The organism is Streptomonospora halophila (genome assembly GCF_039542725.1).
In the GTDB taxonomy this organism is placed as follows: domain Bacteria; phylum Actinomycetota; class Actinomycetes; order Streptosporangiales; family Streptosporangiaceae; genus Streptomonospora; species Streptomonospora halophila.
The window spans coordinates 1-81,005 of record NZ_BAABIK010000027.1 but is presented as its reverse complement, the minus strand read 5'-3'; the positions used below and the strand labels follow the sequence as shown (position 1 = coordinate 81,005).

The 81,005-nt window shown below is 74.4% G+C and carries 63 protein-coding genes and 1 pseudogene; 44 read left to right on the top strand and 20 right to left on the bottom strand.

The features are described 5' to 3' along the window. The first annotated feature begins 769 nt into the window (after positions 1-769). From ABEA15_RS20360 to ABEA15_RS20345, 4 genes are all read left to right on the top strand, one after another. Complete coding sequence (locus tag ABEA15_RS20360) at positions 770-1,786, top strand: TerC family protein (protein ID WP_345558292.1); 1,017 nt, start codon at positions 770-772, stop codon at positions 1,784-1,786. Positions 1,787-2,021: 235 nt separating this feature from the next. Continuing rightward, positions 2,022-4,856 carry an excinuclease ABC subunit UvrA gene (gene uvrA / locus ABEA15_RS20355; protein WP_344144027.1) on the top strand — a complete coding sequence of 945 codons (2,835 nt, stop codon included), beginning with the start codon at positions 2,022-2,024 and terminating at the stop codon, positions 4,854-4,856. Positions 4,857-4,907: 51 nt separating this feature from the next. Next, positions 4,908-5,447, top strand: a complete 540-nt coding sequence (locus tag ABEA15_RS20350; RefSeq protein WP_345558290.1) for an RDD family protein — start codon at positions 4,908-4,910, stop codon at positions 5,445-5,447. Between the two features lie 49 nt (positions 5,448-5,496). Continuing rightward, positions 5,497-6,123, top strand: a complete 627-nt coding sequence (locus ABEA15_RS20345; protein ID WP_345558288.1) for an RDD family protein — start codon at positions 5,497-5,499, stop codon at positions 6,121-6,123. Positions 6,124-6,336: 213 nt separating this feature from the next. Here ABEA15_RS20345 and ABEA15_RS20340 read toward each other — a convergent pair whose 3' ends face one another. Continuing rightward, entirely contained in the window at positions 6,337-6,678 is a 342-nt protein-coding gene (locus tag ABEA15_RS20340; RefSeq protein ID WP_344144034.1) for a hypothetical protein, read from the bottom strand. A 669-nt stretch (positions 6,679-7,347) separates the two neighbouring features. Here ABEA15_RS20340 and ABEA15_RS20335 point away from each other — a divergent pair. Then, positions 7,348-7,761: a Rieske (2Fe-2S) protein gene (locus tag ABEA15_RS20335; RefSeq protein ID WP_345558298.1), complete on the top strand. Its 414-nt coding sequence runs from the start codon at positions 7,348-7,350 to the stop codon at positions 7,759-7,761. Positions 7,762-7,805: 44 nt separating this feature from the next. Here ABEA15_RS20335 and ABEA15_RS20330 read toward each other — a convergent pair whose 3' ends face one another. Continuing rightward, complete coding sequence (locus tag ABEA15_RS20330; protein WP_344144037.1) at positions 7,806-8,999, bottom strand: mechanosensitive ion channel family protein; 1,194 nt, start codon at positions 8,997-8,999, stop codon at positions 7,806-7,808. Positions 9,000-9,253: 254 nt separating this feature from the next. Here ABEA15_RS20330 and uvrC point away from each other — a divergent pair, with 254 nt between their 5' ends. From uvrC to ABEA15_RS20280, 10 genes are all read left to right on the top strand, one after another. Beyond that, a complete protein-coding gene (gene uvrC / locus ABEA15_RS20325) occupies positions 9,254-11,383 on the top strand; it encodes an excinuclease ABC subunit UvrC (RefSeq protein WP_345558286.1) in 2,130 nt (709 codons plus the stop codon). Further along, a complete protein-coding gene (rapZ, locus tag ABEA15_RS20320) occupies positions 11,373-12,272 on the top strand; it encodes an RNase adapter RapZ (protein WP_345558284.1) in 900 nt (299 codons plus the stop codon). The genes uvrC and rapZ overlap by 11 nt, the downstream gene beginning before the upstream one ends. 121 nt (positions 12,273-12,393) lie before the next feature. Next, positions 12,394-13,419, top strand: coding sequence for a gluconeogenesis factor YvcK family protein (locus tag ABEA15_RS20315; protein ID WP_345558282.1), 1,026 nt, complete (start codon positions 12,394-12,396; stop codon positions 13,417-13,419). Between the two features lie 83 nt (positions 13,420-13,502). Next, positions 13,503-13,931, top strand: coding sequence for a DUF488 domain-containing protein (locus tag ABEA15_RS20310; RefSeq protein WP_344144046.1), 429 nt, complete (start codon positions 13,503-13,505; stop codon positions 13,929-13,931). Between the two features lie 331 nt (positions 13,932-14,262). Beyond that, positions 14,263-15,243: a DNA-binding protein WhiA gene (gene whiA, locus ABEA15_RS20305; RefSeq protein ID WP_344144048.1), complete on the top strand. Its 981-nt coding sequence runs from the start codon at positions 14,263-14,265 to the stop codon at positions 15,241-15,243. A gap of 289 nt (positions 15,244-15,532) precedes the next feature. After that, positions 15,533-16,537 carry a type I glyceraldehyde-3-phosphate dehydrogenase gene (gene gap, locus ABEA15_RS20300; protein WP_344144051.1) on the top strand — a complete coding sequence of 335 codons (1,005 nt, stop codon included), beginning with the start codon at positions 15,533-15,535 and terminating at the stop codon, positions 16,535-16,537. 110 nt (positions 16,538-16,647) lie between these two features. Then, on the top strand, positions 16,648-17,835 hold the full coding sequence (locus ABEA15_RS20295; RefSeq protein WP_345558279.1) for a phosphoglycerate kinase: 1,188 nt from the start codon (positions 16,648-16,650) through the stop codon (positions 17,833-17,835). 66 nt (positions 17,836-17,901) lie between these two features. Further along, entirely contained in the window at positions 17,902-18,678 is a 777-nt protein-coding gene (gene tpiA / locus ABEA15_RS20290) for a triose-phosphate isomerase (RefSeq protein WP_345558277.1), read from the top strand. 334 nt (positions 18,679-19,012) lie between these two features. Further along, complete coding sequence (gene secG / locus ABEA15_RS20285) at positions 19,013-19,249, top strand: preprotein translocase subunit SecG (RefSeq protein WP_311545597.1); 237 nt, start codon at positions 19,013-19,015, stop codon at positions 19,247-19,249. Positions 19,250-19,390: 141 nt separating this feature from the next. Further along, complete coding sequence (locus tag ABEA15_RS20280; RefSeq protein WP_311545596.1) at positions 19,391-19,762, top strand: RNA polymerase-binding protein RbpA; 372 nt, start codon at positions 19,391-19,393, stop codon at positions 19,760-19,762. Positions 19,763-19,812: 50 nt separating this feature from the next. On the opposite strand, the gene ABEA15_RS20275 is transcribed toward ABEA15_RS20280, so the two are convergent. Both ABEA15_RS20275 and ABEA15_RS20270 read right to left on the bottom strand, forming a co-directional pair. Further along, positions 19,813-20,580 (bottom strand): IclR family transcriptional regulator, encoded by a 768-nt coding sequence (locus ABEA15_RS20275; RefSeq protein WP_345558274.1) that lies wholly within the window; start codon positions 20,578-20,580, stop codon positions 19,813-19,815. Between the two features lie 30 nt (positions 20,581-20,610). Further along, complete coding sequence (locus ABEA15_RS20270) at positions 20,611-20,796, bottom strand: hypothetical protein (RefSeq protein WP_345558272.1); 186 nt, start codon at positions 20,794-20,796, stop codon at positions 20,611-20,613. Between the two features lie 74 nt (positions 20,797-20,870). On the opposite strand from ABEA15_RS20270, the gene ABEA15_RS20265 reads away from it, so the two are divergent. From ABEA15_RS20265 to ABEA15_RS20235, 7 genes are all read left to right on the top strand, one after another. After that, on the top strand, positions 20,871-21,866 hold the full coding sequence (locus ABEA15_RS20265; RefSeq protein ID WP_345558270.1) for a LysR family transcriptional regulator: 996 nt from the start codon (positions 20,871-20,873) through the stop codon (positions 21,864-21,866). A gap of 127 nt (positions 21,867-21,993) precedes the next feature. After that, positions 21,994-23,541: a histidine ammonia-lyase gene (gene hutH, locus ABEA15_RS20260; RefSeq protein WP_344144067.1), complete on the top strand. Its 1,548-nt coding sequence runs from the start codon at positions 21,994-21,996 to the stop codon at positions 23,539-23,541. Between the two features lie 25 nt (positions 23,542-23,566). Beyond that, on the top strand, positions 23,567-25,237 hold the full coding sequence (gene hutU, locus ABEA15_RS20255) for a urocanate hydratase (RefSeq protein WP_345558296.1): 1,671 nt from the start codon (positions 23,567-23,569) through the stop codon (positions 25,235-25,237). A 68-nt stretch (positions 25,238-25,305) separates the two neighbouring features. Continuing rightward, positions 25,306-26,541 carry an allantoate amidohydrolase gene (locus ABEA15_RS20250; protein ID WP_345558268.1) on the top strand — a complete coding sequence of 412 codons (1,236 nt, stop codon included), beginning with the start codon at positions 25,306-25,308 and terminating at the stop codon, positions 26,539-26,541. Between the two features lie 350 nt (positions 26,542-26,891). Further along, positions 26,892-28,349, top strand: a complete 1,458-nt coding sequence (locus tag ABEA15_RS20245) for a formimidoylglutamate deiminase (RefSeq protein WP_345558266.1) — start codon at positions 26,892-26,894, stop codon at positions 28,347-28,349. A gap of 180 nt (positions 28,350-28,529) precedes the next feature. Continuing rightward, positions 28,530-29,762: an imidazolonepropionase gene (hutI, locus tag ABEA15_RS20240; protein WP_344144073.1), complete on the top strand. Its 1,233-nt coding sequence runs from the start codon at positions 28,530-28,532 to the stop codon at positions 29,760-29,762. Between the two features lie 201 nt (positions 29,763-29,963). Then, complete coding sequence (locus ABEA15_RS20235) at positions 29,964-31,055, top strand: GNAT family N-acetyltransferase (protein WP_345558264.1); 1,092 nt, start codon at positions 29,964-29,966, stop codon at positions 31,053-31,055. A gap of 159 nt (positions 31,056-31,214) precedes the next feature. On the opposite strand, the gene ABEA15_RS20230 is transcribed toward ABEA15_RS20235, so the two are convergent. The 4 genes and pseudogenes from ABEA15_RS20230 to ABEA15_RS20220 form a co-directional block, all read right to left on the bottom strand. Next, positions 31,215-31,514 carry a hypothetical protein gene (locus ABEA15_RS20230; protein WP_344144077.1) on the bottom strand — a complete coding sequence of 100 codons (300 nt, stop codon included), beginning with the start codon at positions 31,512-31,514 and terminating at the stop codon, positions 31,215-31,217. After that, positions 31,441-31,842, bottom strand: a pseudogene (locus ABEA15_RS25675) (type II toxin-antitoxin system RelE family toxin); the annotation flags it as partial. The pseudogene ABEA15_RS25675 and the gene ABEA15_RS20230, both read right to left, overlap by 74 nt. 448 nt (positions 31,843-32,290) lie before the next feature. Next, positions 32,291-33,499, bottom strand: coding sequence for a hypothetical protein (locus ABEA15_RS20225; protein WP_345558262.1), 1,209 nt, complete (start codon positions 33,497-33,499; stop codon positions 32,291-32,293). 243 nt (positions 33,500-33,742) lie between these two features. Beyond that, positions 33,743-34,012: a hypothetical protein gene (locus tag ABEA15_RS20220; protein ID WP_345558260.1), complete on the bottom strand. Its 270-nt coding sequence runs from the start codon at positions 34,010-34,012 to the stop codon at positions 33,743-33,745. A gap of 215 nt (positions 34,013-34,227) precedes the next feature. On the opposite strand from ABEA15_RS20220, the gene ABEA15_RS20215 reads away from it, so the two are divergent. The 9 genes from ABEA15_RS20215 (at position 34,228) to ABEA15_RS20175 (ending at position 48,987) form a co-directional block, all read left to right on the top strand. Continuing rightward, entirely contained in the window at positions 34,228-35,151 is a 924-nt protein-coding gene (locus ABEA15_RS20215) for a hypothetical protein (RefSeq protein WP_344144085.1), read from the top strand. Positions 35,152-35,231: 80 nt separating this feature from the next. After that, entirely contained in the window at positions 35,232-35,564 is a 333-nt protein-coding gene (locus ABEA15_RS20210; RefSeq protein ID WP_311545583.1) for a hypothetical protein, read from the top strand. A gap of 880 nt (positions 35,565-36,444) precedes the next feature. After that, on the top strand, positions 36,445-38,781 hold the full coding sequence (locus ABEA15_RS20205; protein WP_345558258.1) for a hypothetical protein: 2,337 nt from the start codon (positions 36,445-36,447) through the stop codon (positions 38,779-38,781). 18 nt (positions 38,782-38,799) lie between these two features. Beyond that, entirely contained in the window at positions 38,800-40,581 is a 1,782-nt protein-coding gene (locus ABEA15_RS20200) for a hypothetical protein (RefSeq protein ID WP_345558256.1), read from the top strand. 68 nt (positions 40,582-40,649) lie between these two features. After that, entirely contained in the window at positions 40,650-41,396 is a 747-nt protein-coding gene (locus tag ABEA15_RS20195; RefSeq protein WP_345558254.1) for a hypothetical protein, read from the top strand. Then, entirely contained in the window at positions 41,393-43,258 is a 1,866-nt protein-coding gene (locus tag ABEA15_RS20190; RefSeq protein WP_345558252.1) for a hypothetical protein, read from the top strand. Before ABEA15_RS20195 ends, ABEA15_RS20190 begins: the two co-directional genes overlap by 4 nt. A 151-nt stretch (positions 43,259-43,409) precedes the next feature. Further along, a complete protein-coding gene (locus tag ABEA15_RS20185; RefSeq protein ID WP_345558250.1) occupies positions 43,410-45,185 on the top strand; it encodes an RAMP superfamily CRISPR-associated protein in 1,776 nt (591 codons plus the stop codon). A 514-nt stretch (positions 45,186-45,699) separates the two neighbouring features. After that, positions 45,700-46,482 carry a hypothetical protein gene (locus tag ABEA15_RS20180; RefSeq protein ID WP_345558248.1) on the top strand — a complete coding sequence of 261 codons (783 nt, stop codon included), beginning with the start codon at positions 45,700-45,702 and terminating at the stop codon, positions 46,480-46,482. Between the two features lie 9 nt (positions 46,483-46,491). Beyond that, positions 46,492-48,987, top strand: a complete 2,496-nt coding sequence (locus ABEA15_RS20175) for a TIGR03986 family type III CRISPR-associated RAMP protein (RefSeq protein WP_345558246.1) — start codon at positions 46,492-46,494, stop codon at positions 48,985-48,987. 238 nt (positions 48,988-49,225) lie between these two features. On the opposite strand, the gene ABEA15_RS20170 is transcribed toward ABEA15_RS20175, so the two are convergent. Next, positions 49,226-50,479, bottom strand: a complete 1,254-nt coding sequence (locus tag ABEA15_RS20170) for a Gfo/Idh/MocA family protein (RefSeq protein ID WP_425579418.1) — start codon at positions 50,477-50,479, stop codon at positions 49,226-49,228. A gap of 636 nt (positions 50,480-51,115) precedes the next feature. On the opposite strand from ABEA15_RS20170, the gene ABEA15_RS20165 reads away from it, so the two are divergent. After that, positions 51,116-52,081 carry a carbohydrate ABC transporter permease gene (locus ABEA15_RS20165; protein WP_345558242.1) on the top strand — a complete coding sequence of 322 codons (966 nt, stop codon included), beginning with the start codon at positions 51,116-51,118 and terminating at the stop codon, positions 52,079-52,081. 2,227 nt (positions 52,082-54,308) lie between these two features. Here ABEA15_RS20165 and pgl read toward each other — a convergent pair. The 5 genes from pgl to tkt form a co-directional block, all read right to left on the bottom strand. Further along, positions 54,309-55,091 (bottom strand): 6-phosphogluconolactonase, encoded by a 783-nt coding sequence (pgl, locus tag ABEA15_RS20150; RefSeq protein WP_344144116.1) that lies wholly within the window; start codon positions 55,089-55,091, stop codon positions 54,309-54,311. Beyond that, on the bottom strand, positions 55,088-56,014 hold the full coding sequence (locus ABEA15_RS20145) for a glucose-6-phosphate dehydrogenase assembly protein OpcA (RefSeq protein ID WP_344144119.1): 927 nt from the start codon (positions 56,012-56,014) through the stop codon (positions 55,088-55,090). Before ABEA15_RS20145 ends, pgl begins: the two co-directional genes overlap by 4 nt. A 73-nt stretch (positions 56,015-56,087) precedes the next feature. Further along, positions 56,088-57,617, bottom strand: a complete 1,530-nt coding sequence (gene zwf, locus ABEA15_RS20140; protein WP_345558294.1) for a glucose-6-phosphate dehydrogenase — start codon at positions 57,615-57,617, stop codon at positions 56,088-56,090. A 229-nt stretch (positions 57,618-57,846) separates the two neighbouring features. After that, the gene (gene tal / locus ABEA15_RS20135; protein ID WP_344144121.1) at positions 57,847-58,953 is read right to left on the bottom strand and encodes a transaldolase; all 1,107 of its coding nucleotides are present in this window, start codon (positions 58,951-58,953) and stop codon (positions 57,847-57,849) included. A 289-nt stretch (positions 58,954-59,242) separates the two neighbouring features. After that, positions 59,243-61,363 carry a transketolase gene (gene tkt / locus ABEA15_RS20130; RefSeq protein WP_345558237.1) on the bottom strand — a complete coding sequence of 707 codons (2,121 nt, stop codon included), beginning with the start codon at positions 61,361-61,363 and terminating at the stop codon, positions 59,243-59,245. Between the two features lie 613 nt (positions 61,364-61,976). Between tkt and ABEA15_RS20125 the strand changes: the two genes are divergently transcribed. After that, positions 61,977-62,966, top strand: coding sequence for a heme o synthase (locus tag ABEA15_RS20125; RefSeq protein ID WP_345558235.1), 990 nt, complete (start codon positions 61,977-61,979; stop codon positions 62,964-62,966). A 167-nt stretch (positions 62,967-63,133) separates the two neighbouring features. Then, positions 63,134-64,510, top strand: coding sequence for a PrsW family intramembrane metalloprotease (locus ABEA15_RS20120; RefSeq protein WP_345558233.1), 1,377 nt, complete (start codon positions 63,134-63,136; stop codon positions 64,508-64,510). On the opposite strand, the gene ABEA15_RS20115 is transcribed toward ABEA15_RS20120, so the two are convergent. Next, entirely contained in the window at positions 64,452-65,522 is a 1,071-nt protein-coding gene (locus ABEA15_RS20115) for a COX15/CtaA family protein (RefSeq protein WP_345558231.1), read from the bottom strand. The genes ABEA15_RS20120 and ABEA15_RS20115 overlap by 59 nt on opposite strands. 144 nt (positions 65,523-65,666) lie before the next feature. Between ABEA15_RS20115 and ABEA15_RS20110 the strand changes: the two genes are divergently transcribed. Both ABEA15_RS20110 and ABEA15_RS20105 read left to right on the top strand, forming a co-directional pair. Continuing rightward, positions 65,667-66,053 carry an ArsR/SmtB family transcription factor gene (locus ABEA15_RS20110; protein WP_344144133.1) on the top strand — a complete coding sequence of 129 codons (387 nt, stop codon included), beginning with the start codon at positions 65,667-65,669 and terminating at the stop codon, positions 66,051-66,053. Positions 66,054-66,063: 10 nt separating this feature from the next. Next, entirely contained in the window at positions 66,064-66,711 is a 648-nt protein-coding gene (locus ABEA15_RS20105; protein ID WP_345558229.1) for an SRPBCC family protein, read from the top strand. A gap of 84 nt (positions 66,712-66,795) precedes the next feature. On the opposite strand, the gene ABEA15_RS20100 is transcribed toward ABEA15_RS20105, so the two are convergent. Next, positions 66,796-68,706, bottom strand: coding sequence for an ABC transporter ATP-binding protein (locus tag ABEA15_RS20100; RefSeq protein ID WP_345558227.1), 1,911 nt, complete (start codon positions 68,704-68,706; stop codon positions 66,796-66,798). Positions 68,707-68,917: 211 nt separating this feature from the next. Between ABEA15_RS20100 and ABEA15_RS20095 the strand changes: the two genes are divergently transcribed. The 6 genes from ABEA15_RS20095 (at position 68,918) to ABEA15_RS20070 (ending at position 74,627) form a co-directional block, all read left to right on the top strand. Beyond that, positions 68,918-69,418, top strand: a complete 501-nt coding sequence (locus ABEA15_RS20095; RefSeq protein WP_345558225.1) for a metallophosphoesterase family protein — start codon at positions 68,918-68,920, stop codon at positions 69,416-69,418. Between the two features lie 218 nt (positions 69,419-69,636). Continuing rightward, the gene (locus ABEA15_RS20090) at positions 69,637-70,116 is read left to right on the top strand and encodes a VOC family protein (RefSeq protein WP_344144141.1); all 480 of its coding nucleotides are present in this window, start codon (positions 69,637-69,639) and stop codon (positions 70,114-70,116) included. A 191-nt stretch (positions 70,117-70,307) separates the two neighbouring features. After that, complete coding sequence (locus ABEA15_RS20085; protein ID WP_345558223.1) at positions 70,308-71,573, top strand: cation:proton antiporter domain-containing protein; 1,266 nt, start codon at positions 70,308-70,310, stop codon at positions 71,571-71,573. Between the two features lie 202 nt (positions 71,574-71,775). Beyond that, the gene (locus ABEA15_RS20080) at positions 71,776-72,189 is read left to right on the top strand and encodes a hypothetical protein (protein ID WP_345558221.1); all 414 of its coding nucleotides are present in this window, start codon (positions 71,776-71,778) and stop codon (positions 72,187-72,189) included. A gap of 125 nt (positions 72,190-72,314) precedes the next feature. After that, on the top strand, positions 72,315-73,136 hold the full coding sequence (locus tag ABEA15_RS20075; RefSeq protein WP_345558219.1) for an enoyl-CoA hydratase: 822 nt from the start codon (positions 72,315-72,317) through the stop codon (positions 73,134-73,136). A 315-nt stretch (positions 73,137-73,451) separates the two neighbouring features. Next, positions 73,452-74,627 carry an amidase family protein gene (locus ABEA15_RS20070; protein WP_345558217.1) on the top strand — a complete coding sequence of 392 codons (1,176 nt, stop codon included), beginning with the start codon at positions 73,452-73,454 and terminating at the stop codon, positions 74,625-74,627. A gap of 165 nt (positions 74,628-74,792) precedes the next feature. Here the strand turns inward: ABEA15_RS20070 and ABEA15_RS20065 are convergent, their stop codons facing one another. Continuing rightward, on the bottom strand, positions 74,793-75,779 hold the full coding sequence (locus ABEA15_RS20065) for a hypothetical protein (protein WP_345558215.1): 987 nt from the start codon (positions 75,777-75,779) through the stop codon (positions 74,793-74,795). A gap of 634 nt (positions 75,780-76,413) precedes the next feature. Between ABEA15_RS20065 and ABEA15_RS20060 the strand changes: the two genes are divergently transcribed. Continuing rightward, positions 76,414-76,863, top strand: coding sequence for a DUF3592 domain-containing protein (locus ABEA15_RS20060; protein WP_345558213.1), 450 nt, complete (start codon positions 76,414-76,416; stop codon positions 76,861-76,863). Positions 76,864-77,040: 177 nt separating this feature from the next. On the opposite strand, the gene ABEA15_RS20055 is transcribed toward ABEA15_RS20060, so the two are convergent. The 3 genes from ABEA15_RS20055 to ABEA15_RS20045 form a co-directional block, all read right to left on the bottom strand. Then, a complete protein-coding gene (locus tag ABEA15_RS20055; RefSeq protein ID WP_345558211.1) occupies positions 77,041-77,505 on the bottom strand; it encodes a hypothetical protein in 465 nt (154 codons plus the stop codon). A gap of 232 nt (positions 77,506-77,737) precedes the next feature. Beyond that, positions 77,738-78,589 (bottom strand): fumarylacetoacetate hydrolase family protein, encoded by an 852-nt coding sequence (locus ABEA15_RS20050; RefSeq protein ID WP_345558209.1) that lies wholly within the window; start codon positions 78,587-78,589, stop codon positions 77,738-77,740. A gap of 160 nt (positions 78,590-78,749) precedes the next feature. After that, a complete protein-coding gene (locus ABEA15_RS20045) occupies positions 78,750-79,547 on the bottom strand; it encodes an SDR family oxidoreductase (RefSeq protein ID WP_345558207.1) in 798 nt (265 codons plus the stop codon). 681 nt (positions 79,548-80,228) lie between these two features. Between ABEA15_RS20045 and ABEA15_RS20040 the strand changes: the two genes are divergently transcribed. Then, positions 80,229-80,927: a GntR family transcriptional regulator gene (locus ABEA15_RS20040; RefSeq protein WP_344144163.1), complete on the top strand. Its 699-nt coding sequence runs from the start codon at positions 80,229-80,231 to the stop codon at positions 80,925-80,927. The last annotated feature ends 78 nt before the right edge of the window (positions 80,928-81,005 follow it).

Here is an 81,005-nt window from a genome sequence, read left to right as displayed (position 1 = left end):
GGCGCTGGGCGCCGCCGTGGGAACCGCGGCCGCCGCGGCCCTGCCGCCGCGCGGCCGCATCGCCGCCCTGTGCGCCGTCGCCGCGCTGACCGCGGCGGCGGAGTACGCCGGCAGCGACGGCGCACGCGCACCGGGACGCCTCCTCCGCCGCCTCGGCCGCCAACGCCGCCATGCCGCGCACGCGCCCGGACCGGTTGCGGCCCGTGCGCCAATGCCGGGCGAGGGCCGCCCGCGGACCGGAGCCCCGCAGGAGCGCGCCGGGCCCCGGCACCGTTCCGCGCGTTCGAGCACCCGCTCCGCCCGCTTCGGCCCGGCGGGGGGCCCGGGCGCGCCCGGGCCGGAGGCTCCTCCCGCCGGGCGCGGCGGCACGGGAGCAGGCGGCGGATACGCGTAGGTCCGCCGTTTCGGGACAGTCGTCCCACAGGAAACGGTGCAGCGTCTCGCCTACTCCGAACCTGTGACCAGGAGGGACCGTCGAGTGAATTCTTCGCCGCAGGGCCCGAGCCGTTCCTCCCGGGCGGCCCCGGTGGCATCATGGACGTATAGGGGGAACCTTCGCGCCGCCCCGCGCGTTGGCTCCTTCGGCAATTGCGAGGGGAGTATCCCTTACGCGGCGGCGTCGTCACCACGGTGGGCCCATGAGCGCACCCGGTGCCGCCGGTCCAGTCGGGCCCCCGTTCGGGGAGCCCTGTCCGGGCGGGAAAGACCTCCGGTGTACACGTGTGCCCGCAGCTCCACGGCACGGGCACGGCAACCGGAGGAGTAGTCCGTGGACATTCCGCTGTGGGTATGGCTGGCCACGATCGGTGGGATGATCGCCATCCTGGTGATCGACCTCGCGATCGTCGACCACCCCTGGAGCAAGAAGTCCGGCCCGCGCGAGTTCGGCATGAAGCAGGCGGCCTGGTGGGCCGTCTTCTACATCGGGATCGCCATCCTCTTCGGGCTGGGGCTGTGGTACTTCGGCGGCACGACGGTCGCCGGCGAGTACTTCGCCGGCTTCCTCACCGAGAAGAGCCTCAGCGTCGACAACCTGTTCGTCTTCTACCTGATCATGAGCGCCTTCGCGGTGCCCCGCAAATACCAGCACGAGGTGCTGCTGGTGGGCATCGTGATCGCCCTGATCATGCGCGGCGTGTTCATCGTGATCGGCGCGCAGATGATCAACGCGTTCAGCGAGGTCTTCTACGCGTTCGGCGCCCTGCTGATCTACACCGCCGTGAAGATCGTCCACGACCACGTCAAGGGCGGCGACGAGGACAAGGACTTCACCGACACCTTCGCCGCGCGGATGGTGCGCAAGTTCTGGCCGGTCACCGAGGACTACCACGGAGCCCGCCTGACGGTGAAGCAGAACGGCCGCCGCCACGTGACGCCCATGCTCATGGTGATCGTGGCGATCGGCGTGACCGACCTGATGTTCGCCGTCGACAGCATCCCGGCGATCTTCGGCCTGACCCAGGACCCCTACCTGGTCTTCACCGCCAACGCCTTCGCGCTGCTGGGGCTGCGCCAGCTCTACTTCCTGCTGGCGGGGCTGATGGACCGGCTCGCCTACATCAGCTGGGGCCTCGCCTTCATCATGGTCTTCATCGGCGTGAAGATGATCCTGCACGCGCTGCACGAGAACCACGTCCCCGTACCGGAGATCGGCACCGGGCTGTCGCTGGGCGTCATCACCGGCGTGATGGTGATCACGGTCGTGGCCAGCCTGATGCGCTCGCGCGGCCGGCTCGGCGACGGCGACAGGTCCAAAAGCGTGACGTCGGGCTCGACCTCGGAATGAGCGCCGATCGAACGGCTGTTCGGCTATAGTGTGTTCCCCCGGCGGTCCGCCGCCGGGGGCGGTGCCCGATGCGGAAGTTTCTCCGGCGCCGAGTCGTTACCGTAAAGGGCCGGGGCCCGGCGGCGCCCTGCGCCGATACCGCATTCCCCGGCGAGCCGCAGCGCGCCCGGCGCGGGCCCGGGCCTTGCGTGCGCCGCCGCACGCGCGAGCCGAAGCCGAAGGGTGAAGAAAGCACATGGCCGACGAGCTGGTGATCCGGGGCGCCCGGGAGCACAACCTCAAGGACGTCAAGGTCGACCTCCCGCGCGACTCCATGATCGTGTTCACCGGCCTGTCCGGGTCGGGCAAGTCCTCCCTCGCCTTCGACACCATCTTCGCCGAGGGCCAGCGCCGATACGTGGAGTCGCTGTCCGCCTACGCCCGCCAGTTCCTCGGGCAGATGGACAAGCCCGACGTCGACTTCATCGAGGGGCTCTCGCCCGCGGTGTCCATCGACCAGAAGTCCACCAGCCGCAACCCCCGCTCCACCGTCGGCACCATCACCGAGGTTTACGACTACATGCGGTTGCTGTGGGCGCGCATCGGCGTCCCGCACTGCCCCCGCTGCGACCGCGAGATCGCGCGCCAGACTCCCCAGCAGATCGTCGACCGGGTGCTGGAGCTGCCCGAGGGCACCCGGTTCCAGGTGCTGGCGCCCGTCGTGCGCGGACGCAAGGGCGAGTACGTCGAGCTGTTCAAGGATTTGCAGACCAAGGGCTTCACCCGCGCGATGGTCGACGGCGCGATGGTGCGCCTGGACGAGGCGCCGACCCTCAAGAAGTACGAGAAGCACGACATCTCGGTGGTCGTCGACCGGCTCACCGTCAAGGAGTCGGCCAAGAAGCGGCTGACCGACTCGGTCGAGACCGCGCTGCAGCTGGCCGGCGGCACAATCGTGCTCGACTTCGTCGACGAGGCCGAGAACAGCGCCGAGCGCGAGAAGGTGTTCTCCGAGCACCTCTACTGCCCCTACGACGACCTCTCCTTCGAGGAGCTGGAACCCCGCTCGTTCTCGTTCAACTCGCCCTACGGCGCCTGCCCCGACTGCGCCGGCCTCGGCACCCGCATGGAGGTCGACTCCGAGCTGCTGGTGCCCGACCCCGCCAAGACGCTCAACGAGGGCGCCATCGCGGTCTGGGCCAACGGCCACGCCCTGGAGTACTTCGGGCGGCTCATCCAGGCGGTGGGCGACGCGGTCGGCTTCGACATGGACACCCCCTGGGAGCGGCTGCCCAAGGCGGGGCGCAAGGCGCTGATGGAGGGCCACGAGACCCAGGTCCACGTGCGCTACCGCAACCGCTACGGCCGCACGCGCTCCTACTACACCGGCTTCGAGGGCGTCATCCCCTGGGTGAAGCGCCGCCACGCCGAGAGCGAGAGCGACACCGGGCGCGAGCGCCTCGAGGGCTACATGCGCACCGTGCCCTGCCCCACCTGCGACGGCCGCCGCCTCAAGCCAGTCGTGCTGGCGGTGACCGTGGGCGGCGCCTCCATCGCCGAGGTCAGCGCGCTGCCCCTGAGCGAGTGCGCCGAGTTCCTGCGCGACCTCAAGCTCAGCGAGCGCGAGCAGGTCATCGCCGCCCAGGTGCTCAAGGAGATCAACGCACGGATGGGCTTCCTGCTCGACGTCGGCCTGGACTACCTCAGCCTGGAGCGGCCCGCCGGGTCGCTGTCGGGCGGCGAGGCCCAGCGCATCCGGCTGGCCACCCAGATCGGCTCCGGGCTCGTGGGCGTGCTCTACGTCCTGGACGAGCCCTCCATCGGCCTGCACCAGCGCGACAACTTCCGGCTGCTGGACACCCTGCGGCGGCTGCGCGACATCGGCAACACCCTCATCGTCGTCGAGCACGACGAGGACACCATCCGCCAGGCCGACTGGGTCGTCGACATCGGCCCCGGCGCCGGCGAGCACGGGGGCGACGTCGTCGTCTCCGGCACCGTCGCCGACCTGCTCGCCAGCCGGTCCTCCATCACCGGCGACTACCTCACCGGCCGGCGCAGCATCGAGATGCCCAAGACCCGCCGCCCGCGGGTCAAGGGCCGCGAGCTGGTGGTCAAGGGCGCCCGCGAGAACAACCTGCACGACCTCGACGCGTCGTTCCCGCTGGGCGTGTTCACCGCGGTCACCGGCGTCTCGGGCTCGGGCAAGTCCACCCTGGTCAACGAGATCCTCTACAAGGCCCTGGCCAAGGAGCTGCACGGCGCGAAGGCGGTGCCCGGCCGCCACACCCGCGTCAACGGCCTCAACCAGGTCGACAAGATCGTCCACGTCGACCAGAGCCCCATCGGGCGCACCCCCCGGTCCAACCCCGCCACCTACTCCGGGGTCTTCGACCACATCCGCAAGCTGTTCGCGCAGACCACCGAGGCCAAGGTGCGCGGCTACCAGCCGGGCCGGTTCTCCTTCAACGTCAAGGGCGGCCGCTGCGAGGCGTGCGCGGGCGAGGGGACCATCCGCATCGAGATGCAGTTCCTGCCCGACGTCTATGTGCCCTGCGAGGTCTGCCACGGCGCCCGCTACAACCGGGAGACGCTGGACGTGCACTACAAGGGCAAGTCCATCGCCGAGGTGCTCGACATGCCCATCGAGGAGGCCCTGGACTTCTTCGAGCCCATCTCGGCCATCCGCCGGCACATGCAGACCCTCAACGACGTCGGACTCGGGTACGTCCGCCTGGGCCAGCCCGCGACCACCCTCTCCGGCGGCGAGGCCCAGCGCGTGAAGCTCGCCTCCGAGCTGCAGCGCCGCTCCACCGGGCGCACCGTCTACGTGCTCGACGAGCCCACGACCGGACTGCACTTCGAGGACATCCGCAAGCTGCTGGGCGTGCTCGACCGGCTCGCCGACAGCGGCAACACGGTCATCGTCATCGAGCACAACCTCGACGTCATCAAGACCGCCGACTACGTGCTCGACATGGGGCCCGAGGGCGGGTCGCGCGGCGGAACCGTCGTCGCCGCCGGCACCCCCGAGGAGGTCGCGAAGGTCGAGGAGTCCTACACCGGGCGGTTCCTCGCCAAGCTCGTATAGTCCTCCCAGCGCCGACCGCCGGCGCGTCCGCCCAGGAGGAGGAGCCCGACCATGAGTGAGGACACCCCCGCCGAGCGCCCGGCCGGGCTCGCACGGCGCGTGGCCGCCAGGCTGATCGACGTCGTCGTGCTCGCCGGCATCGCGATGCTGTTCTCTGCGCTGGTGGTCACCACCGTGCCCGGGGCCGAGAACCCGGCGCGCATGGAGATGCTGCCGGGGCTCATCCTCTCGGTGGGGCTGTTCGTGCTCTACCTCGCCTACGAGGCCGCCTTCACCGCCGTCTACGGCGCCACCCCCGGCAAGCTCTACCTGCGGCTGCGCGTCGTCGCCGCCGACCCCGCCGTCGGCGCGCCGCGCGCGCCGGTCTCCGCGGTGCTCAAGCGCTCGGTCGTCCTCTACGTCTCCGTGCTGCTCAACTTCGTTCCGGTCGTGAACTACCTCTCGCTCATGGTGTCCGTGTACGCCGTGATCTCCGCGTTCGTCGACCGCCCGCGGCACCGCGGACTGCACGACAAGGCGGGCGGGACCGCGGTCGTCACCGGGCCGTCCGGCGACCCCGACCAACGCGGGGGCGGGCGCTCCGGCCGATAGGGTCGAACCGCCGCCGATTCCGGCGGCACGCAAGGAGGTACAGGTCCCGATGAGCTTCCCGCCGCCGTGGAACGACGGCCCCGCCGCGCCCGGGCACACCGACCGGCCGCCGCCCTACCGGCCGCAGCCCCCGCCGTACGTGCCGCCCGCCGGCGCCGCGGCCCCGGGCGGGGAGCGGGAGCGCCACCGGCCGGCCTCGTGGGGAGAGCGCGCCGTCGCCCGGTTGATCGACGTGCTGGCGGTGGGGATCCCCGTCGTCGTCATCGCGGTGCTCGTATCGATGGTGTGGGCGGGCGCGCAGACCCTGTCGGGCTACGGCGCCGCCGCCGAGCGCAACGCCGGGATCGTCTACGGGATCGTCGGGTTCGTCATGTTCGTGGCCTACGAGACCGTGTGCGTCCACAGGTGGCGCCGGACCCTGGGCAAGCATCTGATGCGGCTGCAGGTGGCGCCGCTGAGCGGCGCGGGGCGCCAGGGGCCCATCCCGATGGCGTCGATGCTGGCGCGGGCCGCGGTGTTCAACCTGGCGAACCTGGCCGCCGCGAGCGTCGGGTGGGCACTCCTGTGCTTCCTGCTGATGCTCGTGCCGTGCATCCTGTGGCCGCTGTGGGACCGCCCCAACCACCAGGCCCTCCACGACAAGATCGCCGGCACCGTCGTCGTGCGCACGGGCTGAGGCCGGCCGGCTGGTGTCACCCTCAAGCAGTTCTCGTGCTGGCTCGGCGCAGCCGAGGAGTCCCTGCCTCAGCGGTGGCAGCGGATCGGCCGGATGATGCCGGCCCGGCGTCGCGCCGCAAGCCCCGCTACGACGAGGCGGTCTGATCCCGCACGGCAACGCGCCCCCGCCTTCCCGAGTGGGAGGGCAGGGGCGCTCTCGTCATGTCCTGGGTCAGGCGTCGGCGAGTTCGATTCCATCGCGAGTCAGGCCGCGAGTCGTCTTGAACTCTGGCCAGGACTCGGTGCCCCCGCCTGCCGCATGCAGGGCGGTTCGCACCGTGTTCAGGAAGAACATGGCCGCGTCGTTTCCGGTCTCGGCCTCGATCACCATCGACACGTTCATGGTCCGATCAGTGAGGCTGGCAGCAACGTCAGAGTCGCTGATGTTCTCATTGACGTCCTCAAGCTCAAAGAGTTCGTCGGTGACGGAGTCTGTGAAGGAGTCGAAGTTCTCGGAGGTGTCGAGCCCATCGGGGGCGGTGAAGCCCAGGCCGGTTGTGAGGTGGAACTTCACGTCAGTCCTCCCAGCAGGTAGCGCGCCTGAGTTGGCCTTTGGCGTTCCTCAGGTAGTTGGGGTCTGAGGGCGTGAGGCGGATGGTCTTCTTACACTTCCGTGGGCACGGACAGTAAAGTTTAAAGTACTTTCCGTCTACAACGCGCCATCCCTTGTTCTCCGCGTCTCGTAGCAGGGCTTCAAACTCGCGGTCAGGGTGCCTGCGACGTCCCAATGCCCGTCCGTTCAGTCTAGATTGCCCGAATTTCCCTGGCGCGAGCGGGGTGGGGCGTCACAGCAATGACTTACCCAACACGGTCAGGTAGGACACGAGTTTGTAGGGATCCTCCCGCGCGCGTGCGCGGTTGACCGGATGCGGCCAACGTCGCCCCCTCGCCGAACCTGCCCCACCGGCGCGGGGGCGGCGGGCCGCGCCGGTGGGAAGACATGGACGGTCCCCGCGCGGCTGGCTGGATCACGTTTGGAACCCGGCGTAGAACCACGGGCTGGTGTCGTCGTCGGGACCGTCCTGGTAACGGTGCGGGTGCCGCGGGTCGGGCTCGGAGGCCGCTGTGCGCCTTGTGGTGCCCGGTCGCACACGGCATCGTCGTTGTACTACTGTTTGTAGTAATGAGGCGAGCCGAGGAGAGGAGCGGTGCCATGTGCGCGGGGCTGGGGTGCGCCGGCGGGATCAGCAGGCGCAGGCTGATCGGTGCTGCGGGAGCCGCCGGCGCCGCCGCGCTCGGCGCGGCCGCCTGCGGATCCGGCGAGGGCGGGCCCGCGCCCCACGACGCGCTGCGGGGGACCGTGGTGGCCCAGACCGGCGACATCCCGGTGGGCGGGGGAGACGTCGTCATCAAGGGCAAGCTGGTCGTCACCCAGCCGGAGAAGGGCGCCTTCAAGGCGTTCAGCGCCGTGTGCACGCACGCGGGCTGCACGATCCAGGAGGTCGAGCGCAACATCCACTGCCTGTGCCACGGCAGCGAGTTCGACATCGCCACCGGCGAGGTGCGCCACGGTCCGGCCGACAGCCCGTTGAAGGAGCTGTCGATCACGGTCGACGGCACCGACATCGTCCTCGACGAGAAGGAGCGGGGGGCCTAGTCCCCCCGCCTCCGGCCGGGTCCGCGGAACCGGCCGATGCCGGCTCAGCCGTCGGCGTCGGAGGAGCCGTCGCCGTCGCGGGTGTGCGAGCCGCCCTGGGGGCCGGCCGTGAGGGAGCCGTCCGGGCCGGGCGACCCGGTCTGCTCGGCGCGGGGGCGGCGGACCGCGGAGTCGGGGAACACCGCGGCGTAGGGCTCGGCCTCCTGGGCGGTGAGGAACTCGGTGCGGCGGCGGGGCAGCGCGTGGGGGATGTACTCGTTGATGTAGGTGATCAAGTGCTCGCGCAGGTCGCAGCACAGGTCCCAGCGGGCGTCGGAGTCGGCGGTGGTGACCACCGCCCGCAGCTGTACGATCCCGTCGTCGAGGATGTCGGTGGCCTGCAGGGACCAGCGGCGGCCGTCCCAGAGGGGGTGGTGGTTGACGTACTCGCCGACCTCCTCGCGGATCTTGCCGATGGGGGCCTCCCAGTCGACCTGGAACAGCACCCATCCGGTGATGGAGGCGCCGTGCTTGGTCCAGTTCTCGAAGGGGGTGGTCGCGAAGTAGGAGACCGGTACCACCAGGCGGCGCTCGTCCCACATGCGGATGGTGACCATGGTGAGGCTGAGCTCCTCCACGCGTCCCCACTCGCCCTGGAAGACCACGATGTCGTTGATCCGCAGCGCGTTGCTGAACGCCAGCTGCAGGCCGGCGAAGATGTTGCCGAGGGTGGACTGCGCGGCTATGCCGGCCACGACCGACAGCAGTCCGGCCGAGGCCAGGAGTCCGGCGCCCAGCCCCTGGACCGCGGGGAAGGTGAACAGGATCGCCGCGAGGGCCAGCACGCCGATGATCGTCGCGACGATGCGCCGCAGCAGGCGCACCTGGGTCTGCAGCCGCCGCGAGTGGTGGTCGTCGTCGCCGTTGTTGGCGGCGAGCCGGTCCAGCACCGTGTCGGTCACGGCATAGGCCACCCCCAGCGCGAACCACGTCATCGTGCCGATCATCAGGATCGTCATGAAGTGGTCGATGATCGGGAAGAGCGCCCTGTCGGTCATCTCGTCCCGGTCGGGCAGGGAGATGTTGACGCCGACGACCACCGCGGCCGCATAGGCCGAGACCCGACAGTGCCGGACCAGCGGCGTGGCCAGCGGCGACACCTTGGTGAGCTGGTGGGTGAGCACCCAGTGCGCCACCGTCACCACGAGGACCGCGATCAGGACGGCGACGCCGATCCCGGTCCACTGCGTGAAGCTCACGGAAAGAGCCCCCCTCGCTCTCAGATGATGCGGTCGGTATCCGCCAAACTAGACTACGCGGATACCGAATCGTGACGTTTAGTCCGTGATCAAGCCCATGCGCGGTCGGGTCCGGGCAACCGCCCACAGCTTAGACCGGGTGCCCGGCTGACCCCCGGAACCGGCCGCACAACGGGCCTTTGGTCCCCTTAGCGGTCGTCCACAGGCCGCCCGTCGAGTGGCCGAGCACCCCTGCGGCCGATCACAATGGAGTCATGGCAGCCCAACCCCACCTTCGTCCCCGCCCCGGTTCGATCCCCACCTCGCCGGGGGTCTACCGGTTCCGCGACGGCAACGGGCGGGTCATCTACGTGGGCAAGGCGAAGAACCTGCGCGCGCGGCTCTCGTCCTACTTCCAGGACTTCGCGGCGCTGCACCCCCGCACCCAGACGATGGTCTCGACCGCCGCCGACGTCGACTGGACGGTGGTGGGCACCGAGGTCGAGGCCCTCCAGCTGGAGTACTCCTGGATCAAGGAGTACGACCCCCGGTTCAACGTCAAGTACCGCGACGACAAGAGCTACCCCTACCTCGCGGTCACCATGAACGAGGACGTCCCCCGCGTCCAGGTCATGCGCGGCGCCAAGCGCAAGGGGGTGCGCTACTTCGGCCCCTACGGCCACGCCTGGGCCATCCGCGAGACCGTCGACCTGCTGCTGCGCGTCTTCCCCGTGCGCACCTGCTCGGCGGGGGTCTTCCGCAGCGCCCGCAACGCCGGGCGCCCCTGCCTGCTGGGCTACATCGACAAGTGCTCGGCGCCCTGCGTTGGCCGCGTCGACGCCGAGGAGCACCGCCGCCTCGCCGAGGACTTCTGCTCCTTCATGGCCGGCGACACCAGCCGCTTCATCCGCAGGCTGGAGCAGCGCATGCGCGAGTCCGCCGCGGACCAGGAGTACGAGAAGGCCGCGCGCATCCGCGACGACATCCAGGCGCTGCGCACGGCGCTGGAGAAGCAGGCGGTCGTGCTGGGCGACTCCACCGACTGCGACGTCATCGCCCTGGCCGAGGACCAGTTGGAGGCGGCCGCCCAGGTCTTCTACGTCCGCGGCGGGCGCATCCGCGGCCAGCGGGGCTGGGTCGTCGACAAGGTCGAGGACGTGGGCACCGGTGAGCTCGTCGAACGCTTCCTCGCCCAGACCTACGGCAACGGCGGCGAGCCGGACGGACGGGCCGACGGCGGCGACGGCCCCGGCGGCGCGGCCATCCCCCGCGAGGTCCTGGTCTCGGCCGAGCCGGCCGACCGCGACGCCGTGGTCGAATGGCTCAGCGAGCGCCGCGGCTCCGCCGTCGACCTGCGGGTCCCTCAGCGGGGCGACAAGAGGACCCTGCTGGAGACCGTCGCCAAGAACGCCGACCAGGCGCTGGCCCGGCACAAGACCCAGCGCGCCGGCGACCTCACCACGCGCAGCCGTGCGCTGAGCGAGATCCAGGAGGCGCTGGGCCTCGACGAGGCTCCGCTGCGCATCGAGTGCTTCGACGTGTCCAACCTCATGGGCGAGCACGTGGTGGCCTCCATGGTGGTGTTCGAGGACGGCCTGGCCCGCAAGTCGGAGTACCGCCGCTTCAGCATCCGCGGCTCCGGGCGCGCCCAGGGGGCCGAGCAGAACGACGTCGCATCGATGTACGAGGTCCTCAAGCGCCGGTTCGCCCGCTACCTCGAGGAGAGCCGCCGCACCGGCGAGCTCGACCGGCTCGGCGCCGGGGCCGAGGAGGACGAGGGCGCCGCCGCCCCGGCCGCCGGGGGCGCCGGCGGGGCCGACCCGGCGGGCGCTCCCGGCGCCGCCCCCGAGGCCGAATCCGACCGGCAGGCGCCGTCCAAGTTCGCCTATCCCCCTAACCTGGTAGTGGTCGACGGGGGCCGGCCGCAGGTCCAGGCCGCGCGGCGGGCCCTGGACGACCTCGGCATCGACGACATCGCGGTGTGCGGGCTGGCCAAGCGGCTGGAGGAGGTGTGGCTGCCCGACGACGACGATCCGGTGATCCTGCCGCGAACGGGCGAAGGGCTCTACATGCTCCAGCGCGTTCGCGACGAGGCCCACCGGTTCGCCATCACCTACCACCGCCAGAAGCGCGCCAAGGCGCTCACCGGCAGCGCACTCGACGAGGTGCCCGGCCTGGGGCCGACGCGGCGCAGTGCGCTGCTCAAGCACTTCGGGTCGGTCAAGAAGCTGGCGGCGGCCACTGAGGAGGAGATCGCCCGGGTGCCCGGCATCGGCAAGACCACAGCCGGAGTCATCCACGCGCGGCTCTCCGGCCAGGAGCGGGAAGGAAACCATGACAGGGGCGGGGTCCGCACGGGGGAAAGCGGCGCGGCAGACGGAAGTGGTCAGCACAATGGGGGATGAACAGCCGACGGGCAGTCTCAGCGGGGAGCTCCCGCCCGAGATCGTCGTCGTCACCGGCATGTCGGGCGCCGGCCGCAGCACCGCCGCCCGCGCACTCGAGGACCTGGACTGGTTCGTCGTCGACAACCTGCCGCCGGGGCTCCTGCCGACCATGATCGACCTGGCCGGGCGCACCGAGGGGGCGGTGCCGCGGGTGGCCGCGGTCGTCGACGTGCGCAGCATGGCCTTCACCGAGGACCTGCTCTCCACGGTCGAGGAGCTGCGCGGGCGCGGGATCACCGCCCGCGTGGTGTTCCTGGAGGCCGGCGACGACGCCCTGGTGCGCCGTTTCGAGAGCGTGCGGCGCCCCCACCCGCTTCAGGGCGAAGGCCGCCTCACCGACGGCATCGCCCGCGAGCGCGAGACCCTGCGCGCCGTCCGCGGCGCCGCCGACCTGGTCATCGACACGTCCCAGCTCAACGTCCACCAGCTCAAGGCCAAGGTCATCGGCTTCTTCGGCGAGGCGGAGGAGGCGCGCCCGCGCGCCAACCTGGTGTCGTTCGGCTACAAGCACGGCCTGCCGGTGGACGCCGACCTCGTGCTGGACTGCCGCTTCCTGCCCAACCCGCACTGGGTCCCCGAACTCCGGGCGATGAACGGGCGCGACGCTCCGGTGCGCGAGTACGTGCTGGCCCAGACCGGCGCGAAGGAGATGATCGACTCCTACACCGAGGTGCTGCGCCTGATGATCGAGGGGTACCAGCGCGAGGGCAAGCACTACATGACCTTCGCCGTCGGCTGCACCGGCGGCAAGCACCGCAGCGTGGCCATGGCCGAGCAGTTCGGCGAGCGGCTGCGCGAGCAGGGGCTCGAAGTCCACGTCGTCCACCGCGATCTCGGCCAGGAATGAGGCGGCCGGTCCCCGCGGACCCGGCGGCGAACGCGAACCAGGACGGACGCCGGCGGGGCACGCTCTAGCATTGGCCCGATCGCGCCCGCCGCAGACCCGATGACGAGGTACCCACAGGCACATGTCAGACAACGTCCCCGCCGACAGCGGCGGGAGCCCGGCAGACGCCGCGGCCGCCGGGGCCGCGGCCGACGATCCTCCGGGCGTGAGCCCGCCGCGAGTCGTGGCGCTGGGCGGAGGGCACGGCCTGCACGCCTCGCTGTCCGCGCTGCGCCGGGTCACCACCGACGTGACCGCCGTCGTGACCGTGGCCGACGACGGCGGTTCCAGCGGGCGGCTGCGCGAGGAGCTCGGCGTGCTGCCGCCGGGCGACCTGCGCATGGCGCTCGCGGCGCTGTGCGGCGACGACGAGTGGGGCCACACCTGGAGCGAGGTCGTCCAGCACCGCTTCCGCTCCGAGGGCCAGCTGCACGGCCACGCGGTGGGCAACCTGCTCATCGTGGCGCTGTGGGAGCTGCTGGGCGACTCCGTGGCCGGACTGGACTGGGTGGGCCAGCTGCTCGGCGCGCACGGCCGCGTCCTGCCGATGTCCTCGGTCCCGCTGGACATCGTCGCCGAGGTCGAGGGAGCCGATCCCGCGCGCCCCTTCGAGATCAGCACGGTCCGCGGCCAGGTGGCCTGCGCCAGCACCCGCGGCCGTGTGCGGTCGATCTCGCTGGTGCCCGAGGCGCCCCCGGCCTCGCACCAGGCGGTCAAGGCGGTGCGCGAGGCCGACTGGGTCGTCTTCGGTCCCGGTTCCTGGTTCACCAGCGTTCTGCCGCACCTGCTGGTGCCCGAACTCGCCGAGGCCCTGGTCGAGACGCGGGCCCGCCGCATGGTCGCGCTGAACCTCTCGCCGCAGAAGGGCGAGACCGACGGCTTCCGGCCCGAGACCTACCTGGAGGTGCTGGCCGCGCACGCGCCGCGCCTGGGTATCGACGCGGTCCTGGCCGACAGCGGGGTCGTCGGCGACACGACCAGGGTCGGCGAGGTCGCCAAGGAGATGGGCGGCCGGCTGGTCGTGCGCGACGTGGCGGCCGGCGACGGCTCGCCGCGCCACGACCCCGACCTGCTCGCCGCCGCCTTCGACGACGTCTTCCGGGACTGACCGCGCCCGCGTCCGCGCAGGGCACCGCGGGCGGGCGCGGGCCCGTGCGCGCGGGGCCCGCATGCGGGAGGTTGGCACGGTGCGTGAGCGGGCATGCAGCCGACGTGGGCGAACAGCAGGCCGGCGACGGCGGCGGAGTCGACATCCGCCTCATCCGCGTGCGCGACACCCTCGGCCAGGACCCGCCCGGCCGCGCGTTCCTGGTCGACCGGCTGTGGCCGCGCGGGGTGCGCAAGACGTCCCTGCACTACGACGCGTGGTTGCAGGACGTGGCGCCGAGTACGGAGCTGCGCCGGTGGTTCCACGCCGAACCCGGCCGGTGGGAGGAGTTCGCCGAGCGCTACCGCGCCGAGCTTGCCGACAACCCCGAGGCCCTGCGCCCCCTCCGCGACGCCCTCGCCGAGGGGACCGTCACCCTGCTCCACGGCGCGAGCGACACCGAGCACAACCACGCCGTGGTGCTGCGCGACCACCTGCTGGCGACCCGGGGCGAGGCGGCCGGGCAGCAGTAGGCCGCCGCCCGCCCGGTCCGCGGGTGCGTGCCCCGGGCGCCCCCGCTCGCCCTCCCGCACCGGTGCCGGGCGCCTGGAGGCGGCCGCCGGCCCTCCGCCGAGGGGCGGCCCATCCCACAGCGGACGCGGGCAGACCGATCGGACGCGCCGCCCCTTTCGGCAGAGACCGGCACGGATCGGAAAACGCGACTCGCCGTGACGAGCAGGGATTTTGGACACGCGGCCGAGGGCGTGGCCACGGCCCTTGCGTTCAGTACGCTCGGGGAGGAGGAGCGCACGGTCGGCGGGCCGCGCTGGTATGTGGAGTTCGAGTAGCGAGGGGACGGCGTCCATGGCGATGACCGGCGTGGTGAAGGACGAGTTGAGCCGGCTGACCGTTCTCAAGCCGTGTTGCCGCAAGGCCGAGGTCTCCACGATCCTCCGCTTCACGGGAGGGCTGCACCTGGTCAGCGGCCGCATCGTGATCGAGGCCGAGCTCGACACCGGCGCGGCGGCGCGCCGGCTGCGCAAGGACATCTCCGAGGTCTTCGGCCACGAGTCCGAGGTCGTCGTGCTCTCGCCCAGCGGCCTGCGCAAGGGCAACCGCTACGTCGTGCGGATCATCAAGGACGGCGAGAGCCTCGCCCGCCAGACCGGGCTCATCGACAACAACGGCCGCCCGGTGCGCGGCCTGCCCCGGCACGTGGTCGCCGGCGGCGCCTGCGACGCCGAGTCCGCCTGGCGCGGCGCCTTCATCGCGCACGGCTCGCTCACCGAGCCGGGCCGCTCGATGTCGCTGGAGGTCACCTGCCCCGGCCCCGAGGCCGCGCTCGCGCTGGTGGGCGCCGCTCGCCGGCTCAAGGTGCAGGGCAAGGCGCGCGAGGTCCGCGGCGTCGACCGGGTGGTCGTGCGCGACGGCGACTCCATCGGGGCGCTGCTGACCCTGCTGGGGGCGCACGAGAGCGTGCTGACCTGGGAAGAGCGCCGGATGCGCCGCGAGGTCCGCGCCACGGCCAACCGGCTCGCCAACTTCGACGACGCCAACCTGCGCCGCAGCGCCCGCGCGGCGGTGGCGGCGGGCGCCCGGGTCGAGCGGGCCCTGGAGATCCTGGGCGACGAGGCGCCCGACCACCTGGTGGCCGCGGGCCGGCTGCGCCTGGCGCACAAGCAGGCGTCGCTGGAGGAGCTGGGCCAGCTGTCGTCGCCGCCGCTGACCAAGGACGCGATCGCCGGGCGCATCCGCCGGCTGCTGGCGATGGCCGACAAGCGCGCCGTCGACCTGGGCATCGACGGTACGGACGCGAACCTGACCGCCGACATGCTGGTGCCCTGACACGGTCCGCGCCTCCGGGGCGGATGCGCCGCCGGTGTTGGCTTTTGTGAGCACGGAAGCCGACCGGGAAACTTCGGAAAATGGTCTAGACCTCTGACTGGCAGGGGTGCGAGCATGGTCCGGGCGCCGATGCCTTCCGGGCGGGCTCCGCGACGGGGCCGCGACGGTCCGCACTGCGGTGGAGAGATAGGCTCGGAAGTGGAATTACGGCGCTCAACTTCCGCGGTCGGGCCCTCTGTCGGTCGGCCGTGACGGCAGTACCTTCCAACACGTGAGGAGTTTGGTTACCGTGACCATCCGTGTAGGCGTGAACGGTTTCGGCCGGATCGGCCGCAACTTCTGGCGCGCGGCCCGCGCCGCCGGCAGCGAGGTCGAGATCGTCGCGGTCAACGACCTCACCGACAAGGCCACGCTCGCCCACCTGCTCAAGTACGACACCGTGCTGGGCACGCTGGACGGCGACGTCGAGGTCGGCGGCGACAGCATCCGGGTCGGCGACACCACGATCAAGACCCTCGCCGAGCGCGACCCCGCGCAGCTGCCCTGGGGCGAGCTGGGCGTGGACGTCGTCGTGGAGTCCACCGGCATCTTCACCAAGGCCGAGGACGCCCGCAAGCACATCGATGCGGGCGCCAAGAAGGTCATCGTCTCGGCTCCGGCCAAGGGCGAGGACCTGACCCTGGTGATGGGCGTCAACGACGACAAGTACGACGCCGCCCGGCACCACATCATCTCCAACGCCTCCTGCACCACCAACTGCGTGGCGCCGATGGCCAAGACGCTGCTGGACAACTTCGGCATCGTCAAGGGCCTGATGACGACGACCCACGCGTACACCAACGACCAGGTCATCCTGGACTTCCCGCACAAGGACCTGCGCCGCGCCCGTGCCGCCGCGCAGAACATCATCCCCACGACCACGGGCGCCGCCAAGGCCACCGCCCTGGTGCTCCCCGAGCTGCAGGGCAAGCTCGACGGCATCGCGATGCGCGTGCCGGTGCCCGACGGCTCGGTCACCGACCTGGTCGTGGAGCTGGAGCGCGAGGCCTCCGCCGAGGAGGTCAACGCCGCGTTCAAGGCCGCCTCCGAGGGCGAGCTCAAGCAGGTGCTGACCTACACCGAGGACCCGATCGTGTCCTCCGACATCGTCGGCAGCCCCGCTTCCTGCACCTTCGACTCCAGCCTGACCATGGCCTTCGGCAACACGGTCAAGATCATCGGCTGGTACGACAACGAGTGGGGCTACTCCAACCGCCTCGTGGACGCGGCCAAGCTGGTCGGCTCGCGCCTGTAGACCGGACGACCGACCCCGGACGTGCCGGCGCACGCGGCGCCCCCGCCCGATGGGCCGGGGGCGCCGCGCGCCGTGCCGGTACGGCCGCATCCCCGCAGAAGGAGAGCTCCATGCGCACGATCGACGACCTCGACGTCTCCGGTAAGCGCGTGTTCGTCCGGGCGGATCTGAACGTGCCCCTCGACGGCGACCGCATCACCGACGACGGCCGGATCCGCGCCGGCGTGCCCACCATCAGCGCACTGCGCGAGCGCGGCGCCCGCGTCGTGGTGGCCGCGCACCTGGGCCGCCCGAAGGGCGCACCCGACCCCGCCTACTCCCTGCGCCCGGTGGCCGCGCGACTGGGCGAGCTGCTGGGCACCGAGGTCGCCTTCGCCACCGACACCGCGGGGGAGTCGGCCCGCGCCGCCAGCGCCGCACTGGCCGACGGCGAGGTCGCCCTCGTGGAGAACCTGCGCTTCGAGCCGGGCGAGACCAGCAAGGACGACGCCGAGCGCGGCGAGTTCGCCGACCGTCTGGCCCAGCTCGCCGACCTCTACGTCGGCGACGGCTTCGGCGCCGTGCACCGCAAGCACGCCAGCGTCTTCGACCTGCCGAACCGGCTGCCGCACGCGGTGGGCGGCCTGGTGCTGGCCGAGGTCGAGGTGCTGCGCACCCTCACCGGCGACCCCGCCCGCCCCTACGTGGTGGCGCTGGGCGGCTCCAAGGTCTCCGACAAGCTCGGCGTGATCGACAACCTGCTGGGCACCGCCGACCGGCTGCTCATCGGCGGCGGGATGGCCTACACCTTCCTCAAGGCGAAGGGCTACGAGGTCGGGTCCAGCCTGCTGGAGGCCGACCAGGTCGACACGGTCCGCGACTACCTCGACCGCGCGGAGAAGCAGGGCGTGGAGATCGTCGTCCCGGTCGACGTGGTCGCCGCCGAGTCCTTCTCGGCCGACGCCCCCCACGGCCCGGCCGACGCCAGCGCCATCCCCGCCGACCGCATGGGCCTGGACATCGGGCCCAAGACCCGCGAGCTGTTCGCCGCCAAGCTGGCCGACGCCCGCACGGTGTTCTGGAACGGCCCGATGGGCGTCTTCGAGATGGCACCCTACGCCCAGGGCACCAGCGCGCTGGCCCGGGCGCTGCTCGACTCCGGCGCCTTCACCGTGGTGGGCGGCGGCGACTCCGCGGCCGCGGTGCGCGCGCTCGGCTTCGACGAGGCGGCGTTCGGGCACATCTCCACCGGCGGCGGCGCCAGCCTGGAGTACCTGGAGGGCAAGGCCCTGCCCGGTATCGAGGCCCTGGACGACTGACGACCCCGCGCCGGCGGCCCTGCTGCGGGCCGCCGGCGCCCTTTTCTGCAGCTGAGGAAGACACCAATGGCAGAGCGCAAGCCGCTGATCGCGGGCAACTGGAAGCTCAACAACAACCACCTCGAAGCCATCGCGCTGGTCCAGAAGCTCGCGTTCTCGCTGAAGGACACCGACTTCGACGCCGCCGAGATCGCCGTGCTGCCGCCGTTCACGAACCTGCGCAGCGTGCAGACCCTCGTCGACGGCGACAAGCTGCGGATCGTCTACGGCGCCCAGGACGTCTCCGCCCACGAGAAGGGCGCCTACACCGGCGAGGTCTCCGGGCCGATGCTCGCCAAGCTGGGCTGCACCTACGCGCTGGCGGGCCACTCCGAGCGCCGCGAGTACCACCGGGAGGACGACGCCCTCGTCAACCAGAAGGTGAAGGCGGCCTTCGCCGCGGACCTCACCCCCATCCTGTGCCTGGGCGAGGGCCTGGACGTGCGCAAGGCCGGCGACCAGGTCTCCCACACGCTCGCGCAGCTTGAAGGCGCGCTCAAGGACGTGACCGCCGAGCAGGCCGCCCGGCTGGTCGTGGCCTACGAGCCGGTGTGGGCGATCGGCACCGGCGAGGTCGCCACCCCCGAGGACGCCCAGGAGGTCTGCGGCGCCCTGCGCGGGCGGCTGGGAGAGCTGTACTCCGACGAGGCCGCCGGGACCGCCCGCGTCATCTACGGCGGCTCGGTGAAGTCCGACAATATCGCCGGGATCATCGGCCAGGAGGACATCGACGGCGCCCTGGTGGGCGGCGCGAGCCTCAAGCCCGACGAGTTCGCCAAGCTCGCCCGGCTCGGCCGGGAGTGACGGCGGGGCCGGTCGGCGCGCGCCGGCCGGCCCCTCGGCGGCGGCAGCGCCGCAGCGCAAACGGGTGCCCGGGCCCGCCGGACGCCCGGCCGAACCCCGCCGCACCGGCCGGTACCCCACCGGGACGGCCGCGGAGGGGCCGCGCACGGGTTAGAATTCGCGGAAGCCCGTCGCTTCGGCGGGTACGTGTCCAAAGGGCACACGGTAGAATCCAGGAAGAGTCCTCGGCCCCCGCCCGTGCATCGGCCGCAGACCCGGTCGCCGCGGCGAGCGAGCGGTTCCGGGGACCCAAGTCGACAATTCCCCCACTCGGGGTCGAGTTACGGGTGAGCGTGTGATCCTCGGTCTGTCCATCGTCGTGATGCTCTGCAGCGTGCTGCTGATCCTTATGGTGCTCTTGCACAAGGGCAAGGGCGGCGGCCTCTCCGATCTGTTCGGGGGCGGCGTCACGTCCTCCCTGGGCGGGTCCTCCGTGGTCGAGCGCAACCTCGACCGGCTGACCATCGCCACCGGCGTGATCTGGATCGTCGCCGTCGTGGTCCTCGGGCTGATGCTCAACCAGGGCGCCTAGCCCCGGCCCTTCCAGCCCCTTTCCAACCCCCGCTTTTCCCGCCCGCGCCGGTCGCGGGCCCAGCCGCGCGGCACGTCACGCCGTGCGGTGTCTTTTCCGTTTCCCCTAGCCGGGGCGTGTTGTCCGTCGAAGGAGTTTTCCGTGGGTAGTGGCAGCGCAATCCGTGGCAGTCGCGTCGGCGCCGGCCCGATGGGCGAGGCCGAGCGCGGCGAGTCCGCGCCGCGCATCCGGGTTCCGTTCTACTGCGCCAACAATCACGAGGTGATTCCGAGCTTCGCGCACGAGGCCGCGGTCCCCGAGGAGTGGGACTGCCCCCGCTGCGGGTTCCCGGCGGGCAAGGACCCGCAGAACCCCCCGGCGCCCCCGCGCACCGAGCCCTACAAGACGCACCTGGCCTACGTGAAGGAGCGCCGCAGCGAGGAGGAGGGCCGACTCATCCTGGACGAGGCCCTCGCAAAGCTGCGCGCCGAGCGCGCCGAGGTCGAGGCCTACATCAAGGCCAACGCGAACTAGCCGGCCCCTCGACCCGGGGCGGCCGCTGCGGGCCGGGGTCCCGGTCGGCCTCACTCCGGTGCGGGGCTGCGGCCGCCGAGCCTGCGGGTCAGCTCGGCCGCCGCGTCCCGCGCGCCGGCGGCCAGCGCCGCCGCTGTGACCGGGCGCGCGCTGGGCACCGTCAGGCTGATGGCCGCCGCCGGCGCGGCGTTGTGGTCGAAGGCCGCCGCGGCCACCGACGAGAATCCGTCGGTGACCTGCCCCTCCTCCACGGCGTAGCCCGCGCGGTGCTCCCGTGCCAGCAGGTCGCGGAGTTCGCCCGGCGTGGCGGGGCCGCGCCCGGTGCGGTCCACGAACGCCTCCGCGTCGGGGTAGAGCGCGCGCACCTGGGCGCGCGGCAGGTGGGCCAGCAGCGCCCTTCCCGAGGCCGTCAGATGCGCCGGTAGGCGCACGCCCACCCCGGTGACGAGCGTCGGCGCGTGCGGCGGATGCTCTTTGAGCAGGTACAGCGTGTCGGCGCCGTGCAGCACGCCCAGATGGGCGGTCGCCGCGGTCTCCTCGACGAGCCGCCGCAGCAGCGGCCGAGCGAGCCGCTCCAGCGGGCCGTGGCGCAGGTAGGCCGACCCGATCTCGAAGGCCGCCACGCCCAGGCCCCACCGGCGCTCCTCGGGCAGATGGGTGACGAAGCCCTCCTCGGCCATGGCCTCAAGCAGCTGGTAGGCGCTCGACCGCGGCAGCCCCAGCTCGGCGGCCGCGGCCGCGGCCGACACCGGCCCCGGACGCGCGGCGAGGAAGCGCAGCAGCCGCAGTGCCCGCGTGGCCGCCGGGACGTGGCTCATGGCGGAATTGTCCCACGTCCCGGAGCTCGTTCACCGCTGCGCTCCACCGCGCCCGCCGGGCAGGCTCAGCGAGCGGACCTGCAGTCTTCCGCAGGCGCAGCGGGTGTAGACGACCATCCCGGTGGAGGTCGGGTGCCGGGAGACGACCTGGTAGATCTCCGCCTCCGGCCATCCGCAGTCGGGGCAGACCTGTGTGCGGTCCGTGCAGGATTCCATGGATCCAGTCTGGGTGCGCGCCTCAGTTCATGTCTATCTGAACTTTTTTCAAGAAACCGTGTAGCATCGCCTACATGTTCGACCTTCGGCGGCTGCGCGTCCTGCGGGCGGTCCACCACCACGGCACGGTCACCGGCGCGGCGGAGGCGCTGCACCTGACCCCCTCGGCGGTCTCCCAGCAGATCCGCCAGCTCGCCCGGGACCTCGGCGTCACCCTGCTGGAGCCGGAGGGCCGGCGGGTGCGGCTGACCTCGGCCGCCCACGTACTGCTCGACCACGCCGACGCGCTCAGCACCCGCTGGGAGCAGGCCGTCGCCGACCTCGCCTGCCACGCCGAGAGCGAGGCCGGTCCGCTGCGCCTGGCGGGCTATCCGACGGGCGTGGCCACGCTGCTGGCGCCGGCCGCGGGCCTGCTGCGCCGCACGCACCCGGGGCTGACGGTGTCGGTGACCGAAGCCGAGGCCGGCGAGTGCTTCGACATGCTGCTGGCGGGCACCATGGACCTCGCCGTCTTCGTGCCCGACCCCACGGTCGCCTCGGCGGAGGACTCCCGGTTCGACCAGCGCCTCCTACTGGAGGAGCCGCACGACCTGCTGCTGCCCGCCGACCACCCGCTGGCCGGCCGCGCAAGCGTCTCCCTGGCCGAGACCGCCCGCGAGGACTGGATCACCCCCGGCGGCGCCTGCAGCCATTACCGGGTGGTGCAGGTCGCCTGCGCGGCCGCCGGGTTCACCCCGCGGATCGTGCACTGGGCCACCGACTGGAGCGGCGCGACCGCGCTGGTGGCGCACGGGATGGGGATCGCCCTGGTGCCGCGGCTGCTGCCCATCGCCACCGAGCACCCGGTCGTGCGGATGGCGCTGGACGGGCGCTCCGTGCCCACGCGGTCGATTCTGGCCTGCCTTCGCAGCGGCAGCGCCGAGCACCCCGCCGTCGTCCGCGGGCTGGCGGCCCTGCGCGAGGTGGCCGCCGCGGCGCCCGTCGGCACCGGCCCCCTGGCGCCGCAGCGGGCCGGGGGAGCGCCCGCTCCGGCGGCCGCGCAGGCGCCCCTGCTCGTCGAGAGCGGCTGATCCCGAGGCCCCGGCCGCCGGCGCCGTCGCCCCCGGCGCACCCGCGGGCCTGCTCAGCCGAGGAGTCTGAAACCTCGGACAGAACCTGGGTGCCGGGGGTCGCGCCGCAGCTCGCGAACCGCGTGCAATGGGGGCCATGCCCACCTCGATCGACATCGGCCCCTCGGGGCTCGCCCCCGGTGACGTGGTCGCCGCGGCACGCCGCGGCGCGACGGTCCGCCTGACCGACGGCGCGCGCGCCGCCGTCGCCGCCGGGCGCAAACGCGTCGAAGCCCTGGCCGCCGACCCCGCGCCCGCCTACGGCGTCAGTACCGGGTTCGGGGCGCTGGCCACCCGGCACATCGCCGCCGACCTGCGCACCCGGCTGCAGGCCTCCCTCATCCGCTCGCACGCCGCCGGCGCCGGAGCCGAGGTCGAGCGCGAGGTGGTGCGCGCGCTGATGCTGCTGCGGCTGCGCACTCTGGCCAGCGGTGGCACCGGAGTCCGCGTCGAGACCGCCGAGGCGCTCGCCGGGCTGCTCAACGCGGGCATCACCCCCGTCGTGCACGAGTACGGCAGCCTGGGCTGCTCGGGCGACCTCGCCCCGCTGTCCCACGTGGCCCTGGCGCTGATGGGCGAGGGCGAGGTGCGCGACGCCGGCGGCCACCGGCGCCCGGCGGCCGAAGCGCTGCGCGACGCGGGCCTGCGCCCGGTGGAGCCGGCAGCCAAGGAGGGCCTCGCGCTGATCAACGGCACCGACGGCATGCTCGGCATGCTGCTGCTGGCCTGTGCCGACCTGTCCGAGCTGCTGCGCGTCGCCGACATCACTGCCGCCATGAGCGTGGAGGCGCTGCTGGGCACCGACCGGGTCTTCGCCGCCGACCTGCAGGACCTGCGCCCGCACCCCGGACAGGCGGCCGCCGCGGCCAACATGCGCACGCTGCTGTCCGGGTCGCCCATCGTCGCCTCGCACCGCGGTCCCGACTGCGCCCGCGTGCAGGACGCCTACTCGCTGCGCTGCGCGCCGCAGGTCGCCGGAGCCGTGCGCGACACCCTCGCCCACGCCGAGTCCGTTGCGGAGCGCGAGTTGGCCGCCGTGATCGACAACCCGGTGGTGCTGGAGGACGGCCGGGTGGAGTCCAACGGCAACTTCCACGGCGCTCCGGTGGGATATGTGCTGGACTTCCTCGGCATCGCGGTCGCCGACCTGGCCTCCATCGCCGAGCGCCGCACCGACCGGATGCTCGACGTCGCCCGCTCGCACGGGCTGCCCGCCTTCCTCGCCGACGACCCCGGCGTGGACTCCGGCCACATGATCGCCCAGTACACCCAGGCCGCCCTGGTCTCCGAGCTGAAGCGGCTGGCGGTCCCCGCCAGCGTCGACTCCATCCCCAGCTCGGCCATGCAGGAGGACCACGTCTCGATGGGCTGGTCCGCCGCGCGCAAGCTGCGCCGCGCCGTCGAGGCGCTCACCAGCGTGCTGGCGATCGAACTGGTCACCGCCGCCCGCGCGCTGGACCTGCGCGCGCCGCTGGAACCCGCGCCGGCCACCGCCGCCGTGCGCGACACGCTGCGCACCGCGGTGCCCGGGCCCGGTCCCGACCGCCACCTTGCGCCCGAGATCGCCGCCGCAGCGGCGCTGATCACCGACGGCTCCGTCCGCGCCGCGGCCGACGCCGTCGCACCGCTCGCCTGACCCGTCCGAAAGGACAGCGATGACCATGGGAACCGGCTCGGCACCGCGGACCGTGCGCGCTCCGCGCGGCACCGCCCGCACCGCCAAGGGGTGGCCCCAGGAGGCCGCCCTGCGGATGCTGCACAACAACCTCGACCCCGAGGTGGCCGAGCACCCCGACCGGCTGGTCGTCTACGGCGGCAGCGGCCGGGCCGCGCGCGACTGGGCGAGCTTCGACCGCATCACCGCCGTGCTGCGCGAACTGGGCGACGACGAGACGCTGCTGGTGCAGTCCGGCCGCCCCGTGGGCGTGCTGCCGACCCACGAGTGGGCCCCGCGCGTGCTCATCGCCAACGCCAACCTCGTCGGCGACTGGTCGAACTGGGAGGAGTTCCGCCGCCTGGAGGCGCTGGGCCTGACCATGTACGGGCAGATGACCGCCGGCTCCTGGATCTACATCGGCACCCAGGGCATCCTTCAGGGCACCTACGAGACCTTCGGCGCGGTGGCGGCCAAGCGCTTCGGCGCCGACCTGGCCGGCACCCTCACGCTCACCGCCGGACTGGGCGGGATGGGCGGCGCGCAGCCGCTGGCGGTGACCCTGAACGGCGGGGCGGCCCTGGTCGTCGAGTGCGACGCCACCCGCATCGAGCGCCGCCTCGCCCAGGGCTACCTGGACGAGCGCGCCGACAGCCTCGACGAGGCGCTGGCGCTGGCCGAGCGGGCCCGCAGCCGGCGGCGCGCCGTCTCGATCGGCGTGCAGGGCAACGCCGCCGAGACCGTGCCCGAACTGCTTCGCCGCGGCGCACCGGCCGACATCGTCACCGACCAGACCTCCGCGCACGACCCGCTGTCCTACCTGCCCGCCGGGGTGGACTTCGCGGACTGGGCCGACTACGCGGCCCGCGACCCCGGGGACTTCACCCGCCGCGCCCGGGATTCCATGGCCGCCCACGTCGAGGCGATGGTCGGCTTCGCCGACGCGGGCGCCGAGGTCTTCGACTACGGCAACTCCATCCGCGGTGAGGCACGCACCGCCGGCTACGCGCGCGCCTTCGACTTCCCGGGATTCGTGCCCGCCTACATCCGCCCGCTGTTCTGCGCGGGCAAGGGCCCCTTCCGCTGGGCGGCGCTCTCCGGCGACCCCGCCGACATCGCCCGCACCGACCGGGCCGTGCTGGAGCTGTTCGGCGACGACGAGCACCTGGCCCGCTGGATCCGCACGGCAGGCGAGCGCGTGTCCTTCCAGGGGCTCCCGGCGCGGATCTGCTGGCTGGGCCAGGGCGAGCGGGCGGCGGCCGGTCTGCGCTTCAACGAGCTGGTGGCCTCCGGCGAGATCAGCGCGCCGCTGGCCATCGGCCGCGACCACCTCGACACCGGCTCGGTGGCCTCGCCCTACCGCGAGACCGAGGCCATGGCCGACGGCTCCGACGCCATCGCCGACTGGCCGCTGCTCAACGCGCTCGTCAACACCGCCTCGGGCGCCTCGTGGGTCTCGATCCACCACGGCGGCGGCGTCGGGATAGGCCGCTCCCTGCACGCCGGCCAGGTCGCGGTCGCCGACGGCAGCGCGCTGGCCGCGCGCAAGCTGGAGCGGGTGCTGTCCAACGACCCCGCGACCGGCGTGATCCGCCACGCCGATGCGGGGTATGGCCAGGCCGAAGACGTCGCCCGCGAGCACGGCATCCGGCTGCCCATGAGCGAGGACCGGGACTGATGGGCGCGGGCGGCGGCGCACGGCCGCGAGCGGCGGACGACGATGTGCACGCGGGGGACGAGACGCCGATGAGCGACGAGTTCGAGGAGCTGTGGTCCGAGCTGGCCCCGGTGGGACGCAACCGCATCACCGGCGGTTACCGTAGGTTCTCCTGGGGACCCGCCGACACCGAGGCGCGCGGCTGGTTCGTCTCGGCGGCCCGCGCCCGAGGGCTCGACGTCGAGACCGACGGCAACGGCAACCTCTGGGCCTGGTGGGGCGCACCCGGCCCCGAGGCGGTGGTCACCGGGTCCCACCTGGACTCCGTGCCCGACGGGGGCGCCTACGACGGGCCGCTGGGCGTCGTCGGCGCCCTCGCCGCGATCGGCGAGCTGCGCCGGCGCGGACTGCGGCCCCGGCGCCCCCTCGCCGTGACGGTGTTCGCCGAGGAGGAGGGGGCCCGCTTCGGCGTGCCCTGCCTGGGCAGTCGGTTGCTGACCGGGGCGATCACGCCCGAGCGCGCCGGCGGGCTCGCCGACGCCGACGGCGTCACCTGGGCGCGCGCGATGGAGGCGGCGGGCCTCGACCCCGGCCGGCTGGGCGCCGACCACGAGCTGCTGGGCCGCATCGGCGCGTTCGTCGAGCTGCACATCGAGCAGGGGCGGGCGCTGGTCCATTCCGGCGCCCCCGTCGGCGTCGCCTCGGCCGTGTGGCCGCACGGCCGGTGGCGGCTGGACTTCTCCGGCCAGGCCGACCACGCGGGCACCACGCGCCTGGCCGACCGCAGCGACCCCATGCTGCCCTTCGCCGAGGCCGTGCTGGAGGCGCGCCGGGCGGCCGAGGCGAACGGCGCCCTGGCCACCGTGGGCAAGGTGCGCGTGTCGCCCAACGGCACCAACGCCGTGCCGTCCCGCGTCCGCGCCTGGCTGGACGCGCGCGCGGCCGACGAGGGCGCGCTGCGTGCGGTGGTCGAGCGGGTCGACGCGGCCGCGCGCGGCAGCGCCGCCGAGCACGGCGTGACGGTGAACGGGTTCCTGGAGTCCAAATCGCCGCTGGTGGAGTTCGACCACCGGCTGCGCGACCGCATCGCCGCCCGCGTCGGCGGCGAGACGGGCGGGCTCCCGCTGCTCACCACCGGCGCCGGGCACGACGCGGGCGTGCTGGCCACCGCCGTGCCCACAGCGATGCTGTTCGTGCGCAACCCCACCGGCACCTCCCACGCGCCCGAGGAGGCTGCCACCGGGGCCGACTGCCGCGCCGGGGTGGCGGCGCTGGCCGACGTTCTGGCCGACCTGACCGGCGCCGGCCCGCGCAGCCGGGCGTGAGCGGCGCGGCCGCGGCGCGGTAGGGGGGGGTCGGTGACAGGTTGGTTTCGCTACGAGGACGAGGGGCTGCGGATGTTCTTCGGGGTCGGTGGAGAGAGGTGGGTGTGCCGGCGGGTGGACGCGGGTGGGTCCGGGGTGCGGCCGGTGGTCGCGTCCGTTTTCGCGTTCGCGCGGGTGCTGCGGGCGCGTGATGACGGAGGGTCTGCTGCGGTGTGCCGGTATGCGGGCGGTTTCGGCGTCTCGGCCCGGGCATCGGAGGCGCGGCGCGAGCAGCCGCGGTCGGCAATGGCCGGCTCCGCGAAGTTCGCGCTCCCGCGGGCCCGGGCCCGTCGGATGCCGGGGGCGGAGGTGTGACGGGCCCCGGCGGCGCGCGGCAGGACGCCGCGCGGGGGAGCGGGGGCGCGGGGGCGCGGCGATCCGCGGCGGACCGCTACTGGTGCGAGTGGGCGCTGCTGGACTCCGGGGCGGGCGGCGCGGCCGCGCCCGGGGTGCTCGTCGAGGTCGCCGGCGGCCGGATCACCTCGGTCGCCCGCGATACGCGCCCGCCCGACGGCGCCGAGCGGCTGAGCGGGCTCACGGTCGCCGGATTCGCCAACGCGCACTCCCACGCCTTCCACCGGGCGCTGCGCGGGCGCACGGGCGAGGACGGCGGCAGCTTCTGGACCTGGCGCCGCCGGATGTACGAGGTCGCCGAGCGGCTGGACCCCGACTCCTACCGCCGCCTCGCCGGCGCCGTCTACGCCGAGATGGCGCTGGCCGGAGTCACCTGCGTCGGCGAGTTCCACTACGTGCACCACGCGCCCGGCGGCGCCCGCTACAGCGACCCCAACGCCATGGGCCGGGCCCTCATCGCCGCCGCGGAGGACGCCGGCGTCCGCATCACCCTGCTCGACACCTGCTACCTCGCCGGCGGCCTGGACCTCCGCAGGGGGTACACGCCGCTGGAGGGGCCGCAGCTGCGCTTCGGCGACGCCGGAGCCGACGCCTGGGCCGAGCGGGTCGCCGCCCTGCGGCCGGTCGGCGGCCGCGCCGGCGTCGGCGCCGCCGCGCTCACCGTGCGCGCGGTGCCGCCCGCCGACCTCGCCCGCATCGCCCGGGCGGCGCCCGAGGCCGGATGGGCCGCGGCCCACATCCACCTCTCCGAGCAGCCCGCCGAGAACGCCGCCTGCCTGGCCGCCCACGGGCGCACGCCCGCCGGGGTCCTGGACGAGACCGGCTTCCTCGCCGCCCTGCGCCCCGCGCTCGTGCACGCCACCCACCTCACCGGCGCCGACGCCGACCTGGTCCGCGGCACCGGTGCCGGGGTGTGCCTGTGCCCCACCACCGAGCGCGACCTCGCCGACGGCCTGCCCGAGCTGGAGCGCCTGGGAGGCGTCGCGCTGTCGCTGGGCAGCGACGGACACAGCACCGTCGACATGTTCGCCGAGGCCCGCGGTGCCGAGGAGCACGAGCGCCTGCGCACCGGCCGCCGCGGCACCCTGCCCGCCCACCGCCTGCTGGAGGCGCTGCACACCGGCGGCCACACCGCACTGGGCTGGGCGCCCGAGGCCGACACCGGGGGCGACGGCGGGGCGGGGCGCATCGCCGCGGGTGCGCGCGCCGATCTGGTCAACGTTGCCGCCGACAGCGTCCGACTGGCCGGGTTCGACCCCGCGCGCGCGGCCGACGCCCTGGTGTGGGCGGCGGCCGCCGCCGACGTCCGCCACGTGATGGCCGACGGCCGCTGGATCGTCCGCGAGGGCGCGCACGTGCTCATGCCCGACGCGGCGGCGCGGCTGGACGCCGCCATCAGGGAGTCGGCCCCGTGAACCCCGCCGACGCCCGGCCCGCCCGCTCGCGGGCGGCCACGATCGCGGAGGGGACCCGATGAACACGCCCGCGGACCGCCTCGCGCACGTCGGCGCCGGGCCCGCCCGCGCCTCGCGCGCGAGATCCACCACCCAGCAGCCGAAGGGAGGAACGCGGCGCCCCGGCGCGCCGCGCCGCCGATGAGTACCGCACCACCCCCCGCCCGCCCCGTGCCCCCCGTCTCCTCGGTGCTGATCGACGACATCGGCGCCCTCGTCACCAACGACACCGCGCTCGGCGCCGGCGACCTGGGCGAGGTGGCCGGCGCCGCCCTGGTCGTCGAGTCCGGCCGGGTGGCCTGGTGCGGCCCGCGCTCCCGGGCACCGGCCGCCGACGTGCGCGTGGACGCCGCCGGGCGGTGCGTCATGCCCGGGTTCGTCGACAGCCACTCCCACATCGTCTTCGCCGGCGACCGCAGCCGGGAGTTCGGCGACCGGATGAGCGGGCGGCCCTACGAGGCCGGCGGAATCCGCACCACCGTCGCCGCCACCCGCGACGCGTCCGACGCCGAGCTGCTGGGCAACGCCACCCGGCTGCTGCGCGAGGCCCGCGCCCAGGGCACCACCACCCTGGAGGTCAAGTCCGGCTACGGCCTCAGCGTCGCCGACGAGGAGCGCTGCCTGCGCGCGGCCGCGCGACTGACCGGCGAGGTGACGTTCCTCGGTGCGCACGTCGTCCCGCCCGAGTACGAGGACGACCCCGACGGCTACGTGGACCTGGTCGCCGGCGCGATGCTGGAGGCCTGCGCGCCGCATGCCCGCTGGGTCGACGTGTTCTGCGAGCGCGGCGCCTTCGACGAGGAGCAGGCGCGCCGCGTCCTGCGGGCCGGGCGCGACCGCGGGCTGCTGCCGCGCGTGCACGGCAACCAGCTGGGCCGGGGGCCCGGGGTCCGCCTGGCCGTGCAGGAGGGTGCGGCGTCGGTGGACCACTGCACCCACCTGGAGGACGCCGACGTGGCGGCGCTGGCCGACTCGGCGGCGGAGGGGCCGGCGACGGTCGCCACGCTGCTGCCCGGCGTGGACTTCTCCACCCGCCAGCCTTATCCCGACGCGCGCGCGCTCCTGGACGCCGGTGCCCGCGTCGCGCTGGCCAGCGACTGCAACCCCGGCTCGTGCTTCACGTCCAGCATGGCGCTGTGCATCGCGCTGGCGGTCCGCGAGATGCGCATGACCCCGGAGGAGGCGGTGCGGGCGGCCACCGCCGGCGGCGCGGAGGCGCTGCGCCGGGACGACGTCGGCCGCCTGTCCGTCGGCGCCCGCGCGGACATCGTCCTGCTGGAGGCACCCAACCCCGTGTACCTGGCCTACCGGCCCGGAGTCCCCCAGGTCGCGGCCGTGTGGAAGGACGGCGAACTGGTGGCGGGCCGGCCCTGACCGGACGCACCGCGCACCGCCCTCACGGGGAGGCGAGCGGATCGGGACGGATCAGGGCAGTGGTGCACACGCGGGGTTTCGGCGGAATTTACCGGACGTAGCACGCACGAAACGCGCTCACCCCACCCTGGAGAGGAACCGGCGCGCCACCGCACGGCGGCGCCGCACCCGGGGCCGAACCCACCCGCGAAGGGGAGACGCATGAGCCTGTGGCGCATCCGCACCGCCGTCGAGGACCGCCCCGGCCGACTGGCCGCCGTGGTCGGCGCGATGGCCGCCCGGGGCGGCAACGTCGTCGGGCTGTCGATCCACGCCGACGCCTCCGGAGTGGTGGACGAGTTCATCGTCGACGTCCCGGGGGAGCACCGCACACTGCTGCGCGAGGTCGCCCGGCACAGCGTCACCGACTCGGTCAGCGCCGTGCCCGCACAGCCTCGCGAGGTCGGCGACGACGTCACCAAGGCGCTCCTGCTGACCTCCCGGCTGCGCAGCGCGCCCAACCGGCTGCCCGAGGTGCTCGGCGAGCTGCTGATGGCCGACGAGGCCCGGTGGACCAACCTGACCCGGCCGGTCCCGGAGTTCCCGGAGGAGCCGGAGACCACCCTGCTCGTGCCGGTGGGCCCGTTGCGCGGTGTCCGGCTGCGGCGCCCCGACCGGCCCTTCACCTGGACCGAGTCGGCGCGCGCCGGTGCACTGGTGCGGTCGGTGCTGCCGCCCACCGGACCGGCGCCCACCGACGGTGCCATCGCGACCCGCGGCGGCGTCGGCCTCGCCGTCGGCCAGGCCCGGACGGCCGACGCCGACGCGATCCAGCGGCTGCACGCCCGCTGCTCGCCCGAGACCACCCGCGGCCGCTACTTCTCCAGCATGCGGCGTCTGGCGCCGAGCATGCTCGGCCTGTTCTGCGACCCGGAGCAGGGCCTGACCCTGCTCGCGCGCCCCCGTGAGGGCGGCGAGCCGGTCGCGCTGGCGCACCTGATGTACACGCTCGACCCGGGCGTGGGCGAGGTCGCCTTCCTGGTGGAGGACTCCTGGCAGCGGCAGGGCGTGGGCACCGCGCTGACCCGGACGCTGACCGCGGTCGCCGCCGACTGGGGACTGGCCGAGGTCCGCGCCGAGACCGTGGCCGGCAACCGGGGGATGCAGCGCATCATGCGCCGCATGGGCGCGTCGGTCGGCGCCCCGCACGACGGCGTGGTCCAGGCGCGCCTGCCGGTGGCCGGCGCGGGTCCCGCCAGGCGCGGTGGCAGGCTGGCCGAGCTGATGACCGAGCCCGGCGCCGCCGGAGCCTGAACCGAGGAGCCCTTCCGAGAAGCGGGCGGGGGAGGCCGGTGAAATGGGGCACCGGCCTCCCCCGCCTCATGTCCGTTGTCCGTGCCGCCGCGCGGCGCGGGACGCGGGCGGCGGCACAGCGGGGCCGCTGCGGATGCGGCGGCGCGGGGGCCGACCGGTTCAGGAGTCGTCGGAGTCGTCCGCAGCGGAGGCCGAGGAGGCGGAGTCGTCGCCGGAGGCGTCCGCACCGGCCTTGCCGTCGCCGGCGTCGCTCTTCTTCGCGCGGCGCTTCTTCACCGGCCGCGAGTAGTCGACCAGCGGCTCGTAGAGGGTCTCGTGCTCCTTCTTGCACTCGTCGCAGGCGTCGACCTCGCGGACGGACCCCTCCCAGGCGAACTGGATGACGTCAGTCGCCTCGACCTTCTCCTCGCGGACGGCGTGCGGATCGCAATACTTCAGCGTGAAGACCTCGGTGACCACGGCGGTGCGTCCCTTCGGTAGTGGGTCTGCATGTTCGTACTCGTGGCCGAATCATACACCTGTACGAAGGGCGGGGGCTTGGGACTGTTCGGCGCCCGGCGGCTTCGCCGGGCCGGCCGGCCTCTCGCTGGGCCTCGCGCCCGCCATCGGCCGACACGGTGCCGACGAGGACTCTATCGCCGTCGATACTGTACAGAATCCGGTGGCCGCCGACGCGGATGCGCCAGAGGCCGTCCGTTCCCTGCGGTTTCAGGCGCCCTTCCGGCCGAGGGCCGTCAGCCGGCTTCCAGCGTGCTGCGTGGATCCGGCGGACGATCCGTCGAGGCTTCGCAGCTCTGTCCTGGCGCGGGCGTCCATGACGACCTTGTCGCGCGGGGTAGGGGCAGGAAGCACAGGCCGAGCTCCTCGGCCACTCCTTCCAACGGAATCACCTGCCACGTCCTGCGCGGATATCGGCGAGGCGCTCCCGAGCGATGCGCGCATCCCGCTTGTCCAGAAGCGCCTCGTACTCATCAACCAGCCAGGCAGGCGCGATGGCGGCAGTACGCCCGTGTTCGCGTCCCCGGGTCACGTAGGTGGCCTCGTCGCCGCAGGTTGCTCGGTCGACCCGGTCCGCGAATCGGTCGCGAGCCTCCGCGGCGGAGTGTTCCTCCGGTTCGGTGCTCCTGGTGCAAGTATTCGCCATCGTGGCCGATGAGGCCTGGCATCGACCAAGGTGTGGTCGTGGCCCTGATACGACCGCCTATCCGCCTCGTAGCCCGAATCGTGCAGCCGGCTCACTCCACGGCCGCGACCAGGTCCACGAGGGTGTCGAGCAGGTCGGCGCGGACGTCGTCGTCGCTGACGGCCTGTGCCCAGGCGGAGGGGACGGCGCCGGGGACGATACGCAGGTGTGCGTCGAGGAACCGGTCCAGGGCCGCGACCGGGTTGGTGGCGTAGTAGACCGGGTTCTCCCGCGCCCGGGTCACCAGGGTCCAGGCGGTACGGCGCAGCCAGTCCTGCTCCGGCTCGGGCAGGTGTTCGGCGCGCGGGCGCTCGGGCCGCTCCGGCACGGCGGGGGAGGGCGCGGGGTCGGCGACCGGATGGTAGGGGGCGCTGCGCGCCCGGCCGCGGGCCCGCTCCAGCAGCTCGAAGTGCTCGGGCAGGCGGTCGGCGAGCCGGCGCAGCACCTCGGTGAGGACGCGCGCGAGGTCCTCCGGCCCCATGCCGCGCAGCGACTGCCCCAGGCCGACGCGGCGCAGCTCGTCGGCCGTGCGGGCGCGCGCCGGGTCCACGCCCTCGGCCAGCTCCTGCAGTTTGCGCAGCAGGTACTCGGCGGTGGGCACCGACACCAGCGGGCGCTCCCGGCAGACCGCCACCGCGCGGCCCGCGCGGTCGGCCACCGGCACCGCCCCCGACTCGCGGGTGAACCCGTGGTCACCGGGAAGGGCGGCGTCGATCGGATCGTCGGGCTGCTCGTCGGGCAGGTCCACAGCCGGGTGGCCGAACCCCGCAGCAAGGACCAGGGCGGCGAGGGCCTCCTGCTCGACGACGCCGGGCGCCACCCATGCGGCCACCGCCTGCTGGCGCGCCCAGCGCCGCGGCCGCTCGGAGAACGCACAGCGCAGAGTGCGGCCCGACCACTGCGGGAAGACCAGCCGCAGCCGCGAGAACGCGCGGTCGGTCTCGGCGTCGCGCAGCGCGAAGACCAGGCGGCGGACCTTGGCCGGGGGGATCTCGCCCGCGTCGAGCGCGGCGTGCACCTCGCTCATGCGCGCGGTGATCTTGGAGTCGGCGGAAGCGCCGTGCCGTGCGCAGGGGCAGTTCTCGCTCAGCAGCGTCAGGGCCGAGTCGAACTGCGCTGCGTGGCGGTCGCAGCTCTGCAGGGTCTCGGGGGCGTTCCGCCGGCGCGCGGGCTCGCACCGGCCGCAGCCGAAGGCGCGGGTCATCGCGTGCAGGAACGCGGTCGAACCGAAAAGGTCCGTGAACAGGCAGCGCGTGCTCAAGATCCTTCTTCTCCCCGTGGGCACGGGGCTGAGGCTCTTCCCCAGCTCCTCCGGGAAAGTGCGTAGAAGAAGGACAGCTGCACCCGGCGACACACCCACGTCGGCTGGCGCCTGCCGACGCCGCCCTGGCGACGCGCGTGGTCCATTACGAAAGTAGGGTCCGCGCCCGCCCGGAGTCAAGGAAGGGCAAAGTTTTCGCCCGCCGGTGCCCCGGCGGGCGCCGGGCGCAGACCGGCGCGGCCCTCAGCGCTGGGACCGCCGCCGGTAGCGCTCGGCGAGCTGGGTGAGGTGGGCGGCCAGCTCCTCGGCGGTGACCTCGGGAACCGGCGGCGGCTGGTCGCGGCGGTGCGGTCCGGCGCCGGTCTCCGGGGCCTCCTCGGGTTCGGGGACCTCGTCCAGATCGGGGTCGAGGGCCGCGAGGCGGAAGTGCACGTAGGCGTCCAGCCAGTCGTGGGGCCGCGGACGCGGCGCACCGCGGTTCTGCGGGTCGGTGTGGTCGTCTGCGGGACTCATGCGCGGGCGGCTCCGTCCTGATCACTTGAGCGCGTTGTGCCGTGGCCCGGCGGTGACGGTGTGCCGACACCTCTCGGACGGCCGCACCGCCCCCTTCGCACCGGCGAGGACGGCGTCCGGGCGCCCTCGGGGCTGTCCGAGAGCTATGGGTGCTCGGGCCTGATGAGAAGGCGCCACCACGGCCGAGGCAGCTCGGCGACTAAGGGGGAGTGACGATGCCGCGACGCTGGACGCTGGTGCTGCGCGACCACGCCGACGCCGCCCGGCCCGTGCGCGCCGTCGACTGCCACGGGCTGCTGAACACCTGGTGGCCCCAGCCCGACGCCGAGCACGGTGCCGCCAAGAAGTGGGCCATGAACGGCTGGCCCCAACCCCTGGCCGACCGCCTGTGGGTGTGGTCGCTGACCTGGCTGGACGACCACCCGCCCGAGACCGGGCCCGCCGACCTGGTCGGCAGCGTGCACCGGGTGGGCGACCACCTGCTGGAACCGCTGTCGGTCACCGAGGTGCACGCCCGCGACTACACCGCGGTCCTCACCGAGCCCCGCCGGCTCTCCCACACGGCCTCGCTGCACACGCTCAGCCCCGTCGTGTCCCTGGCCCGCAACTACGACGGCGAGGACAGCTTCCAGGCGTGGCCGGGACCGCGGCTGCTGTTCGGCGTCGTCCACCGCACGGCCGACGGCCGGGTGAGCGGCAGCGGGGCGATCGGCGCCGTCGCGCGCTTCGCGCCGCGCGAGCTCGCCGAGCCGTGGCTGCGGCGCATCGACGAGGTCACCGCGCGGCTGCGCCGCACACCCGACGACTCCGCGCCCATCCGGGCCACCGAGCACACCGGTCCGGCCGGGCGCACGGTCCTCGGCTGGGAGGGCGGTCTGCGCCTGGCACTGCCCCGCGGATGCGACGGCCGGCAGCTGGCCGACTTCGGTGCACTGCTGGAGCTGATCGAGCTGACCGGAGTGGGCAAGTACACGGCACAGGGCTTCGGCTCCCTGCGCGTAGACACGCTCACGACCGGCGACGGCGTGTCAGCCGGTCGGCGACGTCCCTCCGCACGAGACCGCCGGCGGCCCCGGTCTCCGCGTCCGGTGCACGCGGACTATCAGGAACAGGGATTTGACGGGTTGCTGTTCGACTGACCCGGCGCCGCCTGCGGCGATCGCGCAGCATGCTGGGTCTGCTCGGTTCGCTCGGCCGGCTCGGGGTGTGAGAGGGAAGAATGCGTGTTCCGCTGGTCAACCTGACACCGCATGAGGTGACGATCTTCGACTCCGACGACCGCGTCGTCGTCCGGTGCCCGGCGGCGTCCAAGCCGGTTCGCGTGGCCGTCGACCGCTGCGAGATCGGCCGCATCGGCGGGATTCCGGTGTTTTCGGAGGACTACGGCCGCGCCCGGCTGCCCGCACCGGCACTGGGGGTCTGGTACATCGTCTCCTCCACCGTCGCACTCGCCCATCCCGAGCGCACCGACCTGCTCGTGCCCACGGATTTGGTGCGCTCCTCCGACGGCACGATCGTCGGCTGCAAGGCGCTGGGGCGCCGCAACGGCTGACCGCGGCGGAACCGGGAGGCGCAAAGCCGGCCGGAGCGCGGGCGGAGCCGGGACGGGCAGGACGGCATCAGGCGGTTCCGGTCCCAGGGCGGCGCGCGCCCTCGAACCGGAACCGCCCGTGCCTGTGCGGCGCTCGGGAGCGGGCCGGCGCCTGGGCCAGCCATTCCGTCTGCCGGGTCGGGCTGGCGGGGATATTCGCAGGCGAGCCAGGTGTTGGTTGTCAGGGCCGGGGTCAGGGGCCTGGCCGGGGGTACCCGGACCGGGGCCGATGCCGGTCCCATTCCGTCTGCCGGGGAGGAGGCGGCCCTGGGGGAGCGTCCGTCAACAACTGGCGTTGTTATCCCGTCTACCGGGGTCGGACGACGAAGAAGCAGTCAGGGCCGTTCTCTGCGCGGTCGCTGTCCCGTCTGCCGGGAGGTCAGAGGGCTTCCCTGATCGACGCGAGAGACGTGCGGCGGTCGGTGCTATCCCGTCTGCCGGGTGGTGCACAGCCGGCTCCCTGCGCCGCCGGTCCGCTGACCCGGACAGACCGGGGCAGGATGGGATGAACCGGGTGCGGTAGGCGCGTGGATGCCTGCCTGTCGTCGTTGTCTCACCGCTCCTCCTTCCGGCCGTCGCGGCGGCGGAGGCGCCTGCGGGGCCGTTCGCCCGCACCGGGGCCGGTACGGGCCTAGCGTTGGGGTTGCGAGGGTTCGAGGGGTTGCCGTGCTTCGCGGGGTTCGTGGGGCTCGGGTCATGGTCCGTATGGGCGATCACCTCCGACACAGCACCTCTCTCGGACACTGGGGTGAAACGTGTTGCTTCTGGGCGTCCGCGACGACCGGCTGCCGCCGCGGACGGCCGTCCCGCGCAGGGGCGCGCGACGGTGTGAAATGGACCCATGGGACGGAGAGCGGATCTTCCCGGCGATTCCGATGGAGCCGGCGCCGACGGGGCGCCGGCGACGCTCGTCGTGCTGGCCGGCACCAGCCCCACCCCCGCCCTGCTGGCCGCGCTGACCTTCGCTCCGCGCCGGCTGGTGCTGGCGCACAGCAGCGACACCGCGCGGCGCGCCGCCCGGATCGCGGCCGCCGCCCGGCGGCTGTGCCCGGCCATCGAGGTCGCGCGGCGCTTCGACGTGGGCGGCGACGTCTTCGACTTCCGCGCCGTGGCCGAGCGCTTCGCCGCCCTCTCCGCCGACCTGCGCGGCGACTGGCGGCTGTGCTACACCGGCGGCAGCAAGGTGATGAGCGCCCACGCGGTGCTGCTGCACGCCGAGCGCTTCCCCGACCGCCACGGGTGGCGCAGCTACCTCGACGCCACATCCGAGACGCTGCGCTACACCGACGGCACGCGCCACAGCACCGGCATCGACAGCAGCGCCCTCACCGCCGAGGAGCTGGCCCGCCTGCACGGCGTCGAACTGCGCCCGAGCGATCGGACCCGCGTCCAGGAGGCCTGGCTGCGCGGCCGGTCCGGCGGCGCCCGGCCCGACGGCGGGGAGCACCCGGGAGGGCAGGGGGCCCGGGGGCGGGAGGAGGCGGGGACCACCCCGCTGAGCAGCGGGGAGATCACCGAGGCGAAGCTGCTCGCTCTGTTCCGCCGGCGGCTGGCCCGAGTGCCCGGCGCCGAGGTGCTGGGCAACCGCGTCATGCCCGACCCGCGCAGCGAGCACGACGCAATCGGCGACTTCGACCTCATCGTCCGCTACCGCCACCGCGTGCTCTGCGTCGAGGTCAAACGCGACCCCTCGCACATCCCCGACGCGGCCGGGTGGACCCTGACCAAGGCCCAGCGCGCCTTCGGCGGCGCCGCCCGGGTGCTGTTCGTCCACGACGGCGCCAAGGGCGACTGCTCCACCGAGCAGATCGCGGCCTACGACCCCGAGCTCAGCGGTGCGCCGCTGCACGTGCGCAGCCTCGGCGAGCTGTCCTCCCGGGACTTCGGCACCGCCCGGCGGCTGATCGACGGCTTCTTCCCGGCGGCGCCGCCCCCCGCGCGGTCGGCGGCCGCCGACGACGGCGCGGCGCCCGCGGCGCCGGGCGCTTCCGCGTCCGCCGCACCCGCCACCTGTCCGGCGGACCAGCACGCCGAAGCGGCGAACGCTCCGCTGCTGCTCGCGGGCCTGGGCGGCAACCGGCTGCCGGTCCTGGGCGCCGCACGCGCGTGCCTGCCCGGCCGCGCGGTCATGCTGTTCACCCGGCAGAGCGAGAAGGACCTGCCCGCGCTGGACGCGAGTGTGCGCCGCACCCTGCTGGCCGCCGAGGAACCCGAGGAGTTCCGCAGCCTCAACCGGCGCCGACTGGCCCAGCGGCTGCGGCGCGGCGGCTACCCCGACCGCGTCAAGTTCGCCGAGGCCGCGGTCGACGCGGCCGACGTCGCCGACACCGCCGCGCGCGCCCGCGCCAAGATCGACCTGTACCGCGGGCCGAACGCGCCCGTGGTCGCCGACATCACCACCGGCACCAAGGCGATGAGCACCGGCCTGGCGCTGGCGGCGCACGAGAGCGGCGGCTGCCTGGTCTACGTGTCGCCGCTGACCCGGCGCGTGTCCTGCCGCACGCACGGGCCGGTCGGCCACCACCCGCCCGCCGCCGTCGAGTGGCGCCACCTGCTGCGCGGCTACCGGTTTCTGAACGGTGCCCTCACCGAGGCCGTCGCACCCGAGATCGCCGCCCGCCAGATCGACGCGCCCCTCATCGACGCCGCCGCCGAGCAGGTGCGCGCGCTGGCCGCCCCGGCCGAGGTCGCCGCCTGGGTCGACGAGACCGCGGTCGCCGGCGCCCCGGCGCTGCCCCAGTACTCCGCGCCGCAGCGGCCCACACTCATCCTCACCGCCGCCGACCGCGCCCTGGGGCTGAGCGCGCCGCGCCGCACCCGGCTGCGCTACTTCACCTCCGGCGACCTGCACGTCGAGCAGGCGACCGGGGGCGGAGGATGGGCCCACGACGTCTTCGCCGCTGCGGCGCTGCTCAACGTGCGCTGCGGCACCGCCGGGCTGACCGCGGCCCTGCACCGGCCCGGCGACGGCGACCCCGGGCGGGCGCTGGAGCTCATCGACTGGTTCGCCTGGTGGCGCGCCGACGGGGGCGCGCCGGCCGCCGACGACTCCGCGCCGCCCGCCGAGATGATCACCGGCCACGAGGACACCCGGCGTCCGAGAGTGGTATCAGCCGAGCCGGGCACCCCCGAGTTCCGCGCCGCGCTGCAGGCCCAGCTGACCGCACTCAGGCTCTGACACCCAGGAGGCGAACCCATGAGCGCCGCCGAACCCGCCGCCGCGCCGGGGGACGCGCAGGCACCGCCGGCCGCAGCGGCCGAACCGCCGCACGGGGTGCTCGTCGGCGTCGACCTCGCCGGAATCCAGCGGTTCATCTACGAAGGCCGGCGCCTGCTCGACGCGATCGGCCGCGCCACGCTCGTCGCCGACCTCACCGACACCGCCGGACGGCACGTCGCCCCGCTGCTGGCCGAGGTGCCTCAAGAGCACCGCGCGGTGCTGCGCGACGCCGGCGGCGCGCTCTACGTCGACTTCACCGATCCCGACCGGGCGGCCGAGCACGCCCGCGCCTTCACCGGGCGCTACACCCGGCGGCTGCGCGACATCTCCGACCGCCTCACCCCCGTCACCGCGCACGTGCCCTACGGCGGCCCCGGCAGGCCCGCCGACCGGGCCGAGGCGCTGCGGCTGCTGCCTCCGGCGCTGCAGAGCGCCCGCGCGCTCCCGGCCCCCGGCCACCTGCCGGCCCAGGGGCTCGGCGTCACCGCCTCCTGCGACATCACCGGCCGCCCCGCCGAGCTGCTCGACCACACCCGCGACCGGGGGCCCGTGCGCGAGCGCACCGCCCGCGACATCGTCACCGCCCGCATGCGCGCCCGGCAGTGGCATGACGCCAACAGCCGCGACTGGCTGCGGGGCATCGCCCCGCCCGCCGGCGCCCAGCGGCTGGAGCTGCCCACCGACGTCGACCACCTCGGTCGCGAGATCGGCGACGTGAGCCGCCTGGCCGTGGTGCACCTGGACTTCAACGGCCTCGGCGACCTGCTCAAGGCCCACCATGCCCGCCTCCAGGAGTCGGGCGCCGACGTCTCGGCGGGGATGCGCTCGGTCTCCGCCGACATCGCGCGCCTGACCGAAGGGCTGGCCCGCGCCCTCATCCGCTCCGTCGCCGGTGCGATCGACACCGACGACCGCACCGGCGAACCCGCCATCCACGGGTACGGCGCCGGCGGGCGGCTGCGTCCGCGCACCGTGCGCGGCACCGCCTACGTCCCGGTGCGCCCGGTCGTGGTCGCCGGCGACGACCTCACCGTCATCTGCGACGCACGGCTGGCCTGGAGCGCCACCCGCTTCGCGCTGGACTGGCTCGACGCCGACCCAGCCTCCCTCGACCCGCGCGACCCGCGCGCGGCCATGGCCCGACGCGCCGACACCCCGCCCTGGACCCGCCGGCCGGGTTCCTCCGGGCGCACCACGGGGGTGCCGTCGGCGGGCGTCGGAATCGCCGTGCAGCCCGTCGGCGCTCCCCTGTCGGTGGGCTACGACATCTGCGCCTCGCTGTGCGAGGAGGCCAAGGACTACCGCAAGAGCGCCGCGCACCGGCTCGACGACCACGTCGTGGCCTGGTCGCACGACTTCGACGACCCCGCCCGCGTGGTCGCGCGGCTGCGCGAGGACGGCGGCGCGCCCGCGCCCGGCGAGCCCGGGCGGACCGCCCTGCCCATGACCGGCACCGCCTTCCACGCATTCCTGCGCGACTACCTCGACCCCCGCACGCCCGGCAGCCTCCGCGGCGACGAGCTGAGCGAGCAGCGGTCCTGGCTGCTGTCGCGCCTGGCGCCGCTGCTGCAGGACGGCCGCGACGCCGCGCCCGAACTGGAGCGCCGCGGCGACCTCGGCATGCCCGTGAAGCTGCCCGAACCCTTCGCCCGCGACCTCCTCCTCGACGCTCTGGCCCTGCTCGACCTGCACCTCGACGTCCCGCTGGCCGACCGCCCGGCCCCGGCACAGGGACCGGAAGGGGCGGCGCGACCGTGACCTGGAACCGCACCGGCGCCGCTCCGGCCGGCCGGCGCCCGTGCACCACCACCGCCGGAGGAGCGCCTATGAGAGAACCCGCACCGCACACGGCCGCCGCCGACCGCTCCGAAGCCGCCGCGCCCGCGTTCCTGCTCGTCGACCTGGTGGCCCCCGCCATCTTCGCCGGGGCCAGCGCCGCGGGCACCGCCGCGGACTCCGACGTGGTCACCGACGACCACGGACTGCCCTACCTGCCCCGCCAGCGCATCGCCGCCCGGCTGCGCGACGCCGCGGTCACCGCCGTCCGCGCCGAGCCCGCGCTGCTGCCCGCCGCCCACGCGCTCTTCGGCGCCTCCCGCAGGCACGGGCCCGGCCGGATCCTGCGCATCTCCCACGCCACCCCGCCCGAGCCGGTTCGCGCCGCGGTGGCCTGGGCCCTGGAGCAGCGCGCGCCCGGCACCGCCAACACGCTCGTACGCGCCGTCACCGACGCGTTCACCTCGGTCGAGAGCGGCGTGGCCATCGACGGCTCCGGCGCGCCCGCCGACGCGCGGCTGCGAACCGTCCGCGTCGTCGACCCCGGCCTGCGGCTCACCGCCCCGCTGCGCTGGACCCGCACGCCGGCACCCGAGGAGGTGCGCTGCCTGGCGCGGGCCGCGCTCGCCTTCACCCGGGCCGGGCTCAAAGCCGGACGCGGCCGCGGCCGGCTCGACGCCCGCCTGGCCCAGGCGCCCGACACCGACTCCGAAAGCGCGCACGCCCGCACCCTGGCCTGGGCCGACGTCCACGCGGGCACCGAGACCGAGGGGACTGTCCGAGAAAGACGAGTGTGACGATCGCCGAGCCACACCCCGACGGCCGCACCGGTGGCGCGGGCGAGTCCGCGCATGCCTACCTCGGGTTGCGCTACGTGCTCACCGAGTCGCTCGTCGTGCGCTCCGACTACGACCCGCTGCGCATCACCACCGCCCACGCCGTCACGGGCCGCGCGCAGCGGGGCATGCTCGCCGCCGCCCTGCGCCACACCGACCGCGAGGACCTCGTCGAGCCGTGGATCGCGCGCGGCCGCGCCATCCGCTTCGCGCCGGCCTTCCCGCTGCTGGAGGACGGCACCGGCAGCGCGCAGACCGTGCCCGCACCGCGCTGCTGGCACGTGCGCAACCCCGGCGGGACCCTCGCCGACCTGCTGGCCGCCCCCGCCTCGGCCGCCGGCGCCTACCGCACCCTCACCGGCCACGTCACCCCCGACCTCACCCGGCGCGCCGCTCCGCTGACCCGCACCGAGCAGTACCTGGGCGTGGCCCGCCGCGACGCCGGCCGGCACGGCGTCCCCTACTTCACGACCAGCCTCGAACCCGGCCAGGTGTTCGAGACCCGGTGGCAGCTCAGCGCCGCCACCCGCGCGGAGGCCGAGTCCCTTGCCGAGCGGGTCTGGGAGGTCCTGGAGGCCGCCGGCGGCCTGCTGTCCCTGGGATCGGGGGGCAGCCGGGCGCACGGGGGCGGCATCCGCGTCACGCCGTCGGCGTCCGGCACCGCCCTGCTCGACGACCGCGTCGACGCCGGCCGCCGCGCCTGGCACCGCGGCGAGCCCCGCGACCTGCTGCTGCTCGCCCCCGCCTACATCGACGACGACCTGGGGCGGCCCAGCCCCGCCGCGCTTCCCCGCGCGGCGGAACGGGCGGCCGCCGACCTCCTCGGCCCTGGGGCCGTCGAGGCCGCGGGCGCCCACGTGCACCAGGAGGCCTCGGGTGCCTACCACCGCATGTACCGCGGGCCCATGGCCGAGCAGTGGGCCGCCGCCGCCGGGTCGGTGGTGCGCCTGCGCGCGCTGCGCGACATCGGTTTGGAGGAGGTGCGCGCGCTGGAGGCCCGCCCGCTGGGCCGTCGCGCCGCCGACGGCCACGGCGCCCACGCACTGCTCCCGGTCGCCGCTCCGCGGGGCGCGCCCAAGGACCGGCCGCCGCTGGCGCACACGCTCGCGGCGCGGCCCGAGCCCGGCCGGCGCTTCACGCTGGCGCGCCCCGACGCCGGAACCGAGCGCGGGGGCGGCGGAATCCGGCCGGTCACCCTCGCCGACGGCACGCCCGCCTGGGTCGAGCCCGACTGGGTGAGCGCCGAGGCGGCCGCCGAGCCCGATCGCTCCGCGGTGGCCCGCCTCCAGGACGTGCTGCTCAGCCGGGCCGCCACCGAACCCGTCCGCGCCCGTGCCCGCGCCCTCGCCCGCCGTTCGGCCCGGCTGCCCTCGGCGCCCCTGCTCGGCCGCCTGCGCGAGGTCGCCGCGGCCCCCGCGCCGGGTGCCGCGGCCACCCTGGAGCGGCTGGCCGGAGTGGTCACCGGCGACCCCCGCGGCGCCGCGCCGCACACACCCCTGCAGGAGACCGCCCGCGCCGAGCTGGCGGCCACCGCGGTCCCGCACGGCCCCGGCGAGCTCTCCCTGCCCGAGTGGCTCGGCGGCGCGGCGCGCACCCCGCGCGCCTGGTGGGAGCACGCGTCGCCCGACCCCGACGAGCTCGCCAGGGCGCTGACGCCCGTCGACCTCGCCTGGCGGCGCGGCGAGTCGGCCACCGCGGCGGCCGCGGCCTGGGCCGAACGCCCCGAGGTCGTCGCGCGCCTGTCGCTGCAGCTGATCGCCACCTGGCTCGCGGCGGCCGCGTGGACCTTCCGCGACACCGCGCAGAGGGAGGAGGCCCGATGACGCCCCCCGCGCTCCGGGACACGCGTGTGCGGCCGCGCCGCACCCTCTCGCACGCTCCGCCTCCGCCCGGCGGCGGGCGGCCGCCCGTCGGGCTCCCTGCCGGGTCCGCGCACGGCGGCGCGTCGCGCCCCGACGGCGCCGGCGGCCCCCGGTGAACGCCTCCGACGACGACCGGGCGGCGGCCGCACCGCACGTCCCCGATGCGGACGCCGAATGGGAGGAACTCCTCGACTTCGCCGCCGGAGGCGCCGGCGGGCCCGTCACGCTGTGGGAGCTCACCGGCCGGATCCGCCTGCACAGCGACACCCACATCGGGTCGGCGGACGACACGGTCCGCGGCGCCGCCGACATCGCGCCGCTGGACCGCGACCCGGCCACCGGCCGCCCGCGCCTGCGGGCCACCACGCTGGCCGGCCTGCTCCGCCACCACCTGGCCGAGCGCCTCGGCGACGACCGCGCCGGCGCGGTCGCCGAACTCTTCGGCGAGGCGGCGCCGCGCAGCGCCGAGACCGGCACCGGCGCCTCCCTGCCCAGCGCGCTGGACATCGACGACGCCTTCGCCGAGCTTCCGGCCGAGGCCGGCGTCGCCGTCCGCGCCGGAAACCGCGTCGACCCCGGCAGCGGGGCGGCCGCCCCCGGAGCCACGTGGCGGATGGAGACCCTGCCCGCCGGCACCGCCTTCACGCTCACCATGCGGCTGCAGGTGGCCGAGGGCGACCGCGAGGGCCGGCTGCTCGCGCTGGCCGCCTTGGCCGCCGACGGGCTCGCCGGAGCCGGGACCGGCCCCGGCGTCTCCATCGGCGCGCGCACGGCGCGCGGCTACGGCGCCGCCGTCTGCGAAGGCTGGCATATCCGCCGGCACGACCTCGGCACCCCGCGGGGGTGGGCCGACTGGTACGCCCTGACCTGGCACCAGCGCCTCGACCGCGCCCACAGGGCCGTCGCCGCGCGCTCCTGCGCGCCGTCCGGCGAGGGCGGGAACGCCCTGTCGGCCCTCGTTTCCGGACATCTGGAGGACGCCCCGGCCCTGGCGGCCGCCGTCGGCGGGGACTACGCCCGCACGCTGGACGAGCACGGCACCGACAACCGCTGTCGCGACGAACTGGCCATGACCCTGTGCCTGGCCGAACGCCCCACCGAGGCGGTCCTGGCCCCCGCCGGCTCCGAGGCCGCCCCGCCCCGGCCAGGGCTGCTCCTAGTCGGCGAGGCTCCCGGGCTGGAGTCGCTGGGCGAGGTCGACCGCGCCCACCTGCGCCGCCCGGCCGTCGGCGGCGACGGCGCCGTGCAGTGGCGGCCGACCCTGGGCGACACCGCGCTGTTCGCCCTGTTCAAACGGATGGGCCGGCGCCTGGTGCGCGACATCTCCGGCGAGTCCGGCGCCGCGGTGGAGGAATGGCCCCGCGACAGCGCGGCGCGCCGGATGCACGCGCGCTGGTGGGGCGGCGACGCCGACGCGCAGGGCACGCCCCAGGCCTCCGCGATCAGGCTGCGGCGCACCGCCGAGCTCACCGGGGGCACGCCCCAGCGCACCACCCGGGTCACCATCGACGCGCTCTTCGGCGACAGCGTGGACGCCAGCCTGCTCACCGACGACGTGCACGCGGGCGGCCGGGCCGAAGTGGTCCTCGACGTGCCCGACGCCGACGACGCCGTACGGGGCCTGCTCGCCCTGATCGTCCGTGAGCTGCGCACGGTGCCGATGGACGCCCTCGGCGGCGGGACCGGCGCCGGCCACGGCCGCGTCACCGTCACCGGCGCCCGCTTGACGCGCCGCGGCCCCGGCGGCGACGCACGCCCCGTGGACCTGGTCGCCGCCGTCGACGACCCCGGCGGCGCCGACGGCGCCGCCGCCGAGCCCTGGCTCGCGGCCCTGCACGACCGACTGGCCCCGGGCCCGGACGGGTCACGGTCGGGAGCACGACCGTGACCGGCACCGCGCCTCCGCCCGCCCGCGGGCCGGCGCGGCGGCGGACGGCCGCGCCCGGCCCGCCCGAAGCGCCTCGGCCGCACCGCCGCGCCGCTGCACGGCCGCCGGGCACGGCCGGGGCAGGGCGCAGCGGACGTGTCGCGGTACCCGTGTCCGAGGGCGCGCGGGGCGGATGGACCGTCCCGGGTCGGCGGACGGCCTGTTCAGCGGTCCGGGCCGCGGGGGAGGCCCCCGCCGCCGGGCGGCGATCACCCCTGCCCGGCGCCGACGAGGGGCGGCCGGCCCCTGCCGGCGCCGTGGGAGCCCCGCGGCGTGCGCGTACCGGACCCGCTCCGCGCGTACGGCGAGCGCCGCCTCCGCCTCTGCCCGTCCCTCCGCCGCGCCGACCCCCCGGCGGCGCCCGGCTTTCGAGTACGTCCGGGATGATGGTGGACCGGGCGCGAGCGGCGGTGCCGCCGGCCCTGCCCGCGCGCCGGTACGCGGGTCCGCGACAGCCGTTGAGGAAGGGCCGCCCATGACCACGCCGCCCGCCGCACCCCGCACCGCGGCCTGGCAACCGCCCGAGCCGTGCGGGGTCGTCACCGCGTCCCTGGGCCCGCAGGCCGCGGCCGCCGTCCTCGACGACCTGTTCCGGCACGGCCGGCGCAGCGCGGTGCTGGATGAGCACGCCCCCGGCGAACCGCAGTGGCTGCTGGCCGAGCTCGGCGACGGCCGCATCACCGGCGCCTGCCCCCGCGGCACCTGGCGGCTCTCCTGCGCCGATCCGCAGACGCTGCGCCTGTCCGCGCCCCCGCTCGACCCCGACGGCTCCGACGCCTGGCGGCTGCTCGGCGCCGACCTGTTCTCACCCTCCGCCCAGCTCCGCATCGGGGAGGGCGCCGAAGGGGCCTGGCTCTCCCGCGACGCCGACGGCGCCGACCGGCTGCCGCCGTGGCTGCTCCCGCGCGACCGCTCGTTCCTGCTCACCGGCTGGCGCGCCGGCCCGCGCTCCAGCCGCGACCTGGACGGCGAGATCCGCTTCAGCATCGGCCGGGAGTTGTCGGGCACCACCGCCTGCCACCCTGTGCGCTGGCAGGACTTCGACGTCGCCGAGCCGGCGCCCGACGCCGCGGCGCCCGCCTCCGCCGCAGGCGGGGTGCCCGACGCGGTCGGCACGTGGATCAGTGTCCGAGAGTACTGGGCGGAGGATTCCGAAACAGGGGCCGTCGGGGTGGCCTTCCACCGGTTGACCGGCTACCACGCGGGTCCCAAGCCGACGCCCCCGGTGGGGCTCGACGCCGCCGACGCGCACAGCTAGGAGGGCACCGTGAGCGACCAGCCCCACTCCGGCTTCCCCCGTCGGCCCACCCCGGCCGCCATGCCGCGCCGCCGCGCCTCCGTCGCCGCGGAGCGGCCCGCACCGCTGCGCCCCGGCGGTCGCGCCAGGCGCCGCGACGAGCGCGGCGGCGCTTCCCGCTCCGCGGCGCCGCCCGACCCCCTGCGCGACCACCAGGCGGTCGCGCCCTACGGGCTCGTGCCGCTGCCCGAACGCCCCATGCCCGCCGAGCGGCTCCAGGAGCCGGTGCTGCGCGAAGGCACACCCCAGCACCGCCTCCTCGCGGCGCACGACCAGCGCATCCCCGGCACCCACACCGGCTGGATCGACATCACCGTGCGCACCCTCACCCCCGCGTTCGTCGGGGCCACCCGCGACGGCGCAGCCGAGCGCTCGCTGACCATCGACGGCCGCCCGGCCCTGCCCGGCGCCTCACTGCGCGGGCTGATCAGAAACACCGTGCGGGTGCTCACCGGCGGCGAGACCGGGCCCGTCAACACCCCCCAGCTCTTCTTCCGCGCGCCCGCCGCCTCCCACAGCGACCGGCGGGCCCGCCACGTCATGCGCCGCCTGCACAGCCAGTACCGCGACCGCGGCGGCGCCCCCTCCAACCCGCCGGGCACCCCGGTGCAGGCGGGCTTCCTGCGCCGCGACCCCGCGAAGGGCACCTGGGAGATCCGCCCGCTGCCCGTCGAGCGCCCGCTGCAGGTCCGCCTGACCGACCTGCGCGAGGACCTGCGGCGCTTCGCGGGACTGCCCGAGTTCGAGCTGCCGCCGCACGAGTCCGGCGACACCCGGGGCGGCTACGTCCCCGCCGAGTTCCACGGCGAGTTCCAGTACCTGCCCGTGGTGGCGCTGTGCCCCCAGGTGAACGGGCGCACGGTGGGTGAGTCCCGGTTCTGGGCGACGGCCGTGCTGCCGCCCGGCGAGGAGCCCGGCTTCGGCCACCGCGAGGCCGCCCGCGACCGGCTGCGCGAGCGCTGGAGCCGCAAGCGCGACGGAGCCGAGCAGTCGATGCGGCGCGCGTCGGGCGAGCGCTCCCGCTCGGCGGCGCGGGGCCGGCGCAACGACTACGACCGCGCGCTCCAGCGCATCGACGACGTCTCCTTCCGCGCCCACGAGTGCGTCCTGGTGCTGACCGGGGTCGCCGGCGAACGCAAGAACGCCTACCTCTTCCCCACGGCCACCGACCCCCGGCAGCGGCTGCCGGTGCCGGCCCACCTCGTCCACCTCGTGGAATCGGCCGACCAGATCACCCGGTTCCAGGCGCGCAACTTCCCCGGCGGCCTCCCGGGCGCCGCACCCGGCAGTGCGCACGGCAGTGCGGACGGCACCCGGGGGTCCACCGGGTCCGGCCCGGACACCGCGCACCGGTACCGCGACGGCGGCCTGGCCCGCTCCGGCGGCGAGCCGGTCTGGTACCAGGAGTCCGAGGGCCGCGTCGTCTCCTTCGGCCGCTCCGGCGGCTACAGGGTGGCCGTAGGCGAGTTCGACCCCGTCAGCCGCGCCGTGCCCGATGAGGTGAACACCCGCAGCCGCGTCCGCTCCGAGGGCAGCGGTCGGACACCGGACGTCCCGCGGGCCCTGTTCGGCGACGTCGACCTGCTGCCGCCCGGCGAGAGCGCCGGCCCGGCCGCGCGCGGCCGGGTGTCGGTCGGATCGGCCTCGTGCGACACCGGCGACGACCCCTGGCTGGAGCATCCGCTGCGCGTTGAGCTCCTCTCCCCCCAGCGCAGCTGCTTCGCCAACTACCTGCTCCAGCCGGTCTCGGAGGCCACGTGGGGCCAGTCGCCCGACCTGGTGACCTGGTCGCACGAGGGCGACGTCCGGCTGGGCGGCTACAAGGTCTACCTGCACCGCCACGACCCCCTGCCCGCCTCGGCGCAGCGCTACGCCCACCTGCACCCCGACCGCGTCGCCGCGGGCCCCACCACCCGCGACGTCGTTCCCATGCGCCCCGGGCTGGCCTTCCACGGGCGCATCACCTTCGCCAACCTCACCGACGCCGAGGTCGGCGCGCTACTGCGGGCCCTGCACCTGGGCAACCCCGCGGGCGGCGGCGACCCCGGCGACCCCCTCTACGCGCACAAGATCGGGCTGGGCAAGGCGCTGGGCTTCGGCAGCGTGCACATCGCGCCCGCGCTCTACCTGGTCGACCCGGTCGAGCGGGCCGCCTCGCTCGACCCCGGTGCCGGTGTCGCCTGCGTCGGCGACGAAGGCATGCAGAAACTGCTCGACGCGTTCGGCGAGGCGCTGCTGACCTGGGAGCGCGAGCAGAGCATGCGTGCCGGCGAGCCGGTTCCCGACGACTGGAGCGACGTCGGCCGGGTCGAGGCGCTGCTGCTGGCCGCCCAGTGGCGCCACCGCCTGCCCGAAAGCTGGACCCGTGTCATGGACCTCGACGAGTTCGCCGTCTACCCCGTACTGCCCGACCTGCAGACCCGCTTCGCCGCACACGCCCGCACCGCCGAGTCCGGTGCCGGCTGACCCGTTCCGGCGGGCGGCGCCCTGACCCCGCGCCGCTGCGCCCCTCCCGGTCGCCGCGGTGACCGCCCGCCGAGGGCATAGCACCGCGACCACCCGGCAGCGCCTGCGATCAGCAGAGCGGCGCCGCCGGCGGCGACACCGCCCGCCGAGGGCATGGAGGTCGGACGGAGCCCCCATCCGCGTGCGGTCCGGCACCCGGCCCCGGAGAGGGGCCTGCCGGTGCCGGATCCGCCCGCGGTCAGCAGCCGCCGGCGAGCAGCGCCGCCACGTCCACGGGCCGCCCGGTGCGGATCGACTCGTTCGCTGCCAGGCCGGTCATCAGCGCGTTGGTGCCGTCGGTGTGCGTGGGCCGCGGCTGCACGCCCGAGGCGCCGAAGAGCGTGTCGAGCATGCGCACGTCGCCGCCGCCGTGCGAGCCTTCGCCGACCGCGACGTCGATCTCCTCGGGCGCGCGCCAGTGCCGCCGCAGGACCAGCCGCGAGACGGTGCTCTCCTTGGGCGCGGGCATCCCGCGCACCGGGACGTCGCCGGTGCTTCCCGGCTCGGTGTACGGGCTCTCCGTGACGTCGAGCTCCAGCCGTCCTCCGCTGCCGGTGATGGCGACGCGGTAGCCCTCCCAGGGCGAATAGGCCGCGAGGTGGTAGCTGAGCTTGGCGCCCGAGGCGTAGCGCACCAGCACCGACATGTCGTCCTCGATGGTGATCCCGGTGCCGAAGACGTTGCGGTCGCGCCGGTAGCCGTCCTCGTGCTCGGCCTCCAGGTACAGCCGGCGCATCGCCTCACTGTCGGCCATGTGCAGGGCGAAGGGGTCGTCGGCGGCGCCGGCCGACCCGTGCGCGCGCTCGTAGTCGGCGCCCAGGCCGCGCCTGCGCCCGTTCTCGTCGCCGTAGAAGAACAGGTCGCCCCAGGCGAACACCTCGGTCGGCGCGCTGTCGATCCACCAGTTGACCAGGTCGAAGTGGTGGCTGGACTTGTGCACCAGCAGGCCGCCGGAGTTGTGCTTCTCGCGGTGCCACCGGCGGAAGTAGTCGGCGCCGTGGCGCAGGTCCAGCAGCCACTCGAAGTGCACCGACCCGATATCGCCGACGGCGCCCTCGGCCAGCAGGCTGCGAAGCTTCGCGTGCACGGGGTTGAACCGGTAGTTGAAGGCGACGTTGACGCGCCCCCCGGTGCGGCGCTGGGTCTCGACGATGCGCCGGCAGCCCTCGATGTCGGCGGTCATCGGCTTCTCGGTGACGACGTCGCAGCCCGCCTCCAGAGCCGCGCAGATGTAGTCGGCGTGGGTTCGGTCCACCGTGCAGACCACGACCTCCTGCACGCGCTCCTTGCGGAGCATGGCGGCGAAGTCCGCGGCGGGGTAGGCGGGCACCGGCTCGTGGCCGTGCTCCTCGGCGAGGGCGTTGTGCGCGGCCATGCGGGTGTGGTTGGTGTCGCACAGCGCAACCAGCCGGGCGACGCCGGTGTGGGTGGAGACGAGGGCAGCGGTGTACATCCGCGCGCGCGAGCCGGTGCCGACGACGGCGAACCGGCGCCGCTCGGCGCGGGGGGCGGACGGGGCTGTGTTGGTCGTGGGGTCGCTCACGGCACAACGGTAAACGCTTTCCCAAAGTCGGTCCAGGGCGGCCTCCGCATAGACGCCGGCGGCGGCCGTTCCTCGCGAAATCGCCGGTCGCGCCGGTGCGCGCCCTCCGACGCGCACCGCCGAGCGGCTCGCCCCGGGGGCGGGTGGCCGCCAGTGCGATCGTGCAACGATCGGGACACGGTGCGGTACCGGTCCAGTGCTTGCCGTGAAGCGGGCCACAGTCGATCTCGGTATTTTGTTCCAGGTGAACCCGGGTATCGGAGCGCGTTCCGGCGCCCGCGGGCGGCTCCGCGGCCACCCCGCATCATTGACGGCGTACTGCAGGGGTGTTAAAAACCGTTCATCCGCAATTGGATAGCGCTTACCAATACACACCGAACCGGAACGGCCGGCTGGAGCGCCGCCCCGGCAGCCCCAGCCGCCGGTTCCGCACACCTGCTTCCCGGGCTGATTGAGGACGGTGGAGCCCATGCACACTCGACGACCTGCCGGACCGCGCGCCCGCGGACGGTGCCGTGTCGGCGTCCGCGGGGATGAGACCGCGTGATGGGGGCGACCCGCGAGCGCGCCGAACCCCGTGCGGAGGCGCCCGCCGGCGCGCCCGAGGCGGCGGGCCGGCGGCCCCGGCGCGGCCGGCGGCGCAGCAGCGACAGCCTGGCCGCCTACCTCTTCCTGACCCCGTGGTTCGCCGGGCTGATCTTCATCACCATCGGCCCGATCCTGGCATCGCTGTACTTCTCGTTCACCGACTACAGCCTCATCGGCGACGCCGAGTGGGTGGGCCTGGAGAACTACGCCCGGATGCTCACCGACGAGCGGCTGCACACCTCGCTCGGGGTGACCTTCGTCTACGTGTTCGTCTCCGTGCCGCTGCAGCTGGCCATGGCGCTGGCGCTGGCGATGGTCCTGGACCGGGGCGTGCGCGGTCTGCCGATCTACCGGTCGGTGTACTACCTGCCCTCGCTGCTGGGCAGCAGCGTGGCCATCGCCATCCTGTGGCGCCGGGTGTTCGGCGCCGACGGCCTGGTCAACCAGCTGCTCGCCTTCTTCGGCATCGACGGCGTCGGCTGGGTCTCCCACCCCGACTACGCGCTCAGCACCCTCATCGTGCTGAACGTGTGGACGTTCGGCGCACCCATGGTGATCTTCCTGGCCGGGCTGCGCCAGATCCCGCGCATGTACTACGAGGCCGCCGCGGTCGACGGGGCCAGCCGGCTGCGCCAGTTCTTCTCGGTGACCGTGCCCCTGCTCACGCCGATCATCTTCTTCAACCTGGTGCTGCAGATGATCAACGCGTTCCAGACCTTCACCCAGGCCTTCGTCGTCAGCGGCGGGACCGGCGGCCCCTCCGACTCGACGCTGTTCTACACGCTCTACCTGTACGACACCGGCTTCGGCTCCTTCGACATGGGCTACGCCTCGGCCATGGCCTGGCTGCTGCTGGTGATCATCGCCGGGTTCACCGCCGTGAACTTCCTCGCCTCCAAGTACTGGGTCTTCTATGGTGACTAAGACGTCCGCCGCACGCGCGGCCGACAAGCGCGGCGAGCGCCGCCGGCGCTTCTTCGTCCATCTCGGGCTGATCGGCTTCGGGCTGGTCATGCTCTACCCGCTGCTGTGGATGGTCTCCAGCTCGTTCAAGCCGACCGCGGACATCTTCAGCGACCCCGGCCTGATCCCCGACACCCTCGTGCCGGGGAACTACACCGAGGGCTGGACGGCGCTGCAGTTCCCCTTCCACCACTACATCTGGAACTCGCTGATCGTGGTGGCGGGCTCGATCGCCGGCAACCTGCTGGCCTGCTCGATGGCGGCCTACGCCTTCGCGCGGCTGGAGTTCAAGGGCAAGCGGCTGTTCTTCTCGATCATGCTGATGACGATCATGCTGCCCATCCACGTGGTGATCGTGCCGCAGTACATCCTGTTCGCCAACCTGGACTGGATCAACACGTTCTACCCGCTGATCGTGCCGAAGCTGCTGGCCACCGACGCGTTCTTCATCTTCCTGATGGTGCAGTTCATCCGCGGACTCCCGCGCGACCTGGACGAGGCCGCCCGCATCGACGGGTGCGGGCACGTGCGAATCTTCCTGCGCATCGTGCTGCCGCTGTCCACGCCCGCGCTGGCGACCACAGCGATTTTCACCTTCATCTGGACCTGGAACGACTTCTTCAGCCAGCTGATCTTTCTGACCGACCCCGAGATGTACACCGTCCCCATCGCGTTGCGTACGTTCGTGGACTCCCAGAGCCAGACCTCCTGGGGCCCCCTCTTCGCGATGTCGGCGATCGCGCTCGGCCCGATCTTCGGATTCTTCCTCGCCGGGCAGCGCTACCTGGAAGTCGGAGGCCAAGCGGTCTTAGGAAGACAAAACAGGCAGTCAACTCCTTGGCTCACAGAACGACATGGCTACGATCCGACTTGCCGCGACCGCCTGCGGGGGAGGCGGCTCCGGCGACGAGAAGGTCGAACTGCGCTTCTCCTGGTGGGGCGCCGACGATCGGCACGAGACCACCCAAGAGGTGATCAAGCGCTTCGAGAAGGCCCACCCCGACATCGAGGTCACCGGCGAGTACACCGACTGGGACAGCTACTGGGACCGGCTGGCCACCAACACCGCGGCCAACGACGCCCCCGACGTCATCACCATGGAGGAGCGCTACCTGCGCGAGTACGGCGACCGCGGCGCGCTGCTGGACCTCAACGAGGTCGGCGACCAGCTCGACACCTCCAAGCTGGACAAGCTTGTCATGGGCGGCGGCAAGCTGGACGGCAGCCTCTACGGGGTGCCCACGGGTGTCAACGCCTTCACGATCATGGCCGACCCGCAGGCCTTCGAGGAGGCCGGTGTCGAGATGCCCGACGACGAGACCTGGACCTGGCAGGACTGGGTCGACATCTCCGCCGAGATCAGCGAGAAGTCCGGCGGCGACATCGTCGGCACCCAGGACATCGGCTTCAACGAGAACAGCTTCCAGATCTACGCCCGCCAGCGCGAGCAGTCGCTCTACGACAAGAGCGGCGCGCTCAACTTCGACCAGGCCACCATGACCGAGTACTGGGAGCACATGGTGCGCGTCCACGAGGAGAACGGCGCCCCCAGCGCCGCCAAGAGCGTGGAGCTGGAGGCGGGCGGCCCCGACCAGTCGGTGCTGGCCACCAACTCCGGCGCCATGGCCGCCTTCTGGACCAACCAGCTCGGCACGATGGAGGAGACCTCCGGACGCGACCTGGAACTGCTGCGCTTCCCCGGTGAAAGCGCCAGCGCCCAGGCCGGCACCTTCTTCAAGCCCGCGATGCACTACTCGGTCTCGGCCGCGAGCGAGCATCCGGAGGAGGCCGCGATGTTCGTGGACTTCCTGCTCAACGACAAGAGGGCCGGCGAGCTGATCCTGGCCGACCGCGGCCTGCCCGCCAACACCGAGCTGCGCGAGCAGCTGATGAGCGAGCTGCCCGAGGCCGACCAGGAGAGTGCGGACTTCCTGGCCGACATCGAGGACGACGTCGCAGGCGCCGTCCCGCCGCCGCCCATCGGCGCGGGCGACGTCGTCGACATCACCATGCGCATCAACGAGGACCTGATGTTCGGCGACATCACCCCCGAGCAGGCGTCCAAGCGCTGGATGTCGGAGGTGAAGGACGCCACCGGAGGCGAGTGACCCCTCCTCTCGCCGCGTCGGCGCCCGCGCCCCCGGAGCAGGGGGCCGGGCGCCGACCCGTTCCGCGGCCCGGCCGGCGGCTACATCTGGCCGGGCGCGGCGAACTCCTCGGGCAGCCGGGCCGCCGCGTCGCGGTCGAGCAGGAACAGCGTGCGCGAACGCCCCCGCGCGCCCGCCGCCGGGACCTGGGTGGGGCCGGCGCCGCTGAGGGCCAGGCGCACGGCGTCGGCCTTGCCCTCGCCCGAGGCCAGCACCCACACCTCCCGGGCCGCGCGGATGGCGGGGAAGGTCAGCGAGATCCGCGTGGGCGGCGGCTTGGGCGCGCCCCGCACCGCCACCACCGAGCGCTCGTCCTCGTACAGCGCCGGCTGTTCGGGAAACAGCGAGGCGACGTGGGAGTCGGGGCCGATGCCCAGCAGGCACACGTCGAAGGTCGGCACCGGGCCGTGGTCCTCCGGCCGGGCGGCGCGGGCCAGCGCCGCGGCGTAGCGCTCGGCCGCGTACTCGGGGTCGGCGCCGTCCGGCCCGTCGGAGGGCGGCATCGCGTGCACGCGCTCGGGGTCCGCCGCAACGTGGTCGAGCAGGGCCGAGCGCGCCTGTGTCTCGTTGCGCTCGGAGTCGCCGTCGGGCAGGAACCGCTCGTCGCCCCACCACACGTCTAGGCGGCGCCAGTCCACGGCGTCGCGGACGGGCGCGCGGGCCAGTTCGGCCAGCACGGCCACGCCGATGCCGCCGCCGGTCAGCACGATCGAGGCCGAACCGCGCGCCGACTGCGCGTCGACCAGCACCGTCGCGATGCGCGCCGCCGTGGCCTTCGCCAGCGCCGAGGAGTCGCGGTGCACCACCGCCGTCGGGCCGCTCACGCCGGCTCCTCCTGGCGGTCGAGCAACGCGGCCATGTGCTTGGCCGTGCGCTCGTAGATCTCGTCGGCGTCGAGCCGGCGCAGCTCCTCGGCCAGCGACTCCGAGGCCCGCCGCCGGGCCAGCGCCACCGACTGCACGGGCTGGTCGAAGCGCGCGAGCGTGGCGACCCGCCCGTCCTTGCGCTGCAGCGAGATGTCGCCCTGCTCGGTGGTCAGCCGCGCGCCGGTGATGCCCGGCCCGTCGGAGTGCCCCCGCTCCACACGCACCTGCAGCTGGTCCGACAGCCAGGCCGCCAGCAGGTCGGCGCTGGGGTAGTCGGGCTCGCCGGTGACCTCGGCCGACTCCACCCAGCCGACGGGCTGGTCCATGGTGCTCGCCAGCAGCGAGCGCCAGGGCGTCAGCCGGGTCCAGGTCAGATCGGTATCGCCCGGCTCGTAGTTGCGGATGCGGCCGAGCAGGTCGCCGACCGGATCGGCGGCGCGCAGCGCGTCGGTGATGCGCCGGTGCGCCAGCCGCCCCACCGGGTCGCCGGCCGGGTGCTGGGGGCCGACCCCCGGCCACCAGGCGACCACGGGGGAGTCGGGCACCAGCAGCGGCGTCACCACCGACCCCGGGTGGTCGCCGAGAGCGCCGTACAGGCGCAGCAGGATCGCCTCGCCGGGACCGGAGGTGCCGGGCCGGCGGATCTCGGCGTCGATGGAGGGCTCGGCTCCCGGATCGCGCCGGATCAGCGCGAGGATGCGCGAGGGGTGCTCGCGTCCGGCCTCGGTGGCGGCGCGCACGGCGTCGTAGTGGTCGGCCTCGTCGGTCACCACGATCAGCGTCAGCACCATGTTCAGCGCGCCGCCGCCGATGCTGTGCCGCTCGGCCGTCAGCGCCTCGGTGATCTCGGAGGTGGTGGTACGCGGCAGATACAGCGTCATCGGGTTCGCCTCCCCAGGGGCGTGCGAAGGAGTGGCCGGGGGGCCGCGGTGGTCCTGAGAACGAGCGCCGCGGTCACGGCCGCCTCCACTGCCGGCCGTCGCGTGCCAGCAGCTCGTGGCCGGACCGCGGGCCCCAGCTGCCGGACTCGTACTGCTCGGGCTGGCCCTGCTTGGCCCAGAACTCCTCGACGGGGTCGAGGATCCGCCAGGACAGCTCGACCTCCTCCTGGCGCGGGAACAGCGGCGGGTCGCCGATCAGGACGTCGAGGATGAGGCGCTCGTAGGCCTCGGGGCTGGACTCGGTGAAGGACTGGCCGTAGGCGAAGTCCATCGTGACGTCGCGGACCTCCATCGCCGCGCCGGGCACCTTCGACCCGAACCGCAGGGTCACGCCCTCGTCCGGCTGGATGCGCAGCACCAGCGCGTTCTGCCCCAGGTCCTCGACGTCGGTGGAGTTGAACACCTGGTGCGGCGCCCGCTGGAACACCAGCGCCACCTCGGTCACCCGGCGGCCCAGGCGCTTGCCGGTGCGCAGGTAGAACGGCACCCCCGCCCACCGGCGGCTGCCGACACCCAGCTTCATCGCCGCGTAGGTCTCGGTGGCCGAGTCGTCGGGGATGCCCTCCTCGGCGAGGTAGCCCTCCACGTGCTCGCCGCCCTGCCAGCCCGGCGCGTACTGGCCGCGCGCGGTGCCCGATTCCAGGTCGGAGGGCAGCTCCACCGCCGAGAGGACCTTCTCCTTCTCGGCGCGGATCGCGTCGGCGCTGAAGGTCACCGGCTCCTCCATCGCCACCAGCGCCAGCAGCTGCAGCAGGTGGTTCTGGATCACGTCGCGGGCCGCGCCGATGCCGTCGTAGTAGCCGGCCCGGCCGCCCACGCCGATGTCCTCGGCCATGGTGATCTGCACGTGGTCGACGTAGTTGCGGTTCCACAGCGGCTCGAAGAGCGTGTTGGCGAACCGCAGCGCCATGATGTTCTGGACGGTCTCCTTGCCCAGGTAGTGGTCGATGCGGAAGACCGAGTGCGGCGGGAACACGTCGTCGACCACCGCATTGAGCTCGCGCGCACTCTGCAGGTCGTGGCCGAAGGGCTTCTCGATGACCACCCGCCGCCAGGCGGCCCCCTCGGACTCGGCCAGGTTCGAGCGCTTGAGCTGCTTGACCACCGTGGGGAAGAGCTTGGGCGGCAGCGACAGGTAGAACGCGTAGTTGCCGCCGGTGCCGCGGTCGGCGTCGAGCTGCCGCACGGTGCGGGCGAGCTCGTCGAACGCGGCGTCGTCGTGCAGCTCGCCGGCGACGAACCGCAGGCCCTCGCTGAGCTGGCGCCACACGTCCTCCCGGAACGGCGTGCGCGCGTTCTCCCGCACCGCCTGGTGCGCCTCGGCGGCGAAGTCCTGGTCGGCCCAGTCGCGGCGGGCGAAGCCCACGAGACCGAAGCCGGGCGGCAGCATGCCGCGGTTGGCCAGGTCGTAGATGGCCGGGAGCAGCTTCTTGCGGGCGAGGTCGCCCGTGACCCCGAACAGCACCAGAACGCTCGGCCCGGCGATGCGTGGCAGGCGGCGGTCCAGTTCACTGCGCAACGGGTTCGGGATCGCTCCCGGCATCACCGGTTCTTTCACCGTCGACTCCTGTGTCGTCGTAGTGGCTGTGCGCCGCCGCCCAATCCGGCCCCCGGGGCCGGAGCCGGGGCCGCGGCGCCGGGCCCGTCGTCTCGCCCCGCCGTGCGTCTCGCCCGCGCCCAGGCGACCGGCGGGCACGCGGTGCGCGCACCCGCTGGGGCCGCCGAGGGCGGCGTCCGGCTGCATCCGGCGGCCCAGGCCGCCGGACGCGGGATCAGCTGTGCCGGTCGAGCTGCTCGGAGACCCGGCCGAGCAGGCCCTCCCAGGACTTGGCGAACTTGTCGACGCCCTCGTCCTCCAGCGTCGCGGTGACGTCGTCGTAGTCGATCCCCAGGGCCTTGAGGCCCGCCAGGTCCGCGCGCGCCTGCTCGTAGTTGCCGCGCACGGTGTCGCCGGTGATGTCGGCGTGGTCGGCCGTGGCCTCCAGGGTCTGCTCGGGCATCGTGTTGACGGTGCCCGGCGCCACCAGTTGGGCGACGTAGCGGGTGTCGTCGTAGGCGGGGTCCTTGACGCCCGTGGAGGCCCACAGCGGACGCTGCGGCGTGGCTCCGGCCGCGGCCAGGGCCTTCCAGCGGTCGGTGGCGAAGGCCTCCTCGTAGGCCTCGTAGGCCAGGCGCGCGTTGGCGATGGCGGCGCGGCCCTTCAGCGCCTCGGCCTCGTCGGTGCCGATCTTCTCCAGCCGCTTGTCGACCTCGGCGTCGACCCGGCTGACGAAGAAGGACGCGACCGACTGGATGCGCGAGACGTCGTGGCCGTTCTCGCGGGCCTGCTCCAGCCCGGCCATGAACGCGTCCATGACGCCGCGGTAGCGGTCCAGCGAGAAGATTAGCGTGACGTTGACGTTCACGCCCTCGGCCAGCGCGCGCGTGATCGCGGGCAGGCCCTCGGCCGTGGCCGGGATCTTGATGAACACGTTGGGCCGGTCCACCAGCCACCACAGGGCCCGGGCCTCGGCCACGGTCCGCTCGGTGTCGAGGGCCATGCGCGGGTCGACCTCCAGCGAGACGCGGCCGTCGATGCGGCCGGTGGACTCGTAGGTCGGGCGCAGGATGTCGGCGGCCCAGCGGATGTCGTACCCGGTGATCGCGCGGACCGCCTCGTCGATCGACACCTTGCGCCGCGCGAGGTCGCGCAGCTGGTCGTCGTAGGCGTCGCTCTCCTTGAGGGCCTTGTCGAAGATGGTCGGGTTGGAGGTGACCCCGACCAGGCTGCGTTCGCTGATGAGCTTCTGCAGGTTGCCGGAGCGCAGCCGTTCGCGGCTGATGTCGTCCAGCCAGACGGCCACGCCTTCGGCGGACAGTGTCTGAAGCGGGTTCGTCATGACTTCGCTCTTCCTCGTAGCTGTCCCGCCCGTCACCCGCCGCCGCCCCGGGAGGCGACGCTGCGCGTCACGGGTTTTCCCTGTCACCCGCCGCCGCCCCGGGAGGCGACGCTGCGCGTCACGGGCTGCGCGTCACGGATTCCTTGTTGACTTGTCGTCTGCCCGCGGTGGTCCGGCCTCCGCCGGACCACCGCGGGCGGCGCGGGGGCGGGCTCCCGGGTGCGGGCCCCGGACACCCGGTCCGTGCCGCCCTTCCCAAGAAGTCCCCGCCCGCCTTATCGATTCCCGATCAGTTCCCGGTCGTCGAGCCCTGCTCGCCGCCGAGCTTGGCGACGCTGGCGTGTACCGCGGCCACTACCCGGTCAGCCGTCAGACCGAACTGCTCGTAAAGGGTTCCGTAGGGCGCGGAGGCGCCGAAGTGCTCCAGGCTCACGGCCTCGCCCGCGGGACCGATGAACTCGTGCCAGCCCAGCGCGATACCGGCCTCGACCGAGACGCGCGCCTGCACCGACGGCGGCAGGACGCTGTTGCGGTAGGCGGTGTCCTGGGCCCGGAACCACTCGACGCTGGGCATCGACACGACACGGGTGGGCGTGCCGGCCTCCTCAAGGCGCTCGCGGGCGTCCAGCGCGACGGCGACCTCGCTGCCCGTGGCGATGATCAGCGCCTCAGGGCTGCCGCTGCCGGCCTCGGCCAGGACGTAGCCGCCCTTGGCGGCGTTCTCGGCCGGGGCGTAGCGCTCGCGGTCCAGGGTCGGCACGTTCTGGCGGGTCAGCGCGAGCGCGGTGGGGCGCTCGCCCTTGGCCAGGATCGACCGCCAGGCCACCGCCGTCTCGTTGGCGTCGGCCGGGCGCACCACGTCCAGGCCGGGGATGGCCCGCAGCGCCCACAGGTGCTCCACCGGCTGGTGGGTGGGGCCGTCCTCGCCCAGCCCGATCGAGTCGTGGGTCCAGACGTAGGTCACCGGCAGGCCCATCAGCGCCGCCAGCCGCACCGCCGGGCGCATGTAGTCGCTGAAGACCAGGAACGTGCCGCCGTAGGGCCGGGTGGGCCCGTGCAGCGCGATGCCGTTGAGGATGGAGCCCATGCCGTGCTCCCGGATGCCGAAGTGCAGCACCCGGCCGAACCGGTTGCCCGAGAACGCCTTGGTGGAGTACTCCTCCGGGATGAACGACGGCTCGCCCTTGGGGGTGGTGTTGTTGGAGCCGGCCAGGTCGGCCGACCCGCCCCACAGCTCGGGCAGCACCGGAGCGACGGCGCTGAGCACCTCGCCGCTGGCCTTGCGGGTGGCCACGCCCTTCTCGTCGGCGTCGAAGACCGGTAGGGCCTTCTCCCAGCCCTCGGGCAGCCGGCCGGCGTGGAGCCGGTCGAACAGCTCGGCCCGCTCACCGGCGGAGCCGTGCCAGGCCGCGAAGGCGGACGTCCACTCCGCGTGGTCGGCGCGCCCCCGCTCCACCGCCCGGCGGGTGTGGGACAGCACGTCCTCGGGCACGTCGAAGGAGGCCGCCGGGTCGAGGCCCAGCTCGCGCTTTGTGGCGGCCACCTCCTCGGCGCCCATCGCCGCGCCGTGGATTGCGCCGGTGTTCTGCTTGTTGGGCGAGGGCCAGCCGATGATGGTGCGCAGCCGGATGAACGAGGGCCGCTCGGTCTCGGCCTGGGCGGCCGTGATCGCCCGGTGCAGCGCCTCCACGTCCTCCTTGTAGGCGCCGCCGGCGGTCCAGTCGACCTCCTGCACGTGCCAGCCGTAGGCCTCGTAGCGGGCCGCGACGTCCTCGGAGAACGCGATCTGGGTGTCGTCCTCGATGGAGATGTGGTTGTCGTCGTAGATGAGCACGAGGTTGCCCAGCTTCTGGGTGCCCGCCAGCGCGCCGGCCTCGTGGCTCACGCCCTCCTGCACGTCGCCGTCGGAGCAGATGGCGTAGACGAAGTGGTCGAAGATGCTGTCGCCGGGCGCTGAGGCGGGGTCGAACAGCCCGCGCTCGCGGCGGGCGGCCATGGCCATGCCCACGGCGTTGCCGATGCCCTGCCCGAGCGGGCCGGTGGTGGTCTCGACCCCCGGTGTGTGGCCGACCTCGGGGTGGCCGGGCGTGAGGCTGTCCCACTGCCGCAGGCGCTTCAGCTCGTCCAGGCCGAGCCCGTAGCCGGCCAGGTAGAGCTGGATGTAGAGCGTGAGGCTGGAGTGGCCGCAGGAGAGGACGAAGCGGTCGCGGCCGACCCAGGAGGGGTCGGCGGGGTCGTGCCGCATGATCTTCTGGAAGAGCAGGTAGGCCGCCGGAGCGAGGCTCATCGCGGTGCCGGGGTGGCCGGAGCCCGCCTCCTCGACGGCGTCCATCGCGAGGGCGCGGACCGCGTCCACTGCGCGCCGGTCCGGTTCCGACCACTCAAGGGACTTGGAGGTGTCGATGTTCACGCGGGCTCAGGGCTCCTTTCGCGCATTCAGCAGAACCCGGGCGCGCGCCGCCCGGGATGGTGAATGTGGGGTTGTCCAGGGTCGCGGTGGCCTGAAATCCCGCGGGTGCCGGCGCACGGGTGCCGTGGGAGGGGGGCCGCCGGGCCGCCAGCGCCGGCGGCGGACCGGGGCCCGGGCCGGGACCGGGGTGCCCGCCGGGGTGACACGTGCGACCGTGTGCGAGCCTATCGTTCCCTGTCGGGATGGCCTATGTCCGACACGTCTCATCGCGCCGGGCCCCTCCTGGCGGCCGTGCGGGGCGGGCCCGCGCGGCGGCTGTGCGCGGCACCCCGGTGTGTGCGACCCTGCCACCGCGGCGGCGGCGCCCGGCAATGGGCCGCGCTCCGGAGCGACCGGCGGGGGACCCCGGCGAGGTGCGCCCGGGGGAAGTACTACAGTATGTCGTTGACGGGGTCGTCCTCGGCGCGCTGCCACCGCCGGTACGGACGGGCCCCGCTGTGGCGAGCAGAGCAGACCCCTGAGTTCCGTTGAGGTAGAGCGTGTCAGTGTCCGGAGTGCCGAAGTCCCCCGAATCCGCGGTGCCCGGGGCGGCATCCGCCGTGCGGTGGTACTGATGGCGCTCTCCGAGCCTCCCGCGCACGAGTCGGCGGACGGAACGGCCGCCGACGCGCCCGGCGAGCCCGCCGGCCGCCCCTCGCCGGGTGCCTCCCTGCTGGCCCACGTGCGCGCCTACGTCGCCCTGTCCAAGCCGCGGGTCATCGAGCTGCTGCTGATAACCACCATCCCCGTGATGTTCGTGGCCGCGTCGGGGGTGCCCCCGCTGGGCACCGCGCTGGCCACCCTGGTCTTCGGCACCATGTCGGCGGCCAGCGCCAACGCGATCAACTGCTTCATCGACCGCGACATCGACCAGGAGATGCGCCGCACCCGGCGGCGCCCGGTGGCGATGGCCCGGGTGACGCCGCTCGGCGCGCTCGTATACGGGCTGGCGCTGGCGGTGGGCTCCACCGCGGGGTTCGCGCTGCTCGTGAACCTGCTCTCGGCGGCACTGTCGGCGTTCGCGATCCTGTTCTACATCTTCGTCTACACGATGCTGCTCAAGCGGCGCACCGCGCAGAACGTCGTGTGGGGCGGCATCGCCGGCTGCATGCCGGTGCTGATCGGCTGGAGTGCGATCACCGACCGGTTGGACTGGGCGCCGTTCGTGCTGTTCCTGGTGGTGTTCTTCTGGACGCCGCCGCACACCTGGGCGCTGGCGATGCGCTACCGCGAGGACTACGCCGCCGCCAAGGTCCCGATGCTGCCCGTCGTGGCCACCGAGCAGCGCGTCATGCTGGAGTGCGTGCTCTACAGCTGGGCGACGGTCGTGACCTCCCTGCTCCTGTGGCCGGTCGCCGACACCACGCCGTTCTACGCGCTGGTCGCGCTGGCGCTGGGAGCGGTGCTGCTCGTGCAGGCCCACCGGCTGCTGGCGCGGGTGCGCGCCGGCGTGACGGGGCCGAAGCTGTCGACGATGGGCTTCTTCCACCTGTCCAACGCCTATCTCGCGCTGCTCTTCTGCGCGGTCACCGTCGACCCGCTGCTGGCCGGCCTGCTCGACTGAGCCCGCGCGGCCGGCCGCCGCACAGCGTCGCGTCAAGCCCCGCCCGGTGGCCGGTAGTGGCCGCCGCCGAGGCCGGGCCGGAATCACCCCGGCACTTCGGCGATCGCGCTGATGGAGCGGCTGTCGCCATGCCTGCGCACTCCCGGAAACCACTACGATCTGAGGCCATGCCCGCACTAGACGCGAAAGCCATCCTGGAGGGCCGCAAACCCGGCCGCCGCTCCGTCGGACTCACCATCGGCATCATCATCAGCGTGCTCTGCATGCTGGCCATGATGGGCTACCTGCTGTGGTCAGGCCTGGCCGGCGGCGGCGTCGCCGGTGTCGTGGGGTTCGTCATCAGCCTGGTCGCCGCGATCATCCCCGTGGCGATCCTGGTGCCCCTCATCCTCACGCTCGACCGGCTCGAACCCGAGCCCGGGATGGTCCTGCTCTTCGCGTTCCTGTGGGGCGCGGGCGTGGCCGTGGTGGTCTCCTTCATCCTCAACACGGCGGGCATGGCGCTCGTGACGGTCCCCGCGTTCGGGCAGTCCATGGGCGACTTCGTCTCGACCGCGGTGGGTGCTCCGCTGGTCGAGGAGAGCGCCAAGGGCCTGGTGCTGCTCATCCTGCTCTGGCGGCGCCGCTACGAGCTCGACTCGCTCACCGACGGCGTCATCTACGCCGCGATGGTGGCCACCGGGTTCGCCTTCACCGAGAACATCCTCTACTTCCTCAGCTCCTACATGAGCGAGGGCGCCTTCGGCCTCGGCTTCACGTTCGTGCTGCGCGGGCTCGTCTCGCCGTTCGGCCACCCGCTCTACACCTCGATGATCGGCATCGGCGTCGCCTACGCCGCCATCAACCGCGGCGGCGGGCGGCTGTTCGCACCGGTGCTGGGCTGGCTCGGCGCCGTGGTGCTGCACGGGCTGTGGAACGCCTCCACCGCCTTCGGCTGGATCGGGTTCGGCATCGCCTACGTGGTGCTGTTCTTCGTGCTGGTGTCGATCATCGTGCTGGCCGTGCAGGACCGCCGCCGGCAGGTGGCCGCGATCGCGCACTTCCTGCCTCCCTACGTCTCCACCGGCCTGGTGACCCCGGCCGACGTGCGCATGCTCAGCTCGATCCCGGGGCGCCGGGGCGCACGCTCGTGGGCGCAGCGCAACGCCGGCCAGCGCGGGCGGCGGGCGATGAAGGACTACCAGCTGGCGGCGACCGAGCTGGCGCTGCTGCACCAGCGCCTGGCGCGCGGAGTGGCCCGCCCGGCCTGGCAGGAGCGGCGCGACAGCTTCCTCGCGCTGATGCACGCGGCGCGCACGGCGTTCCTCGGCCACATGCAGCAGCCGGTCGTCCCGGCCTGGGCCCCCCAGGCGACCGACTCCGGTTTCCTGCAGCGCGCCGACTTCGCGCACGTCATCGCCCAGGCCCAGCAGCAGCGCGCCGCCCAGGGCCAGCCTCCGCCGCAGGGCCCTCCGCCCGCGCCGGGCGCGCCCGGCGCCGGGCCGCCTAGTCCCGGGCAGCCGCCGCATCCCCCGCAGCAGCCGGGGCCGGGCGGGGGCTGGTGACCTCCACCCGCTCGGCGGTGGCGAAGTAGACGCGCAGGACGGCCACCCACACCAGGCCCGACCCCAGCACGTGCAGCACCACCAGCCATTCCGGCAGGCCGAGCAGGTACTGGGTGTAGCCCAGCGCGCCCTGGGCGAGCACGGCCGCCAGCAGCAGCCGGGCGGCCGTGCGCAGCGGGGCGGGCGCGCGGCGCACGGTGGAGGCGACCGCCAGCGCGGCGCAGCCCGCCAGCAGGGCCCAGGCCAGCCCGGAGTGGATGCGGGCGACCGCCACCATGTCGAAGCCCCAGCGCGGAGCGTCGGCGTCGCCGCCGTGCGGGCCGGTGCCGGTGACCACCGTGCCGGCCACCAGCAGCGCGAACCCCAGCGGGAGCAGGGCGGTGGCCAGCAGGCGCACCGGCCGGGCGACGGTGGGGCGCAGCAGGCCCCGCGGCTCGCGGCAGCGCACGTAGTAGGCCACGGCCGGCACCACGACCAGCATCGACAGCAGGAAGTGGGACGCCACCGAGGCCGGGTGCAGGTCGCTCCAGACGGTGATGCCGCCGACCACGGCCTGGCCGAGGACGCCGAGCGGGATGAGCGTGGCGTAGGCGAGCAGGTCGCGGCGGCGGGGCCGCATGCGCAGGGTGGCGATGAAGACGATGACGCCCACGGCCAGCACCAGGAACGTCAACGTGCGGTTGCCGAACTCGATGGCGGCGTTGATCGCCGAGTGGCCGGTGTCGACGGGGACGAAGCTCTCCTCGGTGCAGCGGGGCCACTCCGAGCAGCCCAGGCCGGAGGAGGTCACCCGCACCGTCGCTCCGGTCACCGCGATCCCGACGTTGACCACGATGTTGCCCAGGCCCCACCAGCGCAGCGCCGCGGTGGTCGGCTGCCACACGGTGCGCGCCAGCAGCGCCAGGACGACGACCCCGACCACGGCCAGCGCGATCTGCCAGGCCCACAGGGGCAGGTTCAGCAGGAGGATTTCGTCGGCCGCAAAGGGGGCCGGAGCTGGGAGACCACGCATACGACAGACTGTAGTACCTCCTGCCCGGGCCCCGGCACGGGGACGGCGGCCCCGGCCCGGGTGCGGTTCGGGTGCGGCTCGCGGCGTCCGCGACACGGGTACGTGAATGCTTGCTTATATAAGCCGCGGCCGTAAGTTGGCGCCATGAACGCGTTCGACGTGCTCGGCGACCCTGTGCGCCGCCGCATCCTCGAACTGCTCAGGGAGGGGGAGTCGACCTCCGGAGCGATGAGCGCGGTCATCTGCGAGGAGTTCGGAATCGGCCGGCCCGCCGTCTCCCGGCACCTCAAGGTGCTGCGTGAGACCGGGTTCGCCACCGTGCGCCGGGAGGGGGCGCGGCGGTTGTACGCGGTCGACTCCGGGCCCCTGCGCGACATCGACGTATGGCTTGACCGGTTCCGCGGCTTCTGGGAGCCCCGCCTCGACACCGTGGGCGCGGAGCCGGCCCGGGCCGGGCGCGCGCCGCCTCCGCGAGCGCCGCGCCGGCGGGGACGGGACGCACCCGAGCCGGACCACCACCGAGGCTCGTGAGGAGACCACAGTGATCGACGTAGACCACCAGATCAGCGCAGTACGCAGGCGTCTGGGTACCCGGATGCTCGACGCGGGCGAGGCGCGCGTGCTGACCATCGGCCAGACCTACGAGGTGCGCGTCGAGGACGTCTGGGACGCCTTGACCAACCCCGAGCGCATCCCGCGCTGGTTCCTGCCCGTCTCGGGCGACCTGCGCGAAGGCGGCCACTACCGGCTGGAGGGCCACGCCGGCGGCACGATCACCGCCTGCGACCCGCCCACGTCCTTCACCGCCACCTGGGAGTCCGGCGGCCAGGTCAGCTGGATCGAGGTCGGCCTGGCCGCCGAGCCCGCCGGCACCCGGCTGGAGCTGGTCCACATCGCCCACGTCGACGACGAGGCCTGGGAGTCGTTCGGCCCGGGTGCCGCGGGCGTCGGCTGGGACATGGCTCTGATGGGGCTGGGCGAGCACCTGGCCGGCGGCGAGAGCGCCGACGCGGCCGAGATCGAGAGCTGGATGGCCTCCGACGAGGGGCGGCGGTTCGTCGAGCTGAGCAGCGACCGGTGGCGCCGGGCCAACGTCGAGTTCGGCACCGGCGAAGAGGCGGCCCGCGCCGCCGCCGACCGCACCACCGCCGCCTACATCGCGACCGAGGAGCCCGAGGGCCGGGGCTGAGCGGGCGCCGGGTCCGGTCGGCGGACCAGGCCCCGGCGCCGCCGCCGGACCCGGCCCGCCTCCGGTGCACCAACCCCGGCCGGCTCAGCGCACCGGAGCCGCCGGGTCGAGGGACTCCGCGGCCGCGGAACGGTCGGAGCCGGCGAACTGCGTCCGGTACAGGACCTCGTAGCGGCCGCCGGCCGCCAGCAGCTCCTCATGGGTGCCGCGCTCCACGATCCGGCCGTCCTCGACCACCAGGATCATGTCGGCCGCGCGCACCGTGGAGAGCCGGTGGGCGATCACCACCGCGGTGCGGCCCTCCAGCGCCTCAGCGAGCGCCTCCTGCACCGCCGCCTCGGAGGTGGAGTCCAGGTGGGCCGTCGCCTCGTCCAGGATCACCACCCGGGGCCGGGCCAGCAGCAGCCGCGCCACCGTCAGCCGCTGGCGCTCGCCGCCGGAGAAGCGGTAGCCGCGCTCGCCCACCACGGTGTCGAGGCCGTCGGGCAGCGAGGCGACCAGGTCGTCCAGGCGCGCGCGGCGCAGCGCCCCCCACAGCTCGGACTCCTCGGCGCCCGGCCGGGCCAGCTGCAGGTTGGCGCGTACGGTGTCGTGGAACAGGTGGCCGTCCTGGGTGACCATGCCCAGGGCGGAGCGCAGGGACGCGGCCGTCAGGCCGCGCACGTCCACCCCGCCCAGCCGCACGGCTCCGCTGTCGGCGTCGTAGAGCCGCGGCAGCAGCGAGGCGATGGTGGACTTGCCGGCGCCCGACGAGCCCACCAGCGCCACCGTCTGCCCCGGCTCGGCGCGGAAGGACACCTCGTGCAGGACCTGCTTGCCGGCGCGGGTGTCCAGGTCGGCGACCTCCTCCAGTGAGGCCAGGGAGACCTTGTCGGCGCTGGGATAGGCGAACCCGACGCCGTCGAACTCCACGGAGACCGGGCCCTCGGGCACGGCCACGGCGTCCGCCCGTTCCGTGATCAGCGGCTTCAGGTCGAGCACCTCGAACACCCGCTCGAAGCTGACCAGGGCGCTCATGACCTCGACCCGGGCGCCGGCCAGTTCGGTCAGCGGGGCGTAGAGCCGGGTCAGCAGCATCGCCAGCGCCACCACGGCCCCGGCCTTCAGCGTGCCGCTCAGCGCCAGGAACCCCCCGAGCCCGTAGACGAAGGCCAGCGCGAGTGCGGAGACCAGCGTCAGCGCCGTCATGAACGTCGTCTGCAGCATGGCGGTGCGCACGCCGATGTCGCGTACCCGGCGCGCCCGCGCGCGGAACTCGTCGGACTCCTGCTCGGGTCGGCCGAACAGCTTGATCAGCACGGCTCCACTCGCCGAGAACCGTTCGGTCATCCGGTCGCCCATGGCCGCGTTGTGGTCCGCGGCCTCGCGGTCCAGCCGCGCCAGGCGGCCGCCCATCCGCCGCGCGGGGATCACGAAGACCGGGAGCAGCAGCAGCGACACGAGCGTGACCTGCCAGGACAGCACGAGCATGGCCGCCAGTGTCAGCAGCAGCGTCACCAGGTTGCCCACAACACCCGAGAGGGTGTCGGAGAACGCCCGCTGGGCTCCGATGACGTCGTTGTTCAACCGGCTGACCAGGGCGCCCGTGCGGGTCCGGGTGAAGAAGGCGATCGGCATGCGCTGCACGTGGTCGTAGACGGCCGAGCGCAGGTCCAGGATCAGGCCCTCGCCGATCCGGGCCGAGAACCACCGGGTCAGCAGACCCAGGCCCGCCTCGGCCAAGGCGATCGCCGAGATCAGCACCGCCAGCGCCACCACCGTTGCGAACGGCTCGGAGGCGGTGATCGCGTCGACGATGCGCCCGGCCAGCAGGGGAGTCGCCACCGCGAGGGCGGCGGTGACGCTGCTGAGCAGGACGAACGCGATGAGTGCGCGCTTGTGCGGCCGGGCGAAGCGGCCGATGCGCCTCAGCGTGGCCGCTGAGAACGGACGCGTGTCGTTCGGCGCGTGTACGGCGTGGTACATCGAGGTCCACGCACTGATCTCTATGCTCATAGGCCTTTCATCCTGTCCGTGCTCGGCGGCGTGCGGAGGCGGGGGGACGGCGGTCCGGCCACCGCTCCGACTGCACGGCCGACACTAAAATCTCAAGTTAACTTGAAGTCAATCGCGCGGGGAGGCCGGAACAGGCCGCCCGGCAGCGCCCCGGCCGTGTCCGGGCGCGGACGCGCGCACCCCCGGGGCGGGGAACGCTACGTTGAGCCGCATGCGGCTGCTGATCATCTCCGACACCCACATCCCGCGGCGGGCGCGCGGGCTTCCCGCCGAGGTCGGCGCCGAGGTCGAGCGCGCCGATGCGGTGGTGCACGCCGGCGACTGGGTGGACCTGGCCTCGCTGGAGGACCTGCAGGCGCGGGCGCGCCGGCTGGTGGCGGTCTACGGCAACAACGACGGCCCTGAGCTGCGCGCGCGGCTGCCCGAGTTCGCCCGCGCGACCCTGGAGGGGGTGCGCCTGGCCGTGGTCCACGAGACCGGGCAGGCCAAGGGCCGCGAGAGGCGGTGCGCCGAGCGGTTCGGCGACGCCGACGCGCTCGTGTTCGGCCACTCCCACATCCCCTGGGACACCACCGCCCCCAACGGGCTGCGGCTGCTCAACCCCGGATCGCCCACCGACCGCCGGCGCCAGCCCCACCACACCTACATGACGGCCACCGCCGCCGACGGGCGGCTGAGCGACGTGCGCCTGCACCGCATCGGCCTGGACTGAGGCGGGAGCCGCCCGCGCGCGAAGCGGCGCGGTCGTAAGCGCCCCGCGGGGGTATCACCCCATCGGGGACGCCGCCCCGGAGGGGGCGGGACCCGCTGCGAAAACCCGGGCGCACCGCGATGAGTCCGCGCGCCCGCGCAAGTCCACCTTCCGGCACCGCGGTGCGGTGCCCTCGGGCAGGCGGGCCGTCCGGGTCCGCACAGCGTGAGGAGCCTGCCATGCAGAAGATCATGACGCACCTGTGGTTCGACACCCAGGCCGAGGAGGCCGCCCGGTTCTACACCTCCGTGTTCGACGACGCGCGGATCGTGGAGATCAACGACTACGGCAAGATGGCGCCCGACAGCGACGTGGCCGTCAAGACGGTGGCCTTCGACCTGGCGGGCCAGCGCTTCCTGGCCCTCGACGCCGGCCCCGTCTTCACCTTCAACGAAGCCGTCTCGCTCTACGTCGACTGCGCCGACCAGGAGGAGGTCGACTACTACTGGTCCCGCCTGCTGGAAGGCGGCGGGCAGGAGAGCCAGTGCGGCTGGCTCAAGGACCGCTACGGCCTGTCCTGGCAGATCGTGCCGCGCAAGCTCACGGAGCTGACCACCGACCCCGATCCGGCGCGGGCCGGGCGCGCCATCGACGCGATGATGGGCATGCGCAAGATCGACGTCGCGGCGCTCGTCGCCGCCGCAGACGGCGCCGGGTAGCGGCGCGGCCGCCCGTGGCGCGGCCCGCCCGGCGGCCGCGGCGTGTGCGGCCGCGCACCCCTCCCCAGCGCGCCGGTTGGCCTCCGGGCGACGCGGGTAGGCGCCCGCGCGGACGACGCTGGGCGGGGCATCGGCCCGCGCCCCGATGACGGACGACGACCGCGGTCCCGCGCGGCTGAGGGGTGCCGACGTTGATCGAGCTGGTGCTGGCCTTTGCTGTGGTGCTGTTCGCGGCGGTGCTGGTTTCGGGCATCGCGCACCGGACCGTGCTCTCCACGGCCGCGCTGTTCCTGGTCGCCGGGTTCGTCCTCGGCCAGGGGGTCCTCGGCCTGGTGCCGCTGTCGGGCGGGACCCACTCGGTGCGGCTGCTGGCCGAGGGCGCGCTGTTCGCCGTGCTGTTCACCGACGGCATGCGGCTGGACGTCAAGGATCTGCGCGCCCACTGGAGGCTGCCCGCCCGCGCCCTCGGGCTCGGCATGCCGGCCACCTTCGCGCTGATCGCACTGCTGGCCCGTTACCTGGCCGGGCTGGACTGGCCTGAGGCCCTGCTGATCGCGGCCGTGCTCTCGCCGACCGACCCCGTCTTCGCCGCCGCGCTGATCGCCCGCGAGCGGGTGCCCTACCGCGTGCGCCACCTGCTCAACGTCGAATCGGGGCTCAACGACGGGCTCGCGCTGCCCGTCGTCGTCGTCCTGCTGTCGCTGGCCGCGGACCAGCCGCCGCACCCGGCGTCGCTGGCGGCGGAACTGGGCCTGGGCGTGCTCGTGGGCGTGGGGTTCGCCCTCGGCGGGATCGCGCTGGAGCGGCTGCCCGGCCTGACCGCGACCACCCGCTACGAGCCCCTGGGCGCCTTCGCCATCGGCCTGGCGATTCTGGCGGTGTGCCGGCTTGTGCACGCCAACATGTTCCTCGCCGCCTTCACCGCGGGGGTGACGATCGCTTCGGCGAGCCCGGAGATGCGTGCCGCCTTCGACAGGTTCGGCGAGTCGGTCGCCGAGCTGCTCAAGCTCGCGGCCCTGCTGGCCTTCGGCGCGCTGATGTCGCCGTCCTTCCTCGCCGAGATCCCGCTGAGCGGGTGGGCCTTCGCGGTGCTCGTGCTGCTGGCGGCCCGCCCCGCCGCGATGCTGGCGGCGCTGACCGGCTCGGAGCTGGGTAAGCGGGAGCGGGCCGCGGTCGCCTGGTTCGGCCCCAAGGGCTTCGCCTCGGTCGTCTACGGCCTGCTGGTGCTGGAGTCGGATTTGGGGCGCAGCGACGAGCTGTTCCACCTGGCGGCTCTGGCCATCGTGCTGTCGATCCTGGCCCACTCCTCGACCGACATCGTGGTCGCCGGCCGGTTCGCGGAGAACGAGGGCAACAGCCCGGCCCGAGGCGCGGACGGTGGTGGCTCCGCGGACCGCCGGGGGCAGCAGGAGCCGCCGCCGGGAGGCGCCGCCCCCGAAGGGCCGGACACGCGCTGAGGGCGCCCGCGCCGCGCGGGGGAGGCCCGAAGCCGCGGTTGCCCCGCGCGGGGGAGCAGCGCGCCCGGACGCCCGAGCGAGAGTGGTGGCCATGGAACCCCACACGGAACCACGCGGCGTCCGCGGTCCGGCCATGCGCCGAGAGGGCGGGGCCGCGCCCGGTCCCGGTCGGCGCGGGCGGCGCGCTCGGAGCGGGTGGGCGGTGGCCGCCGCCGCGTGGACGGCTCCGTACGTCGCATCCAAGGTCCACTACGCGCTCGACGGGCGCCTGGGCGTGACCGGAGGCCCGCGGGTGCCCGAGTCCGGCTACGCCGCCTACGGGCCGGGCGAGGCCGCCGCGGCGCAGTGGGCCAACGCGGGCGTCGGCGCCGCCGCCCTGCTGCTGTTCGCCGCGGGTGCGCTGCCCGCTGTGCGCCGAGCCCCCCGCTGGCTGCCGGCCCTGCCGGTGGGAGCGGCGGCCCTGGTGGCCGCGGCCGGCGCGATCGGCATGACCGGGCGGGCGATCGCCACCGACGCGGGCGGCGCGCTCTTCGGCGCCTACTGCCTGGTGTGGACGGTCCTGGCGCTCGGGGTGCTGCGGGAACTGCTGCTCGGCGGTCGGCGCCGGAAGGGCTGAGCGCCGGCCGGGGACCGCCCCTGCCCGCGCACCGGCGGACGGGTGCAGGCGAGAATGCCCCCCGGGGCCGGCGCCCTACGGGCCCGCCGGTCCGGACGGGCGTCGAGCCGGAGGGAAGGCGGCACATGAGCGAGGACGCGGCGGCGGGCGGGGCGCACGGCGATGGAGTGGACGGCGGGCCGGAACTGCTGATGGAGCGGCGCGGCGGCGTGCTGGCGGTGACGTTCAACCGCCCTGCCCGCCGCAACGCCATGACCTGGGCGATGTACGACGGTTTGGCCGCGGCGTGCGAGCGGGCCGACGCCGACGACGACGTACGTGTCCTCCTGCTGACCGGCGCCGGGGGCGCCGCTTTCGTGGCCGGCACCGACATCGGCCAGTTCGCCGGGTTCGCCGGCGGAGCCGACGGCGTCGCCTACGAGCAGCGCATCGGCGCCGTCATCGACCGCCTCACCGCGGTGCGCGTGCCCACGCTCGCGGCCGTGCGCGGCTACTGCGTGGGCGGCGGGCTGGCCATCGCCGCGGCCTGCGACCTGCGCATCGCCGCTCCGTCGGCCCGCTTCGGCGTGCCGATCGCGCGCACGCTCGGCAACTGCCTGGCCATGCCGGCCTTCGCGCTGCTGGCCGACCACCTGGGCACGGCGAGGACGCTGGACCTGCTGCTGACCGCGCGGATGCTCACCGCCGACGAAGCCCACGCCGCCGGGTTCGTCACCCGGCTGGCCGCGGAGGACTCCCTCGACGCCGACGCGGAGGAGCTGACCGGCCGCCTCACCGAGCACGCCCCGCTGAGCATGTGGGCGGCCAAGGAGTCGGCGCGGCGCCTGCGCGGCGCCGGTCTGCCCGCGGACCGCGACATCGTCGAGCGGGTCTACGGCAGCGAGGACTTCCGCAACGCGGTCGCCGCCTTCGCCGACAAGACCACCCCGACCTGGCGCGGCCGCTGACCCGCCCGAGCCTGCCCCGCGAAGCCCGCCGCAGCGCGGGGCCGGACGTCGGCCGACACCGCGACGGCCGCCGGATCACCGGCCGCGGCGACGCTCCGGCCCGCCCCCGGCGGGGTGCGGCGGGTGCTGCCGCGCCGCGAACGGAACGCTGGCGCCGCCGGTCGAGGGCTCCGGGGCCGGTGGTGCCGGCTCGGGCCCACGAGGTCCGGGCCCGGCGGCGCCGGGCCGAAGGCCGGGCTGTCCTTGCGGTGTCGTCCGAGCGGTGACGGGGCGCGGTCAGCGCGGTCCCGCGCGCGGGACGGCACAATCGTGGGCGTGCGCAAGGGTGCGGGGCATGAGGACCGGCTCGCGGACGCGGCCGGGATCGCGGCGGCCGTTGCACGGGGGCGGACGAGCGCCTCGGCGGCGGTCGCCGACGCGCTTGCCGCGATCCGGCGGCTGGACGGCGACACCAATGCCTTCTGCGCTGTCTGGGACGAATGGGCGCGTGAGCGAGCGGCCGCCGTCGACGCCGCGTTGGGGCGCGGCGCCGCCCTGCCGCTGGCCGGGGTACCCATCGGTGTGAAGCGGTCCGAGGGCATCGAGTCCTTCCAGGCACGCCGGCTGGTCGCGGCGGGAGCCGTGCCCGTGGGCGCGACCGCCGTGCCCGGTCCCGGAACCGAATGGAAGACCTGGGGCGCGACCGACCGGGGCACGACGGCCAATCCGCGCCGCTCCGGGGCCAGCCCGGGCGGGTCGTCCGCGGGTTCGGGTGCGGCGGTGGCGGCGGGCATGGTGCCGATGGCCACGGCCAGCGACGGCGCCGGCTCCACCCGCATCCCCGCCGCGTGGTGCGGCGTGGTCGGGTACAAGCCCACGACGGGCCTGCTGCCCTCCCGCGACGCCGCAGGACTGACGGTCGGCGGCCCCATCGCCCGCAGCGTGGCCGACATCGCGCTCTACCGCCGCGCGGTCCTGGGGGACGGCGAAGCCCGGGACGCCTCCCGTTCGGCGGGCGGCCGCCGGCGCCGCCTGCGGGTCGCGTGGTCGGCGACCCTGGGCTTCAACCGGGTGCACGCGGGCGTGGCCGCGGCCGCCGCCCGTGCGCTGGGCGAGTGGGAGCGGTGCGGAGGGGTCGAGGTGCACGAGGCCGGCCTCGCCCTCGACGACCCGGCCGAGCAGTGGCGTGCCCTGCGCTCCCGTCCGCAGGGCACCCCGTGCGGCGGCCGCAACGCCGCGCGCCTGGCGGAGCTGTTCGCCGGATTCGACCTGCTGGCCACTCCGACCACCCCGAACCCGCCGCACGGGCCCGGCGGACCGGGCGACGCGATGAGCGTGGGTCTGACCTGGCTGTTCAACATCACCGGCCATCCGGCCGTCAGTCTGCCGACCGCGGCGCCGGCCGACTGCGGCCCCGTCGGCCTCCAGCTGATCGCCGGTCTCCATGCCGACGCCGCCCTGCTCCGGGCGGCCGCGGACTACGAGCGGCGGGTGCTCGCGCCGAGCTCGTGACTTCGGTGCTTCCGTTGTTCGAGCGCTGTTCGGGCTATGCCGGCGGTCGGCGAGGGCGGGGGCGCGGGGGCGCCGCGCGCGGTTCGGCGACGGCGGTCGGCGGAAACGGGGGATGGGTGGTGGAGGACGGCCCGGCCGGATCGGCCGCTCAACGCCGGCCGGGTGTCACCAGTGGGCGAGGCCGGGAACGTTGTGGCGGAGGAGGCCGCGGAAGGCGAGGCGCTTCAGTTCGCCGCGCTCGGCCGGGGTGGCCGGGCGCAGGTGGGCGCCGGCCTCCAGCAGGTCGGCCCTGCGCGCCGAAGGCTCGGTGAACGGAGCCGCGACGCGCGTCGCGGCTCCGCCCCCGCGGACGAGCAGTTCGAGGCGGCCGGTCGTGTCGCGGTGCAGCACGCCGACCCCGTGGCGCTCGCAGGCGCCGCCACCCTCGGAGCACGGGTCGCCGCCGGCGCCGTGGCCGGGACCGGTGGGGACCCGGACCTCCAGTTCGCCGCCGGACGGGCCGTCCGGGCGGTAGGTCAGCACCAGCGAGTCGCCGCCGACCCAGACCTCCCGCAGCTCCCAGCGCGGATGCTCCAGGACCGGAACGGCGCCGTCAGCGGACTCCACGGCCGCCGCGGCCTCGCCCCGCATTCCGCCGAGGAAGGCCGCGGCGCAGCCGGCCGCCAGGACCAGCAGCGCCAGCGCACTGCCGGCGGCCGCCCAGCGCAGCGGGGCTCGCCGCTGCGCCAGGTGCACGACCAGCACGAACGCTCCCGCGCTCAGCGCAGCGCTCAGCGCGAACGTCGCCGGGTCCGGCGGCTGCCACGCCCTCCACACCGACCAGACCGCCGTCGGGCAGGCCAGCAGCAGTGCCACCGCGGCCGCTGCCCCGCCGTGCGCCGCACCCCGGCGGCTCAGCAGGCGGCCGACCGCCAGGGCTCCCCCGAGGGGGACCGCCGCCGAGAACAGGACGACCCAGGCGGCCTCCTGGAGTGTGTGGGAGTAGGCCCGCCAGAACAGGTGCTGGACGCCGATACCGGAGACGGCGAGCACGACCGGCCACGCCGCCCCCGCGGCGGCCGCGGCGGCGACCGGCCCCCGCGGGACCGGCGCCCGCGCGGTCCGCCGCCGCCCCGCCGGCCCGCCGGCCCCGTCCGCGATGCCGGCTCCCACCGCTCGTCCCGCCCGTCCGCGCTGCATTCCGGGTTCGATGCGCGCGGCGGCGGGGCGGTTCCGACGCTTCGGGGACGCCGTCGGCGGCGAAGCGCCCGGCCTCCGGCCGGCCGTTCGGCCGAGCGGAGGCCGCGGGCGGGGCGGGCAAGAGCAGAGGAGAACCGCACCGGGGCCGGACGCTGTTGCCGTCCGGCCCGGGTCGCCGCGCCGACCCCGCGGTAGGCCGCCGACGCCGGCGAGTCCCGGACCGTCCGCGTCGGCGGATCCGCTCGGTGCGGCCCTCGGCGGAGGCGCCCGGCCCGTCCGGCTTTCGCCGCGGGCGGGCGCTCGCGCGAGGAGCGTGTGGGGGTGCGCCCGCGGTGCGCGGCCGCCCACACTGGCCCGCCGGGCGAAGGTGTTAGCACCCGGCGGGTTGCATGTCCGGCTACCCGAGGTCCCCGCGGCGGAAACCGAAACTCCGCAGGTACCTCGCACCTCCCTCTCCGCGGGCGGTCGGGCGGGTCGAGGGAACGCCGAGGCGGTCTGCTGCGTCCAAGCGGGCGTCGGTGCAGGAACCTCGGAAAGGGCGGGCATGAAGCGGTACTCGGGACCATCCGGATCCTCCGACAGCGGGGCGCGGCGCGGCCTCGCCATCGTGTTCGCCATACCGTGCGGCATCGCCGCACTCGTGCTCCTGATCATCGGCGGGGTCTTCACGCTGATCGCGCAGGCCGACTACAGCGGGCACACGGGACGGGCCGAGGCCGTGGTCAGCACCGTCGAGGTCGAGCGGGACACCGTCGGCTCCGGCGACGACGGCCAGGGCAGCGACGACGTGGACATCACCGTCTACGTCGACTACAGCGCCGAGGGCGTCGAGTACAGCGACGTCAAGCTGAACGGACTGAACCCGGACGACCACGCCGAGGGCGAGCGGTTGACTGTCGCCTACGACCCCGCCGACCCCGGCGATCCCGTGACGGTGGAGAGCACCGAGGAGGGCGCCTTCGACGTGTTCCTGTGGGTGGGCGTCGGCATGCTGGCCGCGGGCGGGCTCGCCGGCCTCGTCGGGCTGGTCCTGGTCGTCGTCGCGGCCCGCGGCTGACACCGGCGGGCGTGACCTCATCAGAGCCTGGCCGGAGGCCCCGTCACTGGCGTGTCCGCCCGGTCGGCGGGTGGCTGCCGCCCCAACCGGACCGGCGGAATGGACGGACACCCGCATAGCGGCGGCCCCTCGACTCCGCCGGGCGGGCGCTGGGCTGCCCGCAGTCCGCGGCCACCGTCACGTCCGGGTCCGCTCGGGCATGAGGCGGGAGAGCAGCCACGCCGCAGCGCCGCTGACCGCGCCGACCAGGACGCCGGTGACGACGCTGCTGACGAACGCGGCCGTGCGCACCACTGCGCTCTCCACCGCCGGAGGCAGGACGCCGGCGAGGCTGCCGCCCAGCTCCGGGGGCTGGCCCGCGAAGCTGTGGGTCCACAGCATCTGGTGCGCCGCTCCCAGCAGCAGGCCGTAGACCGCGCCCACCGCCAGCAGCGCGAGCACCGGTCGGGGCAGCCTGCCCAGTACCGCCACCGCGACCCACACCACCACGGGCGCGAAGACCAGGACCGTGTTCACGCCCGGCCCTACCAGGTCCAGGTCGTGGGCCACGGCGCGCGGCAGGCCCAGGGCGGCCAGCCCGAGCACCCCCCACCAGGGGATCCGCCGCCGTCCGCGCACCTCGCCGCCGCTGTCGCCGTCCACCGATGCCGCCCCCTTCCTCGCGTGCCGCAACCGCTCCGCCGGCCCGTGCCGGCCGTGCGCGCACCCGCCCGCGCAGCTCGCGCGGGCGGGCCTGGGCGCGCACAGGACGACGCTAGGGCGGCGGTACGCATCGGGGCGTCCGACTCCGCGCCCCATCCGGGCTACATCCCGCGATGTAGCGGGGCGGGCGCCGCTGCGCCCCGGGCGGCACGCTGCCCCGGAGCGCGGCGGGTCAGGCTCCCTGCACCACCGGGTTGGACAGCTCCCCGACCCCCGGGATGCGGCAGCCGGCGACGTCGCCCGGCGTGAGGTGCACCGCGCCGGGGGTGCCGGTGGAGAGGATGTCGCCGGGGAACAGCGGCATCACGCGGCTGTGGAAACCCACCAGGAACTCGGGGGAGTAGCGCATGTGGTCGACGGTGTTGACCCGCTCGTCGGAGCCGTTGAGCACCGTCGTCACGCTGAGCCGGCCGAGCGAGCCGGCCTCGGCCAGCGCGACCGACAGCGGCACGATCGCCGGGCCGAAGGAGAAGAACCCGGGGAAGTTCTTGCTGCGGGTCAGAAAGCGCGGATTGCGGGCCAGGATGTCCTCGGCGGTCTGGTCCAGGACCGTGCACACGCCCCACACGTGGCCGAGCGCGTCCTCGTCGCTCACGTTCCGGCACTCCCGGCCGATGATCAGCCCCAACTCGGCCTCGGCGGTGACCCGCCGGCTCTGGCCGGGCAGGGGGATCGCCTCGCCCGGCGCGATGATGGTGTGGTCGCCCTTCATGAAGGAGGCGGGCTCCTCGGGCACCGACTCGGTCAGGTCCGAGGCGTGCTCCACATAGTTCAGGCCGATGCCCCAGATCTTGCGCGGCCGGGTGTAGGGCGCGGCGAAGACGGTGCCCTCCACCGGGGAGAAGGCCGAATCGGGGGCCGAGCGGACGGCGGCGGCGAAGTCGGACTCGGCGACGCGCTCGACGACCTCCAGCGCGGTGGCGGGCGCGCCGGGGAGCACGTCGGCCGCGGCCGCGACGCCGCGTCCTCCGTCGACGACGACCGCGGCCTCACCGGCGGCGCTGCGTGCTGTGGCCAGGTACATGCGAACTCCCTAGGGTCGGGCGGCCCGCCGGCGACGGGCCTTCGGGGGGTGGCAGGCGGCGGTGGCCGCCTCCCGGTGCGGGCCCGGCCGCGTCCGCGCGGACGCGGCCGGGCCGTCCGTGCGCCGGCGCACGGACGCGAGCGGGGGCGGGGGCGCCGCCTCAGGGCAGCGACGGCACGAGCCCGCCGTCGACCAGCAGGCTCTGTCCGGTGACGTAGCCGGCGCGCTCCTCAGCGAGGAAGCCGACCATGGCTCCGAGCTCCTCGGGGCGCCCGTAACGGCCCGCCGGGATCGCGGCCTCCGCGCCGCGCCGCACCTCCTCGGCGGTGGTGCCCTGGCGCTGGGCCTTGCGCTCGTCCAGCGTGCGCACCCGCCCGGTGTCGATGCGCCCGGGCGAGACCATGTTGACGGTGATGCCGTCCGGAGCGAGGTCGGTGGACAGCGACTTGACCAGGCCCGTGAGCGCGGGGCGGAAGACGTTGGACAGCACAAGACCGCCGATGGGGTGGCGGACGCTGGAGGAGCCGATGACCACGATGCGCCCGAACCCGCCTTCGCGCATCGCGGGAACGGCGGATCGGATCGCGGTGACCGCGCTGCGCAGCGTCAGCGCGTAGGCGGCGTCCCAGTCGTCCATGCTCACGTCGGCGAAGTCGCCGGGCGGAGGGCCTCCGGCGTTGACGACCAGCACGTCCAGTCGGCCGTAGCGCTGGACGGCCCCGTCGACCAGGCCCTCGACCTCCTCGGCGGACGAGACGTCGGCGCGCACGCCGGCCACGGCCTCGGGCCCGGCGACCGCGCCGAGCTCGGACACCGCCTCCTCCAGGCGCTCTGCGTCGCGGCCGCAGACGGCCACCCGCAATCCGCCGCGCAGCAGCTCGGCCGCGCTGGCCTGGCCCAGGCCCCGGGTGCCGGCCATGACGACCGCCGTCCGGCGCGGGGCGTTCTCCTCTGCCATCGTGCTCCCTCGTGAATCGTGGACGTGTCGGTGGGCGGGCGCCCGGCGCGCCGGCCGCCCGCGTGCCCGGCCGCGGCGGTGACCGCGGATCCGGGAACGGTATAGCGTTCCACCGCCTCAGGGACGAAGCCGAACCCGGGCCCCGGCGTCTGCGGCGGCACCGGCTCGCCGCCGCGCACCTCGATCCGCGTGCTGAGCAGCCTGCGGAGGTCGAGCCTCCGGTCGTGTCGGGGGTCGAGGCCACCAGATGCGCGTGCAGGCCGTGGAACCGGTGCGGCGCCACGGGCACCGACCGTGGCCGGCGGCCGGTGCCGCGATCAGGCGGAACCCGGTGCCCCCGCCGCAGACGGCGGTGCGGGTCTGCAGCGCATCCGCAGCTTCCTTCTCCGGCAGCTCCTTGTGCCGCCGGCGCCCGGCCCCGATCCCGCGGGTCGCCACCGGGTCCCGGACGGCGCGCGCGAGTCGGGCGCGGCGGCCACGCGCGCCTTTTCCGTCACGACGGCGGTGCCGCTCCCACCGGGCGTCTCCTCGGCCATCCCACTCACTCCCGACCCTCATCGCGCGAAAGGCGTCCCCTGCCCGGCGGGCCCGCGCCGGGCGTTCGACCGCCGTAGCGGGATTTGGCATTTGGTATTCCATATCCCCTTGTTGCGGTCCAGAGCGCAATGTACCGTGCGTCACATGGATGCGCTAGCCCCCATGCGTGCACACGGCCCCCTCAAGACCTCGCGGATGAGCGAGACCGCCTACGAGGCGATCGAGGGCGCCATCGTGCGCTGCGAACTGCCGCCGGGCACACCGCTGGTCGACCGCCAGCTCTCCGAGGCCCTCGGGGTCAGTCGCACGCCCATCCGCGACGCGATGCAGAGCCTGGAGGCCGTCGGCCTCGCGATGCGCGTGCGGGGGCGCTACGCCGTCGCGGGCTTCGACGTCGAGGACGTCCGCGAGCTCTACCAGGTGCGCCGGCTGCTGGAACCGGCCGGTCTGGAGGAGCTGGCTCGCACCTGGGACGAGGAGACCGTCGACGAGCTCGCCGGCTTCTTCGACGAGGCGCAGCGGCCGGGTCCGCCGGGGCCCTACGAGGACTACCTCGCCCGCGACCACGCCTTCCACAAGCGCATCGTCTCGCTGACCGGCAACTCGCGGGTGAAGCGCTTCTACGCCGTGAACGAGAAGCAGATCAACCGCATCCGGCACTACCTCGCCCCGGGCTACGAGGGCCGGATGACCGAGGTCGTCAGCGAGCACAAGGAGGTCTGCGAAGCGATCGGCAGAAGGGACCTGACCGCGGCCCGCGCCGCGCTCATCGGCCATCTGGAGGCCGGCGAGGCGACGATGATCACGTTCCTGGCACAGCAGCAGGAGCCGAACGAGGGCTGAGCCCGCGCCGGAGGCCGCATCCACCATTACCTTCTAGAGCAGTTCCGCAAGGGAACACCCGGCCTTCGGCCCCGGCAT

Bases quoted from the DNA above. Each gene is read 5' to 3' on its own strand.
- ABEA15_RS20145 (WP_344144119.1), bottom strand. From the start codon at position 56,014: ATGACGCTGTATCTGCCGCGTACCACCACCTCCGAGATCACCGAGGCG.
- ABEA15_RS20040 (WP_344144163.1), top strand. From the start codon at position 80,229: ATGGATGCGCTAGCCCCCATGCGTGCACACGGCCCCCTCAAGACCTCG.
- ABEA15_RS20115 (WP_345558231.1), bottom strand. From the start codon at position 65,522: ATGCGTGGTCTCCCAGCTCCGGCCCCCTTTGCGGCCGACGAAATCCTC.
- ABEA15_RS20050 (WP_345558209.1), bottom strand. From the start codon at position 78,589: ATGTACCTGGCCACAGCACGCAGCGCCGCCGGTGAGGCCGCGGTCGTC.
- whiA (WP_344144048.1), top strand. From the start codon at position 14,263: ATGGCGATGACCGGCGTGGTGAAGGACGAGTTGAGCCGGCTGACCGTT.
- ABEA15_RS20110 (WP_344144133.1), top strand. From the start codon at position 65,667: ATGAACGCGTTCGACGTGCTCGGCGACCCTGTGCGCCGCCGCATCCTC.
- ABEA15_RS20120 (WP_345558233.1), top strand. From the start codon at position 63,134: ATGCCCGCACTAGACGCGAAAGCCATCCTGGAGGGCCGCAAACCCGGC.
- ABEA15_RS20235 (WP_345558264.1), top strand. From the start codon at position 29,964: ATGAGCCTGTGGCGCATCCGCACCGCCGTCGAGGACCGCCCCGGCCGA.
- ABEA15_RS20170 (WP_425579418.1), bottom strand. From the start codon at position 50,479: ATGTACACCGCTGCCCTCGTCTCCACCCACACCGGCGTCGCCCGGCTG.
- ABEA15_RS20195 (WP_345558254.1), top strand. From the start codon at position 40,650: ATGAGAGAACCCGCACCGCACACGGCCGCCGCCGACCGCTCCGAAGCC.
- uvrA (WP_344144027.1), top strand. From the start codon at position 2,022: ATGGCCGACGAGCTGGTGATCCGGGGCGCCCGGGAGCACAACCTCAAG.
- ABEA15_RS20210 (WP_311545583.1), top strand. From the start codon at position 35,232: ATGCGTGTTCCGCTGGTCAACCTGACACCGCATGAGGTGACGATCTTC.
- ABEA15_RS20295 (WP_345558279.1), top strand. From the start codon at position 16,648: ATGCGCACGATCGACGACCTCGACGTCTCCGGTAAGCGCGTGTTCGTC.
- ABEA15_RS20075 (WP_345558219.1), top strand. From the start codon at position 72,315: ATGAGCGAGGACGCGGCGGCGGGCGGGGCGCACGGCGATGGAGTGGAC.
- rapZ (WP_345558284.1), top strand. From the start codon at position 11,373: ATGGGGGATGAACAGCCGACGGGCAGTCTCAGCGGGGAGCTCCCGCCC.
- ABEA15_RS20275 (WP_345558274.1), bottom strand. From the start codon at position 20,580: ATGAGCCACGTCCCGGCGGCCACGCGGGCACTGCGGCTGCTGCGCTTC.
- hutH (WP_344144067.1), top strand. From the start codon at position 21,994: ATGGGGGCCATGCCCACCTCGATCGACATCGGCCCCTCGGGGCTCGCC.
- ABEA15_RS20095 (WP_345558225.1), top strand. From the start codon at position 68,918: ATGCGGCTGCTGATCATCTCCGACACCCACATCCCGCGGCGGGCGCGC.
- ABEA15_RS20125 (WP_345558235.1), top strand. From the start codon at position 61,977: ATGGCGCTCTCCGAGCCTCCCGCGCACGAGTCGGCGGACGGAACGGCC.
- uvrC (WP_345558286.1), top strand. From the start codon at position 9,254: ATGGCAGCCCAACCCCACCTTCGTCCCCGCCCCGGTTCGATCCCCACC.
- zwf (WP_345558294.1), bottom strand. From the start codon at position 57,617: ATGCCGGGAGCGATCCCGAACCCGTTGCGCAGTGAACTGGACCGCCGC.
- ABEA15_RS20100 (WP_345558227.1), bottom strand. From the start codon at position 68,706: ATGAGCATAGAGATCAGTGCGTGGACCTCGATGTACCACGCCGTACAC.
- ABEA15_RS20165 (WP_345558242.1), top strand. From the start codon at position 51,116: ATGGGGGCGACCCGCGAGCGCGCCGAACCCCGTGCGGAGGCGCCCGCC.
- ABEA15_RS20350 (WP_345558290.1), top strand. From the start codon at position 4,908: ATGAGTGAGGACACCCCCGCCGAGCGCCCGGCCGGGCTCGCACGGCGC.
- ABEA15_RS20345 (WP_345558288.1), top strand. From the start codon at position 5,497: ATGAGCTTCCCGCCGCCGTGGAACGACGGCCCCGCCGCGCCCGGGCAC.
- ABEA15_RS20180 (WP_345558248.1), top strand. From the start codon at position 45,700: ATGACCACGCCGCCCGCCGCACCCCGCACCGCGGCCTGGCAACCGCCC.
- ABEA15_RS20045 (WP_345558207.1), bottom strand. From the start codon at position 79,547: ATGGCAGAGGAGAACGCCCCGCGCCGGACGGCGGTCGTCATGGCCGGC.
- ABEA15_RS20220 (WP_345558260.1), bottom strand. From the start codon at position 34,012: ATGAGTCCCGCAGACGACCACACCGACCCGCAGAACCGCGGTGCGCCG.
- hutU (WP_345558296.1), top strand. From the start codon at position 23,567: ATGGGAACCGGCTCGGCACCGCGGACCGTGCGCGCTCCGCGCGGCACC.
- ABEA15_RS20090 (WP_344144141.1), top strand. From the start codon at position 69,637: ATGCAGAAGATCATGACGCACCTGTGGTTCGACACCCAGGCCGAGGAG.
- tal (WP_344144121.1), bottom strand. From the start codon at position 58,953: ATGACGAACCCGCTTCAGACACTGTCCGCCGAAGGCGTGGCCGTCTGG.
- ABEA15_RS20270 (WP_345558272.1), bottom strand. From the start codon at position 20,796: ATGGAATCCTGCACGGACCGCACACAGGTCTGCCCCGACTGCGGATGG.
- ABEA15_RS20215 (WP_344144085.1), top strand. From the start codon at position 34,228: ATGCCGCGACGCTGGACGCTGGTGCTGCGCGACCACGCCGACGCCGCC.
- ABEA15_RS20315 (WP_345558282.1), top strand. From the start codon at position 12,394: ATGTCAGACAACGTCCCCGCCGACAGCGGCGGGAGCCCGGCAGACGCC.
- hutI (WP_344144073.1), top strand. From the start codon at position 28,530: ATGAGTACCGCACCACCCCCCGCCCGCCCCGTGCCCCCCGTCTCCTCG.
- ABEA15_RS20200 (WP_345558256.1), top strand. From the start codon at position 38,800: ATGAGCGCCGCCGAACCCGCCGCCGCGCCGGGGGACGCGCAGGCACCG.
- ABEA15_RS20250 (WP_345558268.1), top strand. From the start codon at position 25,306: ATGAGCGACGAGTTCGAGGAGCTGTGGTCCGAGCTGGCCCCGGTGGGA.
- tpiA (WP_345558277.1), top strand. From the start codon at position 17,902: ATGGCAGAGCGCAAGCCGCTGATCGCGGGCAACTGGAAGCTCAACAAC.
- ABEA15_RS20265 (WP_345558270.1), top strand. From the start codon at position 20,871: ATGTTCGACCTTCGGCGGCTGCGCGTCCTGCGGGCGGTCCACCACCAC.
- ABEA15_RS20205 (WP_345558258.1), top strand. From the start codon at position 36,445: ATGGGACGGAGAGCGGATCTTCCCGGCGATTCCGATGGAGCCGGCGCC.